Source organism: Delftia sp. S65, assembly GCF_016516495.1.
Lineage (GTDB): Bacteria > Pseudomonadota > Gammaproteobacteria > Burkholderiales > Burkholderiaceae_C > Comamonas > Comamonas acidovorans.
In genome coordinates this window covers 228,728-341,946 of the sequence record NZ_JACVUR010000001.1, presented here as the reverse complement: position 1 = coordinate 341,946, position 113,219 = coordinate 228,728, and the positions used below count along the sequence as shown (strand labels likewise).

104 protein-coding genes and 1 tRNA gene (2 of these 105 running past the window's edge) are annotated in these 113,219 nt (G+C 65.4%); 62 read left to right on the top strand and 43 right to left on the bottom strand.

All coding sequences use genetic code 11. The features are described from left to right. The 9 genes from truA to IAE24_RS01430 form a co-directional block, all read right to left on the bottom strand. Nucleotides 1-105: the 5' end (the start) of a tRNA pseudouridine(38-40) synthase TruA gene (gene truA / locus IAE24_RS01470; RefSeq protein ID WP_034396664.1), read on the bottom strand. 744 nt of this gene lie to the left of the window's left edge; 105 of the gene's 849 nt are visible here — the first part of the coding sequence; its start codon is at nucleotides 103-105; its stop codon lies off the left edge, out of view. 113 nt (nucleotides 106-218) lie between these two features. Next, the gene (locus IAE24_RS01465; protein ID WP_199959945.1) at nucleotides 219-3,125 is read right to left on the bottom strand and encodes a FimV/HubP family polar landmark protein; all 2,907 of its coding nucleotides are present in this window, start codon (nucleotides 3,123-3,125) and stop codon (nucleotides 219-221) included. A 367-nt stretch (nucleotides 3,126-3,492) separates the two neighbouring features. Next, on the bottom strand, nucleotides 3,493-4,605 hold the full coding sequence (gene asd / locus IAE24_RS01460; RefSeq protein ID WP_013801017.1) for an aspartate-semialdehyde dehydrogenase: 1,113 nt from the start codon (nucleotides 4,603-4,605) through the stop codon (nucleotides 3,493-3,495). Between the two features lie 99 nt (nucleotides 4,606-4,704). After that, nucleotides 4,705-4,917 (bottom strand): hypothetical protein, encoded by a 213-nt coding sequence (locus IAE24_RS01455; protein WP_199959943.1) that lies wholly within the window; start codon nucleotides 4,915-4,917, stop codon nucleotides 4,705-4,707. A gap of 76 nt (nucleotides 4,918-4,993) precedes the next feature. Then, a complete protein-coding gene (gene leuB / locus IAE24_RS01450) occupies nucleotides 4,994-6,064 on the bottom strand; it encodes a 3-isopropylmalate dehydrogenase (RefSeq protein WP_012207037.1) in 1,071 nt (356 codons plus the stop codon). Between the two features lie 96 nt (nucleotides 6,065-6,160). Then, nucleotides 6,161-6,814: a 3-isopropylmalate dehydratase small subunit gene (gene leuD / locus IAE24_RS01445; protein WP_197944077.1), complete on the bottom strand. Its 654-nt coding sequence runs from the start codon at nucleotides 6,812-6,814 to the stop codon at nucleotides 6,161-6,163. A gap of 20 nt (nucleotides 6,815-6,834) precedes the next feature. Beyond that, complete coding sequence (locus IAE24_RS01440) at nucleotides 6,835-6,960, bottom strand: entericidin A/B family lipoprotein (protein ID WP_012207035.1); 126 nt, start codon at nucleotides 6,958-6,960, stop codon at nucleotides 6,835-6,837. Nucleotides 6,961-6,991: 31 nt separating this feature from the next. Further along, on the bottom strand, nucleotides 6,992-8,413 hold the full coding sequence (leuC, locus tag IAE24_RS01435; protein WP_034396655.1) for a 3-isopropylmalate dehydratase large subunit: 1,422 nt from the start codon (nucleotides 8,411-8,413) through the stop codon (nucleotides 6,992-6,994). A 62-nt stretch (nucleotides 8,414-8,475) separates the two neighbouring features. Further along, on the bottom strand, nucleotides 8,476-9,420 hold the full coding sequence (locus IAE24_RS01430) for a LysR substrate-binding domain-containing protein (RefSeq protein ID WP_012207033.1): 945 nt from the start codon (nucleotides 9,418-9,420) through the stop codon (nucleotides 8,476-8,478). Between the two features lie 241 nt (nucleotides 9,421-9,661). On the opposite strand from IAE24_RS01430, the gene IAE24_RS01425 reads away from it, so the two are divergent. Then, a complete protein-coding gene (locus tag IAE24_RS01425) occupies nucleotides 9,662-10,924 on the top strand; it encodes a tetratricopeptide repeat protein (RefSeq protein WP_199959942.1) in 1,263 nt (420 codons plus the stop codon). Nucleotides 10,925-10,994: 70 nt separating this feature from the next. Here IAE24_RS01425 and dnaJ read toward each other — a convergent pair whose 3' ends face one another. From dnaJ to grpE, 3 genes are all read right to left on the bottom strand, one after another. Continuing rightward, nucleotides 10,995-12,137, bottom strand: a complete 1,143-nt coding sequence (dnaJ, locus tag IAE24_RS01420) for a molecular chaperone DnaJ (protein WP_013801020.1) — start codon at nucleotides 12,135-12,137, stop codon at nucleotides 10,995-10,997. A 100-nt stretch (nucleotides 12,138-12,237) separates the two neighbouring features. Continuing rightward, nucleotides 12,238-14,187, bottom strand: a complete 1,950-nt coding sequence (gene dnaK, locus IAE24_RS01415; RefSeq protein ID WP_034396649.1) for a molecular chaperone DnaK — start codon at nucleotides 14,185-14,187, stop codon at nucleotides 12,238-12,240. A gap of 114 nt (nucleotides 14,188-14,301) precedes the next feature. After that, nucleotides 14,302-14,847, bottom strand: a complete 546-nt coding sequence (gene grpE / locus IAE24_RS01410) for a nucleotide exchange factor GrpE (protein ID WP_013801022.1) — start codon at nucleotides 14,845-14,847, stop codon at nucleotides 14,302-14,304. 307 nt (nucleotides 14,848-15,154) lie between these two features. Here grpE and rpsF point away from each other — a divergent pair, with 307 nt between their 5' ends. The 5 genes from rpsF (at nucleotide 15,155) to dnaB (ending at nucleotide 18,164) form a co-directional block, all read left to right on the top strand. After that, entirely contained in the window at nucleotides 15,155-15,517 is a 363-nt protein-coding gene (gene rpsF / locus IAE24_RS01405) for a 30S ribosomal protein S6 (RefSeq protein WP_012207028.1), read from the top strand. A 26-nt stretch (nucleotides 15,518-15,543) separates the two neighbouring features. Beyond that, nucleotides 15,544-15,834: a primosomal replication protein N gene (gene priB, locus IAE24_RS01400; RefSeq protein WP_012207027.1), complete on the top strand. Its 291-nt coding sequence runs from the start codon at nucleotides 15,544-15,546 to the stop codon at nucleotides 15,832-15,834. Between the two features lie 18 nt (nucleotides 15,835-15,852). After that, nucleotides 15,853-16,134, top strand: coding sequence for a 30S ribosomal protein S18 (gene rpsR, locus IAE24_RS01395; RefSeq protein ID WP_012207026.1), 282 nt, complete (start codon nucleotides 15,853-15,855; stop codon nucleotides 16,132-16,134). Nucleotides 16,135-16,145: 11 nt separating this feature from the next. Continuing rightward, nucleotides 16,146-16,598: a 50S ribosomal protein L9 gene (rplI, locus tag IAE24_RS01390; RefSeq protein ID WP_013801023.1), complete on the top strand. Its 453-nt coding sequence runs from the start codon at nucleotides 16,146-16,148 to the stop codon at nucleotides 16,596-16,598. Nucleotides 16,599-16,730: 132 nt separating this feature from the next. Beyond that, a complete protein-coding gene (gene dnaB / locus IAE24_RS01385) occupies nucleotides 16,731-18,164 on the top strand; it encodes a replicative DNA helicase (protein WP_012207024.1) in 1,434 nt (477 codons plus the stop codon). Nucleotides 18,165-18,237: 73 nt separating this feature from the next. On the opposite strand, the gene IAE24_RS01380 is transcribed toward dnaB, so the two are convergent. The 4 genes from IAE24_RS01380 to IAE24_RS01365 all read right to left on the bottom strand — a co-directional run bounded on the left by IAE24_RS01380 (nucleotide 18,238) and on the right by IAE24_RS01365 (nucleotide 21,620). Continuing rightward, a complete protein-coding gene (locus tag IAE24_RS01380) occupies nucleotides 18,238-18,636 on the bottom strand; it encodes a hypothetical protein (protein ID WP_012207023.1) in 399 nt (132 codons plus the stop codon). Nucleotides 18,637-18,639: 3 nt separating this feature from the next. Continuing rightward, nucleotides 18,640-20,451, bottom strand: a complete 1,812-nt coding sequence (locus IAE24_RS01375) for a PhoH family protein (protein WP_199959940.1) — start codon at nucleotides 20,449-20,451, stop codon at nucleotides 18,640-18,642. A gap of 176 nt (nucleotides 20,452-20,627) precedes the next feature. Beyond that, a complete protein-coding gene (locus IAE24_RS01370; protein ID WP_013801026.1) occupies nucleotides 20,628-21,113 on the bottom strand; it encodes a peroxiredoxin in 486 nt (161 codons plus the stop codon). Nucleotides 21,114-21,251: 138 nt separating this feature from the next. Continuing rightward, on the bottom strand, nucleotides 21,252-21,620 hold the full coding sequence (locus IAE24_RS01365; RefSeq protein WP_012207020.1) for an Mth938-like domain-containing protein: 369 nt from the start codon (nucleotides 21,618-21,620) through the stop codon (nucleotides 21,252-21,254). A 170-nt stretch (nucleotides 21,621-21,790) separates the two neighbouring features. Here IAE24_RS01365 and IAE24_RS01360 point away from each other — a divergent pair, with 170 nt between their 5' ends. The 7 genes from IAE24_RS01360 (at nucleotide 21,791) to IAE24_RS01330 (ending at nucleotide 28,535) form a co-directional block, all read left to right on the top strand. Continuing rightward, nucleotides 21,791-23,026, top strand: coding sequence for a pyridoxal phosphate-dependent aminotransferase (locus IAE24_RS01360; protein WP_013801028.1), 1,236 nt, complete (start codon nucleotides 21,791-21,793; stop codon nucleotides 23,024-23,026). 108 nt (nucleotides 23,027-23,134) lie between these two features. Next, nucleotides 23,135-24,484: a homoserine dehydrogenase gene (locus IAE24_RS01355; RefSeq protein WP_012207018.1), complete on the top strand. Its 1,350-nt coding sequence runs from the start codon at nucleotides 23,135-23,137 to the stop codon at nucleotides 24,482-24,484. A gap of 140 nt (nucleotides 24,485-24,624) precedes the next feature. After that, on the top strand, nucleotides 24,625-26,052 hold the full coding sequence (gene thrC, locus IAE24_RS01350) for a threonine synthase (protein ID WP_065347066.1): 1,428 nt from the start codon (nucleotides 24,625-24,627) through the stop codon (nucleotides 26,050-26,052). A gap of 46 nt (nucleotides 26,053-26,098) precedes the next feature. Continuing rightward, nucleotides 26,099-26,659, top strand: a complete 561-nt coding sequence (gene mobB / locus IAE24_RS01345; RefSeq protein WP_012207016.1) for a molybdopterin-guanine dinucleotide biosynthesis protein B — start codon at nucleotides 26,099-26,101, stop codon at nucleotides 26,657-26,659. A 9-nt stretch (nucleotides 26,660-26,668) separates the two neighbouring features. Then, nucleotides 26,669-27,904, top strand: a complete 1,236-nt coding sequence (locus IAE24_RS01340; RefSeq protein WP_099732982.1) for a molybdopterin molybdotransferase MoeA — start codon at nucleotides 26,669-26,671, stop codon at nucleotides 27,902-27,904. After that, nucleotides 27,901-28,176: a molybdopterin converting factor subunit 1 gene (gene moaD / locus IAE24_RS01335; protein WP_046985424.1), complete on the top strand. Its 276-nt coding sequence runs from the start codon at nucleotides 27,901-27,903 to the stop codon at nucleotides 28,174-28,176. The genes IAE24_RS01340 and moaD overlap by 4 nt, the downstream gene beginning before the upstream one ends. A gap of 5 nt (nucleotides 28,177-28,181) precedes the next feature. Beyond that, the gene (locus IAE24_RS01330) at nucleotides 28,182-28,535 is read left to right on the top strand and encodes a recombinase family protein (protein ID WP_097201556.1); all 354 of its coding nucleotides are present in this window, start codon (nucleotides 28,182-28,184) and stop codon (nucleotides 28,533-28,535) included. On the opposite strand, the gene dapA is transcribed toward IAE24_RS01330, so the two are convergent. The 3 genes from dapA to IAE24_RS01315 form a co-directional block, all read right to left on the bottom strand. Further along, a complete protein-coding gene (dapA, locus tag IAE24_RS01325) occupies nucleotides 28,481-29,416 on the bottom strand; it encodes a 4-hydroxy-tetrahydrodipicolinate synthase (RefSeq protein ID WP_199959938.1) in 936 nt (311 codons plus the stop codon). The genes IAE24_RS01330 and dapA overlap by 55 nt on opposite strands. 284 nt (nucleotides 29,417-29,700) lie before the next feature. Beyond that, nucleotides 29,701-30,045, bottom strand: a complete 345-nt coding sequence (locus IAE24_RS01320; RefSeq protein ID WP_043789837.1) for a hypothetical protein — start codon at nucleotides 30,043-30,045, stop codon at nucleotides 29,701-29,703. Between the two features lie 8 nt (nucleotides 30,046-30,053). Further along, nucleotides 30,054-30,308, bottom strand: coding sequence for a hypothetical protein (locus IAE24_RS01315; RefSeq protein WP_012207010.1), 255 nt, complete (start codon nucleotides 30,306-30,308; stop codon nucleotides 30,054-30,056). 106 nt (nucleotides 30,309-30,414) lie between these two features. Between IAE24_RS01315 and IAE24_RS01310 the strand changes: the two genes are divergently transcribed. Continuing rightward, nucleotides 30,415-30,876, top strand: a complete 462-nt coding sequence (locus IAE24_RS01310; RefSeq protein ID WP_099750792.1) for a molybdenum cofactor biosynthesis protein MoaE — start codon at nucleotides 30,415-30,417, stop codon at nucleotides 30,874-30,876. Between the two features lie 12 nt (nucleotides 30,877-30,888). On the opposite strand, the gene IAE24_RS01305 is transcribed toward IAE24_RS01310, so the two are convergent. Beyond that, nucleotides 30,889-31,815, bottom strand: coding sequence for a DMT family transporter (locus IAE24_RS01305; RefSeq protein ID WP_180318970.1), 927 nt, complete (start codon nucleotides 31,813-31,815; stop codon nucleotides 30,889-30,891). 68 nt (nucleotides 31,816-31,883) lie between these two features. On the opposite strand from IAE24_RS01305, the gene IAE24_RS01300 reads away from it, so the two are divergent. The 6 genes from IAE24_RS01300 (at nucleotide 31,884) to IAE24_RS01275 (ending at nucleotide 39,585) form a co-directional block, all read left to right on the top strand. Next, a complete protein-coding gene (locus tag IAE24_RS01300) occupies nucleotides 31,884-32,792 on the top strand; it encodes an AraC family transcriptional regulator (protein WP_013801038.1) in 909 nt (302 codons plus the stop codon). A gap of 133 nt (nucleotides 32,793-32,925) precedes the next feature. Further along, entirely contained in the window at nucleotides 32,926-35,538 is a 2,613-nt protein-coding gene (gene clpB / locus IAE24_RS01295) for an ATP-dependent chaperone ClpB (RefSeq protein WP_012207006.1), read from the top strand. A 30-nt stretch (nucleotides 35,539-35,568) separates the two neighbouring features. After that, a complete protein-coding gene (locus IAE24_RS01290; protein ID WP_012207005.1) occupies nucleotides 35,569-35,922 on the top strand; it encodes a hypothetical protein in 354 nt (117 codons plus the stop codon). A gap of 130 nt (nucleotides 35,923-36,052) precedes the next feature. Next, nucleotides 36,053-37,549, top strand: a complete 1,497-nt coding sequence (locus tag IAE24_RS01285) for a coniferyl aldehyde dehydrogenase (RefSeq protein ID WP_080736955.1) — start codon at nucleotides 36,053-36,055, stop codon at nucleotides 37,547-37,549. Nucleotides 37,550-37,806: 257 nt separating this feature from the next. Next, nucleotides 37,807-38,328, top strand: coding sequence for a GNAT family N-acetyltransferase (locus IAE24_RS01280; RefSeq protein WP_012207003.1), 522 nt, complete (start codon nucleotides 37,807-37,809; stop codon nucleotides 38,326-38,328). Between the two features lie 45 nt (nucleotides 38,329-38,373). Further along, nucleotides 38,374-39,585 (top strand): methyltransferase, encoded by a 1,212-nt coding sequence (locus IAE24_RS01275; RefSeq protein WP_197944068.1) that lies wholly within the window; start codon nucleotides 38,374-38,376, stop codon nucleotides 39,583-39,585. 26 nt (nucleotides 39,586-39,611) lie between these two features. On the opposite strand, the gene IAE24_RS01270 is transcribed toward IAE24_RS01275, so the two are convergent. After that, the gene (locus IAE24_RS01270; protein WP_199959936.1) at nucleotides 39,612-40,142 is read right to left on the bottom strand and encodes a hypothetical protein; all 531 of its coding nucleotides are present in this window, start codon (nucleotides 40,140-40,142) and stop codon (nucleotides 39,612-39,614) included. Nucleotides 40,143-40,368: 226 nt separating this feature from the next. On the opposite strand from IAE24_RS01270, the gene IAE24_RS01265 reads away from it, so the two are divergent. Next, entirely contained in the window at nucleotides 40,369-41,358 is a 990-nt protein-coding gene (locus IAE24_RS01265; RefSeq protein WP_199959934.1) for a tRNA dihydrouridine synthase, read from the top strand. Nucleotides 41,359-41,371: 13 nt separating this feature from the next. Here IAE24_RS01265 and IAE24_RS01260 read toward each other — a convergent pair whose 3' ends face one another. Beyond that, a complete protein-coding gene (locus tag IAE24_RS01260; RefSeq protein ID WP_199959926.1) occupies nucleotides 41,372-43,168 on the bottom strand; it encodes a phospholipase D family protein in 1,797 nt (598 codons plus the stop codon). Between the two features lie 189 nt (nucleotides 43,169-43,357). On the opposite strand from IAE24_RS01260, the gene IAE24_RS01255 reads away from it, so the two are divergent. From IAE24_RS01255 to ribD, 7 genes are read left to right on the top strand one after another with little or no spacing between them, the layout of a single operon-like run. Then, a complete protein-coding gene (locus tag IAE24_RS01255; protein ID WP_052155255.1) occupies nucleotides 43,358-43,951 on the top strand; it encodes a GspH/FimT family pseudopilin in 594 nt (197 codons plus the stop codon). Between the two features lie 27 nt (nucleotides 43,952-43,978). Next, a complete protein-coding gene (pilV, locus tag IAE24_RS01250; RefSeq protein WP_225613938.1) occupies nucleotides 43,979-44,581 on the top strand; it encodes a type IV pilus modification protein PilV in 603 nt (200 codons plus the stop codon). Between the two features lie 3 nt (nucleotides 44,582-44,584). Beyond that, on the top strand, nucleotides 44,585-45,655 hold the full coding sequence (locus IAE24_RS01245) for a PilW family protein (protein WP_043819245.1): 1,071 nt from the start codon (nucleotides 44,585-44,587) through the stop codon (nucleotides 45,653-45,655). Nucleotides 45,656-45,666: 11 nt separating this feature from the next. Then, nucleotides 45,667-46,377 carry a pilus assembly PilX family protein gene (locus IAE24_RS01240; protein ID WP_199959924.1) on the top strand — a complete coding sequence of 237 codons (711 nt, stop codon included), beginning with the start codon at nucleotides 45,667-45,669 and terminating at the stop codon, nucleotides 46,375-46,377. Nucleotides 46,378-46,407: 30 nt separating this feature from the next. Continuing rightward, on the top strand, nucleotides 46,408-51,282 hold the full coding sequence (locus tag IAE24_RS01235) for a pilus assembly protein (protein WP_233626118.1): 4,875 nt from the start codon (nucleotides 46,408-46,410) through the stop codon (nucleotides 51,280-51,282). After that, a complete protein-coding gene (locus IAE24_RS01230; protein ID WP_192366285.1) occupies nucleotides 51,279-51,770 on the top strand; it encodes a type IV pilin protein in 492 nt (163 codons plus the stop codon). The genes IAE24_RS01235 and IAE24_RS01230 overlap by 4 nt, the downstream gene beginning before the upstream one ends. 37 nt (nucleotides 51,771-51,807) lie before the next feature. Beyond that, nucleotides 51,808-52,944, top strand: coding sequence for a bifunctional diaminohydroxyphosphoribosylaminopyrimidine deaminase/5-amino-6-(5-phosphoribosylamino)uracil reductase RibD (gene ribD, locus IAE24_RS01225; RefSeq protein WP_199959921.1), 1,137 nt, complete (start codon nucleotides 51,808-51,810; stop codon nucleotides 52,942-52,944). Nucleotides 52,945-52,964: 20 nt separating this feature from the next. On the opposite strand, the gene IAE24_RS01220 is transcribed toward ribD, so the two are convergent. Genes IAE24_RS01220 through IAE24_RS01195 form a run of 6 tightly spaced genes read right to left on the bottom strand, consistent with a single transcriptional unit; the run spans nucleotide 52,965 to nucleotide 58,618 of the window. Then, the gene (locus tag IAE24_RS01220; protein ID WP_199959919.1) at nucleotides 52,965-53,390 is read right to left on the bottom strand and encodes a type IV pilin protein; all 426 of its coding nucleotides are present in this window, start codon (nucleotides 53,388-53,390) and stop codon (nucleotides 52,965-52,967) included. An 8-nt stretch (nucleotides 53,391-53,398) separates the two neighbouring features. Further along, the gene (locus IAE24_RS01215; RefSeq protein WP_199959917.1) at nucleotides 53,399-55,795 is read right to left on the bottom strand and encodes a pilus assembly protein; all 2,397 of its coding nucleotides are present in this window, start codon (nucleotides 55,793-55,795) and stop codon (nucleotides 53,399-53,401) included. A gap of 15 nt (nucleotides 55,796-55,810) precedes the next feature. After that, complete coding sequence (locus tag IAE24_RS01210) at nucleotides 55,811-56,575, bottom strand: pilus assembly PilX family protein (protein ID WP_199959915.1); 765 nt, start codon at nucleotides 56,573-56,575, stop codon at nucleotides 55,811-55,813. Then, entirely contained in the window at nucleotides 56,572-57,447 is an 876-nt protein-coding gene (locus IAE24_RS01205; RefSeq protein WP_192366289.1) for a PilW family protein, read from the bottom strand. The genes IAE24_RS01210 and IAE24_RS01205 overlap by 4 nt, the downstream gene beginning before the upstream one ends. Further along, nucleotides 57,444-58,064 (bottom strand): type IV pilus modification protein PilV, encoded by a 621-nt coding sequence (pilV, locus tag IAE24_RS01200; protein ID WP_199959914.1) that lies wholly within the window; start codon nucleotides 58,062-58,064, stop codon nucleotides 57,444-57,446. Before pilV (IAE24_RS01200) ends, IAE24_RS01205 begins: the two co-directional genes overlap by 4 nt. After that, a complete protein-coding gene (locus IAE24_RS01195) occupies nucleotides 58,055-58,618 on the bottom strand; it encodes a GspH/FimT family pseudopilin (RefSeq protein ID WP_199959912.1) in 564 nt (187 codons plus the stop codon). Before IAE24_RS01195 ends, pilV (IAE24_RS01200) begins: the two co-directional genes overlap by 10 nt. Nucleotides 58,619-59,417: 799 nt before the next feature. Between IAE24_RS01195 and rpsO the strand changes: the two genes are divergently transcribed. From rpsO to IAE24_RS01060, 27 genes are all read left to right on the top strand, one after another. Then, entirely contained in the window at nucleotides 59,418-59,684 is a 267-nt protein-coding gene (rpsO, locus tag IAE24_RS01190) for a 30S ribosomal protein S15 (protein ID WP_012206984.1), read from the top strand. Between the two features lie 207 nt (nucleotides 59,685-59,891). Beyond that, nucleotides 59,892-62,153, top strand: a complete 2,262-nt coding sequence (gene pnp / locus IAE24_RS01185) for a polyribonucleotide nucleotidyltransferase (RefSeq protein WP_043819231.1) — start codon at nucleotides 59,892-59,894, stop codon at nucleotides 62,151-62,153. Between the two features lie 119 nt (nucleotides 62,154-62,272). After that, entirely contained in the window at nucleotides 62,273-63,274 is a 1,002-nt protein-coding gene (locus tag IAE24_RS01180; protein WP_199959910.1) for an NAD(P)H-quinone oxidoreductase, read from the top strand. Nucleotides 63,275-63,276: 2 nt separating this feature from the next. Continuing rightward, nucleotides 63,277-64,023 carry a triose-phosphate isomerase gene (gene tpiA, locus IAE24_RS01175; RefSeq protein WP_013801060.1) on the top strand — a complete coding sequence of 249 codons (747 nt, stop codon included), beginning with the start codon at nucleotides 63,277-63,279 and terminating at the stop codon, nucleotides 64,021-64,023. Between the two features lie 58 nt (nucleotides 64,024-64,081). Next, a complete protein-coding gene (gene secG, locus IAE24_RS01170; protein WP_199959908.1) occupies nucleotides 64,082-64,474 on the top strand; it encodes a preprotein translocase subunit SecG in 393 nt (130 codons plus the stop codon). Between the two features lie 117 nt (nucleotides 64,475-64,591). Further along, a tRNA-Leu gene (locus IAE24_RS01165) sits at nucleotides 64,592-64,676 on the top strand. A gap of 73 nt (nucleotides 64,677-64,749) precedes the next feature. After that, nucleotides 64,750-65,109, top strand: coding sequence for an NADH-quinone oxidoreductase subunit A (locus tag IAE24_RS01160; protein ID WP_012206979.1), 360 nt, complete (start codon nucleotides 64,750-64,752; stop codon nucleotides 65,107-65,109). Between the two features lie 23 nt (nucleotides 65,110-65,132). Next, nucleotides 65,133-65,612 carry a NuoB/complex I 20 kDa subunit family protein gene (locus tag IAE24_RS01155; RefSeq protein ID WP_012206978.1) on the top strand — a complete coding sequence of 160 codons (480 nt, stop codon included), beginning with the start codon at nucleotides 65,133-65,135 and terminating at the stop codon, nucleotides 65,610-65,612. Nucleotides 65,613-65,622: 10 nt separating this feature from the next. Then, entirely contained in the window at nucleotides 65,623-66,231 is a 609-nt protein-coding gene (locus IAE24_RS01150) for an NADH-quinone oxidoreductase subunit C (protein ID WP_043783660.1), read from the top strand. Between the two features lie 32 nt (nucleotides 66,232-66,263). Then, complete coding sequence (locus tag IAE24_RS01145) at nucleotides 66,264-67,517, top strand: NADH-quinone oxidoreductase subunit D (protein WP_013801061.1); 1,254 nt, start codon at nucleotides 66,264-66,266, stop codon at nucleotides 67,515-67,517. Next, the gene (gene nuoE, locus IAE24_RS01140; RefSeq protein ID WP_012206975.1) at nucleotides 67,514-68,005 is read left to right on the top strand and encodes an NADH-quinone oxidoreductase subunit NuoE; all 492 of its coding nucleotides are present in this window, start codon (nucleotides 67,514-67,516) and stop codon (nucleotides 68,003-68,005) included. Before IAE24_RS01145 ends, nuoE begins: the two co-directional genes overlap by 4 nt. Next, nucleotides 68,002-69,360 carry an NADH-quinone oxidoreductase subunit NuoF gene (gene nuoF / locus IAE24_RS01135; protein WP_034396578.1) on the top strand — a complete coding sequence of 453 codons (1,359 nt, stop codon included), beginning with the start codon at nucleotides 68,002-68,004 and terminating at the stop codon, nucleotides 69,358-69,360. Before nuoE ends, nuoF begins: the two co-directional genes overlap by 4 nt. 15 nt (nucleotides 69,361-69,375) lie before the next feature. Then, nucleotides 69,376-71,499, top strand: a complete 2,124-nt coding sequence (gene nuoG, locus IAE24_RS01130) for an NADH-quinone oxidoreductase subunit NuoG (protein WP_199959906.1) — start codon at nucleotides 69,376-69,378, stop codon at nucleotides 71,497-71,499. Then, on the top strand, nucleotides 71,496-72,572 hold the full coding sequence (gene nuoH, locus IAE24_RS01125; protein WP_013801064.1) for an NADH-quinone oxidoreductase subunit NuoH: 1,077 nt from the start codon (nucleotides 71,496-71,498) through the stop codon (nucleotides 72,570-72,572). The genes nuoG and nuoH overlap by 4 nt, the downstream gene beginning before the upstream one ends. Before the next feature lie 11 nt (nucleotides 72,573-72,583). Next, nucleotides 72,584-73,093, top strand: coding sequence for an NADH-quinone oxidoreductase subunit NuoI (gene nuoI, locus IAE24_RS01120; protein WP_012206971.1), 510 nt, complete (start codon nucleotides 72,584-72,586; stop codon nucleotides 73,091-73,093). Nucleotides 73,094-73,127: 34 nt separating this feature from the next. Beyond that, nucleotides 73,128-73,796, top strand: a complete 669-nt coding sequence (locus IAE24_RS01115; RefSeq protein ID WP_012206970.1) for an NADH-quinone oxidoreductase subunit J — start codon at nucleotides 73,128-73,130, stop codon at nucleotides 73,794-73,796. Beyond that, nucleotides 73,793-74,101 (top strand): NADH-quinone oxidoreductase subunit NuoK, encoded by a 309-nt coding sequence (gene nuoK / locus IAE24_RS01110; RefSeq protein WP_012206969.1) that lies wholly within the window; start codon nucleotides 73,793-73,795, stop codon nucleotides 74,099-74,101. The genes IAE24_RS01115 and nuoK overlap by 4 nt, the downstream gene beginning before the upstream one ends. A gap of 53 nt (nucleotides 74,102-74,154) precedes the next feature. Continuing rightward, nucleotides 74,155-76,188 (top strand): NADH-quinone oxidoreductase subunit L, encoded by a 2,034-nt coding sequence (nuoL, locus tag IAE24_RS01105; RefSeq protein WP_034396572.1) that lies wholly within the window; start codon nucleotides 74,155-74,157, stop codon nucleotides 76,186-76,188. Nucleotides 76,189-76,204: 16 nt separating this feature from the next. Beyond that, nucleotides 76,205-77,680 carry an NADH-quinone oxidoreductase subunit M gene (locus tag IAE24_RS01100; RefSeq protein ID WP_199959904.1) on the top strand — a complete coding sequence of 492 codons (1,476 nt, stop codon included), beginning with the start codon at nucleotides 76,205-76,207 and terminating at the stop codon, nucleotides 77,678-77,680. Nucleotides 77,681-77,704: 24 nt separating this feature from the next. Then, nucleotides 77,705-79,198, top strand: a complete 1,494-nt coding sequence (gene nuoN, locus IAE24_RS01095; RefSeq protein ID WP_012206966.1) for an NADH-quinone oxidoreductase subunit NuoN — start codon at nucleotides 77,705-77,707, stop codon at nucleotides 79,196-79,198. A gap of 55 nt (nucleotides 79,199-79,253) precedes the next feature. After that, entirely contained in the window at nucleotides 79,254-79,559 is a 306-nt protein-coding gene (locus IAE24_RS01090) for a DUF2818 family protein (RefSeq protein WP_012206965.1), read from the top strand. A gap of 38 nt (nucleotides 79,560-79,597) precedes the next feature. Further along, complete coding sequence (locus tag IAE24_RS01085; RefSeq protein WP_199959902.1) at nucleotides 79,598-80,107, top strand: DUF1178 family protein; 510 nt, start codon at nucleotides 79,598-79,600, stop codon at nucleotides 80,105-80,107. A gap of 613 nt (nucleotides 80,108-80,720) precedes the next feature. Further along, the gene (locus IAE24_RS01080; RefSeq protein ID WP_012206963.1) at nucleotides 80,721-81,491 is read left to right on the top strand and encodes an ABC transporter ATP-binding protein; all 771 of its coding nucleotides are present in this window, start codon (nucleotides 80,721-80,723) and stop codon (nucleotides 81,489-81,491) included. A gap of 1 nt (nucleotide 81,492) precedes the next feature. Next, a complete protein-coding gene (locus IAE24_RS01075; RefSeq protein WP_043819222.1) occupies nucleotides 81,493-82,203 on the top strand; it encodes an ABC transporter ATP-binding protein in 711 nt (236 codons plus the stop codon). Nucleotides 82,204-82,302: 99 nt separating this feature from the next. After that, the gene (locus tag IAE24_RS01070; RefSeq protein ID WP_199959900.1) at nucleotides 82,303-83,499 is read left to right on the top strand and encodes an ABC transporter substrate-binding protein; all 1,197 of its coding nucleotides are present in this window, start codon (nucleotides 82,303-82,305) and stop codon (nucleotides 83,497-83,499) included. 57 nt (nucleotides 83,500-83,556) lie between these two features. Beyond that, complete coding sequence (locus IAE24_RS01065; RefSeq protein ID WP_012206960.1) at nucleotides 83,557-84,441, top strand: branched-chain amino acid ABC transporter permease; 885 nt, start codon at nucleotides 83,557-83,559, stop codon at nucleotides 84,439-84,441. A gap of 27 nt (nucleotides 84,442-84,468) precedes the next feature. Beyond that, nucleotides 84,469-85,467 (top strand): branched-chain amino acid ABC transporter permease, encoded by a 999-nt coding sequence (locus IAE24_RS01060; protein ID WP_012206959.1) that lies wholly within the window; start codon nucleotides 84,469-84,471, stop codon nucleotides 85,465-85,467. 61 nt (nucleotides 85,468-85,528) lie between these two features. Here the strand turns inward: IAE24_RS01060 and IAE24_RS01055 are convergent, their stop codons facing one another. From IAE24_RS01055 to IAE24_RS01010, 10 genes are all read right to left on the bottom strand, one after another. Then, entirely contained in the window at nucleotides 85,529-86,653 is a 1,125-nt protein-coding gene (locus IAE24_RS01055) for a lipocalin-like domain-containing protein (RefSeq protein WP_199959898.1), read from the bottom strand. Between the two features lie 3 nt (nucleotides 86,654-86,656). Then, nucleotides 86,657-87,724, bottom strand: a complete 1,068-nt coding sequence (locus IAE24_RS01050) for a PLP-dependent cysteine synthase family protein (RefSeq protein ID WP_199959896.1) — start codon at nucleotides 87,722-87,724, stop codon at nucleotides 86,657-86,659. 26 nt (nucleotides 87,725-87,750) lie between these two features. Continuing rightward, nucleotides 87,751-88,848, bottom strand: a complete 1,098-nt coding sequence (locus tag IAE24_RS01045; RefSeq protein WP_199959894.1) for a glycosyltransferase — start codon at nucleotides 88,846-88,848, stop codon at nucleotides 87,751-87,753. Between the two features lie 96 nt (nucleotides 88,849-88,944). Then, on the bottom strand, nucleotides 88,945-89,499 hold the full coding sequence (locus IAE24_RS30650) for a hypothetical protein (protein ID WP_325100476.1): 555 nt from the start codon (nucleotides 89,497-89,499) through the stop codon (nucleotides 88,945-88,947). 638 nt (nucleotides 89,500-90,137) lie between these two features. Beyond that, nucleotides 90,138-91,229, bottom strand: a complete 1,092-nt coding sequence (locus tag IAE24_RS30645; RefSeq protein WP_199959890.1) for a collagen-like protein — start codon at nucleotides 91,227-91,229, stop codon at nucleotides 90,138-90,140. Nucleotides 91,230-91,238: 9 nt separating this feature from the next. Continuing rightward, a complete protein-coding gene (locus tag IAE24_RS01030) occupies nucleotides 91,239-91,937 on the bottom strand; it encodes an IPTL-CTERM sorting domain-containing protein (protein ID WP_199959888.1) in 699 nt (232 codons plus the stop codon). Nucleotides 91,938-92,134: 197 nt separating this feature from the next. Next, a complete protein-coding gene (locus tag IAE24_RS01025) occupies nucleotides 92,135-94,702 on the bottom strand; it encodes an FtsX-like permease family protein (protein WP_199959886.1) in 2,568 nt (855 codons plus the stop codon). Nucleotides 94,703-94,721: 19 nt separating this feature from the next. Further along, nucleotides 94,722-95,438 (bottom strand): ABC transporter ATP-binding protein, encoded by a 717-nt coding sequence (locus tag IAE24_RS01020; protein WP_199959884.1) that lies wholly within the window; start codon nucleotides 95,436-95,438, stop codon nucleotides 94,722-94,724. 16 nt (nucleotides 95,439-95,454) lie between these two features. Continuing rightward, entirely contained in the window at nucleotides 95,455-96,444 is a 990-nt protein-coding gene (gene miaA, locus IAE24_RS01015; protein ID WP_199959882.1) for a tRNA (adenosine(37)-N6)-dimethylallyltransferase MiaA, read from the bottom strand. A 29-nt stretch (nucleotides 96,445-96,473) separates the two neighbouring features. After that, nucleotides 96,474-97,670: a multidrug effflux MFS transporter gene (locus tag IAE24_RS01010; protein ID WP_199959880.1), complete on the bottom strand. Its 1,197-nt coding sequence runs from the start codon at nucleotides 97,668-97,670 to the stop codon at nucleotides 96,474-96,476. Nucleotides 97,671-97,874: 204 nt separating this feature from the next. Here IAE24_RS01010 and IAE24_RS01005 point away from each other — a divergent pair, with 204 nt between their 5' ends. Together IAE24_RS01005 and IAE24_RS01000 are read left to right on the top strand one after the other, a co-directional pair. Then, the gene (locus tag IAE24_RS01005) at nucleotides 97,875-98,840 is read left to right on the top strand and encodes a sulfurtransferase (RefSeq protein WP_199959878.1); all 966 of its coding nucleotides are present in this window, start codon (nucleotides 97,875-97,877) and stop codon (nucleotides 98,838-98,840) included. 175 nt (nucleotides 98,841-99,015) lie between these two features. Then, entirely contained in the window at nucleotides 99,016-100,266 is a 1,251-nt protein-coding gene (locus IAE24_RS01000) for a YeeE/YedE family protein (protein ID WP_199959876.1), read from the top strand. 6 nt (nucleotides 100,267-100,272) lie between these two features. Here IAE24_RS01000 and IAE24_RS00995 read toward each other — a convergent pair whose 3' ends face one another. Next, nucleotides 100,273-101,943, bottom strand: a complete 1,671-nt coding sequence (locus IAE24_RS00995; protein ID WP_199959874.1) for an ankyrin repeat domain-containing protein — start codon at nucleotides 101,941-101,943, stop codon at nucleotides 100,273-100,275. A 311-nt stretch (nucleotides 101,944-102,254) separates the two neighbouring features. On the opposite strand from IAE24_RS00995, the gene IAE24_RS00990 reads away from it, so the two are divergent. Further along, a complete protein-coding gene (locus IAE24_RS00990; RefSeq protein WP_043819206.1) occupies nucleotides 102,255-103,694 on the top strand; it encodes an alpha/beta hydrolase in 1,440 nt (479 codons plus the stop codon). Nucleotides 103,695-103,721: 27 nt separating this feature from the next. Here the strand turns inward: IAE24_RS00990 and IAE24_RS00985 are convergent, their stop codons facing one another. After that, on the bottom strand, nucleotides 103,722-104,624 hold the full coding sequence (locus tag IAE24_RS00985) for an alpha/beta hydrolase (RefSeq protein ID WP_063328090.1): 903 nt from the start codon (nucleotides 104,622-104,624) through the stop codon (nucleotides 103,722-103,724). A gap of 149 nt (nucleotides 104,625-104,773) precedes the next feature. Here IAE24_RS00985 and IAE24_RS00980 point away from each other — a divergent pair, with 149 nt between their 5' ends. After that, on the top strand, nucleotides 104,774-105,646 hold the full coding sequence (locus IAE24_RS00980; protein ID WP_012206945.1) for a methylglyoxal synthase: 873 nt from the start codon (nucleotides 104,774-104,776) through the stop codon (nucleotides 105,644-105,646). 109 nt (nucleotides 105,647-105,755) lie between these two features. Then, on the top strand, nucleotides 105,756-107,075 hold the full coding sequence (locus tag IAE24_RS00975) for a serine hydrolase domain-containing protein (RefSeq protein ID WP_199959866.1): 1,320 nt from the start codon (nucleotides 105,756-105,758) through the stop codon (nucleotides 107,073-107,075). Nucleotides 107,076-107,192: 117 nt separating this feature from the next. Here IAE24_RS00975 and IAE24_RS00970 read toward each other — a convergent pair whose 3' ends face one another. The 3 genes from IAE24_RS00970 to IAE24_RS00960 form a co-directional block, all read right to left on the bottom strand. Continuing rightward, entirely contained in the window at nucleotides 107,193-108,731 is a 1,539-nt protein-coding gene (locus tag IAE24_RS00970; protein WP_199960033.1) for an IPTL-CTERM sorting domain-containing protein, read from the bottom strand. A 184-nt stretch (nucleotides 108,732-108,915) separates the two neighbouring features. Next, nucleotides 108,916-110,259 (bottom strand): NADP-specific glutamate dehydrogenase, encoded by a 1,344-nt coding sequence (gdhA, locus tag IAE24_RS00965; RefSeq protein WP_199959864.1) that lies wholly within the window; start codon nucleotides 110,257-110,259, stop codon nucleotides 108,916-108,918. 352 nt (nucleotides 110,260-110,611) lie between these two features. Continuing rightward, on the bottom strand, nucleotides 110,612-111,526 hold the full coding sequence (locus tag IAE24_RS00960; RefSeq protein ID WP_012206938.1) for a LysR family transcriptional regulator: 915 nt from the start codon (nucleotides 111,524-111,526) through the stop codon (nucleotides 110,612-110,614). Between the two features lie 182 nt (nucleotides 111,527-111,708). Between IAE24_RS00960 and IAE24_RS00955 the strand changes: the two genes are divergently transcribed. Then, the gene (locus tag IAE24_RS00955; protein ID WP_043819199.1) at nucleotides 111,709-112,569 is read left to right on the top strand and encodes an alpha/beta hydrolase; all 861 of its coding nucleotides are present in this window, start codon (nucleotides 111,709-111,711) and stop codon (nucleotides 112,567-112,569) included. Between the two features lie 113 nt (nucleotides 112,570-112,682). Further along, nucleotides 112,683-113,219: the 5' end (the start) of an efflux RND transporter periplasmic adaptor subunit gene (locus tag IAE24_RS00950; protein ID WP_199959856.1), read on the top strand. 747 nt of this gene lie beyond the right edge of the window; only the first 537 of its 1,284 coding nucleotides appear in the window; its start codon is at nucleotides 112,683-112,685; the stop codon falls past the right edge of the window.

The window sequence follows — 113,219 nt, the reverse complement described above, 5'->3', positions numbered from 1 at the left end:
GCCCAGGGCCGCTTCGAGATGGTCTTGAATGGTGTTGCCAGACAGCTGGCTTTGCCAGCCGCTGTAGCGCTGGCCGTTGTAGGCGACGCCGAGGGCTACGCGCATTGCGAGGCCTCCGGCATGGGTTGGGTGTGCATCAAGTTGTCAGTTTTCCATGGCGGCTTGCGCCACCCTGTCACGCGAAACCGGTGCGGCGCCTGGGCAGGCGCCGCCTGGCTTCAATCTATCTCGGCCAGCAGGCGCTGGGCCTTGGCTTTGAGATCGCCGTGGGCCTCGGCGATCACTTCCTCGATCAGTGTACGGGCTCCGTCACTGTCGCCGATGGCGTTGAATTCCTGGGCCAGTGCCAGCTTGGTGGCCAGCGGGTCTTCAGGAGCCGAGGGCGGGGTTGCCACGGCAGGGGCGTCGTTGCCCAGGTCCAGGGACAGGCTGCCCAGGTCGAATTCCAGCGACTCGGCCGGTTCGGGCTTGGCCTTGGCCGCCGTCTCCAGCACGCCGCCTGCCTGGGGCGTTGCCGGCGTTGGGGCGGGTGCCTCCGTGCTCAGGCCTTCCAGGTTGAACTCCATGGCGTCCAGCGACAGCAGCTCGGTCTTGGCATGGCTGTCGTCCGTGGTGGAGCTGGTCAGGGGCGAGGGCTCGGTGGCCGGGAAGCTGTCGGCCGCCTGCGTGCCGGGCATGTCCAGCGACAGCATCTCGGTCGGCTGCATGCCGTCCATGGCGTTGCTGTGGTTCAGGGCGTCCGTCAGCGAGGCGTGGGCCGTGGGCTGGAAGCCGGGCATGTCCAGCGATGCAACGGGTGGCTCGACGCGGGGCTCGATGCGAGGTGTGTCGTCCTTTGCGGAGGGCGTGGCTTCCAGCGGCGCGCGCAGCGTGGGCTCCAGCGCTGCGAAGTCCTGTTCGCTGGGCATGGGGGCCGGTGCGGGCAGGGGGCTGGCGTGCTGCGCGGGCAGGGTGGCATCGGCCAGGCCGCCGGGCAGGTCCATGTTGAGGTCCATGTCCAGGTCCATGGGCAGGGTGGCAGGGCCTTCGCGGTGCGCATCCATGTCCAGGGGGCGGCTGGCCAGCGAGGCGGCAGCCAGTCCGGCAGCAGCCGCTGCGGCGCCACCGGCAACGGCGGCACCAGACAGGGGCGCGGCGCCTGCAGGCTGGTAGAGGGCGTTTTCCGGGTCCAGGATGCGGCCCTGGTCGGCCAGGCGCTGCCAGTCCACGCCCTTGCCCTGGGTCAGGCCATGCAGGGTCTGCGCGACGGCCTCGAAGGCCTTGCGGTCATGGCGCTTGGCGTAGATGTCGGCCAGCTTCTGGTGCAGTGCGGTGCGGTTGGGGTCGGTGCGCAGCGCTTCCTTGAGGATTTCCTCTGCCTGCAGGTCGCGGCCATAGGCCAGGTAGACGTCGGCCTCGGCCACGGGGTCCACATCGCCCGCATCAAGCTGGCTGGGCGAGTAATGCATGGAGGTGCCGGACAGCTGGCTCGAAGTGCCGGTGTCCACGCGTTGGCCGCCGCTGGCGCCAAAGAAGGAGTCGGCTGCCAGCTGGCTGTCGCCAAAGGCGCTTTCGCTGGAGGCGGCGGCGGCGCGGCGGCGCTGCATGACGCGGTAGCCGCCATAGCCCAGCAGCAGGGCCAGCAGGGCAGCACCGGCCAGCGGGATGGTGGGGTCTTCCAGCAGCGTATCGATGAAGCTGGGCTCGGCGATCGGCGCGACGGGGGCGGGTGTCGGCTTGGGCTTGGGTGGCTCGGCCGGAGCGGGCGTGGCGGGCACAGCTTCTGCTGCGGGCGCTGCCGAGCCGGCTGCATTGGCTGCGGCGTCTGGAGCAGCGGTGGGCGCAGCGGCCGCAGCAGCTGCATCGGCAGGCGCTGCCGGGGCCGCGGGAGTTGTCTGGGGTGCTGCAGCTTCAGGCGCTGCAGGCACGGTCGGCGCGCCCGGCACAGCGACGCCGTTTGCCGTGCCGCTGGCTGCCGAGGCAGGTGCTGCAGCAGCACCTTCGGCGGGCTTGGTGGCGGCGGCGATCTGGCTCAGCTCGGACATGTTGCGCTGCAACTCGGCCGTGCGCGATGCCTGGTCGTCCGACTGCTTTTGCTTGGCCAGGCGCTCGTCGGCCTCCACGCCCTTGACGGCGCCCTTGGACAGGGTGAGCTTGTCGGGTGCTGCGGTGGACGGCTTGCGGTCTTCGACCTGGGCCTGGACGCTGCCCGATGCTTCACGATTGGCCGATGCCACGGGCGCGGCCGGCGCGGCGCTGGCCAGCTGGCGGCGGAACTGGTTGAAATCGCGGGACTGGGCGGCAACGATCTGGCGCGCTTCGCGCGGCGAGGTGGCCTGGGCCGTGGCTTCGTCCGGCACGGTGAGCACGGCGCCGGAGCGCATGCGGTTCACATTGCCGTTGATGAAGACCTTGGGATTGGTGCGCAGCATGGCCACCAGCATCTGGTCCAGCGAAACGCCGGCTGGCAGGTGGGCGGCGGCGATGCGGCCTGCCGTGTCCCCGGTCTTGATGCGGACTTCGGAGGCCTCGGACGGCGCGGCAGCCGCTGCGGCGCGCTCGCGGGCTGCCGGGGCGGCACGGCGCGCGGCTGCTGGCGCGGGGCGGCTTTCCTCGGTGTTGCCTGCAGCGGCTTGCGACGCAGCTTGCGATGGGGTGGGGGCTGCGCGGCGCGGCGCTGCGGCGGGCTCGGGTGCCGAGGCCTGGGCTGCAGCCGTCACGGCAGGCGGGAGCTTTTGCAGGGTGGGCGGGTCCAGCAGCAGGGTGTAGTTGCGCTGCAGGTTGCCCGAAGCCCAGCTGGCGTCGATCACCAGATCGACAAAGGGTTCGTTGACGGGCTGTGTGCTTGTGAGGCGCAGCACGGCCGAGCCATCCGCGCGGCGCTGCACGCTGACGCGCACCTGGCTGGCGGTGGCGTTGTACTCCATGCCCTGGGTGCGGAAGACGCCGGGAGAGGCCACGCCCACGCGCAGGCCTTCGGCTTCAGCGGCGGTGATCTGGGGGATTTCGACTTCGGCACGCAGGGGCTCGCCCAGGGCCGATTGCACGTTCACCCGGCCCAGAGCCAGTGCCCAGGCCTCGGAGGCGGGCAGTGCGACCGAGACGACGGCCGCAGTGGCCAGCACAGAGAGTTTCCAACGATGCATAAAGCGTCAAACCTGTGTGGATGCAATTGGGCAGGCACTATTGTTATTGTGGGAATGCCCGCGCTTGCACATGTAATTGAAATTTACCCGGGGATAGATGGCACGCCATCTACCAAGGTGCTTGGGTCGCATTGTCGGCCACGCTATAGGATCACAAGCGTCTGGTTGCCGGCGAACGCCAATAGTTGTTGTCGAACGGCAACGAGAAGAAACACAATGTATCTTTGGTGATTGTAGGCAACCACCTACAGCCAATGGACAAGAGACCTGGGCATTGTGCCCAATTGCCCAGGGCTTAAAGCCGAAAAAAGCGCCATGTCCCAGCCTGGGACATGGCGCTTTTTGTGTTGGCTCAAGCCGGCGATGCTCAGGCGGCGAGCAGGATGCGCAGCATGCGGCGCAGCGGCTCGGCGGCGCCCCACAGCAGCTGGTCACCGATCACGAAGGCCGACAGGTACTCGGGGCCCATGTTCAGCTTGCGCACGCGGCCCACGCCGACTTCCAGGCCGCCGGTGATGGCGGCAGGGGTCAGTTCCTTGACGGTGATGGCACGGTCGTTGGGAACCCACTTCACCCAGGGGTTGCCGGACTTGATGATGGCTTCCAGCTCTTCCAGGGGCAGGTCCTTCTTGAGCTTGAGGGTCAGCGCCAGGCTGTGGCAGCGCATGGCGCCGATGCGCACGCACAGGCCATCGACAGGGATGGTCTGCTCGGTGCCCAGGATCTTGTTGACCTCGGCCTGGCCCTTCCACTCTTCCTTGGACTGGCCGTTGTCCAGCTGCGCATCGATCCATGGGATCAGGCCACCGGCCAGCGGTGCGCCGAAGAATTCGGTGGGCACGTCGGTGCGGATGGTCTGGGCCACCTTGCGGTCGATGTCCAGGATGGCGGATGCGGGCGTGGCCAGTTCGTCGGCCACGGCAGCGTGCACCACTCCCATACCCTTGAGCAGTTCGCGCATGTGGTTGGCGCCGCCACCGGAGGCTGCCTGGTAGGTCATGGAGCTGACCCATTCCACGAGACCGGCCTTGAACAGGCCGCCCAGGCCCATCAGCAAGATGGAGTTGGTGCAGTTGCCGCCAATCCAGTTCTTGCCGCCCGCGGCGAGCTTGGACTGGATCAGGCCTTCATTGACGGGGTCGAGCACGATGACGGCATCGCCTTCCATGCGCAGCGACGACGCGGCATCGATCCAGTGGCCGTTCCAGCCCGAGGCGCGCAGCTGGGGGAAGACTTCCTTGGTGTAGTCGCCGCCCTGGCAGGTGATGATGATGTCGCACTTGGACAGCTCGGCAATGTCATTGGCATTGCGCAGCTCGGTGTGGGTCTTCGCCATGGCCGGGGCCTTGCCGCCGGCGTTGGAGGTGGAGAAGAACACGGGCTCGATCAGGTCGAAGTCGCCCTCTGCCTGCATGCGGTCCATCAGCACGGAGCCGACCATGCCGCGCCAGCCGACGAGGCCTACCAATTGCTTGCTCATTTTTGAAACGCCCTTTCAGTGTGAAAACAGTGCTTGATCAAGACTGTTGTCGCCCGGCTCGTCTAGGCCAGGTGAGGGCGCACGACGAACCGGGCTGGGTCAGCCTTTGATTGTCGTAATGGTTGTGGAGGTGATTGCGCGCGCAGCCACACCAGCCAGGGTGGCGGGTGCAATGTTCAGCAGGAGGAACGGGCGGGCGGCAAACATAAGAGACGTCATTCTATCGAATACGCCAGGAAAGAGAATGTCTGTTTTGATGAATATCTTCGCCGAATCGGCGAAAGCTGGACGTCTATTTTGACGTTTTGCCATGTTGTGGCGAAGCAGGGCAGTGCCTGCCCGCCACAGGGACAGCCGCAAACCTGGAGGCTGGCGGCCGTCATGGACTTCAGGCCAGTGCGGCCACCACGGCATCGCCCATCTCGCGGGTGGAGACCTTGGTCGTGCCTTCGCTGTAGATGTCGGCCGTGCGCAGGCCCTGGGCCAGCACCTTTTGCACGGCGGCTTCGATGCGCTGGGCGGCGGCTTCCTGGTTCAGCGAGAAGCGCAGCATCATCGCGGCCGACAGGATGGTGGCCAGCGGATTGGCAATGCCCTTGCCGGCGATGTCGGGGGCCGAGCCGTGGCTGGGCTCGTACAGGCCCTGGCCCCTGGAGTTGAGCGATGCCGAGGGCAGCATGCCGATGGAGCCGGTCAGCATGGAGGCTTCGTCGGACAGGATGTCGCCGAACATGTTGCCCGTGACCACCACGTCAAAGCGCTTGGGTTCCTTGACCAGCTGCATGGCGGCGTTGTCCACGTACATGTGGTCCAGTTGCACATCGGGGTACTGCTGGCCCACTTCGGTGACCACGTCCTTCCAGAACTGGAAGGTTTCCAGCACGTTGGCCTTGTCCACGCTGGTCACGCGCTTGCTGCGCTTTTGCGCGGCCTGGAAGGCGACATGGGCGATGCGCTCGATCTCGGGCTTGGAGTAGCGCATGGTGTCGAAGGCTTCCTCGGCACCGGGGAAGTGGCCGTCGGTGGCCACGCGGCGGCCGCGCGGCTGGCCGAAGTAGATGTCGCCGGTCAGCTCGCGGATGATGAGGATGTCCAGGCCCGCGACCAGCTCGGGCTTGAGGCTGGAGGCGTGGGTCAGTTCCGCATAGCAGATGGCCGGGCGGAAGTTGGCGAACAGGCCCATGTGCTTGCGCAGGCCCAGGATGGCCTGCTCGGGGCGCAGCGGGCGGTCCAGGGTGTCGTACTTCCAGTCGCCCACGGCGCCGAACAGCACGGCGTCGGACTCCATGGCCAGCTTCAGCGTGGATTCGGGCAACGGGTGGCCGGCAGCTTCGTAGGCAGCGCCGCCCACGGGGGCCGTCTGCATGTCGAAGTCCAGGCCCAGGGCGCCCAGCACCTTCACGGCTTCCGCAACGATTTCGGGGCCGATGCCATCACCGGGCAAGACTGCGATTTTCATGGTGTTCCTTTTGAGAGACTGTTCGGATGGTGGAAGGCCGCCGGCGACTGGTTCAGCAACGCCTGCGGCCCATTGATGCGCGCAAGTGGAGATCGATCAGCGCTGCACCAGCGTGTGGGCCAGCCAGGGCTTGGTGGCCAGGCGCTCGGCCTCGTAGGCGCGGATCTTGTCGGCGTGGCGCAGCGTCAGGCCGATATCGTCAAAGCCGTTGAGCAGGCAGAACTTGCGAAAGGCGATGACATCGAAAGGGATCTCCTCGCCCTGCGGGCGCACAATCACCTGGCGATCCAGATCAATGGTCAGCTCGTAGCCGGGGAAGGCTGCGATCTCGTTGAACAGCGTGTCGATCGTGGCCTCGGGCAGCACGATGGGCAGCAGGCCGTTCTTGAAGCAGTTGTTGAAGAAGATGTCGGCAAAGCTGGGCGCCAGGATGGCGCGAAAGCCGTACTGGTCCAGCGCCCAGGGCGCGTGCTCGCGGCTGGAGCCGCAGCCGAAGTTCTTGCGTGCGACCAGGATGGAGGCGCCCGCATAGCGGGGCTGATTGAGCACGAAGTCGGGGTTGGGCTTGCGCGAGGCCGGGTCCTGGCCGGGCTCGCCATGGTCCAGGTAGCGCCATTCGTCGAACAGGTTCACGCCGAAGCCGGTCTTCTTGATCGACTTGAGGAACTGCTTGGGAATGATGGCGTCGGTATCGACGTTTTCGCGGTCCATGGGGGCGACAAGGCCCTTGTGCACGGTGAATTGTTGCATGGCTGTATCGGATTCAGGGTTCAGCGGGCGGCGCGTTCGATGGCGCTGCCCGCGCTTTGCACGTCCTGGCCAATGCCCTTGACGGTATTGCAGGCGGCCAGGGTGAAGGCCAGGCCGATCAGGAGGATCGAGAAGGAGGGCTTCATGGTGTGCAGGCGGGGCAGTTGCGGGATCGGATCAGGAGAACCTGCGGATGTCCACGAAGTGGCCGTGGATGGCGGCGGCTGCAGCCATGGCCGGGCTCACCAGGTGGGTGCGTCCGCCCGCGCCCTGGCGGCCTTCGAAGTTGCGGTTGCTGGTGGAGGCGCAGCGCTCGCCGGGCTCCAGGCGGTCGGCATTCATGGCCAGGCACATGGAGCAGCCGGGCTCGCGCCATTCAAAGCCTGCCGCCTTGAAGATCTGGTCCAGGCCTTCGCGCTCGGCCTGTTCCTTGACCAGTCCGGAGCCGGGCACGACCATGGCCAGCTTGATGTTGCGCGCCACCTTCTGGCCCAGCTTCTTGACCACGGCGGCGGCCTCGCGCATGTCTTCGATGCGGCTGTTGGTGCACGAGCCGATGAAGACCTTGTCCACGAAGATGTCGTCGATCGCCTTGCCGGGCTCCAGCGCCATGTAGGTCAGCGCGCGTTCGATGGCGCCGCGCTTGCTGGCATCCTTTTCCTTGTCGGGGTCCGGCACGCGGGCATCCACGCCCAGCACCATCTCGGGCGAGGTGCCCCAGGTGACCTGCGGCACGATCTCGCTGGCCTGCAGCTCGACCACGCGGTCGAACTTCGCATCGGCATCGGAGTGCAGCGTCTTCCAGTAGGAGACGGCGGCATCCCATTCGGCGCCGGTGGGGGCCAGCGGGCGGCCCTTGACGTACTGGATGGTCTTGTCGTCCACGGCCACCAGGCCTGCGCGCGCGCCGCCTTCGATGGCCATGTTGCAGACCGTCATGCGGCCTTCCATGCTCAGGTCACGGATGGCTTCGCCGGCGAACTCGATGGTGTAGCCCGTGCCGCCGGCCGTGCCGATCTTGCCGATGATGGCCAGCACGATGTCCTTGGCCGTGATGCCGGGGGCCGCCTTGCCGCTGACGTTGATCAGCATGTTCTTGGCCTTCTTGGCCAGCAGGGTCTGGGTGGCCATCACGTGCTCGACCTCGGACGTGCCGATGCCGTGGGCCAGTGCGCCGAAGGCGCCATGCGTGGACGTGTGGCTGTCGCCGCAGACCACGGTCATGCCGGGCAGGGTGGCGCCCTGCTCGGGGCCCATGACGTGGACGATGCCCTGGCCCTTGTCCATGAAGGGGAAGAAGGCCGCAGAGCCGAACTCGCCGATGTTGGTGTTCAGCGTGGTGATCTGTTCCTTGCTGATGGGGTCGGCAATGCCGTCATAGCCGCGCTCCCAGCCGTCGGTGGGGGTGTTGTGGTCGGCCGTGGCGACCACGGAGCTGATGCGCCACAGCTTGCGGCCGGCCATGCGCAGGCCTTCGAAGGCCTGGGGGCTGGTGACTTCGTGCACCAGGTGGCGGTCGATGTAGAGGACGGCGGTGCCGTCATCCTCGGTGTGGATGACGTGCTCGTCGAAGATCTTGTCGTAGAGGGTGCGTCCCATGGCGTTCTCGAATGGTTGGTGTCGTGGGGAAATTTTTGGGGCATCCAGCGGCCAAGTGGCCTTCAGGATGCGCTGGCCGGCGGGCTCAGGTGCTCGACCAGCAGGCGGGCCGTGACGGGTAGCGCGTCGAAGTCACGCGCCACGATGCTCAGCTCGCGCCGAGCCCAGTCGTCGCTGAGCTCCAGTGCGCGCAGATGGCCCACGCCGTGCATGAGCTCGAAGGCGCGGTCGGGGATCAGTCCCACGCCCAGGCCGTTGTCGATCATGCGGCACATGGCATCCAGGCTGGTGACCTGGATGCGCTGGTGCAACGCATGCCCCGCCTGTGCGGCGGCCGCACGCATGGCCAGGCTGATGGAGGAGCCGGCCTGCAGGCTGACGATGTCCCATTCGAGCACATCGGCAAAGGCCACGCTGTCGCTGTGCGCCAGCGCGTGCTGCTCGGGGACCACGACGACCAGGCGATCCTCGCGGTAGGGGCGGTGCTGCAGTACGGGCGTGGCTTGGCCATTGCCCAGCGGCATGTATGCCATGGAGCAGATGCCGATGTCGGCCGTGCCTTCCTGTACGGCAGCCAGTACGGCGGGGCTGAGCTGCTCCTGCAGGTCGATCTTGACCTGGCCGTGCTTGCGCGCAAACACGCCCAGGTCTTCCGGCAGGAACTGCACGATGGCAGACATGTTGGCGTGGATGCGCACATGGCCGCGCACGCCATCGGCGTACTCGGACAGCTCGCCCTGCATGCGCTCCAGGCCGTACAGCACGTTGCGGGCATGGTGCAGCAGGCTTTCGCCGGCCGGCGTCAAGGTCACGCCACGGCTGTGTCGGTACAGCAGGGCTGTGTCCACCGTGGCTTCGAGATCGGACAGGCGCTTGCTCACCGCCGAGGCTGCAATGAACTCACGCTCGGCCGCGCGGCCGATGCTGCCAAGTTCGCAGACAGCCACGAACAGCTGCAGGGAGGTAAGGTCTATGCGCCGTGCAAAACTGCGCTCTGAATTCTTCATGTGGTGGGGTTCAGGCTTCTCATTAGGAGAAGTTGGATGGATTTTCTCGCACAAGTCATCGACCTGTCATCTTCAAGCGCGATGTCTTTGGTGATGTCGTGCGATTTCATGGAGATGGGGGTCATGCCCCCTGGCGATGGCTGCGGTCGGCCTCTCCTGTCGGAACGCCGGTTGCATACTGAAAGAATTTGTCAATCTTTGCGCCAGTCGCCTGCATGGATTGCTGCAAAAATAAGAGCATATGAACGATCGATACCCGACGGGCCTGCGAGCCCTGCCTGCAGGCCTGTCATTGCTGCTGGCCGCAGCCCTGTCCTGCATGGCCGTCCCGGCGTCTGCCAAGCCGCAGCCCCCAGCGAAGAACACGGCCAAGAGCGGTGCGAAGGCACCGGCCAAACCTGCCGCCAGACCTGCGGCCAAAGCGGCAGCCAGGCCAGCGGGCAAGGCCGCCGTCAAGACCGGGGGCAAGTCGGCGCCCTCTCCAACCCGCAATGCGCCGGCCAAGGCCGCCGCCGCTGGCGTGGCGGCAGGGGCCGTTGCGGCCGGAACTGCCGCAGCCGCAGTGGGCCATGCCCCCAAGGGCGAGCCCGGCCTGAGTGCGGCCGAGGTCGCAGCGCTGCACCAGCATGCCGAGCAGGGCGAGGCCAGCGCCCAGTACGCGCTGGGCTCGCTGTACAAGCGCGGCCAGGGCGTTGCCCTGAGTGCCGAGACGGCGGCCCAGTGGTATGAGAAGTCTGCGCAGCAGGGCTATGCGCCAGCCCAGTCCGACTTGGGTTTGATGTATGCGAATGGCCGAGGCGTGGCGCGTGACGATGCCCAGGCCGTGCAGTGGTATCGCAAGGCTGCCGAGCAGGGCGATGCCGTGGCCCAGAACAACCTGGGTCTGATGCTGGCCGAGGGGCGCGGAGCCGCCAAGGACCCCGCGCAGGCCGTGCAGTGGTTCCAGCGCTCGGCCGAGCAAGGCGAAGCGGCCGGCCAGTACAGCCTGGGCGTGATGTATGCCACGGGCCGGGGCGTGGCCGAGGACGTGGCGCAGGCGCTGCGCTGGTTTGTGGCGGCGGCAGGCCAGGGCCATGCCGATGCGCAATTCAATGCCGGCATGCTCTATGCCGAGGGTGGCGTGGTCGATCGCGACATGGCGCAGGCCGCCCACTGGCTGGAGAAGGCGGCCGAGCAGGGCAATGCCGCAGCCCAGTCCAACCTGGGCGTGCTGTATGCCAATGGGCAGGGCGTGCCCGCCAGCGACGAGCAGGCCGCGCGCTGGCTGGAGCGTGCCGCCCAGCAGGGCGATGCGCTGGCGCAGTCCAATCTCGCCAGTCTTTATGCGTCGGGCAAGGGCGTGGAGCGCAGCCCGTCCCAGGCCTATTTCTGGATGCTGCTGGCGGCGGGCAGGGACACCTCGCTGGCCGCCAAGCGTGACAGCATGGCCCAGCCGCTGAGCGCGGCCGAGCGTGCACGCACCGAGCGCCAGGCGGCGGCCTGGAAGGCCAAACCCGCTCCCTGAGTCCTGTTGAGCATGCACCAATGAAAAAACGCCTCGGAAGAGGCGTTTTTGTTGGGGGCTCAGTGCTGCATCAGCTGAAGAAGCTCTTGAGCCTGTCGGTCCAGCTCTCGCCGCTGGGCGAATGCTTGGCGCCACCCTTCTTGAGCGATTCCTCCAGCTCGCGCAGCAGCTTGCGCTGGTACTCGGTCAGCTTGACGGGCGTCTCGACCACGATGTGGCAGTACAGGTCGCCGGGATAGCTGGAGCGCACGCCCTTGATGCCCTTGCCGCGCAGGCGGAACTGCTTGCCGGCCTGGGTTCCTTCGGGGATGTCGATGGCCGCCTTGCCCGACAGGGTGGGCACTTCGATCTCGCCGCCGAGCGCCGCCGTGATGAAGCTCACGGGCACGTTGCAGTGCAGGTCGTCGCCGTCGCGCTCGAAGATGTCGTGGTCCTTGATGCGGATCTCGATGTAGAGATCGCCCGCAGGCCCGCCATTCGTGCCGGGTTCGCCATTGCCGGAGGAGCGGATGCGCATGCCGTCGTCGATGCCGGCAGGAATCTTCACTTCCAGTGTCTTCTGGCGCTTGACCTTGCCCTGGCCGCCGCAGCTGGTGCAGGGCTCGGGAATGATCTTGCCCGTGCCCCGGCAGTGCGGGCAGGTCTGCTGCACGCTGAAGAAGCCCTGGCGCATCTGCACGCTGCCCATGCCGTTGCAGGTGGTGCAGGTCTTGGCGCTGGTGCCGGGCTTGGCGCCGCTGCCGTGGCAGGTGTCGCAGCCATCCCAGCTGGGGATGCGGATCTGCGCATCCTTGCCGTGGGCGGCTTCCTCCAGCGTGATCTCCATGGCGTAGCTGAGATCGTTGCCGCGGTAGACCTGGCGGCCGCCACCGGCGCCGCCGCGTCTGCCGCCACCCTGGTTGAACATGTCGCCAAAGATGTCGCCAAAGGCTTCGGCAAAGCCACCAAAGCCTTCGGCGCCGCCGCCCATGCCGCGGTTGGGGTCCACGCCTGCATGGCCGTACTGGTCGTAGGCCGCGCGCTTGTTGCTGTCGGAGAGCATCTCGTAGGCCTCCTTGGCCTCCTTGAATTTCTCTTCCGCCCCGCTTGCGGCATCCCCCTGGTTGCGGTCAGGGTGGTACTTCATCGCCAGCTTGCGATAAGCCTTCTTGATGTCGTCGTCCGAGGCGTTCTTGGCAACGCCGAGGACCTCGTAAAAATCGCGTTTGGACATGGTGTTTGCTAGCCAGTCAGTGAGAACAGGAACGCCGCGTCAGCCCCTTGGCAGGGCCGAGCGCGGCGGCAAGCGGTCGTCAAGGGACCACGCGCTGGGTTCAGTCCTTCTTGACTTCCTTGACTTCGGCGTCAACGACGTTGTCGTCAGCGGCTGCTGCACCGGCCGAGGCGCCTGCTGCACCGGCCGCTGCGGCGGCTGCTGCTGCCTCGGGGCCGCCGGCTGCCTGCGCATCGGCGTACATCTTCTCGCCGAGCTTCTGGCTGGCCGTCATCAGCGCCGTGGTCTTGGCGTCGATGGCGTCCTTGTCCTCGCCCTTCAGGGCCTCTTCCAGATCCTTGACGGCGCTCTCGATGGCGGTCTTCTCGCCAGCGTCGAGCTTGTCGCCATGCTCACCCAGGCTCTTCTTGACGCTGTGCACGGCAGCTTCGCCCTGGTTGCGGGCCTGGACCAGTTCCAGCTTCTTCTTGTCGTCGGCTGCGTTCAGCTCGGCGTCCTTCACCATCTTCTGGATCTCGTCCTCGGACAGGCCCGAGTTCGCCTTGATGGTGATCTTGTTTTCCTTGCCCGAGGCCTTGTCCTTGGCGGACACGTTCAGGATGCCGTTGGCGTCGATGTCAAAGGCCACTTCGATCTGGGGCACGCCACGCGCTGCGGGCGGAATGCCTTCGAGGTTGAACTCGCCCAGCATCTTGTTGCCCGAAGCCATCTCGCGCTCGCCCTGGAACACCTTGATGGTCACGGCAGGCTGGTTGTCATCGGCCGTCGAGAAGGTCTGTGCGAACTTCGTCGGGATGGTGGTGTTCTTCGTGATCATCTTGGTCATCACGCCACCCAGCGTCTCGATGCCCAGCGACAGCGGCGTGACGTCCAGCAGCAGCACGTCCTTGCGGTCACCCGACAGAACCTGGCCCTGCACGGCGGCGCCCACGGCCACGGCTTCGTCGGGGTTCACGTCCTTGCGGGGTTCCTTGCCGAAGAATTCCTTGACCTTCTCCTGCACCTTGGGCATGCGGGACATGCCGCCGACCAGGATCACGTCATCGATGTCGGACACGGACACGCCTGCGTCCTTGATGGCCGTGCGGCAGGGCGCAATGGTGCGCTCGATCAGGTCTTCGACCAGGCTTTCCAGCTTGGAGCGGGTCAGCTTGATGTTCAGGTGCTTGGGACCCGAGGCATCGGCCGTGATATAGGGCAGGTTGATGTCGGTCTGGGCCGAGTTCGACAGCTCGATCTTGGCCTTCTCGGCGGCTTCCTTCAGGCGCTGCAGGGCCAGCACGTCCTTGGCCAGATCAACGCCCTGGTCCTTCTTGAACTCGGTGATGATGTAGTCGATGATGCGCTGGTCGAAGTCTTCGCCGCCCAGGAACGTGTCGCCGTTGGTGGACAGCACTTCGAACTGCTTTTCGCCGTCCACATCGGCGATTTCGATGATGGACACGTCAAACGTGCCGCCGCCCAGGTCATACACCGCGATCTTGCGGTCGCCCTTGTCGATCTTGTCCAGGCCGAAGGCCAGCGCAGCTGCCGTGGGCTCGTTGATGATGCGCTTGACTTCCAGGCCGGCGATGCGGCCGGCATCCTTGGTGGCCTGGCGCTGGGCGTCGTTGAAGTACGCGGGCACGGTGATCACGGCCTCGGTCACGGGCTCGCCCAGGTAGTCCTCGGCGGTCTTCTTCATCTTGCGCAGCACTTCGGCGGAAATCTGCGGCGGGGCCAGCTTCTGGCCGCGCACTTCCACCCAGGCGTCGCCGTTGTCGGCACGCGAGATGGTGTAGGGCATCAGGTCGATGTCCTTTTGCACTTCCTTCTCGTCGAACTTGCGGCCGATCAGGCGCTTGGCAGCGTAGATGGTGTTGCGGGGGTTGGTGACGGCCTGGCGCTTGGCCGAGGCGCCGACGAGGATCTCGCCGTCTTCCTGGTAGGCAATGATCGAAGGCGTGGTGCGTGCACCTTCGCTGTTCTCGATCACGCGCGTGGTGTTGCCGTCCATGATGGCCACGCAGCTGTTGGTGGTGCCCAGGTCAATACCGATGATTTTTCCCATTTTGAGTTCTCTCCGCGTTCTGTGAAATGTTTGAATGACTGCTAACTTGTGGCCGGCAGGCGCTGCTTCAAGGGGCTTTGCCTCTTTTTTGTCAGCGATGCCGTGAGCGCACGCTTACTGGGGCTGGGCCACGGTCACGAGGGCCGGGCGCAGGATACGGTCGGCAATCAGGTAGCCCTTTTGCAGCACCGACACCACGGTGTTGGCTTCCTGCTGGGCAGGCACCATGCTGATGGCCTGGTGCAGGTTGGGGTCGAATTTCTCGCCGGCTGCCGGGTTGATGGTCACGACCTTGTTGCGCTCCAGGGCCGAGGTCAGCTGGCGCAGCGTGGCGTCGGCGCCTTCGCGCAGCTGCTCTGGCGTGGCCTGCTGGATGGCCAGTGCGGCATCCAGGCTGTCGCAGACGGGCAGCAGGCTTTCGGCAAAGCTCTCGATGCTGAACTTGCGGGCCTTGGAGACTTCGTCTTCCGCGCGGCGGCGCACATTCTCTGCCTCGGCCTTGGCGCGCAGGAACTGGTCGGCCAGCTCGGCGCTCTTGGCCTTGAGTTCGGCCAGCTCGGCCTGCAGGCGCTGCAGCTCGTCGGCGGCGTTGGCCGCCATGGCGGCTTCGATTTCTTCCGGGGCTGCGTCTTGAAAGGGGTTGGAGTTTTGTTCGGACATGGATGGAGACTTCAGCTACAAAACAAAAAGATCGCCGCGCTGGAGGCCAGGCTTGGCGATTGCACGATCTTGAATCGAGATGCGAGCGGATCGGTGTATTTTCAAGGGCTTTGTGCCTGTGCATGCGCACTGCAGGTGCACACGGTGGGGGCAAAAGCCGGGCGAAGGGGCAAAAGCCCCACACGAATCCGGGGTCTCGGGCAGTGCGGAGTGTACAGATGGAAGAGGGCTGCGCTAGAATCCAATGCTTTGCCTTGCCGCACCGCTACAAGACGCAGTGGGCGGCGTTTTCCCAAAAGGAGTCGATATGCGTCATTACGAAATCGTTTTGTTGATCCACCCGGATCAGAGCGAGCAGGTTCCCGCCATGCTGGAACGCTACAAGGGCATGATCACCGCTGGCGGTGGCAAGGTCCATCGCGAAGAAGACTGGGGCCGTCGCCAACTGGCTTACATGATCAACAAGCTCGCCAAGGCCCACTACCTGTGCCTGAACATCGAAGCCGACCAGGCTGTGATGGCTGAGCTGGAGCATGCCTTCAAGTTCAACGATGCCGTGCTGCGTCACCTGACGGTTCAGAAGAAGAAGGCCGACACTGCGCCTTCCTCGATGATGAAGACCGTCGAGCGTGAAGAAGCCCGCAAGGCCAGCCAGACCGAACAGGCCTGAGCCCAGCCCTTTCAGAACCTGAAGGAGTGGAGAACCACGTTGCACTGACGGCAGCCATCGCAGAGCTTCAAGCACTGCGCTACACGCCGGCAGGGCTGCCCGCCCTTGAACTGCGACTCGAACACGCGTCGCGGCAAAAAGAAGCAGGAAGCGAACGCAGCGTGACGGCATCTGTCAAGGCGGTGGCCTTTGGCGCGCTGGCTGAAAAGCTGGCCCGCCAGGCGCTCGGCAGCCAGTGGAAGTTCCAAGGCTTCCTGGCAACGCCCCGCAACGGCAAATTGCTGGTTTTCCACATCCAGGACATTCAACAAAACTAATTTTCAAGAGGTCCAGAAATGGCCACGTTCAAGAAATTCAACAAGGACAAGCGCCCCAAGCGCAACACGCAGTCGCTGCTGTTCAAGCGCAAGCGCTTCTGCCGCTTCACCGTCGCCGGCGTCGAAGAAATCGACTACAAGGATGTGGACACCCTGCGTGACTTCATCGGTGAAAACGGCAAGATCGTGCCCGCTCGCCTGACCGGCACGCGCGCCATCTACCAGCGTCAGCTGAACACGGCCATCAAGCGCGCCCGCTTCCTGGCTCTGGTTCCTTACTCTGACCAGCACAAGATCTAAGGAATACAACCATGCAAGTCATTCTGCTCGACAAGGTTGTGAACCTCGGTGGCCTCGGCGACATCGTCAAGGTCAAAGACGGCTACGCCCGCAACTTCCTGATCCCCACGGGCGCTGCCCGTCGTGCCACGGCTTCCGCCAAGGCCGAGTTCGAAGCCAAGCGCGTCGAACTGGAAAAGCAAGCGGCTGAAAAGCTGGCTGCTGCTCAGCAACTGGGCGAAAAGCTCAACGGCGCAAACGTCAAGCTGACCCAGAAGGCTGGCGTTGACGGCCGCCTGTTCGGCTCGGTGACCAACGCCGACATCGCCGAAGAACTGACCAAGGCCGGCTTTGCCGTCGCCAAGTCGCAAGTTCGCCTGGTCAACGGTCCCATCAAGACCGTGGGCGACGCCACCGTGGTCGTGGCACTGCACACCGACGTCAGCGTCGAAGTGACGGTGTCGGTCTACGGCGACCACTCCTGATCCGGGGCTTGTCCCGTATCACCAAAAAGCCGCCTTAGGGCGGCTTTTTGCTTTGCCGTGCCAGGGTGATGACGCCGGGTGGCGCGGCCTTTTGCCAGCCGCTACGATGGCGGGCTCATCTCCAGGAATTCCATGTCGTCCGTAATGCCCCCGCTCGATCTCGATGATGCGTTCGCACCGCTGCCTGCTGGCGACCAGCAGGTGGCCCAGTTGCGCGTGCCGCCGCATTCGATGGAGTCCGAGTCCAGCGTTCTAGGGGGGCTGCTGCTGGACAACAACGCTTGGGAGCGTGTTGGCGATCTGCTGGTGGATGGTGATTTCTACCGCCATGAGCACAAGCTGATCTACGAGGCGATCGGCAAGCTGATCAACGGCAGCAAGCCGGCCGATGTGATCACGGTCTACGAGCATTTGCAGAGCATGGGCAAGGCCGAGGAAATCGGCGGCCTGCTGTACCTGAACCAGCTGGCGCAGTACGTGCCCAGCGCCACCAACATCCGGCGCTATGCGGAGATCGTGCGGGAGCGCTCCATCCTGCGCAAACTGGTGACCGCCAGCGACGACATCGCCACCAATGCCTTCAATCCGCAGGGCAAGACGGTCGATCGCATTCTGGACGAGGCCGAGCAGAAGATCCTGGCCATCGGCGAGGAGGGTGCGCGCAACAAGCAGGGCTTTCAGTCGCTCGACACGCTGGTGGTGGACTTGCTGGACCGTGTTCAGGAGATGGCCGACAACCCCATGGACGTGACCGGCGTGCCCACGGGTTTCGTCGATCTGGACCGCATGACCAGCGGCTTGCAGGCCGGTGACCTGGTGGTGCTGGCTGCCCGTCCCTCGATGGGCAAGACCTCGTTTGCGGTGAATATCGCCGAGCATGTGGCGCTCAACGAGGGCCTGCCGGTCGCCATTTTCTCGATGGAAATGGGCGCGGCCCAGCTGGCGGTTCGTATCGTCGGCTCCATCGGCCGCGTCAACCAGGGCAATCTGCGCACGGGCAAGCTCAACGACGACGAGTGGCCGCGCCTGACGGAAGCAATCGAGCGGCTGCGCACGGTATCCCTGCACATCGACGAGACGCCGGGCCTGTCCCCCACGGAGCTGCGCGCCAATGCGCGGCGCCTGGCGCGCACCTGCGGCAAGCTGGGCCTGATCGTGGTGGACTATTTGCAGCTGATGAGCGGCTCGGGCTCGGCTGCCAGTTCCGACAACCGTGCGACCGAGCTGGGCGAGATTTCGCGGGGCCTGAAAATGCTGGCCAAGGAACTGCAGTGCCCGGTGATTGCCCTGTCCCAGCTCAACCGCTCGGTGGAGCAGCGCACCGACAAGCGTCCCATGATGTCCGACCTGCGCGAATCGGGCGCCATCGAGCAGGATGCCGACATCATCATGTTCATCTACCGTGATGACTACTACAACAAGGACAGCAAGGAGCCGAACATTGCCGAAGTCATCATCGGCAAGCAGCGTAACGGTCCCACGGGGACGGTGAAGGTGTTCTTCCAGAAGAACCAGACGCGCTTCGAGAACCTGGCTGTGGGCTACGGTGGCGGCGACGAGTACTGACCGGAATACCCCGGCTTTGTGCCCGCAATGAAAAACGGCCCCGAGGGGCCGTTTGCTTTGGGTGGTTGGCGATCTACATGCGCCAGACCTGGATCAGCAGGCCCGCCACGCAGACGCCAAGGATGGCGCATGCCCAGGCCAGCCGCTGGGCGCCCGTGCGCAGCGCGCCCACGGTGGCCACGATCTGGGCGTTCTGCTCCGCCAGCTTTTCGATCAACTCCAGCGACTGGCGCTGGGATTGTTCCAGTTGCACGATGCGTGCGTCCTGGGCCTGGATCAGCTGCAGCGCCTGTTCGCCAGCCGAGCGCGGCGGTGCCAGCGGCTCGACGGCCGCAGGCTGCTGTGCATCGAGCTCCTGCGCAGCGTCCTTCTTGCGCAGCAGGTTCTTGGCGGCCTTGACGACCTGGGGCGTGGCCTCGATGACATCGCCCCAGGGCACCAGCTTCAACGCGGTGATCCAGCTGATCGCCATGGCTTAGAGCACCTCGCTGGCGAAGTCTGCCAGGCGCGAACGCTCGCCGCGCGCCAGCGTGATGTGGCCGCTGTGCGGCCAGCCCTTGAAGCGGTCCACGGCGTAGGTCAGACCCGAGGAGCCTTCGGTCAGGTAGGGTGTATCGATCTGCGCCAGATTGCCCATGCAGATGATCTTGGTGCCGGGGCCGGCGCGCGTGATCAGGGTCTTCATCTGCTTGGGCGTCAGGTTCTGGGCCTCGTCGATGATGACGTACTTGTTCAGGAAGGTGCGGCCGCGCATGAAGTTCATGCTCTTGATCTTGATGCGGCTGCGGATCAGTTCATTGGTGGCCGCGCGGCCCCATTCGCCGGCATTGCCGCCATCGCCCTTGGCCAGGAATTCGAGGTTGTCGTCGAGTGCGCCCATCCAGGGACCCATCTTCTCTTCCTCGGTACCGGGCAGGAAGCCGATGTCCTCGCCCACGCTCACCGTGGCGCGCGTCATGATGATCTCGGTGTAGCGGCGGTCGTCCAGCACCTGGGACAGTCCGGCAGCCAGGGCCAGCAGGGTCTTGCCGGTGCCGGCCGTGCCGGTCAGCGTGACCAGATCGATGTCCGGGTTCATCAGCAGGTTCATCGCGAAGTTCTGTTCGCGGTTGCGTGCCGTGACGCCCCAGACGGCGTACTTGGGATTGCCGAAGTCCTTGAGCGTCTTGAGCACGGCCGTCTTGTCGCGGATCTCGGTCACGCGCATGAACAGGCTGGGCTCGCCAGGAGCCTCGTGGTAGACGAACTGGTTGATCATCAGCTGGTCGACGATGGCGCCGCTGATGCGGTAGTAGGTGATGGCGCCTTCCTGCCAGCTTTCGACGTTCTTGCCCGCCTTGGCCCAGAAGTCCTGGGGCAGGGCCAGGGCGCCTGCGTACAGCAGGTCGCCGTCGTCCAGTACCTTGTCGTTCTGGTAGTCCTCGGCCGCTAGGCCCAGCGCGCGTGCCTTGACGCGCATGTTGATGTCCTTGGACACCAGCACGACTTCGCGCTCGCTGAACTTCTTGCGCAGCGCGGCGACCACGCCCAGGATCTGGTTGTCCGCCTTGCCCTGGGGCAGGCTGTCGGGCAGCGAGGTCTCCAGCGGTTCCGTCTGGAAATACAGCATGCCCGTGGCGCTGCGCTGGCCCGTGGCATTCAGCGGCAGGCCCTTGTCCAGCGTTTCGGAGGGCTGGGAGGCGACCAGCGAATCCAGCGTGCGGCTGACCTGGCGGCCGTTGCGCGCCACTTCGGTCATGCCCTTCTTGTGGCCGTCGAGTTCTTCCAGCACCACCATGGGCAGGAAGATGTCGTGTTCCTCGAAGCGGAACAGGCTTGTCGGGTCGTGCAGCAGCACGTTGGTGTCGAGTACAAACAGCGTCTTTGGCCCTGTGCGCGTGCGGCGCGGGCGAACCGGCGCTGCCAGCAATGCTGCCGGCTTGGCTTCTGTGGAGGACCTTTTGGCCGAGCGGGCGCTGGACGGCGCTGCCGTTGCGTTGGAGTTGTCGGTTGCGCGGCGCTGCCGATTGGCCGGGGCTGCAGTCGCGGGCGCAGGAGCCGGTGCCGGTGCTGCGGGCTTGGTATTGCGGCCGCGCGCCGGTGCGGGCTTTGCGGCTGTGGCGGTGTTGTTGGAGGCGGCGGCCGGGGCCGGCTTGCGCTTGCGCGTCGCGGCGGCAGCTACGGCCTCGGCTGCATCGGGAAGATCGTCAGCGGGCAGGGGGTCTGCGTGCTGGGCACCGCGCACGGGAAGAAAGGCTTCGGGGGAGAGCTTGGCGGCACGGCGGCCGGGTGCGGGGGGCAGGGGCATAGTGGACGAACCGTTCCTCAACAGGGATCAAAAAGCACAAAGCCGCCTGGAAACCGAGGCGGCTTTGGTGGGGTGACAGGGAAAAGCGTCTTTGCTAAGAGGCATCGTCCCATTATGCATAGGCTGATGGCCTGAATATGTCGGCCGGCGCTTTGTCGCCTGTCAGATTGTCGCTATCAGGCGGCCTGCTTCAGTGCCTTCAGGGTCTTGACAGCCTTGAGCACCTCGTCAACGTGGCCGGGGACCTTCAGGCCGCGCCATTCCTGCACCAGCAGGCCATCGGTGCCCACCAGGAAGGTGGAACGCTCGATGCCCTTCACCTTCTTGCCGTACATGATCTTGTTCTTGACCACGCCGAACATGTGGCACATCTTCTCTTCCGTATCGGCGATGAGCTCGAACGGCAGTTCCAGCTTTTCCTTGAAGTCGTCGTGCGACTTCATGTTGTCGCGCGAGACGCCAAACACGGTGGCACCAGCTTTCACGAAGTCCTTGTACTTGTCGCGGAACTGCATGGCTTCAGTGGTGCAGCCAGGCGTATTGTCCTTTGGGTAGAAATACAGGATCAGAATCTGGCCCGTGTGGGAGGTGTTGGTCACCTTGATCCCGCCGGTAGCGTTGGCTTCAAATTCGGGAAGGGGTTTGTTGACAACGATCGCCATGCGCTTATATCTCTCGGGTGTAGTCGTTGAAATGCCGAGGGCCGTGTTTGTGTTTTTGCTTTTATCGGAAATGCCCCCAACCGCAACCTGCAATTTTACCCTGAAAACGGGATTTCACCCAATCAGGGGGGCAGGAGTCTACTCCAAGAGTAGGGCCGCGACGACGTTACGGCCTTCGCTGGCAAGGATGTTGTAGGTGCGACACGCGGCCTGCGTGTCCATGCTTTCCAGGCCTATGCGCCGGGCCATGAGGGGGCGCAGCCAGGCCGCCGGCGGGAAGCGGTTGCGCTGGCCGCTGCCCAGGATGATGACCTCGGCATCCAGTTGGGACAGCGCCTCGAAATGCTCGGGCGTCAGGTCCTCGAAGCGGACGCAGTCCCAGGCCTGGCGCAGGCCCTTGGCGCCTACCAGCAGGCTGTGCTCGAATTTTTCCCTGTCCACGGCGACCCAGCCGGGGCCATAGCCCGTGATGCTCTGTGCTTCGGATTTGTCGGCGTGGAATTTCATGGATGAGGGTGGCGCGGTCTGCGCGAAGGGGGTGGCCGCCACATGGCCGGGGCCAGGGCGATGCTGCATTGCGGAACTGTGGTCAAATTATAGGTTTCACCAGGGTGCATGGGGCACTTTGGCGTGCATGAAGGCCGCAAGCCCGCGCCGGCCACTTTCATATTCTCAGCATGAAAACCGTTCTCAAATCCGCAAAACTAGCCAACGTCTGTTATGACATCCGCGGGCCCATCATGGACGCGGCGAAGAAGATGGAAGAGGACGGCCAGAAGATCATCAAGCTCAATATCGGCAACCTGGCCGTGTTCGGCTTCGATGCCCCCGAGGAAGTGCAGCAGGACATGATCCGCAACCTGCCCAATTCGGCAGGCTACTCGGACAGCAAGGGCATCTTCGCGGCGCGCAAGGCCGTGATGCATGAGACCCAGCGCCAGGGCATCCTGGGCGTGACGTTGGACGATATCTACCTGGGCAATGGTGCATCCGAGCTGATCAGCCTGGCCACGAACGCGCTGCTGGACGACGGCGACGAGATGCTGCTGCCGGCGCCCGACTATCCGCTGTGGACCGCCGTCACCAGCCTGTCGGGCGGCACGCCCGTGCACTATATGTGTGACGAGTCCAACGGCTGGATGCCCGACCTGGACGACATCCGCGCCAAGATCACGCCGCGCACCAAGGGCATCGTCGTCATCAATCCCAACAACCCGACGGGCGCCCTGTACAGCAAGCAGCTGCTGCAAAGCATCGTGGCGCTGGCCCGCGAGCATGGCCTGGTGATCTTTGCCGACGAGGTCTATGACAAGGTGCTGTACGACGACGTGGTGCACACGCCGCTCGCCAGCCTGTCCACCGATGTGCTGACGCTGACCTTCAACTCGCTGTCCAAGGCCTATCGCAGCTGCGGCTACCGCGCCGGCTGGATGGTGGTCTCGGGCGACAAGAAGGCGGCCCGGGACTATATCGAGGGCCTGAACATGCTCTCCAACATGCGCCTGTGCGCCAATGTGCCCGGCCAATGGGCCGTGCAGACGGCGCTGGGCGGCCACCAGAGCATCGACGAGCTGGTGCAGGAGGGCGGCCGGCTGCGCGTTCAGCGCGATCTGGCCCACAAGCTGATCACCGAAATCCCCGGCGTGAGCTGCGTCAAGCCGCAAGCCGCGCTGTACATGTTCCCGCGCCTGGACCCCGAGATCTACCCGATCAAGGATGACCAGGCGTTCTTCCTGGAAGTGCTGCAAGAGACCAAGGTCATGCTGGTGCAGGGAACAGGCTTCAACTGGCCGCACCCCGACCATTTCCGCATCGTCTTCCTGCCGCACGACACCGACCTGCGCGAGGCCATCCGCCGTCTCGCAGTGTTCCTCGAGAAATACCGCAAGCGCCACGGCACGGACCGCGGCTGAGCTGTGCGGGCCGGTGGAGGAGAGGGCCTTCCGCCGGCCATTGCTTTTTACCGGCTGCCGGCGCGCACCCTCTGGGCGCCGCAGCGTTTTTTGACTGGCAAGTAGTTTATGAAACCGATCCAAGTAGGCCTTCTGGGCATTGGCACCGTGGGCAGCGGCACCTTCAACGTGCTGCAGCGCAATCAGGAAGAGATCCGCCGCCGTGCGGGCCGCGGTATTGAGATTGCCATGGTGGCCGACCTGGATACGGAACGCGCCCGCTCCGTCGTGGGCGACACGGCCAAGGTGGTCGGCGATGCGCGCGAGATCATCGCCAACCCCGAGATCGACGTGGTGATCGAGCTGATCGGCGGCTACGGCATTGCCAAGGCCCTGGTGCTGGAAGCCATTGCCGCCGGCAAGCATGTGGTCACGGCCAACAAGGCCCTGCTGGCCGTGCATGGCAGCGAAATCTTCAAGGCCGCCGCCGAGAAGGGCGTGATGGTGGCCTACGAAGCGGCCGTGGCTGGTGGCATCCCCATCATCAAGGCGCTGCGCGAAGGCCTGACGGCCAACCAGATCCAGTGGGTGGCCGGCATCATCAACGGCACGACCAACTTCATCCTGTCCGAAATGCGCGACAAGGGCCTGGACTTCGACGTGGTGCTCAAGGAAGCCCAGCGCCTGGGCTATGCCGAAGCCGATCCGACCTTCGACATCGAAGGCGTGGACGCCGCCCACAAGGTCACGCTGATGAGCGCCATCGCCTTCGGCATTCCCGTGCAGTTCGACAAGGCGCATGTGGAAGGCATCACCAAGCTGTCTGCGGCCGACATCAAGTACGCCGAGCAACTGGGCTACCGCATCAAGCTGCTGGGCATCACCAAGCGCACGGACAAGGGCATCGAGCTGCGCGTGCACCCCAGCCTGGTGCCGACCAAGCGCCTGATCGCCAACGTGGAAGGCGCGATGAACGCCGTTGTCGTCCATGGCGATGCCGTGGGCACCACGCTGTACTACGGCAAGGGTGCGGGCTCCGAGCCCACGGCCAGCGCCGTGATCGCCGATCTGGTGGACATCGCCCGCCTGCACACGGCCGACCCCGAGCACCGCGTGCCCCCGCTGGCCTTCCAGTCGAACACGCTGGTCGCCGCAGGTGGCGAGCTGCCCGTGCTGCCCATGAGCGAGGTGGTCACCAGCTACTACCTGCGCATCCGCGTGGCCGACGAAGCCGGTGTGCTGGCCAAGATCACCAGCATCCTCGCGGGCATGGGCATCAGCATCGACGCCCTGCTGCAGCGAGAGGCCGGCGAAGTGAGCGGCGACAGCGAAGGCAGCCAGGGCGTGCCGCAGACCGACCTGATCATCCTGACCCATGCCACGCGCGAAGGCGATATGGACACGGCCCTGGCCCAGATCCAGCAACTGCCCACGGTGCTGGCCCCTATCAACCGCATCCGCAAGGAAGAGTTGAACTAAGACACCCCCTGAGCGGCTGCGCCGCTTCCCCCTCTCTCGCACGCGGGAGGGGGACGACGCCCTCGCTGCGGGGCGGCCCTTGCTCGGCATCCCTGGCATCGGCCGCGCCCCGTCTCACAGAATACTGACGAGGAAGCGACATGCTTTATCTTTCCACGCGCGGCCACGCGGACCGCAAGCGCTTTTGCGACATCCTGCTCGAGGGCCTGGCGCCCGATGGCGGGCTGTACCTGCCCGAGCACTATCCGCAGATCGATGCCGCCCGCCTGGGCGAGCTGCGCAGCATCTACAAGGAGCAGGGCTACGCGGCCCTGGCCTTCGAGATCCTGAGTCTGTACATCGACGACATCCCGGCCGAGGATCTGCGTGCCCTGTGCGCCAAGACCTATACGCAGCAGGTGTTCGGCACGGCCGAGATCACGCCGCTGCGCCCGCTGGAAGACGGCCTGTGGCTCGAAGCCCTGTCCAACGGCCCCACGCTGGCCTTCAAGGACATGGCCATGCAGCTGCTCGGCAACCTGTTCGAGTACGAACTGGGCCGCCGTGGCGAGGAACTGAACATCCTGGGGGCCACCAGTGGTGACACCGGCAGCGCGGCCGAGTACGCCATGCGCGGCAAAAAGGGCGTGCGCGTGTTCATGACCAGCCCGCGCGGCCGCATGAGCCCCTTCCAGCAGGCCCAGATGTTCAGCCTGCAGGATGCCAACATCCACAACATCGCCATCGAGGGCGTGTTCGACGACTGCCAGGACATCGTCAAGGCCGTCTCCAACGACCACGCCTTCAAGGCGAAGTACAAGATCGGCACGGTCAACTCGATCAACTGGGCCCGCCTGCTGGCCCAGGTCGTCTACTACTTCGCCGGCTACCTGCAGGCCACGCAGAGCAATGACCAGAAGGTCAGCTTCACGGTGCCCAGCGGCAACTTCGGCAACATCTGCGCCGGCCACGTGGCGCGCCAGATGGGCCTGCCGATAGCGCGCCTGGTGGTGGCGACCAACGAGAACGATGTGCTCGACGAGTTCTTCCGCACGGGCGCCTACGTGGTGCGCGGCAGCGAACATACCTACGAGACATCAAGCCCCTCGATGGACATCTCCAAGGCCAGCAACTTCGAACGCTTCGTGTTCGACCTGCTGGGCCGCGATGGCCAGGCCACGCGCGAATTGTTCGCCGAGGGCGTGGCACGCCAGGGCCGCTTCGACCTGGGCGGCAACCCGCTGTTCCAGGAAGCTGCTGCCCGCTACGGCTTCGTCAGCGGCAAGAGCACGCATGCCGACCGCCTGGCCACCATCCGCGATACCTTCGAGCGCTTCGGCACCATGATCGACACGCACACGGCCGACGGCGTCAAGGTGGCGCGCGAGCAGCTGCAGGCCGGCGTGCCCATGATCGTGCTGGAGACGGCACTGCCCATCAAGTTCGCCGCCACCATCGAGGAGGCCCTGGGCCGCCTGCCCGATCGCCCGGCCAAGTTCGAAGGCATCGAGGACCTGCCCAAGCGCGTGACCGACTTGCCGGCCGACGCCGAGCAGGTCAAGGCCTATATCGCCCGGCATTGCGACTGATGCGGCAGCCGGGCTGCCCAAAGGTCCGCAGCAGGAGGGCATGGCGATGAAGGTCATCGGCTTCGCCGGCTACTCGGGCTCGGGCAAGACCAGCCTGGTGGAGCCCCTGATCACGCTGATGCGTGCGCAGGGGCTCAGCGTTTCGGTGGTCAAGCATGCCCACCACCATTTCGATGTCGATCATGAGGGCAAGGACAGCTGGCGCCACCGCAAGGCGGGCGCCTATGAAGTGGTGCTGGCCTCGGATCGCCGTCTGGCGCTGATGCGCGAATTCCCCCGTCCCACGGAGCTGTCGGTGCACGACATGCTGGCCGAACTCGATCCGCGCGTGGATTGGGTGCTGGTCGAAGGCTTCAAGCACGCCGACCTGCCCAAGATAGAGATCTGGCGCGATCAGCCCGAGCGCGCCAGCGCCGGCAAGACCCAGGCGCCCCTGTATCCGCACGACCCCCATGTGCTGGCCATTGCCACCGACGCACCGCAGCGCCTGCCAGAGCCGCCGCGCCAGCCCGTGCTCGATCTCAATGCGCCAGGGCAGATACTGCAATGGCTGCTGGAGCATGCGCAGCAACTGAGCTACCGTGCTCCAGGCCTCCCTCGAAATTAGGAAAACACCATGCGAGCCCCGCTCAAGCCCCTTGACGAAGCGCTGGCCGAATTGCTGGCCCAGGCACTGCCGCTGGCCGGCGATGACACCGTGGACAGCTTCGATGCCGATGGCCGTGTGCTGCTGGCCGATGCCGTCTCTCCGCTGCAAGTGCCGCCCCAGGACAACAGCGCCATGGACGGCTACGCCGTGCGCAGCGCCGAATGCACCCAGGGCAATGCCGAGCTGCCCGTCTCGCAGCGCATCCCCGCAGGCGCCATGGGCCAGCCGCTGGCCGTGGGCACGGTGGCGCGCATCTTCACGGGCGCCCCGGTGCCCGAAGGTGCCGATGCCATCGTCATGCAGGAAGACTGCGAAGTCCTGGAAGACGGTCGCGTGCGCATCAAGGCGCGGCCCGAGGCCGGGCAATGGATACGCCGCTCGGGCGAAGACATCCGGCGCGGCGCCACCGTCATCGCGGCCGGCACGCGCCTGTCGCCGGCCGAGCTGGGGCTGGCCGCCAGCATCGGCCTGGCCTCTTTGCGCGTGGCACGCAAGCCGCGCGTGGCCCTGTTCTCCACAGGCGACGAGCTGGTCATGCCGGGCACCGTGGCGCCCGAGCAGATGCCGCCCGGCAGCATCTACAACAGCAACCGATTCTTCCTTCGCGCCCTGCTGCAGCGCATGGGCTGCGAGGTCACCGACTTCGGTATCGTCCCCGACCGGCGCGAAGCCACTGTCGATGCTTTGCGCGAGGCGGCCCGCGCGCATGACCTGATCCTGACCAGCGGCGGGGTGTCTGTCGGCGAGGAAGACCATGTCAAGCCCGCCGTGCAGGCGCTGGGCCAGCTCGACCTCTGGCAGATCGCCGTCAAGCCCGGCAAGCCCTTCGCCTATGGCCGCGTGAACCGCGAGGGCGAAGGCTTTGCCCACTTCATCGGCCTGCCCGGCAATCCGGTCTCCAGCTTTGTCACCTTTCTCCTGCTGGTGCGCCCCTTCGTGCTGCGCCTGCAGGGCGTGCAGCAGGCGCTGCCGCGCTCGGTCGAGGTGCGCGCCGACTTCCATTGGCCGCGCGGGGACAAGCGCCGCGAATTCCTGCGCGTGCGCTACAACGACAGCGGCGGGCTGGAGCTGTTCCGCAACCAGAGTTCGGGCGTGCTGACCTCGGCGGCCTGGGGCGATGGCGTGGTGGACAACCCGCCGGGCCAGGCCATTGCGCCGGGCGACCGGGTGCGCTTCATCGCCTTTTCGGAGCTGCTGTCATGAGCCAGGCCGTCCCCATCGCCATCACCATCACCGTGCGCTATTTCGCCTCCATCCGCGAAGCCCTGGGCACGGGCAGCGAAGCCCTGTCCACCGAGGCCGCCACCGTGGGCGCGCTGCGTGAGGAACTGATTGCGCGTGGCGGTGCAGCCGCCGAAGCGCTGGCCCCTGGCAAGGCCGTGCGCATGGCGCTGAACCAGGTCCTGTGCGATGCCGGTGCCGCCATTCGCCAGGGGGACGAGGTGGCTTTCTTCCCTCCCGTGACCGGAGGTTGACCCAAATGACCACCGACAAGCCCGTGGACCAGGCGATCAGCGCACGCACGCGCAAGGCCCTGTCCGAAGCCAAGGCGCGCGGCGTGCAACTGGGCCGCGCAGGCGCAGACAACCTGCGCGCCACCGTGGAAAAGCGCAAATCCACGGCCGATGCCTTCGCCCAGCAGCATGAGGCGCTGTTCGCCGAACTGCAGGCGCGTGGCCTGACGCACCGCGCCATGGCCGCCGAACTCAATGCGCGCGGCATTGCCGCGGCCCGGGGCGGCGAGTGGACGCACGGTCAGGTGCAACGCATCCTGAACCGCTATGCCGACCTGCGCTCGGCAATACCGTCTGCAGACGACAGCAGCGGCAGCTGAATCCCGGCCAGCCGTTGCGCCAGCGCGGCCGATGCAGCCTGCATGGGCGCCCGCAGCGTTGCCCGCATTCGGCCCTGCTGCGCCAGCAAGGCCTTGATGGGTGCGGGATTGGGCTCGGCAAAGCAGGCGGCGATGTGCGGCTGCAGCGGCTGCCACAGCGCACGGGCAGCGGGCAGGTCGCCACGCTCCAGGCATTGCATCAACTCAACGAAGTGCCGTGTATGCGCGTGCGCGCTGGCAGCAATCGCTCCCGCACCGCCCAGGGCCAGCGTGGAAAAGATCTGCGCGTCTTCTCCAGCCAGCACCTGCAGTTGCCCATCGGCGATCAGTGCCTGGGTCTTGGCGGCATCGCCCCCGCAATCCTTGATGGCCACGATGCGCTCATGTGCGGCCAGCGCACGCAGCGTGGCCAGCTCCAGCACCACGCCGGTGCGGTAGGGAATGTCGTAGACGATGACCGGATGGGCGCTGCGCTCGGCAATCGCCGTGAACCACTGCAGCAGCCCCGCCTGCGACGGGCGTATGTAATGCGGCGCGGGCACCAGAATGCCGGCCAGCGGCAGGGCGTTCAGTGCCTGAACGCGGGCCAGCGCATGCCCCAGGTGGCAGTCGGAAACTCCCATGACCACGGGCATGCCCTGGGCCGCTGAGAGGATGGTGGACAGGGCGGCATCGTGCTCCGCTTCGCTCAGCACGGCGGCCTCGGCGGTTGAGCCGCAGGCCACGTAGCCGGCGATGCCGCTGGCGTTGTAGTGCTGCACCAGGGCGCGCAGCGCCCCGTGGTCCACCGCCGCCTCATCTCCAGGAAGAAAGGGCGTGACCAGCGGAAGCCACAGCCCCTGGAATCGGGCTTGCGGCGAGGTGGTGGAAGGCAAAGACATGGAAGATCCCTTCGGGTGATTCAAACAATGAACGACCGGACGCAGCCACCGGCCAGACCGAGGGCGGAAAGGCAGGCGCCTGAAGGGATGCGGGAAGGGAAGATGGAGGCTGCCGGGCCGGTTCCGTCGCTCATCTGGACGGAACCTCAGCTCCGGTCAGACGAGCTGGGGTTTGCAGGCTTTGCCCAGGCACAGGCGCACGGCATCACCGTGGCATGTGGGGAAGGCAAAGTTTGCAGGCATGGCGCGCAGTGTAGCGCGCCTGAGCGCCTGGGTGGTGGCCTTCAGGCTGCGCCTTCGGCGCCGGTAGGGGGTGATGCATCGGGCAGCAGCGGTGCCTGCCACTCCAGCAGCTCGGCCAGACGCTGCACGATCCAGCGCGCCTCGCCAGGGCTGACGATGGAGCCCTCGGCCGCCAGGCCCGCGTGCATGCCCAGCAGCACGCCTTGCTCCGAGGAATTGCCGGAGTGATAGAGCGTCTGCGCCTGCTCGACCAGGTGGCTGGCCAGGTCCTCGCACAGTTCATAACGTCCGACCACGTCTGCAATCGATGCCTTGAGCCGGCCGTGCCGGTCGGCATACAGGGCGGCAAAGCTCGGCGGCGGCTGTATCTGGCTGGTCTCGTCCATGGCGCGCCTCAATCGGGTTCGAACAGGCGCTCGAAGCGTGCAAGGTCCTCGGCCAGCTCGCAGCTCACGAGCTGGCCCATCTTGCCGTCGGCCAGGCGGTGGGCTGCGAACAGCGTGGCCTTGCCGCGAAAGTTGTAGTCGGGCAGATGGATGATGGTGTAGGGATGGGACACGAACAGCTGATGCTCGTAGACCACGCGCTGCTCGTTGCGCGGCGACGGGTAGAGCGTGTATTCGGGGGTAGTGATCGTGAGTGTGGCCATGCATGGCCCGCTGCAGCAAAAGGCCGGCGGCGGGGGAGGGCAATGCTACCGCGTTCGCCAGTCCCTGGTGCGCCCTGGTGCGCCGCCGCCCTGCGACAATGCGGGCATGCAAGCAGCCCGTGTATCCATCCAGACCGAGGATTTCGACGTATCGGCCGAACTCGCCGCCCTGCGCGGCGGCGACGCGCGAGTGGGCGCGGTCTGCAGCTTCATCGGCACGGTGCGTGACCGCAACGAGGGCGCCGCCGTGGCCAGCATGGAGCTGGAGCACTACCCGGGCATGACCGAGAAATCGATCGAGGCCATCATCGACGAGGCGGTCCAGCGCTTCGGCATCCATGGCGCGCGCGTCATCCACCGCATCGGTCTGCTGCAGCCCCTGGACCAGATCGTGCTCGTGGCCGTCACCGCCTCGCACCGGGGCATGGCTTTTCAGGCCTGCGAATACATCATGGACTACCTCAAGTCGCTGGCGCCTTTCTGGAAGAAGGAGCAAACGCCCGAGGGCGCGCGCTGGGTGGATGCGCGCGTCAGCGACGAAGAGGCGCTGGCGCGCTGGCGCCAGTGAGGTGGCGGGCCTTCAGGCCTTGAGCGCGGCGCCCCGCAACCATTGCGGCGGGCGGAACACCAGCAGGTTTCCGAACATCACCAGCAGCAGCCCGCCAACGGCCAGCGGCGTCCACACATAACCCTCGAACAGGGCCGAGATGCTGAGCGCAACAATGGGGAACAGCACCGTCGCATAGGCCGCCTTCTCCGGGCCCAGCCGGCCCACCAGGGTCAGGTAGGCCGTGAACGCAATCACCGAGCCTGGAATGGCCAGGTACAGCCAGGAGCCCACATAGGTCCAGCTGGCATCGAAGCGCCAGGGCAGGCCTGCCACCAGCGCATAGCCGGTCAGCAGCAGCGTGCCGGCCAGCATGCCCCAGGCATTGGTCTGTGCGGGCCGCCAGCCCATGGACTGCAGCGAGGCAGACAGCATGTTCCCGCAGGAAAAGCACAGCGTGCCCAGCACCGCCCAGGCCAGGCCAGGCAGGCTGGCATGCCGGCCTGCGCGCAGCTCGGGCCAGAACAGCGCCACCAGGCCTGCAAGGCCGAAGAGGCTGCCGGCCAGCACATGGGGCGCCAGCCTGCGGCCATGGATGATGCGCGCCAGCAGCGCGTTCCAGAGATTGGCGCTGGAGAACACCACGGCGGCCAGGCCGCTGGCCAGCGTCTCGCTGGCATGCATGAAGCACACGAAGTTGAAGCTGAACAGGCACAGGCCTTGCGCCAGCACGCGCGGCAGCGCCGGGCCGCGGGGCACGCGCAGCTGCCGCGACCACGCCAGCCAGGCGAACATCAGCACGGCGGCCAGCGCAAAGCGGTAGGCAATGGACAGCTCCACGGGCACGGCGCCCAGCTGCAGCTTCAGGGCGATCCAGGTCGAACCCCAGATCAGCACGACCAGGGCATAGAGGGTGGCAGTCATGGCCGGTGATGATCGCGCCGCAGGCTGGGCGGGCATGGCAGATTCCTGCGGTTTGATGGCCTGGCGCCATGCGTCGGTATGGCTGCGGGACCACAATCGCTGCCATGACGCCCACGCCGCTGCCCGAGCTGCCCTCCAGCCACCTGTGCCAGGTGCTGTCACGCTCCAAGGCCCGGCTGCAGCGGCGCGTGCGCCTGAGCGAAGGGGTGGAGCTGGCCGTCTGGGCCAATGTGGACGACGAGGTGCGCTACTGCCAGCCCGGTCACCACACGCTGTCGGTCTACCTGGCCGGGGGCGAGGGCTCGCAGCTCAAGGCGCGGCCCGAGGCCATGGGGGCGCCGGGGCGCATCTGCATCTTCACGCCAGAGGACGAATCGCACTGGCTGGTGCGCTCGCCCGTGCAGTTCCTGCACCTGTATGTGTCCGACCTGGCCTGGGCGGGGCGCGTGGTCCGCATGCTGGATGCCGAGCCCCGCTCGCGCACCTTGCGTGCGCAGATCTACGGGGATGATCAGGCCTTCCACGCTGGTGCCCGTGCGCTGATGCAGCTGGACTGGCAGGACCCGCAGCAGCAACTGGCGGCCGATGCCATTGGTCAGCAACTGGTGGATCGGCTGGTGCTGCAGTCCGCCACGCCGCGCCAGCTGCAGGCGCTGCAGCGGCCGCTGGGCGGGCTTTCTGCGGCCATGCGGCGCAGGGTGCTGGCCCATGTCGAGGCGCATCTGCATGACTCCAAGGCCGTGTCGCTGCCGGCACTGGCGAGACAGGCCTGCCTCTCCGAATTCCATTTCGCACGCATGTTCCGCCAGAGCATGGGCTGCACGGTGCACGAATGGGTGCTGCAGCAGCGCCTGGCCCGGGCACGGCGTGCCCTGTCTGCGCGCAACGTGCCGCCGCTGGCCGAGCTGGCGCTGGATTGCGGCTTTTCCAGCGCCAGCCACCTGGTGCGCAGCTTCCGGGCGCATTTGGGCGTTACGCCTACGCAGTTCTCGATCTTTCAGCGCAATGCTTGAGAAGGATGGCCGGCCTCGCCGGCCTTGATCTGGCGCAAGCGTCTGTCCTTGCGGGCCGGGCATGGCTTGAAATTTGCCCTGCCGGTATCAGATAAATCGCAATGACCCTGTTTCAGGAGCGAAAAGAAACACCATGCGAATCGACAAACTGACAACCAAGTTCCAGGAAGCCCTGGCCGACGCGCAAACGCTGGCCCTGGGCGGTGACCAATCCAATATCGAACCCCTGCACCTGCTCGTGGCGCTGCTGCGCCAGGACGATGGTCCGCGCTCGCTCTTGCAGCGCGCCGGCGCCAACGTGGGCCAGCTGCAGGCCGCGGCCGAGAAGGCCCTGGCCGATCTGCCGCGCGTGCAGCACCAGGACCAGGTGCAGGTCGGCTCCGAGCTGGGCCGGCTGCTGCAGGCGACCGAGAAGGAAGCCCTCAAGCGCGGCGACCAGTTCATTGCCAGCGAGCTGTTCCTGCTGGCGCTGACCGACAGCAGCGGCTCTTCCACGCGCGCAGGCCAACTGCTCAAGGAAAGCGGCGTGACGCGCTCCAGCCTGGAGTCGGCCATCAACGCCGTGCGCGGCGGCCAGACCATGGACAGCGCCGAAGGCGAAGGCCAGCGCGAGGCCCTCAAGAAATACACCATGGACCTGACCGAGCGCGCGCGCATCGGCAAGCTCGATCCGGTGATCGGCCGCGACGACGAAATCCGCCGCTCCATCCAGGTGCTGCAGCGCCGCAGCAAGAACAACCCCGTGCTGATCGGCGAGCCTGGCGTGGGCAAGACCGCCATTGTCGAGGGCCTGGCCCAGCGCATCGTGGCCGGCGAGGTGCCCGAAAGCCTCAAGAACAAGCGCGTGCTGTCGCTGGACATGGCGGGCCTGCTGGCCGGCGCCAAATACCGTGGCGACTTCGAGGAACGCCTGAAGTCCGTGCTCAAGGAAGTGGCCCAGGAAGAGGGCCGCATCATCCTGTTCATCGACGAGATCCACACCATGGTCGGTGCCGGCAAGGCCGATGGCGCCATGGACGCGGGCAACATGCTCAAGCCGGCCCTGGCGCGCGGCGAGCTGCACTGCATCGGCGCGACCACGCTCGATGAATACCGCAAGTACATCGAAAAGGATGCGGCGCTGGAGCGGCGCTTCCAGAAGGTGCTGGTCGAAGAGCCTTCCGTGGAGGACACCATCGCCATCCTGCGTGGTCTGCAGGTGCGCTACGAGGCCCACCATGGCGTGGACATCACCGACCCGGCCATCGTGGCTGCGGCCGAGTTGAGCCATCGCTACATCACCGACCGCTTCCTGCCCGACAAGGCCATCGACCTGATCGACGAGGCGGCGGCCAAGATCAAGATCGAGATCGATTCCAAGCCCGAGGTCATGGACAAGCTCGAGCGCCGCATGATCCAGCTCAAGATCGAGCGCGAGGCCATGAAGAAGGAAAAGGACGAGGCCTCGCAAAAGCGCCTGCAGCTGATCGAGGAGGAACTCGGCAGCCTGGAGCGCGAGTACGCCGACCTGGAAGAGGTCTGGAAGAGCGAGAAGGCCAGCGCCCAGGGCTCCGAGCAGATCCGCAAGGAGATCGACCAGATCCGCATCCAGATCGAGGAGCTCAAGCGCAAGGGCGACTTCAACAAGGTGGCCGAGCTGCAGTACGGCAAGCTGCCCTCGCTGGAAAAGCAGCTCAACGAAGCCCAGGCCAACGAGCAGGGGCAGGGCGGCGCGCCCGCCCACAGGCTGCTGCGCACCCATGTCGGCGCCGAGGAAATTGCCGAAGTGGTCAGCCGTGCCACGGGCATTCCCGTGGCCAAGATGATGCAGGGCGAGAAGGACAAGCTGCTGCGCATGGAAGACCGGCTGCATGACCGCGTCGTCGGCCAGGACGAGGCCATCTCGGCCGTGGCCAATGCCATTCGCCGCTCGCGCTCGGGCCTGTCCGATCCCAACCGGCCCACGGGCTCCTTCCTGTTCCTGGGCCCCACGGGCGTGGGTAAGACCGAGCTGTGCAAGGCGCTGGCCGGCTTCCTGTTCGACAGCGAGGACCATCTGGTGCGCATCGACATGAGCGAGTTCATGGAAAAGCATTCCGTGGCCCGCCTGATCGGCGCGCCGCCCGGCTACGTGGGCTACGAGGAAGGCGGCTACCTGACCGAGGCCGTGCGCCGCAAGCCCTACAGCGTGCTGCTGCTCGACGAGGTGGAAAAGGCCCATCCCGACGTGTTCAACGTGCTGCTGCAGGTACTGGACGATGGCCGCCTGACCGATGGCCAGGGCCGCACCGTGGACTTCAAGAACACGGTCATCGTGATGACGAGCAACATAGGCTCTTTGCTGATCCAGGCCATGGTCGGCGAGGATTACGATGATGTGAAAGATGCGGTCTGGGGGGAACTCAAGAACCATTTCCGACCCGAATTCCTCAACCGCATCGACGAAACCGTGGTCTTCCACGCGCTCGACGCGAAGAATATCGAGTCGATCGCAAGGATTCAGCTCAAGCTGCTGGAGCGTCGTTTGGAGAAAATGGACCTTGCGCTGCAGGTGTCCGACCAGGCACTGGCCGAACTGGCCAAGGTGGGCTTCGATCCCGTTTTCGGGGCCCGGCCGCTCAAGCGCGCGATACAGCAGCGGATCGAGAATCCGCTGTCGAAACTGCTGCTCGAAGGGCGCTTCCCGCCCAAGAGCACGATTGCGGTACATGTGGACCCGGTACTGGAGCCGGGCGTATTCCGGTTCGATGCGGCAGACCCCGCCTGACGCACCGGGCCAGCCAAGAAAGGCTTTGCTTTGAACGATTTTGTCGCCACCCTGACCCGCTGGGCCGTTCGCATCCTGCTGATGCTTGTGGGCCTGGTCTTCTTTGTCAGCCTGCTGACCGCCGCGGCGCTGCTGGCCCTGGTCTGGGCCGTGAGGGCGCTGTGGGCCAGGCTCACCGGCCAGCCGGTGATGCCCTGGGCCATGCGCATGAGCCCGCGGGCGGGCTGGCAGACCGTGTACCGCTCCGGCTCCGAGTGGATGGCACAGCGTCCGCAGCGCGCCTATGGCGCTGCCGAGGGCGGTGGCCGCCGCGCCGGTGCCGGCGTACTGCCGGGTGCGGGCGAGGTGACCGACGTTCAGCCCCGTGAAGTGCGCGAGCCCTGAAGCGTCTTGCTGCAGCCTTTACGCGGCCTGCGCATCTTCGTGCCCAAGCCGCGTCTGGCGGCCCGTATAGTCTGAAACCCTCGGGAGCCCGTGCAAGGCTCCCTTTTTTTTCCTGCCGCTGCATGCCAACATGTGCCGCGACGCATCCTTGGAATGCGGCGCATGCAAGTGTCTTCTTACCATTGAGCCTATGACCCAGCTGGATCTCCACCGCGTCTTCGACCTTCAGTACCAGGCCAGCCGGGCGCAGGTGGACGTGCCCCTGCTGGTACGCCGCGAACGCCTGCTGCGCATGCAAAAGCTGCTGGACGAGCACGGCCCCGTGCTGGCTGCCGCCGTGCAGGCCGACTTCGGCATGCGCTCGCCACGGCTGACCGAGATGGTGGAGCTGTTCGTGCTGCGCAACCTGCTCAAGCACACGCTGCGCCATCTGGCGCGCTGGTCGGGGCGCCAGCGGGTGCGAACGCCGCTGATGCTCATGCCCGGCCGGGGCTGGATAGAGCGCCAGCCGCTGGGCGTTGTGGGGGTGATTTCCCCGTGGAACTATCCGGTGCAGCTGGCGCTGGGGCCGGCCATCACGGCCCTGGCGGCGGGCAACCGCGTCATGCTCAAGCCCAGCGAACTCACGCCGCACACCTCGGCCCAGCTGGCGGCGCTGGTGGGGCAGTTTTTCGCGCCCGAGGAATTCGCCGTCATCGAAGGCGATGTGAGCATTGCCACGCAGTTCTCGGGCCTGCACTTCGACCATCTGCTGTTCACCGGCTCGACTGCCGTGGGCCGGCGCGTGGCGCAGGCGGCGGCGGCGCACCTGACGCCGACGACGCTGGAGCTCGGTGGCAAGTCGCCCTGCATCATCTCCACCGACTGCGACCTGAAGGAGGCCGCGCTCAAGATCGCGCATGGCAAGCTCGTCAATGCGGGCCAGACCTGCATCGCCCCCGACTACGTGCTGCTGCCGCGCGGGCAGGAGGCGGAGTTTGCCGAGGCCTTCCGCACCGCGGCACGGCGGCTGTTCCCGCGCTTTGCCGGCAATCCGGACTATGCGGCCATCCTCACCAAGCGCCACCTGGCGCGCCTGCGGCAGATGCTGCGCCAGGCTCAGGGCATGGGGGCGCATGTCGAGTGGATGGAGGATGGCGGAGCCGGCCAGGAGAGCGCCGACATGGCCTGGGGCGATGCCGTGGAGCGCCAGATGGCGCCGGCCCTGGTCTTCAATGCCACCAGCCAGATGCAGCTCATGCAGGAGGAGATCTTCGGCCCCATCCTGCCCGTGATCAGCTACGACAGGCTGGATGACGTGGTCTCGGCCATCAATGCGGGGCCCAGGCCGCTGGCGCTGTACTGGTTCGGCCGCGATGAGAAAGTGCGTGATGCCGTGCTGTCACGCACCATCAGCGGCGGGGTGACGGTCAACGACACCCTGCTGCACTTCGCCCACGAGAACCTGCCCTTCGGCGGCGTGGGCGACAGCGGCTGGGGTGCCTACCATTCGGAGCAGGGCTTTGCACGGCTGAGCCATCAGAAGGCGGTGTTCGTGCAGTCGCGCTGGTCGGGGGCTTCGATGCTGTATCCGCCCTATGGCGCAAGGTTCGACCGCATCATGGAGTTGATGCGCCGCTGGCTGTGAGCGAGGGGGTGATTTCTCGCCGTTGCCGGGCTTGCCTGCATCGTGAGAAATTGTCAACTGATTCCTTGCCAAGCCTTGTGTCGCGTGCGCCAGCTGCTCTTTTTTGGAGAGCACATAGCACATCCCAATCCCGAGGGCAAGAAAACGAGCACAGCCGTACTTGCGTGCATGGCTAAGAGCCGCAACGCACGCAAAAAGCGCGATTCCTGTGAAAATCACGCCCTTCTATTTTCACCTGTTTTCGTTTCGGTTTTTCCATGTCTAGTATCCAGGTTCGTCCAGCCACTCTCCGCGATGCAAAAGCGATTGCCCAGATCCATACTGCTTCCGCCATGGAGGCTTATCGCGGTCTGGTTCCCGATGACCAGCTCAAGAGCATGTCGTCGGTAGAAAAACGCCAGGCCTATTGGCGCGAAGCCATCGAATTTTGCGAACCCCAGGTTCAGGTCGCCATCGACGGCGACAAGATCGTCGGCTTCGTCGGCTTCGACCGCTCGCGCGATGAAAAGTCGCGCCAGACCACCGGTGAAATTTGGGCCATCTATGCCGCTCCCACGCACTGGAATCAGGGTGTGGGCGTGGCCCTGTGGGACGCCGCACGCGACGGCCTGCTCGAAGAAGGCTGCACCAATGTCACCTCGTGGGTGCCGCTGCGCAATGAACGCGCGCTGCGCTTCCATGAGCTCGCCGGCTTCAAGCGCGAAATGTCCACCGCCAAGACGGCCCAGGTCGGCGCTCTCAAGATCGAGGAAGTGCGGCTCAAGCGCGCACTGAACTGATCGATTCGCCAAACCATCCACCCATCACTCACGGAGCAGCAGGCCTTGTCCTCTTCCCAGAACTGGTCCCTGCTGCAGTGGCAGGAGCACGAGGCCACCCAGGTTGCCCTGTGGCGCGCGGACAGCACCATGACCGCACCGCGCCGCATCGTCATCGCTGACGACAGCCTGGCCGCCGACAGCGCCTACCGCCTGGCCTGCGAAGGCCAGGCCATGCTGTGGCGCGGCGATTTCCAGAATGCCCGGCAGTTGCTGTCGGCCCTGGGCCGCCGCCTCGACAAGCCCGCACGTGAGACTTCCGCCAAGGCGCGCCATCGCCGCGCCGGCAAGGAAGACGCCAAGCCGGTCTTTCCCCACGCCTTCCACCTGCACCGCCAGGCACTGGCGCAGCGTGCGCGCATCCTGTCCAGCGTGATGATCGAGCTCGATACCCGCTGGCACTGTGCCCTGCGCCGCGCACCGGACTGGAGCGAAGCCTGTCGCGAAGCCTGGGGCGAGATTCCCGCCGACCAGGGTGCTCAAAGCGTGATCGTTCCCCTGCGTGAACTGCTGGGTGCCCTGGGCGCACATGAGTGGCGCAAGAAGGGCGTGGCCCTGGCCGTACCGGGCATGCCGGAGTTCAGCATTCACCCGCACTACGGCGTGTTCTCCCCGGTGCGCGGCGAGTACCTGGATCTGGTGGCGCAGGCGCCCCTGCCCGCCGTGGCCCAGCAGGCCGATGCCGCCGTCTGGGATATCGGCACGGGCACGGGTGTGCTTTCCGCTCTCTTGCTGCACCGTGGCGTGCGGCAGGTGGTGGCCACCGACCTGAGCGACCGGGCACTGGCCTGCGCGCAGGACAACCTGCAGCGGCTGGGTCTGGCGCAGCGCGTGAGCCTGCGCAAGGCCGACCTGTTCCCTGAAGGCCGGGCCGCCTTGGTGGTCTGCAATCCGCCGTGGCTGCCGGGCAAGGCCAGTTCCTTGCTGGAGCAGGCCGTCTATGACGAAGGCAGCCGCATGCTGCGCGGTTTTGTCGAGGGCCTTGCTGCACATCTGCTGCCGGGCGGCGAAGGCTGGCTGATTCTGTCGGATCTGGCCGAGCACCTGCAGTTGCGCTCGCGCGAGGAACTGCTGGGCTGGATCGATGCCGCAGGCCTGCAGGTCCTGGGCCGCGAGGACATCCGCCCGCGCCATGGAAAGGCTGCGGACTCCACCGATCCGCTGCACGCGGCACGCGCCGCCGAACTCACCTCGCTGTGGCGCCTGGCGCCGCGCTGATCGCGCGCGTCCACCCTTCGTTTCGTCTAGGCGCCCTGTGCCGTCGCTGCCTCCTGGGGCAGCAGATGCCGCAGGCGCTCGCGCAGGGCATCGGCGCGCTCGTCGCCCGCATGTTCCTGCACGGTCTGCAGCAGCTGCAGGGCGGCGGCCTGCAGTGCCTCAAGATCGCGCGCCTCGCGCAGCAGATGGCGCAGCACCTGGGCCTTGTCCTCATGGCGGTTGGCGAACATGCGCTCGCACATATCGAACAGGTACATGCGTGTGCCGGCAAGATTCAGCGTGGCGGCGGGGCCGGGCGGGCTGGATTCCTTCGCAGCGGCCGGTGCCATGGAGGGGGCCTGGGGCGGTGACGCGGCGGCTTGGCCAGCCAGGCGCTGCAGGTGGCCGCTGGCGATCAGTTGTTCGATCAGTTCGCCGGCCTGTGCGCCCAGGACCTGCTGCAACTGCTCCTCGGTGCGGCCGTCGGCCATCAGCAGCACCGAGCGCTCGCGCAGCGGCAGGCTGCGGCGGCCGGGCTGCAGCTCTTCAAGGGCCTTGGCGGTTTTTTGCAGCAGCATGGTGGGGGCAGGGAGTCCGACAAGCCCCGATTGCACGTTACATGAATGACCGTGGCGTGAAGAAGCCATGACAACTGCTCCGCCCCGGTGTTCTGCGGCAAGCGCACAATCGCCTGCCATCGCATGGGCGGGCTCTGATTTGCAGGGGCTGGCGGCCGATGCCGGTCGCAGAAATATTGTTTGATCTGTAACAGGAAGACGGGGCGCAGGCCTCGCGACATAGGTGATGAGACTGTTGCTGGCGCCCATGGAGGGCTTGCTTGATTTCGTGCTGCGCGATGTGCTCACGCGCGCGGGCGGCGCAGACCGCTGTGTCTCGGAGTTCATCCGCGTCACGGGGACCGTGCTGCCCGACAAGGTGTTCCTGCGCACCATGCCGGAGCTCAACAACGGCAGCCGGACGCTGGCAGGTGTCCCTGTGCGTGCGCAGCTGCTGGGCTCGGACCCGGACAGCATGGCGGCCAATGCGGCCAATCTGGCGCGCCTGGGTCCGGAGGGAATCGATCTGAACTTCGGCTGCCCCGCCAAGGTGGTCAACCGCCATGGCGGCGGTGCTGCGCTGCTGCAGGACCCTGAGCAGATCGCGCGCGTGGTGGGTGCCGTGCGTGCTGCCGTGCCGGCGGCCATGCCTGTGTCGGCCAAGATGCGCCTGGGTTTCAACGACACGACCCTGATGACCGAATGCGCCCAGGCCATGCAGGCCGGTGGCGCCTGCGAAATCGTCGTCCACGCACGCACCAAGCTCGACGGCTACCGTCCGCCTGCCTACTGGGACATGATCCCGCGCATCCGCGAGTCCGTGACCGTGCCCGTGGTGGCCAATGGCGAGATCTGGACGGTGGAGGATGCGCTGCGCTGCCGTGAGCAGTCGGGCTGCGGCGATCTGATGCTGGGCCGGGGAATCGTTGCCGACCCAGGCCTGGCGCTGGCCATTCGCGCTGCCGTGGAAGGCGGGCAGATGCCAGCAGAGCATGTTGAAGCACAGGTGTTCTGGAGCGATCTGGTGCCGCAGGTCCAGCGTTTCTGGGACATGGTCTGCGAGGATCTGGAGCCGCGCCAGCGCGCAGGTCGCCTCAAGCAATGGCTGAACCTGCTGCGCCGCCGCTTTCCCGAAGCCGAGCAGGCCTATCAGGAAGTGCGCACGCAGACTGACCAGCGCGAGATCACGCTGTGGGTACAAGCGCTGGCGCGGCGCCAGGAGTGGGCCGGGCTTTAGCGCGATCGGCCGGTCACAGCAGATGGTCGGGCGCCAGCGGGCCAATGAGCTTGAGCATCAGGCGCAGGCCCCAGCTGGCATCGGGCTCGCTGTGCTCGTCACCGCGCTCACTGTCTTCCGAGGCCCGCCACACCAGCTCGCCATCCTTGTCGAGCTCGACGCGCCAGCTGCCATCCTGCAGGCCCTCGTCAATGCTTTGCGTGGCCAGGCGACCGAACTCACGGCTGGCGATGAGCAGTGCAATCTCGGTGTTCTGCAACTGGGAGCGCAGATCCAGGTTCATCGAGCCGACTGCCACCAAATGCCCATCCACCACCAGCAGCTTGGAGTGCAGCATCGCACGCGAGGCGCCTGTGGAGCCCGAAGGACCGCCGCCACCCGTGCTGCCCGAGCCGAATGCAGAGCGGACACTGGCCGCCGTGCTGCGCATTTCGTAGAGTTCAACGCCCATCTCCAGCAGCGCCTTGCGGTGGCGCGCATAGCCGGCATGGGCCAAAGGTGCATCGTTGGAGGCCAGCGAATTGGTCAGAATCCGCACGCGCACTCCGCGTTGCCGCGCGCCACGAAACGCCTCCATCATGTCCGGGCCCGGCACGAAGTAGGGCGAGACCACCAGCAGATCGCGCCGGGTCTTGCGCACCAGGGCCAGCAGACCATCGACCACCGAATCGGCCTCCAGCACCGGACGCGCCGCCTGGCGCAAGGCAGGGGCTGGCTGGCCCATGGGCAGCGTGCCGGCAGGCCTGGCCTGCGGGCTGTGCGGAGCGGGGCTGGCCTGTGCAGACGCATCCGTGCCAGCGCCTGTGATGGAGCCTGGGCCTTCATCCCTGTCCAGCGGAATCTTGGCGGGCTCATCCACCAGCACGGCGGCCGATGCCCACGTCCAGCGAGCCTTTCGCAGATCCATGGGCTGCTGGTCCCAGATGATCCGGCGTTGCTCGGCCGCCTGGTCATCTGCCTTTGTCTCCTTTGGGGGAACGGCAGGCGTGGGGTCCTCCTCCTGCGCCTGGTCATCATCGCCCGCAAAGCGCTCGCGCAACTGCTTGAGTTCCTTGAGGCTGATCAGCGACTGGACGGGATAGGCGCGCTGGTTGTTCCAATAGCTGTCGAAGCTGCGTGACAGGTCGTTGACCACCGGCCCCGCCGCCAGCACGTCGAGGTCCACGAAATTGCTGGCGCTGTCCGCATCGAAATACGCATCGCCCAGATTGCGTCCCCCAATCACGCCCATGGCGTTGTCGGCGATGAACAGCTTGTTGTGCATACGCTGCTGTGCCCGCTGGAAATCGGTCAGCAAGGTATAGGCCCGGCCCAGCGCCGAGCTGCGCGCGCCTGCCAGGGGGTTGAACATGCGCATCTCGATACCCGGCACAAAGGCCAGGCGCATGACCTGCGCATTCGCGCCCGTGCTGTGGAAATCGTCCAGCAGCACGCGCACGCGCACGCCACGCCGGGCCGCCTCGACCACGCCGCGCAGCAGGCGCTGCGTGCTCTCGTCGGCATGGATGGCGTAGTACTGCAGGTCCAGCGTCTGCTGCGCTCCCTCGACCAGTGCCAGCCGGGCGCCATAGGCCGCCTGGGCACCGGACAGGAGGGTGAAGGCGGAGGTCTGCTTGCTTCCCGCCTCGGAGCGCTGCTGCTGGATCAACTGGCCCAGGGGGGTGACAGAGGAGTTGGTTAGCGCCCGGGTCACGGGTCTTTCCACCTGACTGGGCAAGCCCGCGCAGCCGGTAGACGCAAGAAGCGCCAGCAAGACCATGCCCATCAGCGACTGACGCAACCGGTTCAGGGGTAAGGGCAAGTCGCTCATGGTGATTGAAACTGGTAGGTGGGCTGATCTGTGCGAATGCGGAGCTGTTGAATTCTTGCATGACACATCTGCGGCGGATGTGGCCGAAAACGCGGCGTGCCTGCCGGACCAGTCTGGCGCAATGACAGGCGGCGTCGTGTGACCGCCGAACGGTTCCATCCTTGCGCGATCACAAAGCAATAATCAAATATGTCCTTTTGCAAGTTTTTGTTTCCGCGCGCAACGCGGGTCCGAGGCTTCACCTTGATTGAACTCATGGTGACGCTGGCCATTGCCGTAGTGCTGGCGATGCTGGCTGCGCCTTCGATTGGCGACTACATCGTCAAAAGCAAGATGAACGGCGTGGGCGGCGAGTTCTCGGGCTCAATCCTGCGTGCCAGGAGTGAATCCGTAAGCCGCAATACCTGCGTCACCATGTGCATGAGCAGCAAGGCGGCTGATGCGGCACCTGTATGTACGACGACGGGCAGTGACTGGCAGGTCGGCTGGATTGCCTTTTTGAACACCAGTTGCGATGCCACGGCCACCAAGCCTGCGGTGGATGGCGATCTGATCTTCGCCCGGGTGGCCAACGGCAGCGACGTGCTCCTGTCTGCTGCGGGCACCACTCCGGTCAGGTCCATCATGTTCAATTCCTCCGGTTCGCCGTCCTTGCCCAGCTCTTCCCAGTTTGGCCTTTTCTACAAGGACAAGGACAGCTCCTACACCCAGAGGTATGGCTCCAATATCTGCATTGATGCCCAGGGACGTTCCAGGAGCATCCCAGGCGACAAGTCCTGCTGAGGGCCAAGGATGAAATTCGCTCATGCCATGACACGCCGCACTCATAAAGGCGTAACGCTGATTGAGATGATGGTCGCGCTGATCATTATGTCCATCGGCCTGCTGGGCCTGGCTGGGCTGCAGGCGGCCACGACGAAATACCGGATCACCACCATGTCGCGCGCCGCAGGGACCGGCCTTGTATTCGACCTGTCGGAACGCATTCGCATCAACGCCGATGCTGCGGGCCCGAGCTTCATGCAGAGCGGCAGCGAAGTTGCCTCTCTGTATACGATCGCCTCTGACTGGACCGCGCAGCAAAAGGACAGTTTCTCCGTGAGCAAGAACTGCAACACGGCGGCCTGCACTTCCAGCGAGCGGGCCACTTTCGATCTGCTGACCTGGCGCCAGAAGGTCCGCGACAGCATGCCGCAGGGCGGTGCCATGCTTTCAGGCAACAAGCGCGATGGAATTACCGTGACCCTCATGTGGTTCGACAAGGAGTTCACCGACGGCAGCTCGGATGCCACGTTGCAGAAGGCACCCACCTGCAATGCTGACCAGAGCGGCATGGCTCGGCAGACCTGTTGTCCGGCAGAGGCCAAGGCGGTCGAAGGGGTGCGCTGCTCCCGTTTTTCTTTCGTGCCCTGAGCTATGAAAACGCACATCCAGCCACAGCGTGGCATGACTCTTGTGGAGCTGATGGTGGCACTGGCCATCAGCATGGTCATCATACTTGCCGCCGTTTTTGTGTACACGGCATCAGTGGATTCCCAGCGCGCCCAGGACCGCAGTACTGTCAGCAGCGAGACGGGGGCATTTGCCATGCAGATGATGGGGCGCGCCATCATGAATGCCGGCTTTTATCCGGCGCCAGCGTTGCCCATCCCGGTGGATGTAAGCCAGACTGGTATGTATGACACCTATCCGCCCATCCCTGCTACTTCGCGGGTGTCTACCGATTGGGCGGATCCCGCCAGCGGCTGGCCTCCCACGGCCTTTCAGACCGGGATCTATGGCTGCGATGGTGCAAAGCTTGACGTTGCCACCAGCCTCTGCGGGACGGAGACCGCCAATGACCCCGACACCCTGGTGATCAATTACTTCACCAGCGATTCGATGGGGGGCGCAACGGGTTCGCGTTTCGACTGCACGGGGCGGGACGTGGCTTCCGATCCCAGCAACAGCGAGCGCAACAAGGATGCCAAGGGTGTGACCATCGCAGATGGCAAGCCACCCCGCCTGCCGCTGTTCGGCTCCAACCGCTATGCACTCAGTGCAGGCACGGTGTATGTGGGGCGAAGTGAGGTGAGCACCAAGAGCCTGGTTTGCAGCGGCAATGGCAAAAGCCCGCATGGCACGGCGGACAGCACGGCCTACCAGCCACTGCTGGCGGGCATCGAGGACATGCAATTCACCTATGGCATCTATTCGACGAATCAGACGCTTTCCCCGGATCGCTTCTATACGGCCAAGGAGGTCAATGGACTGTCAAGTACCGTCATCGACGGTGTCACCATGACTGGCTGGCAGCGCGTTGTCTCCATTCGGGTCTGCATTCTGACCAAGACCCTCAATGGCAGAACCCGTATCGCCGACAAATCCGGCAGTGAGCGGAAGTATGTGGATTGCCAGGAAGTGGAAAAGAGCCAGCCGACAGGAGAGACCTATACCCGGCTTGTCCAGGTTTTCGGCGCTCGCAATGGCCTGAAGCAAAGTTACTAGATCGCGTGATCATGTCGTCGCAACAAAAAATCAATCATCAACGTGGCGTGGCGCTGGTTGTCGTGATGCTGCTGTTGGTTGCCATCACGGGTATCACGCTGTGGATGGTCAAGCAATCCACCCTGTCCGAGGGGTTGGCACGCAATCAACAGGATCAGGAGGCGGCGCGCCAAGCGGCCGAATCGGCACTGAGGGATGCGGAGCGGGACATCCTGAATGTCGAGACCGCATTGCGCACCAATGCCTCCTGCTCTCGTGGAGTTCAGGAACTCAATCCCAACGACTTTTCTTCCACCTGCAAGGGCGGGCTTTGCTACATGGCTGATACCAGCTATACGACCACGGACTGGGCTGCCGCTGCCAAGGACAACGCCACAGTTGCCGAGCCCTGGTGGCCTACCGGAAAAGGGGGGCTGTGGAATGACGATTTTGACTCCAAGCCCAGTCGAACACCGGTCAAGGCAACCAACTGCAACTTTACGGGAGGCGTGCCGCTTGGAACATATACAGGCGTTGCAGCCATCACGGGCGTGGCCGTGCAGCCCGAATACCTGATCGAGATCTTCCGCAGAAAACATGTGCGGATGAATCTCGACGAAACCCTGGTCACATCGCGGGGAGAGAACGCGAACCAGTGGTCGTATATGTACAGGGTGACGGCCCGTGGCTTTGGCTACTCGCAACGCACGCAGGTGGTGCTTCAGACCATCTACTTTCCTTGAGGTGAGGGAAAAATGAATACAAGAAAATCATTGCTGGTCTTTGTGGGCGGTCTGGTCGCCGCGCTCGCCTGCGCTGCCGTGGGCGCGACGCCGCTGGAGGTCTCCAGGCCACGCCAGGGCGTTCCGCCAAACATCGTCACATCGGCCAACAAGCCGATGATCATGTTGACGGCCTCGAAGGACCACACCCTGTTCGGGCCGGTCTACACGGACTTCGAGGACCTCGATGGCGACGGCGTGATCGACACCACGTTCAAGCCCGACTTCAAGTACTACGGCTATTTCGATGCCACGAAGTGCTATGCCTATGAAAGCGGCATCTTCGTCCCCAAGGTGCTGGCGACGAAAACAGAGATCACCACCGGGACCGTCAAATCCAACAAGTTCAGCTGTCCTGCCACGCAGTCTTACTGGAGCGGCAATTTCCTCAACTGGGCAACGATGACGCGCCTGGATACCGTGCGCAAGATGCTCTATGGAGGCTTTCGCAGCGAGGACAAGAACGAATCCACGGTGCTGATGGGCTCCAGGCTGGTGCAGGATGCGCACTCCTTCGTCAAGTACTACCGTGGCACCGATATCCGGGAGTTCACGCCTTTCAACCGGAACGATCTGAACAGGACCAAAGATGGTGTTACCTACTATGCGGGCCTGAGCATGTGCGTCACCGGCAGCAGCGAGGACCCTGCCGCGTCGGTGCCCAACATCCGGATGGTCAGGGGCAATGTGCGGTTCTGGTCCACCGTGGAAGTCAAGCTCTGTCGCTGGAGAGATGATCCGGACAACTACAACCTTGGCACCTTCGGCCCCAAGCTGGCGCGCTTCTATTCCGATGTGAACAAAGGCAACGGCGGGGTCCCGCATGAAGAGAAAATTCCATCCAGGACAGCGGATGGAGCCACCTATTCGGGCATAGGCCCTGACCTGGTCGTCAAGGTGAAGGCCTGCGTTCCCAGCCTGCTGGGAGATGAACGCTGCCAGGCCTATCCGTCGGACTCCACGTCCAACTACAAGCCCTATGGCCTGCTGCAGGAATTCGGCTATCCGAGCACCAGCAACGCCGCGGCGCGCGTGGAATTCGGCCTGATCACAGGCAGCTACGACAACAACCATACGGCGGGCGCATTGCGCAAGAATATCCGCGACCTGGACGATGAAATCAACCGCAGCAACGGGGTGTTTTGTCACAGCGACTCCTCGGGATGTGCCAAGAAACTGGACGATCTCCGAGACACAGGCAAGGGCGCCATCAAGACCTTCGACTCGATCATTCTGTTCGGGCGCAATGGCACCTCGTATGGCAACGGCAAGACACCTAGCAATTCTCCCGATGGAGATTTGCCGGCATGGGGCAACCCCATAGGCGAGATGGTGGTGCAGGCCCTGCAGTACTACGCCTACAACGGCAGCAGTCCAACGCCCAACAATCCCTCATCCAGCAAGAACGACACGACGGCGGGCATGCCCGTGGCGACCTGGGCCGACCCGCTGGCCACGACGGACGCCCGTGCAAAGTACGGCAATGCCATTTGCAGGCCGCTCAATATCCTGGCGTTCTCGGCCAATTCGCTGAGCTTTGACGGCCAGGCTGCAACGCCCTTCGCTACCTTGTCCAATACCAGCGGAAACTTGGATTCCTACGTCAACAAGATCGGGGATGCCGAAGGGCTGACAGGAACATCACGCTCCGTGGGCTCGGTAAGCGGCAAGGGATTGACGGCGGCTGACGACAAGAATGCCTGTTCCGCGAAAACGGTGGGCACGCTTTCGGACGTCAATGGCATCTGCCCTGAAGCGCCGGCCATGGGCGGAACCTACCAGGTGGCAGGCGCCGCGCTCTATGGCAATACCGCCAAGATCCGCAATGTCTCCAACCCGCCTTCGGACCTGGGTACGGTGGAGAACGCCCTCAAGGTCCGGACCATGGCGGCCTCGCTGACCGGGGGGTCTCCACGCATTGATGTGCTGATCCCTGGCAGCAACCCCAAGAAATATGTCTACATCACACCCGAGAGCGTGCAGAACAATGGAAATGTCAGCGCGCCGCTGACCTTTGCCTCCATCAGTTCCGGCGAGCGCTATGGATCATTCATCGTCACCTGGAATGACATTTTGATGGGCGGTGACTATGACATGGACATCACCGGCTTCCTGCGTTACGACTTGATCGAGAATGCCAAATCGCCTTCCGGCTGGGATATCACCATCACCACCGACATCCCGGCGGTCTGCGGAGGCAGCCCGGGAACGCATGGCTTTAGCGTCATTGGCGTGCAAACTGGCGGCAAGTCAGCCAACGGGCGGTACCTGACCCATCAGCACTACAGCAGCGGCAAGCTCAGCGGCATGCCCGAGACATCCCAATACCTGTGCGGTGATGACAGCTATCGCAACAAACGGCTGGTAAGCGGGAAGACCTACGACGGCACAGTCTGCAATGTCACCGGCAATGGCACGGTCAGCTTTTCTGATGGCTCCAGCAGCAAATTCTCCGACTATTGCACGGTCAAGAACGAGGACTATCTGGTGCCCATGACCTTCAACATGGTCGGCGAGACGGATGCCCTGATCAGGGACCCGCTGTGGTATGCCGCGAAATACGGCTACTTCCGGTCCAGCGAGAAGCTGTCCAACGGCACCTACAGCACACTGACCATGCCGCCCAACCAGGCTAGCTGGGACAGCCTGAGCAGCGATGGAAACTCGGGCTCGGATGGTGTTCCGGACGGCTACTTCCTCGCACGCCGTCCTGAAATTCTCGAGGCCCAGTTGCGTCGGGTGCTGGATGCCGTGGCGAAGGACTCGAATGCGGCTCCCGCCATTTCGTCCTCTCAGTTCGTGTCAGGCAGCTACAAGTACGTGGCCAAGTTCGACAATGCGACCTATTCGGGCGCGCTGGAGGCCTACAAGATCGATGCGGACGGCAATGTCGGGGCCAATTACTCGTGGGAAGCCGGGCTGCTGCTCAAGACCGCCGCGGCGGGTGGCACACGCGCCATCATCACCAACAGCGGCAATGGCAGCAATGCGGGCATCGCCTTGCGGTGGGACTCCCTGACCGATGCATACAAGGAGCAGATGACCACGGCTTCAGCCAACAAGCTCAGCGTGGACAACGCCAAGCTGGCCTTGAACTATGTGCGCGGCGACCAATCTCTGGAGGGCGCCTCCGCTCTGCGCCAGCGTGGCAATAGTCTGTTGGGCTCCATCGTGAACGGTACACCCTGGATACAGGATCGCCCCCAGGCGCTGATTCAGGGCAATTCCGACTACACCAAGTTCTATGGTGACAACCGCAGCCGCAAGAAGCTGCTGTGGGTGGCTGCCAATGACGGCATGCTGCACGCCTTCGATGCGGAAAATGGCAATGAACTGCTGGCCTATGTGCCGGGGGTGCTGGCCAATCGCCTGCCCGAGCTGCCGCTGCAGCGCGACACTTCCAGTCGCACCAAACTCAACAACGCCAATTTCACACTGGATTCCACCGAGACCTTGCCGCAGGGCACGATCTGGCCCTATGTGGACGGCAATCCTTTTACGGCTGACGTATTGGTGACATCGGGCTCCAAGTCGGTATGGAAGTCCTATGTCTTCGCGTCGCTGGGCCGTGGTGGCCGCGCCCTGTTTGCACTCGATGCGACCGATCCTTCGAGCTTCTCGGAGTCGAACGCGGCCAGCATCTTCAAATGGCAGTTCACATCGGACGACGATGCGGATCTGGGCTACATCACCGGGGATGTGGGCATACACACCACCAGCAACCAGGCCACTCCCGTGGCCAAGATGAACAACGGCAAGTACGCGCTTTTGCTGGGCAACGGCAACAGGTCTCCCGGTGGCAAGGCGGTGCTCTATATTCTCTACATGGATGGCCCTTCGGGGGGAAGCTGGAGCGGGCGCTACACGAAGATCGTTGCCGATGCAGGCTCCGGCAATGGCATGGCCATGCCGCGCTGGGAGGACTACAACGGCGACGGTACGGCCGACGTGATCTATGCGGGGGACCTCAAGGGCAACCTGTGGAAGTTCGATGTGTCCAGCACGACTGCAGACAATTGGGGGGTGGCCTACAAATCCACGTCGTCCGCCAACCTGCCCCTGTTCCGCGCCCAGTACACCACGGGCACGGGCTCCTCGGCCGTAACGACGCAGCTACCCATCACCACGGCACCGCAGACCTTGTTCATGGGGCGTGGCGGCATGCTTGTCACCTTTGGCACGGGCAATGCGTTTGAAACCGGAGATTTCCCTGCCACAGGCACCACCCAGCGCATCTATGGCATCTGGGACCGCCCCGGCATGCCCACGACAAGGGCGTTGCCGGCCTGGTCGGGCAACACGCTGGTGTCCCGTACCTACACGCGGGACAGTGCAGGCAATGTCTATGTGTCTTCCGATGGAACGGCGCTGGATTGGTCACAGCATGATGGCTGGTTCATCGCTCTGCCTGGCTCGGCAGAGGCCGTGATCGCTGATCCGTCGCTGGATGCGGGCGTGCTTTCCCTGGTGGGAGTCAGGCCGAAATCGGATTCCAACCAATGCTCGGACACACCCAATACGACCCTCTACACCATCGACCCCATTTCTGGACGTGCCGAGCGCAATGTGCAAGGCACGATGGTGGTGAGTTCCAAGACGGTCATCATCGCGGGCAAGGACATTGGCGGTGACCAGCGCGTCCGTGTGGTCAATGACCGCTCGAAGAAGCCTTTCACCAAAACCTGCAAGGCGGGCGAGCCCGGATGCACGTGCACGGGCAGTACTTGCGAGAAGGCCTCTCCCACCTGCGGCCCGGGCATGGGCGCCAAGCGCGTGGTGGGCCGCAACGCGGACGCCATCATGTGCTTCAGCTCGTCACCCCGCATGCAGTGGCGCGATGTGCCGGGCTTGAGGACCAACCAATGAAAAAAGCTCCTCGATTGATGGCTGGCTTCACCTTGATCGAATTGATGATCACGGTGGCCATCGTCGCCATACTGGCCTCGGTGGCCTACCCGTCCTACAAGGAATACGTGGCCAAAAGCCGACGGTCTGAAGCCAGGACCGTTCTCGCGTCCGCGCAGCAATGGATGGAACGGTTCTATTCGGAAAATTTCCGCTATGACAAGAACAGCGCTGGAACTGCCGTGACCAATTCTGCGCTGTTTCCTGCATATTTCTCGGTATCTCCCCCCAAGGGGCAGGGCACGGCGGTCTATGACATTTCGGTTGTGGTGACTGAGGATGTGCGGGATGCCTACTCCATCAAAGCCGTGCGAAAAGCCTCTGCAGGCATGGCCTCGGATCGCTGCGGCGATTTCTACCTGGACCAATACGGCCGCAAGGACTTGAAGGAGTACAGTGACAAGTATTTCGCCAACAAGCAGGCGGCCATGGACTACTGCTGGCGATAGTCGGCGGATGGGCGGGGGCTGCCGCTGACTACCTGAAATGGTCTCCAAATTGTCCTCGCAATGGATGGCACAAGCCATCGGGCTTGCCACGCAAGCCCTGTTCATAACCTCACCCAATCCCCGGGTAGGCTGCGTCATCGTCGACTCCCAGGGGCAGCTGCTGGGTCAAGGCTCCACTCAGCGCGCGGGAGGTCCGCATGCCGAAATCATGGCCTTGCGTGATGCCCAGTCTCGGGGGCACTCCGTGCGAGGCGCCACTGCCTATGTGACGCTGGAGCCCTGCGCCCACCATGGCCGCACGGGGCCTTGCTGCGATGCACTGGTCGAGGCGGGCATCGGCAAGGTGGTGGCATCGCTGGCGGATCCCAATCCCCGCGTGGGCGGACAGGGCTTTGAGAGGCTGCGCGCCGCAGGTGTCGAGGTTGAGATTGGTGATGGCGCAGATCAGGCGTGGGAACTGAATCTGGGATTCTTCAGCCGCATGCTTCGGGGTAGGCCTTGGGTGCGCGCCAAAGTGGCAGCTTCTCTGGATGGCATCACTGCATTGAGCAATGGGCAGAGTCAGTGGATCACCTCTGCCGAAGCCCGACATGATGGCCATGCCTGGCGCGCTCGCTCCTGTGCGATTCTCACGGGCATAGGCACGGTGCTTGCCGATAATCCTCGCCTGGATGTCAGGGAGGTCGAAACGTTTCGGCAGCCTACCCTCATCGTGGCGGATAGCCAGCTTCAGACACCTCCGGATGCAGCCCTGTTTGCGGCGCAACGCAAGGTGGTCATCTACACAGCAGTCAGTGATCTGACGTCAGACCGTGCGCTTGCGCTGGTGGAGCGTGGAGCGCAGTTGCTGTCTATGCCTGATGGGCAGGGGCGTGTGGATGTTCGGGCCATGATCCACGATCTGGCGAGGCTGGAAGTGAATGAACTGCACGTCGAGGCGGGTCATCGACTCAACGCAGCGCTTGTCGAGGCAGGGCTGGTGGATGAGTGGTTGGCCTATCTGGCCCCCAAGCTTCTGTGGGGCGGGGCTGGTTGGGCCGATACGCCCTCTTTGAGCAGGCTCGCCGATGCGCAAGCCATGTCATTCCAGTCGGTCGCAAGCGTGGGCGACGACTTGCGGGTGATTCTTCGGAAGGTAGGAGCGGATCGGCTTGGTATGGACGGCTCCACCTGAGGCATCGCACGCGGTCGCAGCTACCGCCCCCAGCACTCTATCGCTTTGGTATTCGCACCCAGGTTCCGTGCATCGCGCTCGCCCGTATGGGTCAGCGTGAAATCGCCGCATCGGTCATTGAGCTGGGAGCCACGGCGCGTGGCGATCAGGGTGTAAGTGTCGTCGTCGTGGCCGCTGGTTGCCAAAAAGTCGATGGTGTAGCGCTTGCTGGAGTCGCGGGTCCAGGTCAGATCGACGGGGAGCGTGGTGGGGTAGACCCCGTTGGCCGTGGCTGCGCGCTCCAGCCATTGCTGGGCCTGCAGCAGGCCGGCGCGGGCATCGGCGCGGTGGACTCCGCGAATGTATTCGTTGTAGCTGGGCACGGCGACGGTGCCGAGGATGACTATGACGGCCACGACGATCATGAGTTCTATGAGTGTGAAGCCCGGGGGAGGAGGGCGGCGCATTGTGCGGCTCATTTCATTTGGCGCCAACTGGGGCGCAGGGATTGCTCGGGCATGCGGGCGAGGACGTTGCGGCGGCCATCGGTGTCGTAGCCAATGGCGTGATGGCCTTTTTTGAGCAACGTCTGGGATCCCCCGGAGACGGTTGTGCGCGAGGCTTCCTGATCCGCCGTGTCGTAGACGCCGTCGCCGTTGCTGTCCATCAATGGAACACTGGGCCGCTTGCCATCCATGATGTTCATGAGCGTCAGAAATTGGCTTTCCTCGCTCACATTGCAGGCGTCAGCGGGGCGGCTTATGGCTTCACCAGGACGCCTGGAGGATCTGGCGGGTATCTGGCTATAGATCGCGAGGAGGTTGCTGCCGTCGTAGAAACTCATCGGCTTGAGCAGGCGCTCGCCTGACAGGGGAAGGTCCATGTACCAGCCTTTGTGCCGCGTCCAGTCGAGGTCGGTGGTGGAGTCCACTCGCCAGGTGCCACGGCCTACGATCCCTTGCGTCTGAGGGTTCACCGAGCGTTTGGCCAGCTCATCGATGCCGGATACAGGGGCTGGACGCTGCCCTGCAGGCAGCTTGCACTCAGAGTCCGAGTCACCCGTGCAAGGCTGTACCCGGCCGTCCGCGAGCAGCTTGTAGCGGGTGTTGTCGAGGATGGAATAGATGCTCTGCACCGCCGTGTTGCCAGTGTCCTGCTGGGTGATGTTGCGTCCTGTGCCGAATGCCACCAGCATGCCGCCCACAGTCACGCGTTCATCGCTTCCCGAGGGTTCTGTGGTGACGCTGTACCGGTCATTGGCGCGTACGGACGCAGGGGCGGTAATGGGCTGGCGCAGCGCGCGAGAGGCAGTTGGCGAACTGCCACCCATGGCGGTGTACAGCGGCCGGCCGTCGAAGGCCATGCCCCAAGCGGAAGAGGCATCGCTGGCGATGATGAATTTCCACAGATTGCCCTGGAGGTCGCCCGCATAGACCACATCGGGCCGGCCATCGCCATTGATGTCCACGAGGCGTGGGGCAGAGAGCCCATTGTTGGTGGTATCCGGTGTGGTGCCGGTGGGGATGTCGCCTGTGGCCACGATGCGCAGCAGCTCCTGGTTGCCATCGAGGTACTGGATCAGCAGCACGGGTCGCTGGTTGATGCTGTGGTAGCCGTTGCCTGTCACCAGAGCCCAGCGGTTGTTGTTCAACTGCGTGATCTGGGTGCTGCGTTGCGGGTTGGCATCGTCCCGTACGGGCGCTGCAAGGATATGGCCCAGGTCCCTGTCTTCCTGGCAAGTGGTGCGCTGCCAGAGGTCGGCGGAGATGGCGCAGTCACCGGGATCGCTGTTGCGGGTCTGGGTGCGGTCCAGCAGGACCAGCGTGCCGGCGCCGTGTTCGTTGAAAGCCTCTGGGTGCGTGATGTCCAGCACAAAGTAGCCTTTGGCACCGGCGCCCGGCATGCCTGCCAGCACGGTGCGCCACTGCGGGGATGCATGGCTGCCTGAGTTGATGTCGCCGCTCATGGCAGAGCCATCCACGAAGTAGCGATGCCGGGCGTCGTAATCGAGATCGGAAAGGCGTGGCAGCCCCGAAATCACGCCACGGGGGATGTAGGCGATCTTCTCGCTGCCGTCAGTGGCAGAAAAGCCGTGCAGCATGCCGTCGTTGCCGCCCACGTAAATCATGGGCTGGCGCTTCTGCTGGGCGAGCGCATAGGCCGCGTAGCCCGGCAAAGGCGAGTTGTCCACGGGGTGGCCGGTGTGCCAGATCTGGGAGTTGACGATATCGCCCTGGCGCGAGCCGCGTTGGCGAAAAGGGTGGGCCGGGTCAGGGCGCGGCGGTTGTCCCGCAGCTTCCATGCGGCGGTCGCCACGTATGAAGTTGAACCTGTGCTTGCCCAGTTTGTCTGCCCTGCCTTCGGCATCGACGCTGAAAGAGGCCTTCTGTGGGCGGTCCAGCTCATGCCATTGGAAAGACACGCCCCTTTGCAGTCTGTCACTCCAGGTCAGGATCAGGCGTTCATTGAGTACCTGTTGATCACTGAGTGCATCCAGGTGGTCAGCCGTGCTTTTGCCTTGCCAGCCGGCTGCTGCGGTGATGCTCCCGTCGGCTTGGACCGTTTCTGCGTTGATCCAGCCGCTCCAGGCAGCTTTGGCACTGTAGCGGGCCGTGAATATGTCCACGCCTGCCTGTGCAATCACGCTGCCGTTGGAGGTGGCGGAGCTGCTGCGGCCCTTGGCATTGGCTGGCTGGCCTGTCAGGCAGTCTTCAATGGGCGTGGCAAATTCGTTGTCTTCTCTCTGTGCCAGGGAAACTGGCGTGCCTGCCTCAGAGAAGCGTTGGGCCTGGCTGTTTTGCGCGGCCAGGAGTGCGGCGATTACGGCTGGCAGCAGGAGGGGGCGGAGCCCAGGGTGGAGGAGATAAGGCATGTCAGACGTTCTGAATCAGTCGCGGCGCTTCTGGCGCGCATAGGTCTGTTGCAGCACCACCTGGGTGCCGTTCTTGCGGCCGTGAGCGATGGCTGTGATGCGATAGATCACCTGCGGCTGCATGTATAGGGCCAGACGTGGAGAGTCGTTGGCGATGAGGCCTGAGTTCCCTGCGTTGGCGTCATAGGGCAGGATCTCTATCCAGTACCAACCCCCCTTTCCTGTCTCACGGGTTGCCAGGATGGGATTGCTCTTGCCTCCAGAAATGGCGCCCGTGAACTGGCCGTAGCGCGCGGCTACATCGGTGGCGGTCATCTGGCTCAGCGTGATCCCTTTGGTCTCGTCCACGTTGTTCCAGAAGTCCTGAGGCCCTGTGCGCTTGGTGCACAGGGCGTCTCGGCAGCTTGTGGGGGTGGCTCGGTTCAGGTTGGCCAGCAGCAGACCTACCTGCTGGGTTTCCTGGGGAAACTGGGTGATGGTTGCAGCGTTGCGGCAGACGGATGGACGGCTGCTGTTGGCGATGCAGGCGGCGCCGTTGGCCTGTTCGCCTCGAATGTCCAGTTCGGCATCCTGCAGCAATGCCTGTGCAGCTTCGAGGGCGCGTTGGTAGTCGGCATCGTTGCCCACGAACATTTCGTTGAACAGGGCGCTGCGCGATGCCCAAAGTGCCAGCAGCATGGAAAGCATGACCAGGGTGATCACGATGAACAGTGCGACGCCTTTCTGGCGCTGCGCGGCACAGGTGTGGGCATGCCGCATGCCTGCTGCTTTGGCGGTCATCCAGTCATCCCCTGGCTGCGCAACTGATACACGCTGCGAAAGACCATGTGCAGGCGCCGGGTCCTGGGCGCCGGCAGCGTGGTCATGTCGATGGATTCGGCTGTGCCGTCACTGCTTGCGCAATCGGTGTAGCGGCTGTCGGCGGGCATGTTGATGACTTCGATCCCGAAAAGCACCAGACAGACCTCCGCGGCAACGACGCGTGACCAGTCCTGGCCCACGGCGGCTGCGTTGACGTACTGCAGGCGTGCATCACCTTTCGGCGACTGGATCAGATAGCGCACCTGGAAGTTGGCAACGTTCTGGGCCAGTGGCTGGGCTCCCGCAGAGGGTGCTCCGGTGCAGCGCAGGGTGTTTTTGCGGGCGTCCAGCGCAAAGCGGCTCAGGATCAGGTTGTGGCTGTTGGCCTGGCCCAGGCAATTGCGCTGCAGTGAAGTTTCTATGGCCGAGCCGTGCAGCGGTTGCGTGTAGTTGCTGTAGCCCACGGTGAGCTTGTATTGAGCGCGGCCTGGCGCATCAAGGCCCAGGATGGTGTCGTGCGCAGGGTTGAAATCTTGTGCGCTCGCCTCGAATGCAACGGGGTCCGCCACGTCAACGGTGTCTGTTCCCTGTTTTGCAGACGAGAGAAGCAGCCGAAGAGACCCCGCCTGCCGGATCTGCCGGCCCATGACGCGGAAGATGTGGGATGCCTGCTGCTGCAGCTGGCTGGCATCGCTGACGGTACCGGAGACGGCGCGTGATGCCATGAGTGCGCCCAGGGCCACCGCGATGATCAACAGTCCCAGGAGAAGGCCCACCAGCAGTTCGACCAGGCTCAGGCCCCGTTGACCAGGCTGCACCAGCGTTGCGGCGGCGATGTGGGTGTGCTTCATGGGCTTGCGCAGAAGAACTGGACTGCGTTGTTGGCAAGATATGGCGCGCAACGAGCGCTGAGCGCTATGTATTGCAGGTGGCAGGTTCTGCCGGTGGGGCAGGCCATGGCTTCGTCGCCGTGTGTGCCATCGCTATGGAGTCCGATGGGTTTTTTGTAGCCGGCTTTGCTGGATTTCTCGTTTTCACGCCAGCTGATCACGATGCCCAGGTGGCGTCCGTTGCTGGTGTCGTCTGCTGCAGGGAAGACCTTGGCGGCTCCGCCTGGCAGCAGTTGGTGCACGGAAGCCTTCCACAGCGCGAGGTTGTAGCTGGCCAGCGTTTCCGGGTCGCATGGTGTGGCGCTGCAGTCGGCGGTGGATTCAGGGGGGTGATCCCAATCGGATTCGTAGTTGCCCATCTGTCCGAGGGAATTGGGGTTGGCGTGGGTGCGCTCGCTGAAGTCTTCGATCAGCCGGATGGCCTGAGCGCGGCGCACGCCGCTTTGGGTGTCGGCCAGGGTGCGCATCTGCAGGCTCAGGATTCCCAGAACACCCAGGGCCGTGACGACGGTGGCAACCAGGGTTTCGATCAGGGTGAAGCCTTTGGCGTGCCGAGCGTGGGTGCTTGTCAGGCGCATGGAATGCCCTCCCGGCCGACCACCCGGATACGTCCGCCGGACGAAACGCAGACGCCTTTCGCTGCAGCAGAGACGAGGCCGGCGGAAGACGGGGCGACGGCGAAGCCCATGGCAGTGAATCCACCCATTTGCCCCCACCGGTCCACACTGATGATGGCGGCGGATCTGGAGCGGATAACAAGGGTGCGTGCGGGAGTGTCGAAGCGCTGTAGTTCTTCCCGGGGATCCCAGCGCTTGTTGCCATTGCGGTCAACGAACACCACCCAGCCACAGCCCCAGTCCGCGTGACGTGCAGCCAGAGTGCAGCCGTTGGTGCCTTGGGGTAGTTTCTGGATGAAGACGCCGCCCCCGCGCCGCACGGCTTCGGAGCGCGCGTATTGCAGCGTCGACTGCAGGCCCTCGACGGTCTGGCGAACACGCCATCGCTCGATGATGAGGTGGAAGCTGGGTGTGGCCAGCGTGGTGAGCACGGCGAGGATGGCGACGACCACCATCAGCTCGATGGCCGTGAAGCCTTTTGCGCCCGGGTGGGCCTGAGGCCAGGTCGATGACATGTCTTGAATCCCTCCCCCACGATCTGCTTGCGAAGCGCTGGTTGTTTTTGCGCGCTGCTCAATCTATTGGGGTTCTTCGTGCATGTCTTTCGGACAAATCTGTTTCTGTCCTCAACAATTAGGAGTCGTGCCGTTTGTGTAGGGTCATCCGGCATGACGATGCGTCAAAAAATCCAATGGTGACAAGGAGTTGTTGGCTTTGCACTATTGGACTCCGGGGTAGGACTGTTTTTGTTGGGGGAACGCTCAGCGCTGCTGTCTGCCGGGTGGCGGCCGGGTATATCCGGCGCATGCCCCGGCGTTGTGCCGGCCCTGGCATTCGCGGTACAGCCGCTTGTCGCGTTGTTCGGGCGATTCCTCGGAACTGCTGCGCTGGGTTGGAGTACGGACTCGCTGTCCACCTTTTTTGCGCTTGGCGCCTTGCGCAGCCGATGTGTCGGAGCGGTGAGGGCTCGCCTGGGCCGGTAGGGCCAGGCATAGGGCCGCGACCAGGCAGAGCAGGGTGCATTGCTGCCGATGTGCGCGCCAGGTTGCAGCAGTGAATGAAAAACGCGTCGCCATGGTGTTGCCCTCCCGTGATCTATGAATGTCTGCAGGTTTCGCGGCATTCTGGGCGGGCTGTCGGCCGGCGCGGTGTGGGGCCACAAAGCATGTGTGGAAGCTGGACAGGGCGCGCTTGTTATAATCCCAGGGTTTTGCATGGTGCAAGACGCACGTCGGGGCCTTTCCAGTCCCGGCGCAAGTAACCAAGGCTGCCTCCCTGCTTTTGTCTGTGAGGGGCCAATTTCAAAGGAAAAAAATGATCGCATCTTCCGTGAAGGCTGAAGTCGTCAAGTCCAACGCACGCTCTGCCAACGATACTGGCAGCCCAGAAGTGCAAGTGGCTCTGCTGACCGCACGCATCAACGAGCTGACCCCTCACTTCAAGCAACACGCCAAGGACCACCACGGTCGTCGCGGCCTGCTGCGCATGGTGAGCCGTCGTCGCAAGCTGCTGGACTACCTCAAGTCCAAGGACGCTGATCGCTACACCGCACTGATCGCCAAGCTGGGCCTGCGCAAGTAAGCACGGTGGGAGATCAAAACGCCTGAGTTAGCCTGTCTAGCTCAGGCGTTTTTTACTTCGGAGAATGCAAGACAGAGCGAAGCTGTGTCATTCCAGTGCTGCTGATTTGATAGCAGTGAATCCAGCACTGGAATGGCATCGTGTTCTGAATTGCTCTCCATCATGGCCCGATGAGTGCATCGGGCCACCCATTCCAAAGGAGCAACAATGTCCATCTTCAACAAAGTCACCAAGACCTTCCAGTGGGGCCAGCACACGGTCACCATGGAAACCGGAGAGATCGCCCGCCAGGCTTCCGGCGCCGTGCTGGTCAACATCGATGACACCGTGGTGCTGGCCACCGTGGTGGCGTCCAAGCAGGCCAAGTCCGGCCAGGACTTCTTCCCGCTGACCGTCGATTACATCGAGAAGACCTACGCCGCAGGCAAGATCCCCGGCAGCTTCTTCAAGCGCGAAGCCAAGCCCAGCGAACTCGAAACCCTGACCAGCCGCCTGATCGACCGCCCGATCCGCCCGCTGTTCCCCGAAGGTTTCTACAACGACGTGCACGTGGTCATCCACACCGTGTCGCTGAACCCCGAAGTCGATGCCGACATCGCCGCCCTGATCGCCACCTCGGCTGCTCTGTCCGTGTCGGGCATCCCCTTCAATGGCCCCATCGGTGCTGCCCGCGTGGGTTACATCAATGGCGAGTACGTGCTCAACCCCGGCCAGACCCAGCGCAAGGATTCGCAGATGGATCTGGTCGTGGCCGGCACCGAAGCCGCCGTGCTGATGGTGGAGTCCGAGGCGCAGCAACTGCCTGAAGACGTGATGCTGGGCGCCGTGGTCTTTGGCCACGAGCAAGGCCGCATCGCCATCGACGCCATCCACGAGCTGGTGCGCGAAGCCGGCAAGCCCGTCTGGGACTGGGTCGCTCCCGCCAAGGATGAAGAGCTGATCGCCAAGGTGGCGGCACTGGGCGACGAAGCCCTGCGCACGGCCTACCAGATCCGCAACAAGCAAAGCCGCACGCAAGCCTGCCGCGAAGCCTACGCCGCCGTGAAGGCCGGCCTGACGGCCCAGGGCGTGGAGTTCGACGGCGTCAAGGTCGAAGGCATGCTGTTCGACATCGAGGCACGCATCGTTCGCAGCCAGATCCTGGCCGGCGAGCCGCGCATCGACGGCCGTGACACGCGCACCGTGCGCCCCATCGAAATCCGCAACTCCGTGCTGCCCCGCACGCACGGCTCGGCCCTGTTCACGCGCGGCGAGACGCAGGCCCTGGTCGTGTCCACGCTGGGCACCGAGCGCGATGCACAGCGCATCGACGCGCTGGCTGGCGAGTTCGAGGACCGCTTCCTGTTCCACTACAACATGCCTCCCTTTGCCACCGGCGAAGTGGGCCGCATGGGCTCGACCAAGCGCCGCGAAATCGGCCACGGCCGTCTGGCCAAGCGCGCCCTGGCGGCCTGCCTGCCCAGCAAGGAAGAATTCCCCTACACCATCCGCGTGGTGTCGGAAATCACCGAGTCCAACGGCTCCTCGTCCATGGCTTCGGTCTGCGGCGGCTGCCTGTCGATGATGGATGCAGGCGTTCCGATGAAGGCCCACGTGGCCGGCATCGCCATGGGCCTGATCAAGGAAGACAACCGCTTCGCCGTGCTGACCGACATCCTGGGTGACGAAGATCACCTGGGCGACATGGACTTCAAGGTGGCTGGCACGACCAGCGGCATCACCGCACTGCAGATGGACATCAAGATCCAGGGCATCACCAAGGAAATCATGCAGGTCGCCCTGGCCCAGGCCAAGGAAGCGCGCATGCACATCCTGGGCAAGATGCAGGAAGCCATGGGCGAAGCCAAGGCCGAGATCTCGTCCTTCGCTCCCAAGCTGTACACGATGAAGATCAACCCCGAGAAGATCCGTGACGTGATCGGCAAGGGCGGCTCCACCATCCGTGCGCTGACCGAAGAGACCGGCACGCAGATCGACATCGGCGAAGACGGCACCATCACCATCGCCTCCAGCGATGCCGCCAAGGCTGACGAAGCCAAGCGCCGCATCGAAGAGATCACGGCCGAAGTCGAAATCGGCAAGATCTACGAAGGCCCGGTCACCAAGATCCTGGACTTCGGTGCTCTCGTGAACCTGCTGCCCGGCAAGGACGGTCTGCTGCACATCAGCCAGATTGCCCACGAGCGCGTGGAGCGCGTCGCCGACTACCTGCAGGAAGGCCAGATCATCAAGGTCAAGGTCATGGAGACCGACGAAAAGGGTCGTGTCAAGCTGTCGCTGAAGGCGCTGACCGAGCGTCCTGCCGGCATGGAGCGCAGCGAGCGCCCCGCGCCTGCCGAGCGTGAGTTCCGCCAGCCGCGTGAGCCCCGCCAGCAGCGCGAGTTCCGCGAGCCGCGTGAACCCCGCGAGCCCCGTGACGGCGGCCGTCCGGCTGCCGAGGGCGAGCAGCAACAGCAACAGCAGCAGTAATGCCCGGCAAGGCCATTGCCCAAAAGGGGGTGGCCTTGCAGGTGCATGTGGTGACTGGCAAAAAGCGCTGACCTGTTCAGCGCTTGTGGCATTTTTGACAGGGATTGCGAGGTCGAAAGATGGAAAAGCAAATCATGCGTGCCGTGGAACTCACGGACTTTGGTGCTCCCGAGGTATTGCGCCTGGGCGAGCGTCCGCTGCCCGTTGCGGGTGCGCAGGAGTTGCTGATCCAGGTGTCGGCCAGTGGTGTCAATCGCCCTGATGTGTTGCAGCGCAAGGGGCACTATGCTCCGCCGCCGGGCGCCTCCGATCTGCCCGGGCTGGAAGTGGCCGGGGTGATCGTGTCGGGCGACGACGAAGCCATGCGGCTGGCAGGCCTGCGCGTGGGAGACCGCGTGTGCGCGCTGCTGGCCGGCGGTGGCTATGCGGAGTACTGCGTTGCGCCCGTGGCCCAGTGCCTGCCTATCCCGGCAGGGCTCAGCGAGGTGGAGGCTTCGGCATTGCCCGAGACCTTCTTCACCGTCTGGAGCAATGTGTTCGACCGCGGTGCCTTGCAGGTGGGCGAAACCCTGCTGGTGCAGGGCGGTAGCAGCGGCATCGGCGTGACAGCCATCCAGCTGGCCAAGGCGCGCGGCGCAACGGTCATCGTGACCGCTGGCTCCGATCCCAAGTGCGCCGACTGCCTCAAGCTGGGGGCCGACCATGCCATCAACTACCGTACCCAGGACTTTGCCGCGGAGGTGCAGCGCATCACCGAAGGCAGGGGCGTGGACGTGATCCTGGACATGGTGGCGGGTGGCTATGTGGCACGCGAAGTGCAAAGCCTGGCAGAGGATGGCCGCCTGGTCATCATTGCGGTGCAGGGTGGCATCAAGGCGGAGTTCGACGCGGGCCTGGTCCTGCGTCGCCGTCTGCTGGTGACGGGCTCCACACTGCGTCCGCGGCCTGTGGCTTTCAAGGCAGCCATCGCCCAGGCCCTGCGCCGCGAGGTCTGGCCGCTCATCGAGGCAGGCGGCATTCGTCCTGTGATCCATAGCACCTTTGCTGCCGCTGATGCCGACAAGGCGCACGCGCTGATGGAGTCGAGTCAGCACACCGGCAAAATCGTTTTGACGTGGTAACCATGAAGAAGAAACTCATCGTCGGCAACTGGAAGATGAATGGCAGCCTGGCTGCCAATGCCGTTTTGCTCAAGGCCCTCAAGGAGGGTCTGCCCGAGGGGGGCAATGCGGGCGTGGCTGTGGCCGTGCCTGCCGTCTATCTGGCCCAGGCCCAGGCCGAGCTTGAAGGCTCGGCCATCGGCGTGGCCGCGCAGGACGTGTCGCAGCATGAATCGGGTGCCTATACGGGCGAGCTGTCGGCCGCAATGCTTCGGGATTTTGGCGTGCGCTATACGCTGGTGGGGCACTCGGAGCGTCGCCAGTACCATGGCGAAACCGATGCCGTGGTGGCGCTGAAGGCGCAGGCTGCGCTGGCCAAGGGCGTCACGCCCATCGTCTGTGTGGGTGAAACGCTGGCGGAGCGCGAGGCGGGGCAGACCGAAGAAGTGGTCAAGCGCCAGCTGGCGGCCGTGATCCACCAGGTGGGCCAGTGCATCAATGAGCTGGTCGTGGCCTATGAGCCCGTCTGGGCCATTGGCACCGGCAGGACCGCCACGCCGGAGCAGGCCCAGCAGGTGCATGCCGTGCTGCGCGCCCAGCTGGCGGCTGCCAGCCAGCAGGCCGATCGCATCGCCTTGCTGTACGGCGGCAGCATGAATGCCTCCAATGCAGCCCAGCTGCTGGCCCAGGCCGACATTGATGGTGGCCTGGTGGGCGGAGCGTCGCTCAAGGCGGCCGATTTCCTGACCATCATCGCTGCGGCCCAGTAAGCCGGGGCGGTTTTTCCATTCGCTTTTTTAGCTCTCGCGTTACTAGCAGGTACAACCAATGAATGCATTCGCAAGCGTGATCCTCGCCGTTCAGATGCTGTCGGCTCTCGGCATGATCGGCCTGATCCTGATTCAACACGGCAAGGGTGCCGACATGGGCGCCTCGTTCGGCAGCGGCAGCTCCGGCAGCCTGTTCGGTGCCTCGGGCAGCGCCAACTTCCTGTCGCGCTCCACGGCAGGTCTGGCCACGGTGTTCTTCGTGGCCACGCTGGCGCTGGCCTATCTGAGCAATGCGCGTCCCGTCAGCTCGGGCAGCGTGCTGGAAGGTGCCGCACCCATCACGGCGCCGGCTCCTGCGGCCTCTGGCGCTGCTGGCGAAGTGCCTGCTCCTGCTGCAGGCCAGACGCCTGCTGCCGGTGCTGAAGGCGCTGCCCAGATCCCCACGAAATAATTTCGAACAAAGTCCTCGGTCCTCCGGGTCCGAGGGTTTTTCAGAGTAGAATCTAGAGATTGTTCGGTAGGCGGAATCTTTGCAACGGAGATAAAGAGCCAGCCGAAATCAAGACTTGCCGTCGTGGTGAAATTGGTAGACACGCTATCTTGAGGGGGTAGTGGCGAAAGCTGTGCGAGTTCGAGTCTCGCCGACGGCACCAAGATATAACTAAGAGCCTGCCCTGCTGATCAGGCTGATCGGTGCGGGCATGCCTTTCAAGGTAGCCGCACACGATGAACATCGACCAGTATCTTCCCGTTCTTTTGTTCATTCTCGTCGGCATGGGTGTCGGCGTAGTCCCCCTGGTACTGGGGTATGTGCTGGGTCCGAACCGACCCGATGCCGCCAAGAACTCCCCCTATGAATGTGGCTTCGAGGCCTTCGAAGACGCGCGCATGAAGTTCGATGTGCGCTACTACCTCGTCGCCATCCTGTTCATCCTGTTTGATTTGGAAATCGCCTTTCTGCTGCCCTGGGCCGTTGCGCTTCGGGACGTGGGTGGGGCTGGTTTCGCCGCTGTCCTTATTTTCCTGACCGTTCTCGTCGTGGGCTTTGTCTACGAATGGAAGAAGGGTGCGTTGGACTGGGACTGAAGCGGGTTCACTAAGGAAACACGATGATCGAAGGCGTGATGAAAGAAGGCTTCATCACCACGAGTTACGACTCTGTGGTGAATTGGGCCAAGACGGGCTCGCTGTGGCCCATGACATTTGGTCTGGCCTGCTGCGCGGTGGAGATGATGCACGCTGCGGCGGCGCGTTACGACATCGGTCGCTTTGGCTCGGAAGTCTTCCGTGCCAGCCCGCGGCAGTCGGACCTGATGATTGTGGCCGGCACCCTGTGCAACAAGATGGCGCCCGCCATGCGCAAGGTCTATGACCAGATGTCCGAGCCCCGCTGGGTCATCTCCATGGGCTCGTGCGCCAACGGCGGCGGCTACTACCACTACAGCTATTCCGTGGTGCGCGGCTGTGACCGCATCGTGCCGGTCGATGTCTATGTGCCTGGCTGCCCCCCCACGGCGGAAGCCCTGATCTACGGCATCATCCAGCTGCAGCAGAAGATCCGCCGCACCCATACCATCGCTCGCGTCTAAGGGCTAGATGATGACTGCTATTGCGATTCACCCCGAAGTGCTTCGGGATGTGGTGGCTGCTGCCTTGGGCGACAAGGCGCGCAGCGTGACCGTGGCCCTGGGCGAAGTGACGGTCGAAGTGTCCGCGGCCCAGTATCTGGAGGCCATGCAGGTTCTGCACACCGCCCCGGATTGCCGGTTCGAGGTCCTGGTGGACCTGTGCGGCGTGGACTACTCCACCTATGCAGAAGTCGGGCGTGAAGGCCCGCGCTTTGCCGTGGTATCCCACCTGCTGTCGATCAGCCTGAACCAGCGCCTGCGCGTTCGTGTCTTTTGCACAGACGACGATTTCCCGGTGGTGGCTTCCGTCACTTCCGTCTGGGCGGGTGCGAACTGGTTCGAGCGCGAGGCGTTCGACCTGTTCGGCATCGTCTTCGACGGCCATGACGACCTGCGCCGCATCCTGACCGACTACGGCTTCATCGGCCATCCCTTCCGCAAGGACTTCCCGCTGTCGGGCCATGTGGAAATGCGTTATGACCCCGAGCAACAGCGCGTGGTGTACCAGCCGGTCACCATCGAGCCCCGCGAGATCACGCCGCGGATCATCCGCGAAGACAACTACGGGGGCCTGCACTGAAGGCGCTCCAGGCGCCTTTTTGATGGACGACCATGGCTGAAATCAAGAACTATTCCCTGAACTTTGGTCCGCAGCACCCGGCAGCGCACGGCGTGCTGCGCCTGGTGCTGGAGCTCGACGGTGAAGTGGTGCAGCGCGCAGACCCGCACATCGGTCTGCTGCACCGTGCGACAGAAAAACTGGCAGAGAGCAAGACCTACATCCAGTCGCTGCCCTATATGGACCGGCTGGACTACGTGTCCATGATGTGCAACGAGCACGCCTACTGCCTGGCCATCGAGAAGCTGCTGGGCATCGAGGTGCCCATCCGCGCCCAGTACATCCGCGTGATGTATTCGGAGATCACCCGCATCATGAATCACCTGATGTGGCTGGGCTCCAGCGGCAACGATGCGGGCAGCTCCACGACGCTGATCTACACCTTCCGTGAGCGCGAAGACCTCATGGACATGTACGAGGCGGTTTCGGGCGCGCGCATGCACGCGGCCTACTTCCGTCCGGGCGGCGTCTACCGCGACCTGCCCGACACCATGCCTCAGTACAAGGCCAGCAAGGTGCGCAATGCGCGCTCGGTCGAGATCATGAACCGCAACCGCCACGGCTCGTTGCTGGACTTCATCGACGACTTCACGCAGCGCTTCCCCAAGTGCGCGGACGAGTACGAGACCCTGCTGACCGACAACCGCATCTGGAAGCAGCGCAACGTGGACATCGGCGTGGTGACGGCCGAGCGCGCCATGAACCTGGGCCTGACCGGCCCCATGCTGCGTGCCTCCGGCGTGGCCTGGGACATGCGCAAGTCGCAGCCCTACGAGGTCTATGACCGCATGGACTTCGACGTGCCCGTGGGCAAGACCGGCGACTGCTACGACCGCTACCTGGTGCGCGTGGCCGAAATGCGCCAGTCCAACCGCATCATCAAGCAGTGCGTGGACTGGCTGCGTGCCAACCCGGGCCCGGTGATCGTGGACAACCACAAGATTGCCCCTCCGCCGCGCGAAGGCATGAAGTCCAACATGGAAGAGCTGATCCACCACTTCAAGCTCTTCACCGAAGGTTTCCGCGTGCCCGAAGGCGAGGCTTACGCGGCCATCGAACACCCCAAGGGGGAGTTCGGCATCTACATCGTGAGCGATGGGGCCAACAAGCCCTACCGCCTGAAGATCCGTCCGCCGGGATTCGCCAATCTGTCCGCCATGGACGAAATGTGCCGAGGCCACATGCTGGCCGACGCCGTGATGGTGCTGAGTACCCTGGACATCGTGTTTGGAGACGTTGACCGATGATTACCGAAGCGACCAAGGAGCGCTTTGCGCGCGAGGTGGCCAAGTACCCGGCCGACCAGAAGCAGTCTGCCGTGATGGCCTGCCTGTCCATCGTGCAGCAGGAGCAGGGCTGGGTCAGCGCCGAGAGCGAGGCCGTGATTGCCGAGTTCCTGGGCATGGCCGAGATCGCGGTGCATGAAGTCACCACGTTCTACAACATGTACAACCAGCGCCCCACGGGCACGTACAAGCTGAACGTCTGCACCAACCTGCCTTGCCAGCTGCGCGACGGCTACAAGGCGCTGCACCATCTGGAATCCCGCCTGGGCATCAAGATGGGCGAGACCACGCCTGACGGCATGTTCACGCTGCAGCAGTCCGAGTGCCTGGGCGCCTGCGCGGATTCGCCGGTGATGCTGGTGAACGACCGCTGCATGTGCAGCTTCATGAGCAACGAAAAGCTCGACGAATTGATCGACGGCCTGCGCGCCGCGGAGGGCAAGGCATGAACGCCGCCGCACAATCGGTCCTGGCCAAGTTTGCCTCTTCGGGCAGCGAGACCTGCTTTCACGACCGCCACATCAATCCGCAGATCTACGCCGACCTGACCGGCGCCAACTGGTCCATCAAGGACTACGAGGCACGCGGCGGCTACCAGGCGCTGCGCAAGATCCTGGGCAAGGATGGCAGCGAAGGCCTGACCCAGGACCAGGTGATCGCCACCGTCAAGGAATCGGGCCTGCGCGGCCGCGGCGGCGCAGGTTTCCCCACGGGCCTGAAGTGGAGCTTCATGCCCCGCCAGTTCCCGGGCCAGAAGCACCTGGTCTGCAACTCGGACGAAGGCGAGCCTGGCACCTGCAAGGACCGCGACATCCTGGTGCACAACCCGCACATCGTGATCGAGGGCATGATCATCGCGGCCTACGCGATGGGCATCTCCCTGGGCTACAACTACATCCACGGCGAAATCTTCGAAGCCTATGAGCGCTTCGAGGCCGCGCTGGAAGAAGCCCGCGCCGCCGGCTACCTGGGTGACAACATCATGGGCAGCAGCTTCAGCTTCCAGCTGCACGCGCACCATGGCTTCGGCGCCTATATCTGCGGCGAAGAGACGGCGCTGCTGGAGTCGCTGGAAGGCAAGAAGGGCCAGCCGCGCTTCAAGCCGCCGTTCCCGGCCAGCTTCGGCCTGTACGGCAAGCCGACCACGATCAACAACACCGAAACCTTTGCGGCCGTTCCCTGGATCATCCGCAACGGCGGCGCTGCGTACCTGGAGTGCGGCAAGCCCAACAACGGCGGCACCAAGATCTTCTCGGTCAGCGGCGACGTGAACCTGCCCGGCAACTACGAAGTGCCGCTGGGCACGCCCTTCAGCAAGCTGCTGGAGCTGGCCGGCGGCGTGCGCACGGGCCGCAAGCTCAAGGCGGTGATCCCCGGTGGATCGTCCTCGCCCGTGCTGCCGGCTGACATCATCATGGAATGCACGATGGACTACGATTCCATCGCCAAGGCCGGCTCCATGCTGGGCTCGGGCGCCGTGATCGTGATGGACGACTCGCGCGACATGGTCGAGAGCCTGCTGCGCCTGTCCTACTTCTACCAGCACGAGTCCTGCGGCCAGTGCACCCCCTGCCGCGAAGGCACGGGCTGGCTGTGGCGCGTGGTCAACCGAATCGAGCACGGCGAAGGCCGTCCTGAAGACATCGAGCTGTTGGACTCGGTGTCCGTGAACATCATGGGGCGCACGATCTGTGCGCTGGGCGATGCGGCAGCGATGCCGGTGCGCGCCATGATCAAGCACTTCCGCCACGAGTTTGAAGCGAAGATCCAGAACGCTTCCAAGCAGACGGTCCACGCCGCCTGATCGCGAGAAAAGCATATGGTTGAAATTGAACTGGACGGAAAAAAGGTGGAGGTCGCCGAAGGCTGCATGGTCATGCATGCAGCCGAGAAGGCAGGCACCTACATCCCGCATTTCTGCTATCACAAGAAACTTTCCATCGCCGCCAACTGCCGCATGTGCCTGGTGGATGTGGAAAAAGCCCCCAAGCCCATGCCCGCCTGCGCCACGCCCGTGACGCAGGGCATGATCGTGCGCACCAAGAGCGAGAAGGCGATCAAGGCACAGCAATCGGTGATGGAGTTCCTGCTCATCAATCACCCGCTGGACTGCCCGATCTGCGACCAGGGCGGCGAATGCCAGCTGCAGGATCTGGCCGTGGGCTACGGCAGCTCCGCCTCGCGCTACGAGGAAGAAAAGCGCGTGGTCTTCCACAAGGACGTGGGCCCGCTGATCTCCATGCAGGAGATGAGCCGCTGCATCCACTGCACCCGCTGCGTGCGCTTCGGACAGGAAGTGTCCGGCGTGATGGAGCTGGGCATGATCAACCGCGGCGAGCACTCCGAGATCACCACGGTGGTGGGCGATACGGTGGACTCCGAGCTGTCGGGCAACATGATCGACATCTGCCCCGTGGGCGCGTTGACCAGCAAGCCCTTCCGCTACAGCGCCCGCACCTGGGAGCTGTCGCGCCGCAAGTCGGTTTCGCCCCATGATTCCACGGGTGCCAACCTCATCGTCCAGGTCAAGAACCACAAGGTTCTGCGCGTCGTGCCCTTCGAGAACGAAGAGGTCAACGAGTGCTGGATCGCCGACCGCGATCGCTTCTCCTACGAAGCCCTGAACAGCGACGAACGCCTGACCCGCCCCATGCTCAAGCAAGGCGGCGAGTGGAAGGAAGTCGATTGGCAGACCGCCCTCGAATACGTGGCCAACGGCCTGCGCCAGATCAAGAACGACCATGGCGCCTCCGCCATCGGTTCGCTGGTCAGCCCGCACAGCACGCTGGAAGAGCTGTACCTGGCAGGCAAGCTGGTGCGTGGCCTGGGCAGCGAGAACATCGACTACCGCCTGCGCAATGCCGAGTTCACCGCCGCCCAGGGCGTGCAGTGGCTGGGCACGCCCATCGCGTCGCTGTCCAAGCTGCAAGGCGTCCTGGTGCTGGGCTCCAACCTGCGCAAGGACCATCCGCTGTTCGCGCAGCGCATCCGCCAGGCTGCCAAGCAGGGCTGCGCCGTGCTCGCCATCAATGAGCGTGTCTACGACTGGGCCATGCCGGTGACGGCGTCCATCGTGGCTGCCCCGGACTGGGCCCAGGCGCTGGCCGATGTGGCCGCCGCCGTGGCGCAGGAAAAGGGCGTTGCCGCTCCCGTGGCCGCCGCCGACGTGCATGCCGAGGCCCAGGCCATCGCTGCCGCGCTGCTGCGCGGCGAGCGCAAGGCCATCTTGCTGGGCAATGCCGCTGCGCACCACGCACAGGCATCGACCCTGCTGTCGCTGGCCAACTGGATTGCCGAGCAGACCGGCGCCTCGGTCGGCTACCTGACCGAAGCCGCCAACACGGTGGGCGCCCAGTGGGTGGGTGCACAGCCTGCCGCCTCGGGCCTGAACGCAGGCCAGATGCTGGCCGGCGGCCTCAAGGCCGTGCTGCTGCTGAACAACGAACCCGTGTTCGACTCCGCTGCCGGCGCCCGCGCCGCAGAGGCACTGGGCAAGGCCGAGATGGTCGTGACCCTGAGCCCCTTCAAGGCCAACATGGAATTCAGCGACGTGCTGCTGCCCATCGCCCCGTTCACGGAAACCTCGGGCAGCTTCGTCAACGCCGAAGGCCGCCTGCAGAGCTTCCACGCCGTGGTCAAGCCGCTGGCCGAAGCCCGTCCGGGCTGGAAGGTGCTGCGCGTGCTGGCCAACCTGCTGGGCGTGCAGGGCGTGGACTACGAGACGTCGCAGGACGTGCTCGCAGCCGCCACGGCCGCTGCCACCAGCGTGCCGGCCAACCTGCTGGGCAACGGTGCGCCTGCCGTGACTTCCATCGCCAACGGTGCCGGCCATGCCGCGCCCGTGGTGGCCAGCATTTATCAGCTCGACAGCATCGTGCGCCGCGCGACATCGCTGCAACTGACGGCAGATGCACGTCAGGCTCGTGAGGGAGGCGCCGCATGATTGACGCACTCAAGACGGCCGGTGCCGGCCTGATCGCTGCACCCTGGTGGACCGACGTGGCCTGGCCCGTGCTCTGGATCCTGCTGGGCATCGTTGCCATCGTCGCCCCGCTGATGGGCGCCGTGGCCTACCTGACGCTGTGGGAGCGCAAGCTGCTGGGCTTCATGCAGGTTCGCATGGGTCCCAACCGCGTGGGTCCCTTCGGCCTGCTGCAGCCCCTGGCCGACGGCCTGAAGCTGCTGACCAAGGAACTGATCCAGCCCACGGCTGCTGCCAAGGGCCTGTTCTACGTGGGCCCGGTGATGGCCATCATGCCCGCCCTGGCGGCATGGGTGGCGATCCCCTTCGGTCCCGACGTGGCCCTGGCCAACGTCAATGCCGGCCTGCTGCTGATCATGGCCATCACGTCCATCGAGGTCTATGGCGTGATCATTGCGGGCTGGGCCTCCAACTCCAAGTACGCCTTCCTGGGCGCGCTGCGTGCCTCGGCACAGATGGTCAGCTATGAAATCGCGCTGGGCTTCTGCTTCCTGGTGGTGATCATGGTCACGGGCAGCATGAATCTGACGCAGATCGTGCTGAGCCAGGGCCAGGGCCAATTCGCCAGCATGGGTGTCAGCGTCCTGTCGTGGAACTGGCTGCCGCTGCTGCCGATCTTCGTGGTCTATCTGATCTCGGCCGTGGCCGAGACCAATCGCCACCCCTTCGACGTGGTCGAAGGCGAAGCCGAAATCGTGGCCGGCCACATGGTCGAGTACTCGGGCATGGGCTTTGCCATCTTCTTCCTGGCCGAATACGCCAGCATGTGGCTGGTGTCCATCCTGGCCGTGGTGATGTTCCTGGGCGGCTGGCTGCCTCCGTTCGACTTCCTGTCGTTCATCCCCGGATGGATCTGGCTGGCGGCGAAGACTTTCCTGGTCGTGTCCATGTTCATCTGGATCCGTGCCACCTTCCCGCGCTTTCGCTATGACCAGATCATGCGTCTGGGCTGGAAGATCTTCATTCCCGTCACCCTGGTGTGGCTGGTCGTCGTGGGTGGCTGGATGCACTCGCCTTGGAACATCTGGAACTGAGCGGAGCAAGAATGTCTGCGGTTGCTGCTACCCCATTTTCGATCAAAGATTTCCTCAAGAGCTTCATGCTCTGGGAACTGGCCAAGGGCATGGCCCTGACTGGCCGCTACACCTTCCGCCGCAAGGTCACGGTGCAGTTCCCCGAGGAAAAGACACCCCTGTCGCCGCGTTTTCGCGGACTGCACGCCCTGCGCCGTTATGACAACGGCGAAGAGCGCTGCATTGCCTGCAAGCTGTGCGAGGCGGTGTGCCCGGCCATGGCCATCACCATCGAGTCCGATGTGCGTGACGACGGCTCGCGCCGCACCACGCGCTACGACATCGACCTGACCAAGTGCATCTTCTGCGGCTTCTGCGAGGAAAGCTGCCCGGTGGACTCGATCGTCGAGACGCATATCTTCGAATACCACGGAGAAAAGCGCGGCGACCTGTACTTCACCAAGGACATGCTGCTGGCCGTTGGCGATCGCTACGAACCCGAGATTGCCGCCGCCAAGGCTGCGGACGCCAAGTACCGCTGAAGCGGCTCCTTGATCACTTGAAAAGATTCGATCCATGGACGCCAAAACTGGTTTCTTCTATCTGTTCTCGGTCGTGCTGCTGTTTGCAGCCTTCCGGGTCGTCACGGCACGCAACCCCGTGCATGCCGTGCTCAACCTGATCCTGGCCTTCTCGCAGGCTGCCGGCATCTGGCTTCTGCTCAAGGCCGAGTTCCTGGGCGTGACCCTGGTGCTGGTCTACCTGGGCGCCGTGATGGTGCTGTTCCTGTTCGTGGTGATGATGCTGGACATCCGCATCGACGCCGTGCGCCAGGGGTTCTGGAAGCATTTCCCCTTCGCTGCCCTGATCGGCGCACTGATTGCCTTTGAAATGGGCATGGTGCTGATGGGCGGCTTCAGCGGCGTCGAGGAGCCCAAGGCCATTGCGGCCACGGTCAACGCTGCCGGCCAGACCGTGCAGTACTCCAACACCCAGGCCCTGGGCAAGCTGCTGTACACCGAATACCTGTACCCCGTCGAGATCGCTGCCGTGATCCTGCTGGTGGCCATGATTGCCGCCATCGCCCTGACCCTGCGCAAGCGCAAGGACAGCAAGGCAGTGAACCCGGCCCAGCAGATCCGCGTGCGCGCAAAGGATCGCCTCGAGCTGGTCAAGGTGCCGGTCACCCAGGCGCCGCAGGCACCGGCCGCCGAGGCAACCCCCGCCGTGGAGACAAAAGCATGACGTTGACTTTGGGCCATTATTTGACGCTGGGCGCCATGCTGTTCGCGCTCTCCGTCGTTGGCATTTTTCTGAACCGCAAGAACCTGATCGTGCTGCTGATGGCCATCGAGCTGATGCTCCTGGCCGTCAACACCAACTTCGTGGCGTTCTCCAGCTATCTGGGTGACATGCACGGCCAGGTGTTCGTGTTCTTCATCCTGACAGTGGCAGCCGCCGAGTCGGCCATCGGTCTGGCGATCCTGGTGCTTCTGTTCCGCAACAAGACCAGCATCAATGCGGAAGATCTCAACTCCCTCAAGGGTTGAGTCCGCCGTAACTTGCAAGGTTCTTAAGAATGAGTCAAACACTCTCTGCATCCATGCTCCTGGCGGTGCCGCTGGCACCGCTGGCGGGCTCCGTGCTCGCGGGCATCTGGGGCACGGCCTTCGGCGGCAACAAGATCGGTCGCGGCGGCAGCCATACCCTCACCATCGCGGGCGTGCTGATCGCCTTCATCCTGTCGGCCATCACGTTCAACAGCGTGATCTTCGACGGCGCGCGCTTCGACCAGTCCATCTACACCTGGATGGAAATCGGCGGCCTGAAGATGGAGGTCGGTTTCCTGATCGACAGCATCACGGCCATGATGATGTGCGTGGTGACCTTCGTGTCGCTGATGGTGCACATCTACACCATCGGCTACATGCAGGAAGATGACGGCTACAACCGTTTCTTCTCCTACATCTCGCTGTTCACCTTCTCCATGTTGATGCTCGTCATGAGCAACAACCTGCTGCAGCTGTTCTTCGGCTGGGAAGCCGTGGGCCTGGTGTCCTACCTGCTGATCGGCTTCTACTACAACAAGCCCACGGCCATCTTCGCCAACATGAAGGCCTTCCTGGTCAACCGTGTGGGTGACTTCGGCTTCATCCTGGGCATCGGCCTGATCGCTGCCTACACCGGCACCATGAACTACGGCGAAATCTTCGCCAAGCTGCCCGAGATCCAGAACACCCTGCTGCCGGGCACCGGCTGGCTGCTGGTGACGGTGACGGCCATCTGCCTGTTCATCGGCGCCATGGGCAAGTCGGCACAGTTCCCGCTGCACGCCTGGCTGCCCGATTCGATGGAAGGCCCGACCCCCATCTCGGCACTGATCCACGCCGCCACCATGGTGACGGCCGGCATCTTCATGGTCTCGCGCATGTCGCCGCTGTACGAGCTGTCGGACACGGCACTGAGCTTCATCCTGGTGATCGGCTCCATCACGGCGCTGTTCATGGGCGTGCTGGGCATCATCCAGAACGACATCAAGCGCGTGATCGCGTACTCCACGCTGTCGCAGCTGGGTTACATGACCGTGGCCCTGGGCGCCTCGGCCTACTCGGTGGCCGTGTTCCACCTGATGACCCACGCCTTCTTCAAGGCCCTGCTGTTCCTTGGCGCCGGCTCGGTGATCATGGGCATGCACCACAACCAGGACATCCGCTGGATGGGCGGCGTGCGCAAGTACATGCCCATCACCTGGATCACCTTCCTGCTGGGCAACCTCGCGCTGATCGGTACGCCGTTCTTCTCGGGCTTCTACTCGAAGGACGCCATCATCGAAGCCGTGCACGCCACGAACCTGCCGGGCGCAGGCTTCGCGAACTTCGCGGTGCTGGCCGGCGTGTTCATCACGGCCTTCTACTCCTTCCGCCTGTACTTCATCGTCTTCCACGGCAAGGAGCGCTACGACCAGAACCCGGACGCGCACCACGATGACCACCACGGTCACGATGACCATCATGCCCATGACGACCACCACGGCCATGGCCACGATGCCAAGCCGCACGAGTCGCCCCTGGTCGTGACCGGCCCGCTGATGCTGCTGGCCATCCCCTCGGTGGTGATCGGTGCCATCGCGCTGATGCCCATGCTGTTCGGTGACTTCTTCAAGGGCGTGATCCACGTCGATGGCGCAAAGCACGGCGCCATGGCCGAACTGGCCGAGAAGATCCACGGCTGGGTGCCCATGGCACTGCACGGCTTCACGGCCGCGCCGTTCTGGCTGGCACTGGCAGGCGTCGTCGTCTCCTACCTGTTCTACATGGTCAAGCCCGAAGTTCCTGCGGCCATCAAGTCGGCCATGCAGAAGATCGGTGTCTACCAGGCACTGGAAGGCAAGTACGGCGTGGACTGGGTCTACGAAAACATCTTCGCCCGTGGTGCTCGCGCCTTCGGCAGCTTCTTCTGGAAGGTCGGCGACCAGGCCATCATCGATGGCGCCATCGTCAACGGTTCGTGGAAGCTCATCGGCCGCATCGGCCAGTGGGTGCGCAAGCTGCAGTCGGGCTATCTCTATCACTACGCGTTGGTCATGCTGCTGGGCGTGTTCGCTCTCATGACGTATTTCGTGTGGCTCAACAAGTAGTAGAGGAAGAACAAAAATGCATTGGTTGAGTCTTTCAATCTGGGTGCCGATCGCATTCGGCGCCCTCCTGCTGGCCCTGGGCCGCGAGGATCAGGTCAAGGCAGTGCGCTGGCTGGCCCTGGTCGGCGCCCTGGCCAGCCTGGCGGTCACGCTGCCGCTGATCCAGCAGTTCGACAACAGCACGGCTGCGATGCAGTTCGTGGAGAAGGCGCTGTGGATCGAGCGCTTCAACATCTACTACCACCTGGGCGTGGATGGCATCTCGTTCTGGTTCGTGCCGCTGACGGCCTTCATCACCGTGATCGTCGTGATCGCGTCGTGGGAAAACATCACCGAGCGCGTGAACCAGTACATGGGCGCGTTCCTGATCCTGTCCGGCCTGATGGTCGGCGTGTTCAGCGCACTGGACGGCCTGCTGTTCTACGTGTTCTTCGAAGCCACGCTGATCCCGATGTACCTGATCATCGGTATCTGGGGCGGACCCAACCGCATCTACGCGGCCTTCAAGTTCTTCCTGTACACGCTGATGGGTTCGCTGCTGACCCTGATCGCGATCATCTATCTGTACACCCAGTCCGGTGGCAGCTTCGAGATCCTCGACTGGCACAAGCTGCCGCTGTCCATGACGGCCCAGACGCTGATCTTCTTCGCCTTCTTCGCGGCCTTCGCCGTGAAGGTGCCGATGTGGCCGGTGCACACCTGGCTGCCCGACGTGCACGTGGAAGCGCCCACCGGCGGCTCCGCCGTGCTGGCTGCCATCATGCTGAAGCTCGGTGCCTACGGTTTCCTGCGCTTTTCCATGCCCATCGCCCCTGATGCGTCGCACAAGTGGGCCTGGCTGGTCATCGCGCTGTCGCTGGTCGCCGTGATCTACGTGGGCGTGGTCGCCTTGGTGCAAAAGGACATGAAGAAGCTGGTGGCCTACTCGTCCGTGGCCCACATGGGCTTCGTGACCCTGGGCTTCTTCATCTTCAACCCGCTGGGCGTTGCCGGCGGCATCGTGCAGATGATTGCCCACGGCTTCGTGTCGGGCGCCATGTTCCTGTGCATCGGCGTGCTCTACGACCGCGTGCACTCGCGTGAAATCGCCTCCTACGGCGGCGTGGTCAACACCATGCCCAAGTTCGCGGCCTTCGCACTGCTGTTCGCCATGGCCAACTGCGGCCTGCCCGCAACGGCCGGCTTCGTGGGCGAGTGGATGGTGATCCTGGGTGCCGTCCAGTACAACTTCTGGATCGGCCTGGGCGCTGCCACGGCGCTGATCTTCGGCGCCGCCTACACCCTGTGGATGTACAAGCGCGTCTACCTGGGTCCGGTCACCAACGACAATGTGCGCGGCCTGACCGACATCGGCAACCGCGAGTTCCTGGTGCTGGGTCTGCTGGCCATCGCCGTGCTGTACATGGGTCTGTATCCCAAGCCCTTCACTGACGTGATGGATGTGTCCGTGGCCGAGCTGCTCAAGCATGTGGCCATGAGCAAGCTGCAGTGACCAGACTGAAACGAGAGAATCGAGATGATTGACAACATCAGCTGGCTGGCCATCTATCCGGAGATCCTTCTCCTGGTCATGGCCTGCGTGATCGCCCTGGTGGACCTGGGCGTCAAAAGCCCGCGCCGCACGGGCACCTATGTTCTGACGCTGCTGACCCTGGGCGTGGTGGCCGTGCTGCAAGGCATGTACGCCTCCAGTGGCAACACCTTCTATGGCTGGGGCAACATGGTGGTCTCCGACGCCATGGGCAACTGGCTCAAGTGCTTCGCCACCGTGGCCATGATGGTCACCCTGGTCTACGGCCGCCCCTACGCCGCCGACCGCGACATGCTGCGCGGCGGCGAGCTGTTCACGCTGGCCATGCTCGCGCTGCTGGGCATGTTCATCATGATCTCGGGCAACAACTTCCTGGTCATCTACCTGGGCCTGGAGCTGCTGACGCTGTCCAGCTACGCCCTGGTGGCCCTGCGCCGCGACCACACGGCGTCGGTCGAGGCCGCGATGAAGTACTTCGTGCTCGGCGCCATGGCCAGCGGCTTCCTGCTGTACGGCATGTCCATGCTCTACGGTGCGACCGGCTCGCTGGACATCGGCCAGGTCTTCAAGGCCATCAACTCGGGCGAGATCAAGCACCAGGTGCTGGTGTTCGGCCTGGTCTTCGTGGTCTCCGGCCTGGCCTTCAAGCTGGGCGTGGTTCCCTTCCACATGTGGGTTCCCGACGTCTACCAGGGCGCTCCCACGGCCATCACCACCATGATCGGTGGCGCGCCCAAGCTGGCCGCCTTCGCCATCGTCATCCGCCTGCTGGTGGACGGCCTGCTGCCGCTGGCCATCGACTGGCAGCAGATGCTGGCGGTGCTTGCCATCGCCTCGCTGCTGGTCGGCAACCTGGCCGGCCTGCAGCAGACCAACCTCAAGCGCATGCTGGCCTACTCGACCATCTCGCAGATGGGCTTCGTGCTGCTGGGCCTGATGTCGGGTGTGGTGGATGGCAAGGTCGATCCGGCCACCATCGAGAACGCCTACAGCTCGGCCATGTTCTACGTGGTGACCTACGTGCTGACCACGCTGGCCGCCTTCGGCGTGATCCAGCTGCTGGCCCGCGAAGGCTTCGAGAGCGAAGAGGTCGCCGACTTTGCCGGCCTCAACCAGCGCAGCCCGCTGTATGCCGGCGTGATGGCGATCTGCCTGTTCTCCATGGCCGGTATCCCCCCCCTGGTGGGCTTCTACGCCAAGCTGTCGGTGCTGCAGGCGCTCGTGGCATCGGGCCACAGCCTGTACATCGCGCTGGCCGTGTTTGCCGTGGTCATGTCGCTGATCGGCGCCTTCTACTACCTGCGCGTCGTCAAGGTCATGTACTTTGACGAACCCATCACCGCCACCAGCGTTTCCGCTTCGCTGGACGTGCGCGTGGTGCTGACCCTCAACGGCGCCCTGGTGCTGGGGCTGGGCCTTCTGCCGGGTGGCCTGATGGCACTGTGCGCCGACGCCGTCGTGCGCGCCCTGGCTTCCTGATCCACTTTCCCGATGCGGGGCCCTGCACGCAGGGCTCCGCGGTGAGGACATCGGCTTGTCGCAAACCGCTTCGATCTGGCTCGTGATATTGGCTGCCCTTGTGGCAGCCAATTTGCCTTTCTTCAACGCCCGCTGGTTGCAGCTGGGGCCGCTGCGCGCCCAGCGCAAGCCGCTGGCCATGTGCCTGCTGGAGATGGTGCTGCTGTACTTCATCGTCGGCGGCGTGGCGCTGCTGCTGGAGCGCCGCGTGGGGCAGATCGCGCCCCAGGGCTGGGAGTTCTATGCCGTCACGGGAGCGTTGTTCCTGACGCTGGCCTTCCCCGGTTTCGTCTATCGTTTCCTGATTCACCGCCGCGGCTGAGGCTGCGGTGCCGGTTGTCTCATGGGTGGGGGTGCGTGATGAAAGTGCTCGACCTGCATTGCCCGCACGGCCATCTGTTCGAGGGCTGGTTCGCCTCGGAAGATGATTTCCAGGGCCAGCTGCAGCGCCAGCTGGTGCTGTGCCCCGTCTGCGGCCACAGCGACATCACCAAGCGACTGAGCGCCCCCCGCATCAATCTTGGCGCCAAGCCAGCAGCCTCGCCCCCGGCTGCGGCGGCTGAGCCTGCTGCAGCCGCCTCGGCTGCCAGTGCGGCAGCCGTTCCCTCACCGTCCATGCCGCCCCAGGCGCGCGAGCAGCTGCAGGCCATGCAGGCCGCCTGGCTGAAATGGTCGCGCCAGGTGGCGCAGCAGACCGAGGACGTGGGCGAGCGCTTTGTCGATGAAGCCCGCCGCATGCACTACGGCGAGACGGACGAGCGTGCCATCCGCGGCAAGGCCAGCCCCGAGCAGGCCATGCAATTGCTGGATGAAGGCATTGCCGTCCTTCCATTGGCCTTGCCCGAAGGCAGCAAGGAAACGCTGCAGTAAGTGGCGACTGGCACGTGCTGTCTTGGCGACGACAATTGCTCCCATTGCAATGGATCGGCAATTTCCAGGCCAGGCCTTTGCTTGTTGCTATTGATTGAGTAGCGCTAAAGCTGGCTTTGTCGCCCTTCAATTGAAGAGACGACAAACTCAAGCATATCCGCGGCTTTTCGCATAGTGACTGAGCAGGCCACAGGGAGATTGCCGACCTGGGTGTTTCCCGTAAGGCAGCGGACATTGGTTGCTGCCCTGTAAGTCGCAAAAAGGGTAGTTTGCTATCGCTTTGGAAGCGCTCTGGCCTTCCGTGCGGGCCGCGCCGGGCCGAGATGCTGGAGAACCCTAGGCCCTGGCTGCCACCGCGGCACCTTACAGCCCCGTCTGTGCTTGATTATTTCAAGTGTGAGTGGTTGCTTCTATCGTTTGCGAAAGCCAGGCTTGATGCGCCATGCTGCAGTGCGGGGCAGGGCCTGTGCTTAGGAGCACCTACGTAGGCGTTTTCCCGCTGCGGTGCACAACGTCGGCAAGCCTACGATGCGTCCGACCCTGCACAACGCCCGCCAGAGCCTCTGGCGACGCGTTGGGGGCTGGCAGCATCAACGGAGCAGGCGAAGCGCACATGAGCGACGTTATTCTCGAAACCCGGAACCTGACCAAAGAGTTCAAGGGATTTACGGCGGTGAGCAAGGTGGACCTTTCGGTACGCCGTGGCTCCATCCATGCCTTGATCGGCCCCAATGGCGCAGGCAAGACCACCTGCTTCAATCTGCTGACCAAGTTCCTGGAGCCCACCTCCGGCACCATCCGTTTCAATGGCGAGGACATCACGCGGGAAGCACCGGCGCAGATTGCGCGCCGTGGCGTGATCCGGTCCTTCCAGATCTCGGCCGTGTTCCCGCATTGCACGCTGCTGGAGAACGTGCGCATCGGCCTGCAGCGCAAGCTGGGCACCGAGTTCCATTTCTGGCGCAGCGAGAAGAGCCTGTCGCAGCTCGATGACCGCGCCATGCAGTTGCTGGCCGAAGTGGGCCTGCAGGATCTGGCCGACGAGGTCACGGTCAACCTGCCCTATGGCCGCAAGCGTGCGCTGGAGATTGCCACCACGCTGGCCATGGAGCCCGAGCTGATGCTGCTGGACGAACCCACGCAGGGCATGGGCCACGAAGACGTGGACCGCGTGACCCAGCTGATCAAGAAGGTCTCGGCCGGCCGCACGATTCTCATGGTGGAGCACAACATGAAGGTGATCTCCACCATTGCCGACCGCATCACGGTGCTGCAGCGCGGCGCCGTGCTGGCCGAGGGGCCGTACGAGGAAGTTTCGCGCAACCCGCAAGTGATGGAAGCGTATATGGGCACCACCGACGGCCAGTTGCAGGGAGCGCATTGAGATGACTGCACCGGCATTGGAAATCAAGGGCCTGCAGGCCTGGTACGGCGAATCCCATGTGCTGCACGGCATGGACCTGGTGGTCCAGCCCGGCGAGGTGGTCACGCTGCTGGGGCGCAACGGCGCGGGCCGCACGTCCACGCTGCGCGCCATCATGGGTCTGACGGGCGCGCGCAAGGGCTCGATCAGGATCAATGGCGTGGAAGCCATCCACATGCCCACGCACCGCATTGCCCACCTGGGCGTGGGCTACTGCCCTGAAGAGCGCGGCATCTTCTCCAGCCTCTCGTGCGAAGAGAACCTGATGCTGCCGCCGCCGCTCAAGACCGGCCAGCCGGGCATGAGCGTGGATGAGATCTACGCCATGTTCCCCAACCTGGCCGAGCGCCGCCACAGCCAGGGCACGCGCCTGTCGGGTGGCGAGCAGCAGATGCTGGCCGTGGCGCGCATCCTGCGCACGGGCGCGCGGCTGCTGCTGCTCGACGAAATCTCGGAAGGCCTGGCACCCGTCATCGTGCAGGCGCTGGCCCGGATGATCACCATGCTGCGCACCAAGGGCTACACCGTGGTCATGGTGGAGCAGAACTTCCACTTCGCGGCGCCGCTGGCCGACCGCTTCTACGTGGTCGAGCACGGCCATGTGGTCGAGCGTTTCGGCGCGTCCGAGCTGCAGGCCAAGATGCCCGTGCTCAACGAGCTGCTGGGCGTTTGACCCGGATATCCATCGTGGCCGGCGCCTGGGGCTCGCCGGCTGCATTCCTGCCATGGCCCTGTGACAAAAACCCAAGACATCAACGCGAAGGAGACACCAATGAAAGCAAAACTGACCGCACTGTCGTGCATGCTGGCTGCGGCCGGCCTGGCCAGCCCGCTTGCCATGGCACAGGAGAAGGTGAAGATCGGCTTCGTGACCGACATGTCCAGCCTGTATGCGGACGTGGAAGGCAAGAACGCCGTCACCGCCATGCAGATGGCCATCGATGACTTCGGCGGCAAGGTGCTGGGCCAGCCCATCGAGCTGCTGAGCGCCGACCACCAGAACAAGGCCGACATCGCCGCCTCCAAGGTGCGCGAGTGGGTGGACACGCAAGGTATCTCGCTGGTGTTCAGCGGCACCAACTCCGGCACGGCCCTGGCGGTGTCGCAGGTGGCCAATGAGAAAAAGCGCGTGCACTTCAACAGCGGTGCGGGATCCTCGGCACTGACCAACGAGCAGTGCAACGCCTACACCGTTCACTACGCCTATGACACCGTGGCCCTGGCCAAGGGCACGGGTACGGCCGTGGTCGAGCGCGGCGGCAAGGACTGGTTCTTCCTGACGGCCGACTACGCCTTCGGCCACGCGCTGGAGAACGACACCACGGCCGTGATCAAGGCCAAGGGCGGCAAGGTGGTGGGCGGCGTCAAGCACCCGCTCAATGCCTCGGACTTCTCGTCCTTCCTGCTGCAGGCGCAGGCCTCCAAGGCCCAGATCCTGGGCCTGGCCAATGCCGGTGGCGACACCATCAACGCCATCAAGGCGGCCAAGGAATTCGGCATCAACAAGAGCATGAAGACCGTGGGCCTGCTGGTGTTCCTGACCGACATCCACAGCCTGGGCCTGAAGAACACCGAAGGCATGCAGTTCACCACCAGCTGGTACTGGGACCAGAACGATGCCACGCGCAAGTTCGGCGAGCGCTTCTTCGCCAAGACCAAGCGCATGCCCACCTCCATCCAGGCTGCCGACTACTCGGCCGTGACCAGCTACCTCAAGGCCGTGCAGGCCGTGAAGTCCACGGATGCCGACAAGGTCATGGCCCATCTCAAGAGCACGCCCATCGACGACTTCTACGGCAAGGGCTCGATCCGTCCCGATGGCACCTTCGCCCACGACATGTACCTGGTCGAGGTCAAGAAGCCCGCCGAGTCCAAGAAGCCCTGGGACTACCTGAAGGTCGTGGCCACGCTGCCCGCCGACCAGGTTTGGACCACCAAGGCCGAGACCAAGTGCGCGCTGTGGAAGTAACGCTGCGCCGCCACTGACCCCCAACCGCCACCCGGCCAACCACGACAGCTGCATCCCATGGAAATCTTTGGTGTTTCCCTGCCAGGCCTGATGAGCCAGCTCCTTCTGGGGCTGGTCAACGGCTCGTTCTACGCCATCCTCAGCCTGGGGCTGGCGGTGATCTTCGGCCTGCTCAACGTGATCAACTTCGCCCACGGCGCGTTGTTCATGCTGGGCGCCATGGTCACCTGGATGGCCATGAGCTACTTCAACATCAACTACTGGGTGATGCTGGTGCTGTCGCCGTTGCTGGTGGGCCTGCTGGGCGTGCTGATCGAGCGCTTTTTATTGCGCTGGATCTACAAGCTCGACCACCTCTACGGCCTGTTGCTGACCCTGGGCCTGTCGCTGCTGATCGAGGGCCTGTTCCGCTCGGTCTACGGCGTCTCGGGCCTGGGCTACGACACGCCCGAGCTGCTGGAAGGCGCGACCAACCTGGGCTTCATGATCCTGCCCAACTACCGCGCCTGGGTGGTGCTGGCCTCCATCGTGGTCTGCGTGGCCACCTGGTTCATGATCGAGAAGACGCGCATCGGCGCCTACCTGCGGGCCGGCACCGAGAACCCGCGCCTGGTCGAGGCCTTCGGCGTCAACGTGCCTGTGATGATCACGCTGACCTATGCCTTCGGCGCGGCCCTGGCGGCGTTTGCCGGCGTGCTGGCGGCGCCCGTCTACCAGGTCACGCCGCTGATGGGGCAGAACCTCATCATCGTGGTCTTCGCCGTGGTGGTGATCGGGGGCATGGGCTCCATCATGGGCTCCATCCTCACCGGCCTGGGCCTGGGCGTGATCGAGGGTCTGACCAAGGTCTTCTGGCCCGAGGCTTCGTCCACCGTGGTGTTCTTCATCATGGTCATCGTTTTGCTCATCCGCCCCGCCGGCCTGTTCGGCAAAGAGAAATAACAAGAACGAGGACAAGGGGCCGACCACATGAAATCCAAGACTCTCGTTCAACGCATCGCCCCCTGGGGCTATGGCCTGCTGCTGCTGGGCCTGCTGGCGGCGCCCATGCTGGGTGCCTACCCGGTGTTCGTGATGAAGCTCATGTGCTTCGCACTGTTCGCCTCGGCCTTCAACCTGCTGCTGGGCTACACGGGCCTGCTGTCCTTCGGCCACGCGGCCTTCCTGGGCGGCGCGGCCTATGTGACGGGCTATGCCATCAAGGGCTGGGGCTTCACGCCCGAGCTGGCCATGCTGGCCGGCACGGCCGGGGGCGCGCTGCTGGGGCTGATCTTCGGCTGGCTGGCCATCCGCCGCCAGGGCATTTATTTCTCGATGATCACGCTGGCGCTGGCCCAGATGCTGTTCTTCGTGTGCCTGCAGGCGCCCTTCACGGGCGGCGAGGACGGACTGCAGGGCGTACCGCGCGGCAAGCTGTTCGGCCTCATCGACCTGACCAGCGACCTGACCATGTACTACGTCACGCTGGTCATCGTGGTCCTGGCCTTCCTGCTGATCGTGCGCACCATCCACTCGCCCTTCGGCCAGGTGCTCAAGGCCATCAAGGAGAACGAGCCGCGCGCGACCTCGCTGGGCTATGACGTGGCGCGCTTCAAGCTGCTGGCCTTCGTGATCTCGGCCGCGCTCACGGGCCTGGCCGGTTCGCTCAAGACCGTGGTGCTGGGCTTTGCCACGCTGTCGGATGTGCACTGGACCACCTCCGGCCATGTGATCCTGATGACGCTGATGGGCGGCCTGGGCACGCTGTCCGGCCCCATCCTGGGCTCGGCCGTGGTGGTCATGCTGGAGAACAAGATCGGCGAGTTCGGCAGCTTCCTGCAGCGCCTCACGGGCGTGGAGTGGTTCTCCACGCTGGGCGAGTCGGTGACGATCGTCACCGGCCTGATCTTCGTGGTCTGCGTGCTGCTGTTCCGCAAGGGCATCATGGGCGAGCTGATCGCCTGGCTGCAGAAAAAGCGTACTCCTTGAGAGCCGGGTTGGGACGGTTTCAAGGGGGTGGGCTACGTGCCCATGCTCTTGACTGCTATAGCTACAACTGCAGCGGCCGGGCGTAGCCCGTCATCTCCAGGTATCCCTGACCGGCTCGCGCCTCCTGGCCCGGGCCGGTGGGCTTTTGGAGGCTGCACAGGCCCTCCCAGTAGATGGCGCCGGTGGAGGCGCTGCTGTCCAGCTCCTGGTCATCGACCAGGGCGTTCACGGTGAAGCGGCCTGCGGGCGTGTCCACCTGCCATTGCACGGGGTAGCGCGCGCCGCTGGCGGGGCTGCTCCAGTGGCGCCGTGGTGTGAACTGCACGGCATCGTGGGCGAAGACCTGTACCTTGCCATCGGCGCCGCGCAGCGAGCCACCTGCCCACAGCGCGCTGCCATCGCTGCGGCGCACTCGGAAGGCAGTGAGCGCACCGCCGTCGAACAGGTTCATGCCTATCCAGTCCCATCCCACGGCCTCGGGGTGCATCAGGGCCTGGCTCCATTCATGGTCCAGCCAGGCGCGGTTGTCACCGGGTTCGCGCGCGGCTTCGATCTCCATGCGCTGGCCTGCCAGCTCCAGCGTGCCGCTCACCTGCAGTTGCGGGCGGCTGTAGTAGTAGCTGGCCTGCTCGGGCTCCGGCCCCTTGCGCGAGAGGCCGGCGCGACCCTGCAGCAGCGGGTGCTCGCGGGTCTCGAAGCGCAGGTCCAGTGCGAATGCGGTGCTGCGTATGCGGGTGGTGTAGCGTTCGGCCTCGCCGTTACCGGTGCCTTCATCGGTGCGCTGCAGCGACCAGTCCTGCAGCCGCACGTCGGCATCGGCCTCGCTGGCCTGGGCAATGCCAAAGCCTGCGCGCGCGATGCGCTGGTCGTGGTGCAGGCGGGCGCCCTGCACATCGCACAGCGCCGCATGGGCAAACAGCAGCTGGCGCGCCGCAAAGGCAGAGCGCAGCTCCTGCGTGGTCTGTACGCGCGACCGGAAGAACGTGATCTGGAAACCCCAGGCCCGGCCCGCTGCGCGTGCCTGGCCGGTGATGTACCACCACTCGGTGCGCAGCCCGGGGTGGCTGCCATGGTCGCGCGGGAAGACCAGCGTGCGTGGCGGCAGTGCCTGGGCGGGTAGTCCTGCCGCCCCCAGGCCCAGGCCGGCAGCCAGTCCCAGCAGATGGCGGCGGGGCAGGGGCATCATGGATCAGCTTTGCAACTGCGCGATGCGCGCCTGGGCCGGCCCGCAGTCGCCGATGCGCTGCATCACCCAGTCTGCATCATGGTAGGTGGGCAGGTAGCGTTCGCCCGCATCGCACAGCAGCGAGAGGATGGAGCCCTGCTCGCCGCGCTGGCGCATCTCGCTGGCCAGCCTGAGCATGGCCACGTAGTTGGTGCCCGTGGACGGCCCCACACGCCGGCCCAGCAGTGCGGACAGGCTGCGCATGGCGGCCAGGGAATCGCAGTCTGCCACCTCCTCCATGCGGTCCACCAGGGTGCGCACAAAGCTGGGCTCCACGCGCGGGCGGCCTATGCCTTCGATGCGCGAGCCCGGCGCGGTGAGGGTGGCATCGCCCGTGCGGTGGTAGGCGGCGAACACCGAGCCCTCGGGGTCGGCCACGCAGATGCCCGTAGCATGGCACTGGAAACGCACGTAGCGGCCAATGGTGGCGCTGGTGCCGCCCGTGCCCGCGCCCACCACGATCCAGCGCGGCACGGCATGGCGCTCGCGCCGCATCTGGGTGAACATGCTCTCCGCAATATTGTTGTTGCCACGCCAGTCGGTGGCGCGCTCGGCATAGGTGAACTGGTCCATGTAGTGGCCGCCGGTCTGCGCGGCCACGGCGCGTGCCTCGTCGTAGACCTGGCCTGCGCTGTCCACCAGATGGCAGCGGCCGCCGTAGAACTCGATCAGCGCAATCTTCTCGGCCGAGGTGCTGCGCGGCATCACGGCCACGAAGGGCAGGCCCAGCAGGCGCGCGAAATACGCCTCGCTCACGGCCGTGGAGCCGCTCGATGCCTCGACGATGGTCGAGCCCTCATGCACCCAGCCATTGCACAGCGCATAGAGAAACAGCGAGCGCGCCAGCCGGTGCTTGAGGCTGCCCGTGGGGTGGGTGGATTCGTCCTTGAGGTAGAGGTCGATCCCCAGGTCGGCAAAGCCGGGCAGGGGCAGCGGGATCAGGTGCGTGTCGGCACTGCGCTGGTAATCGGCCTCGATGCGGTTGATGGCCTCGTGCAGCCAGGAAGAGGTGGTGTGCGGCATGGCGGCCATTGTCGCAGGCTGCCCTGCCCACGCGGCTACAGGCCGTAGAACGGGCGGTTGGCCTCGATGCGTGTCTGCTCGCTGGCGGGGTAGCGGCGTTCGGCCAGCAACTGCTGCAGCGCGGCGCGGCCCAGGTCGCGCAGCGGGGTGTAGAAGGCGCTGACGGCCAGCTCGTCCAGCGCGCGCCAGGCGTAGACCTGGGCGTCGATGAACAGGATGTCCTCGGCCGGGCGCGGCAGCGCGGCGGCCTGGCGCGCATAGAGGCAGGCCAGGGCGAACTCGGACCGCTCGCGGTGGTAGCGCGCCAGCTCGCACAGGGGCTCGGCCCGCTGCGGTCGCGCGGCATAGGCGGTGAGATAGGCCTCGCGCACGGCGGCCGGCTCGGCGCCCGAGCGCTCCAGCAGCACGCCGATCTGGAACAGCGCAAACCACTGCTCCTCGGCCCAGCCGCCCATGGCGGCGCGCTGCCGGTACCAATGCAGGCTGGACTCGATCTGGCCCGCGTCGCGGTGGCTTTGCGCCAAATAGAACACGTTGCGCGTGTTGCCAGGCTGCTCGCGCACGGCCTTCTCGAGCACGGCGATGTCGCGCAGGTAGGTCTGCGGGTCCCGGGCCCGCGCACCATCGTGCGAGACATCGATGAACGGCCCGGCCAGCATCTGCCAGGGCTGGTGCGCCGGGGCGGTCAGGTACTCGTGCAGCACGCCCTCCCAGCGCCAGTCCACGCGCGTGGCGATCAGCGCATTGCGCTGGTATTCGGTGCCCGCCATGTGGCAGGACAGCATGCAGCCGTCCGCCTCCAGCGCCGGCCATGCAAAGCCTTCGGGCACGCGCAGCTGCTCGTCGGCATCGATGAACAGCAGGTAGTCGCCGTGCGGCCGCGCCAGCTCCAGCGCCTCGTTGCGGTTGTGGGCGAAGTCCACCCAGGGCCGCTCATGCAGGCTGCCGGGCACGCCTTCCATGCACTCGCGCACCAGGGCCTGCGTGCCATCGCTGGAGCCCGTGTCCACGATCACCCAATGGTCCACCCACGGCTTGACCGAGGCCAGGCAGCGCGCGATCACCGGGGCCTCGTTCTTGACGATCATGTTCAGGCAGATGCGTGGGCGCGTACTTGCCGAGGATTTCTGCATGGTCTTGGTCACCGGCAATCACCGGTAGATCGGCCGGTTCGGAGTGCATGAGTGCACTGCCGTACAGACCCGTTGCAAGGGGGGGGCTATCTGTGCCTACTGGCACATGAAGGTAACACTCACCCCTGTCGTCTGGGAGGCATAGGTTTGATTGCTGTCCGACAGGCTCACGGCGACGAGGTCCCCTGCGACGAAGGTTTGGGACCCGTTGACGTTGCAAGTAGGTTGAGACGGGGTAAGTGTGCAACTGGCAATGGTGACCGTGTTCTTGCGCAGGTTCACCTGAACGTTCGCCAAATTCTTGCTGCCGGTCTGTGCGGCCCAGATGCTGCCAGAGCAGTTGAGCGGCACCACGCGAAGCGAATCCTGCTCGTTTGCGGCGAGCGTGCTTCCGGCCAGCAGGTAATGCGGGCTGCTGAAGCTATTGCTGCCGTTGGTCGATGGAACGATATAGGTCTGTATGAAGCCGCCCGAGCCGCTAGGCCCCGGTGCTCCCGCCGCCCCCGTCGCCCCCGTCGCCCCGGTGGGGCCTGTGGGCCCTTGCAGGCCTGCGCCCGTGGCGCCCGTCGCACCGGTTGCCCCAGTGACACCCTGCGTGCCAGGCCCCCCTTGCGCGCCAGTTGGCCCTGTGAGGCCGTTGGCACCTGTCACGCCTGTGGCTCCTGTTACTCCCGTGGCGCCAGTGACACCTGTGGCTCCAGTTGCCCCCGTAGGCCCGGTTGCTCCAGTCGCACCCGTTGCTCCAGTAGCACCCGTTGCTCCTGTGCCTGTGGCACCCGTGACACCTGTGGGTCCCGTTACGCCAGTCGCCCCAGTGGGGCCTGCGGTGCCGACCGCGCCTGTTGCGCCGGTGACGCCTGCAGCTCCCGTGGGTCCCGTCACGCCGGTGGCGCCAGTTGCCCCGGTCGCTCCTGTGGCACCTCCGCCCACGCCGGGCGCGCAATGCACCAACTGCCCTGTGGCACCGTCAAGGCACAACAACTGGTTGCTGGTGGCGGTATCGGCTGGCAGGGCCGGCACCAGCACCTCGCCTGTGTTCTGCACGCGCAGGCGCTCGGCGCCTGCCGAGTTCTTGATCACGAAATTGCCGCCGGCCGGCATGGTAATGCTCACATCGGCGGCGTGCGCTGCGGGGCTGAAGATGCCTGCACTGAGACAGATGCTCCAGAAGAGACGGGAGTGGATGCAGGAGGTGCGAGGGTCCATGGTTCAGAAAGTGCTTGGATGACAGCGCGCAGAAAACTGGCGCCAGGGTTGCTGGCGCCAGTTTCGAAAGAGGGGGGCGTCGGTCAGGGCGACGAGAACTGCAAGGGCCAGGAGATAGTGGCAGGCAGGCCCATGCTGGTGAGCGGTGTCTCGACGAGCGGGAAGACGGTCTGGGGTGAAGATGAGGCTATGCAGGCGCCTGTCGAATAATCTTCAGCCGATTGGATGGTGCCGTTGATGCCCAGGCTCAACTGCGTCTTGGCCTGCACCACGCCATTGGCGTCTGCTCCACCCAGTACATAGAATTTGCCGGCATTCTTCGCATACACCAGCGTCCTGGCAAAGCGCGGATACAGCTGCGTCGAGTTGAGTGACGCCAGGTACGGCTGTCCCGTGCAATCGGTGCTGGCAAAGAGCAGGTTGGTGTCGTTCTGATAGCCGCCTTCGGGGCGGAACTTGACGAGATGGAAGGTCGAGGTGAGCACGCTGATCGTGCTGTAGTTGGTGGTAGCGAGGCCGACCACCGTACCCAGTGCTGCGCCGCCGCTGTCCCTCAGCGTGACACCGCCCCCGCCTGCTGGGCCGGTCGCTCCGGTGGAGCCCGTATTGCCTGTGGCGCCCGTGACACCTTGCACGCCCTGGATGCCTTGGGGACCCGTGGGACCCGCCACCCCCGCCCCTGTGGGGCCGGTAACTCCGATAAGGCCCTGAACCCCCTGCGGACCGGTCGGCCCTGTGACTCCGGCACCCGTGGGGCCTGTGGCACCCGTGATGCCGGTGGCCCCAGTGGGGCCGGTGGGACCGGCTGCGCCTGTGACTCCCGTGGCGCCTGCAGGGCCGATGGCACCTGTCGAACCTGTGGCCCCCGTGGCGCCTGTCGCTCCCGTGGCACCTCCACCCACGCCCGCCGCGCAATGCGTGAGCTGGCCCGAGACGCCATCAAAACACAGCAACTGGTTGCTGGTGGCCGTATCGGCCGGCAAGGCCGGCACCAGTACCTCGCCGGTACGCTGCACGCGCAGGCGCTCGGCACCCACGGAGTTCTTGATCACGAAATCGCCATTGGCTGGCAGGGTGATGGAGACATCGGCCGCGAGTGCTGCGGAGGTGTGCAGGCCTGCGCCCGCAAACATCGCAAGCAGCAGGGCCGGGACAGGGCGACGGTTCTGGTGCATGTCCGCTCCTCAGATCCGTGTGTTGCGGCGCTGGCGGTGCAGGGCCATGCCGCCGAGCAGCAGGCTCATCAGCATCAGCCCGTAGGTGCTGAGCGTGGGGATGCTGGCCGGAGCCGTTACCACAGGCGCTCCGATCTGCACGTTGCCAGGCACCACGCTGCCGCTGCTGTTGACCAGGGTCGCCGACGGCCCCATGGTCACCACGGCGGTGCCAGGGCCGGAAGAGGTCAGTACCACCGGCCTGCCAGGAGAGCCCAGGGTAAGGGTGCCCAGCACCGTGAGGTTGGTGCCTGCCGGCAGAACGATGGTGGGAGGCGTTGCGCTGGTGCTGATCAGCGTGAGGTCCTTCACGATGATGTTGCCGCTCAGTTGCAGGGTGGAGCCGGCTGCGCACGAGTCGGACAGCACCACGCTGCTGGTGCCCAGGTTCAACGGCACGGTGCTGGTGAGATCGCCGCTGACGTTGAGCTGGCCCCCGGCGCCGGTGACCGTCGCGCCGGTGTCGAAGCTGAAGGACCCCGTGTCGAACGTCCCTGTGCCCAGTGTCAACTCGCCCTGCATGAGGACCGCCGTGCATGGCAGCTGGAACGAGCCGCCGGCCAGATCGATGCTGCCTCCCGCCGGAACGACCATCTGTCCCCACGCCGAGCCGCACAGCGCCGTGCCCAGGGCCAGCGACGCAGCCCAACGTTTTCCGAAACCTGCCATGAGTCCGATCTCCCGCGTACAGACGGCAATGCGCCTGTCTGATTTTTGTAGAGGCAGGCACCCCCGTGGATAGGGCGCAGCACTGCCGAAGTCGGGCAAATGATCAGATAGAAAATGATTCTCTTGTAAGAAAAATTAACAATTGATTATGCGTTTTCATTTTTAGCAAGCTATCGGTTTGCGCGGAGGGATGGGGTTTACCAATCCTCCTTGACCGCCAGCACTGCCTCGCGCCCTGCAGCCGCACGCCCGGCCAGCCAGGCCGTCAGCGTGCCTGCTGCGATCACGCTGGCAGCCAGCGCCAAAAGGCGGGACCACGGCAGGGACAGCTCCATGGTCCAGTGAAAGCTTTGCGGATTCACCACGTGCACCAGGATCACGGCCACGCCCAGGCCCAGCAGGCTGCCGGCGATGGCGCCCGCCGTGGTCCAGGCCATGCCTTCGCCAGCCACCACGGCCAGGATGTCGCGCCGCGTCAGGCCCAGGTGGGCCAGCAGGCCGAATTCCTTGCGCCGCGCCAGAACCTGGGCGCTGAAGCTGGCGGCAATGCCGAACAGGCCGATGCCGATGGCCACGGCCTGTAGCCAGTAGGTCACGGCAAAGCTGCGGTCGAAGATGCGCATGGAGCGCTCGCGCAGCGCGCCGCTGCTGGCGAACTCCAGTGCCTGCGCGGCGCCCGGCCCGGTCAGCAGGGACTGGATGCGCGCCTGAAGCTGTTGCGCCGTGGCCGTGTCGTCGCCGTCCGGCCAGATGGCGATTTCGGTGGGGCCTGCCGTGGTGGCGCTGCCGTCGGCAAGCCGTTGGTAGTCATCCCAGTCCATGGCGATGGCGCCGAACTGGCGCACATAGTCGCGCCAGATGCCGGCCACAAACACGCGGGAATCTTCGGACGGCAGGGCCTGGGCCAGCAGCGGCCACTCCTGGCCCGGCCGCACGCCATAGAGTTGAGCCACCGCTTCGCTGACATAGACGGGCGTGCTGCCAGCGGGCGCTTGCAAGGGGCCTTGTATCCACGGCAACTGCTGGCCCTGGGGGCCATGCAGCGGACGCAGCAGCAGGCTGACGGCGGGGCGATCCGGGCTGAGCCACAGGCTGGTGCTGCGCATGGGCTGGGCGCGCTGCACGCCAGGCAGGGCGGCAATGCGCGCGGCCAGATCGGCAGGCAGGGGCGCGGCATCGGCACGGCCTGCGCTGCCGGAGGTGCGCAGGTACAGCGGGGCGGGCAGCACGGCGTCCAGCCAGGTGATCATGCTGTCCCTGAAGCTGGCCACCATCACGGTCAGCGCCACGGCCAGGCTCAGGCTGGCCACCACGCCGCCCACGGCCACGGTGGTGCTGCGGCGCATGCGCCGTGCGCGCTCCACGGGCAGCAGGGCCAGCGGCTGGCGCAGCAGCGATTGCGGCACCAGGCGCAACAGCTGGCCCAGCAACCAGGGCAGGGCGGCCATGCCGCCCAGAAGCAGCAGGGCCACGGCTGCATAGGCGGCCAGGGGAATGCCGGCCACGGGCGGCACAAAGGCCAGGGCCACGCTGGCTGCCATCAGCAGCAGGGCCGGCAGGCCGCGCGCCGCGCGTTCGGAGCCCGCGCCCTGGCCCTTGAGCGTGGCGGCGGGCGGCAACTCCATGGCCTGGCGCGCCGGCCACCAGCCGCCAGCCACGGTGGCGGCCACGCCGAGCAGTCCAAAGGTCAGCGCGGCGCCGGCGCTCCACTGCAGCGCGGGCTGCACGCCGGCAAAGTAGCCGCCGCCCAGGTCACCGCCCAGCAGGTGCAGGGCCAGCCAGGCCAGGCCCGCGCCCAGTGCAATGCCGGCCGCGCTGCCCACAATACCCAGCAGCAGCGATTCCAGCAGCACCAGGCCCAGGCGCTGGCGAGGCGTCAGTCCCAGCACGGCCAGCAGGGCGAACTGCGGCGCGCGCTGGGCCACGCTGAGCGCCAGCACCGAGAACACCAGGAACGCCCCCGTGAACAGCGCCACCAGGGCCAGCACCGTGAGGTTGACGCGGTAGGCGCGCGACATCTCGGCAATTCGCTGCTGGTCGTCGCCGGGGCGGCTGGCCAGGGCCTGGGCGGGCCAGTCGGGCAGGCGGCGCAGCTCGGCCAGCAGGGACTCGCGCGTGGCGCCTTCGGCCAGCAGCACATCGATGCGGTCCACCTGGCCCCAGCGCTGCAGGCTGTCCTGCAGCGCGCCGATGTCCATCACGGCCAGCGGCGGGCCGGATGCGGCCACCGTGCCCGCGATGCGCAGGGTCTGCGCGCGCCCGCCCAGTTGCCATGGCAGGGGCGTGTGCCGAGCCTGCTCCGGCGTCAGGCCCAGGGCTTCGAGTGCCGTTGCATTGAGGAAGACCGCATCGGGCGCGAACAGGTCCAGACGCCCGCCGCCATCGAACAGCCGGGGCATGAGCGCAGGCGCTACGGGCGCCAGCCGCAGCGCATCGCCGCCCAGCACGCGCAACTGCACCGGCGTGGCGGTGCCGGCCAGGGCCGTGGCTTCGATCCAGGGTGCGGCCAGGCTGACCTGGGGCTGCTGCGCAACACGGCCATACAGCGATTCGGGCAGGCCGCCCTGCATGGCACGCAGCTCCAGGTCCGGCTGGCCGCTGACCGTGCGCAAGGCGCGCGAGAACTCATCGAGCGCGGACTGGTTGATCACATGCACGGCAAAGCCCAGGGCCACGCCCAGCATGATGGCCACCAGGGCGGTGGCCGTGCGCCAGGGATGCTGGCGCAGCTCCTGCCAGGAAAAGGTGCGAAGCAGGGCGAGCATGGGCGGGCGATCTTTGGCGCTAGGCGGGCTGCATGCCCTGTGCGGTCAGGCGCAGCACGCGGTCGGCACGGCGCGCGGCCTCGATGGAGTGCGTGACCAGCACCAGGGCGGCCTGGTGTTCCCGGGTCTGCTGCAGCAGCAGTTCCATGACCTGTGCGGCCGTGCCGGGGTCCAGGTTGCCGGTGGGCTCGTCGGCCAGCAGCAGGGCCGGGCCGTGGACCAGGGCGCGTGCAATGGCCACGCGCTGCAGCTGGCCGCCGCTGAGCTGCCAGGGCAGGCGCTGCTCCAGCCCCTGCAGCCCGACGGCCTGCAGCAGTTGCTGCACGCGCTGGCGGCCCGCCGCATCCAGCCGCTGCAGCAGCATCAGCGGCAGGGCCACGTTGTGCCAGACATCCAGGTGCGGCAGCACATGGAAGGCCTGGAACACGAAGCCCACATGGCTGCGCCGCCACAGCGCACGGCCGGTTTCATCCAGGGCCGACAGGTCCTGGCCTTCGTGCAGCACGCGGCCCTGCTGCCACTCATCGAGCCCGGCCAGGCAGTTGAGAAAGGTGGACTTGCCCACGCCCGAGTCACCCACGATGGCCACGAACTCGCCGCGCGCCACGCTGCAGTCCACGTTCTCGAAGATGGCGGTTTCCGTGCCGCCGTCGTTGCGGTAGCGCCGCGCCAGGCCCTGGACCTGAAGCAGCGGCGGCTGAGTCAGTGGCGTGTTGTCCCGGGGCGCGGCAGTCATGAAGGCGGTTTCCTGTTCAGCCGTTGCGGGCCTGGTTTGCTGCAGCCACCACGGCCATTGCTGCCTGCAGCAGTTGCTGCTGGGCATCGGGCGCGTCGCAGGCAATGGCATGGCGGGCGGGCATGCTGCGCAGCCAGGTGATCTGGCGCTTGGCCAGCTGGCGCGTGGCGGCAATGCCGCGTTCGCGCAGCGAGTTCATGGAGTACAGGCCGTCCAGCGATTCCCAGGCCTGGCGGTAGCCCACGCAGCGGATGGAGGGCAGGTCCAGGTGCAGGTCGCCGCGCGCGCGCAGCTGTTGCACTTCGTCGATGAAGCCGGCGCTCAGCATGGCGTCGAAGCGCTGGGCGATGCGCGCATGCAGCCAGGCGCGGTCCTGCGGCTCCAGCGAGAAGAAGCCGCCGGGGCTGATCAGGCCCTGTGCCGCATCCTTGCCCGCCCGCGTATGAAAGCTGGACAGCGGTTTGCCCGACACATGCCAGACCTCCAGCGCGCGCTGTATGCGCTGGCTGTCGGCCGGCGCCAGGCGTGCTGCCGTGGTGGGATCGACCTGGGCCAGCAGCGCATGCATGGCGGGCCAGCCGATCTGCGCGGCCTGGGCGTCCAGCCGCTCGCGCACGGCGGGGTCGGCGGCCGGCATGTCGTCAATGCCATCCTGCAGGGCCTTGAAATACAGCATGGTGCCGCCCACCAGCAGCGGCAGGGCGCCGCGCGCGCGGATCTCGGCCACCAGGCGCTGCGTGTCCTGCACGAATTCGGCCGCGCTGTAGGCCTGCAGCGGGTCGCGGATATCGATCAGGTGATGGGGGCAGGCAGCCAGTTCTTCGGGCGTGGGCTTGGCCGTGCCGATGTCCATGCCGCGATAGACCAGGGCCGAGTCCACGCTGATGATTTCTGCGGCCTGGCCGCGTTCGGCCAGCAGCCTGGCCAGGGCCAGGGCGGCAGCGGTCTTGCCGGAAGCGGTGGGGCCGGCGATGGCCAGGCAGGGGAGCGGGGAAACGGTGGACATTCGAGAAACGGGAACGCAGGAAAGTGGAATCAGCGGTGGTCATCGACCCGGCCGTGGCGGCGCACCAGCCCCCAGGCGACCAGGGCCGTGCACACGCCCCAGAACCAGATGCCGAAGGCCATGGGCCGGGTGGACTGGCCGTCCAGGTGCAGGCCCAGCCAGTGTCCCATGGCAAAGGCGATGAGCATCATGGTGAAGCCGTTCAGCGCCGAGGCCGTGCCCGCCGACTGCGGGAAGGGCGCGATGGCATTGCTCTGGCCGCAGGGCATGTGCACGCCATGGGCGATCTGGAAGATATAGAAGGGCAGGGCATAGGCCCAGAGGCTGCGCGCATCGGCCAGCGCCGCAATGCCGATGGCCGTGGCCGACAGCAGGCTGGCCAGCCCGGCAATCTGCACGGCGCGCCGCACATCCATGCGCTGCAGCAGCCAGCGGCACAGGAAGGTGCCCGCGATGTAGCACAGCGCATTGCTGCCCATCAGCAGGCCGTAGCCCGTGCGGCTCACGCCCAGCACATGGATATAGGTGAAGGAAGATGCGGCCAGGTTGGTGAACAGGGCCGCATAGGTGCAGCAGGTCAGCAACTGGTAGGACTGGAATCCCGGGTGGCGCAAGATGGTGATCCAGTTGCGCGCCAGGGCCAGCGGCTGCAGCGCCGTGGGATTGGTGCGGGCCAGTGTCTCCGTGAAGCGCAGGGCCACCAGCAGCAGGGCCAGCGCACCCATCACGGCCTGGGCCAGCATGGTCGAGCGCCAGCCCAGCGAATCCACCAGCAGGCTGCCGCTGACGGGGCTCAGGAAGGCGATCACGCCCAGCCCGGTCAGCGCCTTGGACATGACCTGGGCGCCCAGGTGCGGTGCGAACAGGTCGCGCACCATGGCGCGTGCACACATCACGCCGGCGCCCAGCGATGCCCCCTGCAGCGCGCGCCAGGCGATCAGCGACGCCATGGTCTCGGCACTGGCGCTGCCCAGCGCGGCCAGCACGTAGATGGACATGCCCGCCAGCAGGATGGGCCGGCGCCCGAAGCGGTCGGACAGCGGCCCCCAGGCCAGTTGCGAGCAGCCGAAGGCCAGCAGGAACGCCGTCAGCGTGAGCTGCACCTGGGACACCTGGGTGGAGAAGGCCGCCTGTATCGACGGCAGGGCCGGCAGGTACAGGTCGGTGGCCAGCGGCTGCAGTCCCAGCAGCAGGCCGAGCAGGACAACGACCAGGACGGGGGACATGGCCGGCTGCGCTTGCGCGGCGGCGGGAGACAGGGGCGCTGACATAGGCGACCGAGGGTAGCAGAGAACAAGGGGTGCCGCTGTCCATGTTCGGGCGGTGCATATCCATCTGCGGATTGCGCAGTTGGGAACCGGCCGGGCCCTGCCTACATTGCATTGCAGAGGAATCAACCCGATCAACGCAACTGTGAACAAAGGACCGCAATGGCAACGCTGACCGCTTTCTCCTCCCTTCCCGCCGCGCTGCGCCAGGGGGCGTGCACCCTGCTGTGGAGCGTGGCCCTGGTCGGTGGTGCGGCCCATGCCAATGCGCCTGTGCCCGAAGGCCCGCTGGTCAGCACCGAATGGTTGGCGGCCAACCTCAACCGCGCCGATGTGCGCATCGTCGAGGTCAGCGTCAACCCCGGCCTGTACGAGCGCTCCCATGTGCCGGGCGCCGTCAACTTCTCTTGGCACAACGACCTCAATGACAAGGTGCGCCGCGACATCGTGGGCAAGGAGCAGTTCGAGAAGCTGCTGTCCCAGGCCGGCGTGAAGGAAGGCAACACGGTCGTGCTGTACGGCGATACCAACAACTGGTTCGCAGCCTGGGGGGCCTGGGTCTTCGACATCTATGGCGTGCAGAACGTCAAGCTGCTGGACGGCGGCCGAAAGAAGTGGGAGGCCGAGAACCGCCCCCTCAACAACCGCGCCCCGGAATATGCGGCCACCACCTACCGCGTGGGCAAGGTCAACACCGCGCTGCGCGCGCGCCTGACCGATGCGCTGGCCTCGGCCGAGGGGCGCAGCGACGCCAGGCTCGTCGACATCCGCTCGGCCGACGAATACCAGGGCAAGGTCTTCGCCCCGGCCGGCGTGCCGGAGCTGGCCATCCGCGCCGGCCACATCCCCGGCGCCGTCAACGTGCCCTGGGGGCAGGCCGTGCGCGAGGACGGCAGCTTCAAGTCCGCCGAAGAACTCAAGAAGCTCTATGCGGGCGTGGGCATCGACGGCAGCAAGCCCGTCATCACCTACTGCCGCATTGGCGAGCGCTCCAGCCACACCTGGTTTGCGCTGTCCAAGATCCTGGGCTATCAGGTGCGCAACTACGACGGCTCGTGGACCGAATACGGCAACTCCGTGGGTGTGCCCATCAACAACCCGGCCGGCACGGTCTGGGCCGCGAAATGATCCTGCAGTCGATCAACCTGTCTTGAAGGCGGGGGCCGGGCGAGGGGTGTCGGTGCTCTTGGTTTGACGGATCAGGGGTGGTGACGAGTGGCTTTGGCAAAAGCTCGGCTCCTTTGGGGCCCGCAGACTGCGGGCCCCTTTTTTTATGCGTGGGATGGCAACAAAGGGGGCAGGAATGACAAGCGTGACCGGTGAGCACACGCAGAACGTGAATGGCAGACACAGGGCAAGGGACTGGACCAGATGGCTGCCCTTGGCCGCCGTGCTGGCCGCAGCCTGGCCTGTGGCGGCGCAGCTGCAGCTGCAAGGCGGCGGGCGCACCCTGGTCTTTGCGCTGGCGCTGGGCCTGCTGCTGGGGCTGGTGCTGCAGCGCTCGCGCTTTTGCTTTTACTGCCATGCGCGCGACTGGTTCGAGTTCGGCGACCCGCGCGGCGTGCTCTCCATCCTGCTGGCGCTTGCCGTGGGATCGGCGGGCATGACCGTGGTGCTGGGCAGCTGGGTGGCCGTGCCCCAGCCGGGCCAGTTGCCGCCCGACATGCACATAGGTCCCGTGAGCTGGGTGCTGGTGCTGGCGGGCCTGGCCTTTGGCGCGGGCATGTCGGTCTCGGGCTCGTGCATCAGCGCCCACTGGTACCGGCTGGGCGAGGGATCGCCCGTGGCGCCGTTTGCCCTGGTCGGCACGGGCCTGGGCTTCGTGCTGGGGTTTCGCAGCTGGAACCCGCTTTACAGCCTGGCCATTGCCGATGCACCCGTCATCTGGCTGCCGGCGCATCTGGGCTATGGCGGCGCGCTGGCGCTGCAACTGGCCGTGCTGGGACTGCTGGCGGCCTGGGTCTGGGGCATTCATGGGCGCTCGGGTCGCGCACAGCCACGGCCTGCAGCAGAACCGGCGCAGCCACCGGGCCTGCGCCAGCTGTGGCTGTCACTGTGGCAAGGCCGCTGGAATGCCGCGCTGGGCGGCCTGGCCGTGGGCCTGATCGCGGCCGCCGCCATCGTGCGCATGCGGCCGCTGGGCGTGACCACCACGCTGGGCAGCACCGTGCGCGGCTGGGCCCAGGCGGGCGGCTGGGTGCCCGAGCGCCTGCATGGCCTGGATACCCTGGGCGGATGCGCCACCGCCGTACTCAACAGCCTGCTCACGCCCCATGCCGTGCTGCTGCTGGGCCTGGTGGCCGGTGCCTGGGGCGCTGCCGTGGCCAGCCGCCAGTGGACGCCGCGCCGCCCCACCTGGCGCGATGCGGCACGCGGCCTGGCCGGTGGCGCCTTGCTGGGATGGGGCGCCATGACGGGGCTGGGCTGCACCATTGGCACGCTGCTGTCGGGCAGCATGGCGGGCGCGCTGTCGGGCTGGGTCTTTGGCGCGGCCGTGTTCACGGCGCTGTGGGCGGGTTTCGTGCTGCGGCGCTGGCAGGCCAGCCGGGACTGAGGGCCTTCAGCCGGCAGCCACACCCAGCAGCAGATCCGCAATCTCCTCCGGATACCGCTGCCGGCTTCCGTCGATGAGCACGCAGCCGGGCGCCTCGGGGTCGGGCCTGGCCAGGGGCATGCCGTGGTCGATGAGGGCCTGGGCGCAGCCCAGCCAGTCGCCGCCGCCGGGTTCCGTGGATTCGGGCTGGTTCAGCGATGCCCAGCACAGGGTGCCTGCGCAGTTGTCGCCATAGGCGTGGCGCTCGGTCCACTGTGCGCCGTGCTCCAGCAGGAAGCGCGCCATGGCGGCATCGCCACGGAACACGGCCTGGTTCAGTGCGGAGGCATCCCAGTCGCCGCCGCGCGCGGCGATGGGCCAGCCCAGTTCCACCATGCAGCGCACGGCGTCCATGCAGCCCAGGGCCGCCAGTTCGGGCAGCATGCGCAGTTGTTCGGGCGCCAGGCCCTGGAGCAGCCCGGGGTGGGCTGCGGCAAGACGGCGGGCCTGTGCTGCGTCGCCCACGGCGCAGGCGGCCAGGAGTTGCTCCTGCGGCGTGGTGGGCTCGCTGCCCGCCGCCTGTTCCAGCAGGGCGGCCACGTCGGCCAGGCCAAAGCGCCGCGCCAGTGCAGCGGCACGCAGGCCCTGCGGCGTGCGGACCGACGGATCGGCGCCGGCATCCAGCAGCGCCTGCACATGGGCGGGCGAGCGGCGCCGGCGGATGGCCCACAGCAGTGGGCGGCCCCATTCGCCCTGGCCGTTGTCCTCGTTCGGATCGGCGCCGTGGTCCAGCAGCAGGCGCAGGGCCTGCACATCGTCCAGGTCCAGCACGCGGAACAGGGCATTGCTGCCGTCCGCGCGTGCGCCGGCTTGCAGCAGCAGCCGCGTGCATTCGCGGCTGGCGGGCGTGCCTTCCAGCGAGTGGTAGAGCGATTCGCCGTCGTTGGGGTCGGCACCGGCCTGTAGCAGCATCTGCGTCAGTTGCGCATCATGGTTCTGGCCTGCTGCGCCATAGAGGGCCGACAGCCGCTCGGTATCGGAGGGGGCCTGCAGCGAGGCGGGTGGCCAGCGGTTGCCTATGGTCTGCAGCGGGTCGGCGCCCGCGTCCAGCAGCCAGCGCGCGCATGCGTGCAGGTGCTCGGTGAATTCGGGCAGGCGCAGCAGGCAGGAATGGGTGACGGCCATCAGCGGCGGCAGCGCCAACGGCCCGCCTGCACGGCGCAGCCAGTCGGGGTCGTTGCGCCCGGCCTCGCGCAGCACGGCCAGATTGCCGGTGGCGCAGGCCACCCAGGGATCACTGCCATCACTGCCCGCCAGTTCCGGCCGCTCGTCCAGCAGGCGCCGGGCCAGCGCGGGCTGCGCGCGGTGCGTGCCGCCCGCCACATCGCCGGCATAGACCAGGGCCAGCCAGTGCAGCCGGGATTTCTCGGGGTCCGCCGCCAGGCGCTGGCATGCCTCGACGTAGCCTGACAGCTCGCTCCATGAAGCGAAACCGTGCTCGCGCGCCACGCAGGACTGGGCGTCGTGCAGTCGCAGGTCCTTGGCGGCCAGTGCCTCATCGGCAAGGCCTTTGGCCGCCGGCAGGTGGGAGCGCAATTGCTCCATGGCCTGGGCCGAGCCTGCGCGATAGGCGGCCAGCAGTTGCTTGGCCTGTTTCTTGAGATGGCCCATGTCGGGCCGGGCGGGGATGCGTTTCACAGGGATACCTCCGTGCACGAAGGCCAATGACCTGCAGCTTGGCGCACAAAGGCATGTGGCAAGAGAAAAACGCCGGGAGGCGCATACAGGTGGGTTCAACCCTTCCCGCAGGTCCGGGTGCGGCCTGGACCGCAAGCGCGGATGTTAGCGCAAGGCGACAGTCATCTGGGTGACAGCCGGCAGCCCCTGCTTGCGGGTTCCTACCCGCATGGCGGGCCAGTTGTCTGGCATAGGCTGCGTCGGCAATCCCGCTTGAACCTGATTTTTTGCGCGCGTTTCCCTCAACACCTTCATCCCAAGGAGACAGTCTTATGCGAGCCCTGCGTTGGAATCGTTGGAAGTATCTCGGTCTGCTGGCGGCCACGGGCCTTGCGGCCTGCGGCGGGGGGGACGGTGATGCGCCCGAGGAGACGCGGGCACAGGACAGCCGCAGCTTTGCGCCGGCCAATCCTTCGGCCACCAGCTTCGACGCGCTGGCCGCCGCTTCGGGCGATGTGGTCGACAACGCCAGCACCAGCCGCTGGGCCGGTGTGCTGGAAGGCGCGGCCTACCGCATCGAGGTGCCGGCCAACTGGAATGGCCGCCTGGTGATGTATGCCCACGGCTATGCGGGCGAGGGCAGTGCGCTCAACGTCACCAATCCGTCCATACGCCGGTACCTGATCCAGAACGGCTATGCCTGGGCGGCGTCCAGCTACAGCAAGAACTACTACGACGTGCGCGCCGGCGTGGAGGACACGAATGCGCTGGCGCTGGCCTTCAACCGCCTGGCCGCATCCCACGGCCGGCCGCTGGCGCAGCCGCAGCGCCTGTACATCACCGGCCATTCCATGGGCGGCCATGTCACGGCGGCGGCCATCGAGGCCGAGGCCCAGGCCACCGCGAGGAACAAGGTGCGCTACCAGGGCGCCGTGCCCATGTGCGGCGTGACGGGAGATACCGAACTGTTCGACTACTTCGCCGCGGCCCAGGTCACCGCGCAGGCCATGGCCGGCGTGGCCCAGCGTCCCGTCACCGAGTGGGCCGCCATCCAGGGCCAGGTGACCTCGGCCCTGTTCACCACCTTTCCGTCGGCTCCCACCGCAACGGGGCGCGCCTATCTGTCGGTCATCCAGAACCTCACGGGTGGCCCGCGCCCGCTGTTCGATCTGGGCGTGGCCGTGGGCGGCTCGTTCGCGCCGGTCTGGGGCGTGTTCGGCAGCGATGGCTCGGTCAACGGCATCCTGAACCGCAATGTGACTGATACCAACCGCTTCACCTACCGCATCGACGGGGATGCCGCGGCCTCGGCCGCGCTCAATGCCGCTGCGCAAAAGCGCACGGCCGCGCCCGATGCCAACCGGCCGCGCCGCGACGGCCTGCGCTGGATTCCCGTGACTTCCGGCGATATCAACATTCCCGTGGTGACCCTGCATACGCTGGGCGATCTGTATGTGCCCTTCAGCATGGAGCAGATCTACCAGCGCCGCGTGGCCGACAAGGGCCGGAGCCAGTGGCTGGTGCAGCGCGCCATCCGCGGCGCATCGCACTGCGACTTCACCGTGGCCGAACAGGTGGAAGCCTTCGATGCCATGGTGCAGTGGGAGCAGGGCGGCGCCAAGCCGGGCGGTGACGATGTGCAGACGGCCGCCACGGTGGCCGCGCCCACCTATGGCTGCCGCTACACGCGCAACACGCTGGGCCCGGATGACAGCACCACCACGCGGCAGTTGCGCGCCGTGATCTCGCAGAACGCGGCAAGCTGCCCGTAGCGCGGAAGGCGGCGCAGGCTGCGCCGCTCAGCGCGGGCTTGCTGGCGCTGTGGGCGCCTGTGCGAGCAGGCGCAGCCCGAACAGCTCGTCCAGCGCCTGCCGGTATTGCTCCATGGCGCGCGACTGGGTGTTGTGGTGGTTGCCGCCTTCGATGAGCACGAAGCGCTTGGGCTCGCTGGCAGCGTCGAAAAGCTGGCGGCCCAGCGTGGCGGGGATCAGCGGGTCGGCGCTGCCGTGCACGACCAGCAGCGGCGAGCCTATGCCGGCCACCTTGTCGATGGAGGCAAAGCGCTGCGTGATCAGCGGCCCCACGGGCAGCCAGCCCCAGCGGAAGCTGCGGACCACGTCGGGAATGCTGGTGAAGGTGGCCTCGACCATGACGCCGGCCTCATCCTGGACGCTGCGCGCCAGGTCGATGGCGATGGCGCCGCCCAGTGAATGGCCGAAGATGAAGCGCGGCCGGCCCGGAGCGTGCCGGCCCAGCCAGTCCCAGCCTGCGCGTGCGTCCTCGGCGGCCGATTCCTCGGACGGCAGGCCGGCGCTGCTCTTGCCAAAGCCCCGGTAGTCGATGGCCAGCACCGAAAAGCCCAGTTCGTGCAGCCGCCGGATGCGCGGCGAGGAGCCGGCAACGTTCCAGCGCGCGCCATGCAGGTACAGCAGCACGGGGGCGTTGCCGGCCGTGGCCGGCTGGGACAGCCACAGCGCATGCAGGCGGGCGCCGTCCTGCGCTGGCATGTCGATCCAGACATCTTCCATGCCGGCCGTGTTGGCGCCGGGCCAGCTGCGGTCGCTGGGCTGGAAGATCCATTCGCGCTGCTTGGTGTCCAGCACGGAGCAGCCGCTGGCCGCCAGCAGCGCGGCCACGCCCAGCGCCGCCGTGATCCGGTGCAGGCGCCTTCGGGGCCACAGAAAGGGAAGCATTGAGGGCATGACGCAACAATGGATGCACGGGCCGGCCAAAAGTTCAGCGCCGCTGCCCTGCGGGCCGGCGCTGTCATGGATTGGCGCTATTCTTGCCGCTGGTTCGCGGGCCGACAAGGCGATGCGGACCTCTCCCCACTGTTGATGAGTGAACCTGTATGCCGATACGCCTGGGCCTGGCCGCCAACCGAATCCACCACCAAACCGAGGATGCCGCACTGTTCGGCTGGCTGCGCGCCTGCGAGTCCGGCATCCGCGAGCTGCAGCTGGGCCTGCATGCCGTGGGCCGTACCTTCGACGCCATCCAGGCCGCCGGCATGCTGGCGTCCTACCGGGGCCTGCGCCGCTATCCCTATGGCCGCGAAGGCGGGCTGATGAAGCTGGTGGCCGAGGTGGTGGGCGTGGAAGGCGACGAGCGCACGATTGACGGCGCCATTTATCTGACCGACCCGGTCGATCCGTCCTCCATCTTCCCCGAGGCCGTGGCGCTCAAGCGCCAATGCGTGATCCACGGCAAGCCCTTCCTGTCCACCGTGGCCTCGGCGCGCGACTGGATCGAGATGGAGCGCATCCATGCCGGCCTTCCCAGGGATGCGGGCGCGCAGCGCTTCCATGACTATGCGCAGCAGACGCTGGCGCTGATCGCCCACGATGCGCTCAAGCCCACGATGCTGGATTTCGCGGCGCGCAACTTCGAGCTGCTGTCGCGCTTTGGCCGGCGCGTGGGCACGGGCACCACGGGCCAGCGGCTCAACGAAATGGCCTGGAGCCGTGGCTGGCCCGAGGACCGGCCCTGGGTGGACCGCTACAACAGCGGCCCGCTGGGCGGCGATGCGCAGATCGCCGACCTGGTGCTGGACCGCCGCTGCCAGCGCGTGATCTTCTTCGAGGACCCGCATGTGGCGCGCCAGCACGAGGCCGACATCCAGCTGCTGGAGCGCGCCGTGACCACAGTGACGCACGACACGGTCTGCACCACTTCTCCGGCCGTGGCGCAGCGCTGGTGCGATGCGGCCTTGATGCGCCGCTGAAACCTTCGTCACGCAGACGACAGCCCGCCGGCCTGCGGGTGGGCGAACACCCGTGACCGGCCGAGGGCTTTCTGCAAGACTGGCCGTTTCCAAAACCAAGGAGACAACGATGGTCAGTCAGCTCTTTCGGCGTTCCCGGTATGCCATGGCCCTGCTGGCGCTGCTGCCCGGCTGGGCTGCAGCCCAGGCCCCCGCAGCGCCCGCGCTGCCGCCGCCCGACAGCGTGCGCCTGGAGCAACTGGGGCTGATGCAGGGCTTTCCTCCGGCCGCCGACAAGCGAGTGGACGTGTCCAACGGCTACCGCTATCCGCAACTGCGCTGGGTGGTGCAGCACCTGCGCGAAATCCAGCCCACGCAGAACATCCGGCGCGGCGCGGCGGCGCCCTCGGCCCTGCCCGAAGCCCCCATGGCCCTGGGCGGCCTGCGCTTTGACGACGACAAGGGCCAGCCCGTCACCGTGGACCAATGGCTGGACCGCACCTATACCGACGCCATCGTGGTGCTGCACAAGGGGCGGGTGGTCTTCGAGCGCTACCAGAACCAGATGCAGGCCAGCTCGCCGCACCTGCTGTTCTCGGTCACCAAATCGTTCACCGGCCTGATGGCCGCGCAACTGGCCCACGAGGGGCGCATCGACCCCCAGGCTCTGGTCACTAAATACGTGCCCGAGCTGGAAGGCTCGGCCTGGGGCGACATGACGGTGCGCCAGGTCATGGACATGACGGGCGCCGTGCGCTTTCGCGAGGACTACACCGACCCCAAGACCGAGATCTTCGGCTACTCCTGGGCCTCGGGCATGCTGCCGCGTCCGCCCGGCTACGCGGGGCCGACCAATGTGTACGACTTCCTCAAGACGCTGCCCAAGGAAGGCACGCATGGCGAGGGCTTTGTCTACCGTACCGTGCACTCCGAGGTGCTGGGCTGGATCGTCTCGCGCGTCACGGGCCGGCGCTGGAGCGATCTCATGAGCGAGAACATCTGGCAGAAGCTGGGCATGCAGGAAGACGCCTATGTGATGGTGGACAGCACCGGCACGCCGCTGCAGGGCGCGGGCCTGAACGCCACGGCGCGTGACCTGGCGCGCGTGGGCGAGATGCTGCGCCTGGGCGGCAGCTTCAACGGCCACAAGATCTTCGACAAGGTGGTGCTGGACGACATTGCGCGCGGCGGCGACCGCGAGCAGTTCAAGTTCCGCGGCATCCAGGCCGCGCGGCCCGGCTACAGCTACCGCAACCAGTGGTGGGTGCTGCACAACGCCGACGGCGCCTACGAGGCCGCCGGCATACACGGCCAGTTCATCCACGTGAACCCGGCCGCGCAGATGGTGGTGGTCAAGCTGTCATCGCACCCGGTGGCGGGCGCGGCCTTCACGCATGCGCTGACGCTCAAGGCCTGGGCGGCGCTGGCCGATGCGGTGCGCGACAGGTAGTAGGAACAGGTAGCAGGCAGCAAAAAAGGCAGCGTGCGCAAACACGTTGCCTTCGGCCCGTGGGCAGGCCGGGCCGGCTTCTGATCGCCTGGCACGGCCCGCAATGGAGCGCGCGCGTCAGACCTGGCGGCGCCGCATCCGGGTCATGCCGAACAGGGCCAGCAGGGCCGACATGGCAATCAGGCACCACTGTGACAGGGTGGGCACTGCGGTGGTGGTGGCGGCTGCCGCAGGCATGGCCACGACCACGGGGTCGAGGATGGCGCCGTCCTGGGCTCCGTCATCGTCGCCATCGCCGCCGTCCGTGACGGTGTAGCTGGCAGTGCCACCATTGAAGCTGGAAATCTTCACCCACTGGGCAGGCGTTGCCAGCGGCTTCCATTTCAGCAGAACGGCACCTGCGGGCACGTCTGCATGCGTCACCTGCATGGTCAGCGTGTCGCCGACGGTGCAGTCCCGGGTCTCAAACTCCAGCACGGGCCTGGGCATGTCGGGCACGGCCGTGAAGCCGGCGGGCAAGGGGCCGGGCAGGGCGCTGGTGAATGCGACATGGCGGAAGGTGCAGGTGCCATTGGGCTGGCCTTGCGTGAACTGTGTCCTGCTCGTTCCATCGGCGTGCTGTGTGAGGCCGAGAACAGTCACGGAGACGGTGCCGGTTGCGGCTGCGTAGTTCAAGGGATCGCTGCTGGCCTTGGTCCCCCGCACGACGCAGGTGCCCGTGGCCGTGCCGGTCAACTGGTTGCCGCTGACCGTGCATGGCCCGCTCAGGAGCTGGAAGGCGGGGGTGGCGTTGCCTATGCCGCCGCTCAGGGCCAGGGTGGTGGTTTCGCCCACGGCGACGGCTGTCGGCGTCGCGGTCACCGTGGCTGCCTGGGGCTCGGGGATCTTGATGGGATTGAGCGTGTAGCTGCGGTCCAGCGTATTGGCTTTGCTGTCGGTGACCCGGATCGTGAACGAGGTGCTGCCTGCGGCCGTGGGCGTGCCGCTGATCGTGCCTGTGGCGGGGTCCAGTTCAAGTCCTGCAGGCAGCGCTCCGCTTTGCAGTGCAAACGTGTAGGGTGCGCCCAGGCCGCCGGTTGCCGTCAGTGTCCGGGAGTACAGGCTGCCGACCTGGGGGCTGGGCAAGGTCGAGGGGCTGATGCTCAGGGGAATGAAGGGCTCGACGGAAACGGACTGCAGAGCCGCACCCACAATGTCGGCGGCCGAGAAAGTGATTTTCACGGTGCTGCTGTTGGTGATGGGCTCGTCCAGCGCAATGGTGGAGATGCCCACCGGTGCCGTCTTGGTGTACGTCACGGCGCCCGATGTGATGGTCAGTTGCAACGGATTGGCCGTGCTGTTGCGCATCACGAATGATTGGAAATTGATCTTTCCGGTGAGAGCCGACACCGACCAGGATGCAAAGGGATAGGCCGAGCCGCTGATTCGAAAGCTCATCCAGCCGTTGCTGTCGGTGCCGCAGCGGGTGGTGCCGCCGACCATCTGTGCGGAGAAAAAATAGTAGGGCGATGAAGGCGTCGTGTCAGTCGTGGATCTGCAGTTGCCGTTGACATCCAGATTGGGTTTGAAGCCGAGGGATTCATAGGCGAAGGCATTGCCCAGCGACAGGGCAGCGGCGCCGACGAGCAGCGCTTTGGTGATGGGTCCAGGGAGCATGGGGAACGGGGGTGGAGACAGGGCGCGCTGAGTGTCCTCTCCCGTTGGCCGGCGAATCTGAGCAATTCTGAGAATTGGCTTTCAATAGCGAAGGCCGTCGCGCTTTCTGTGTGCGGGCCAGCCATGAAAAAAGCCCATGCAGCAGGCTGCATGGGCTTTCGTCAGGGATGGGGAGCGCTGATGCTCAGATCACGCCCTGGGCCAGCATGGCGTCGGCCACCTTGACGAAACCGGCGATGTTGGCGCCGTCGATGTAGCTGACCGTGCCGTCCTCGCGCTTGCCGTACTTCAGGCAGGCGGCGTGGATGCCTTGCATGATCTGCAGCAGGCGGGCATCGACTTCCTCGGCGGGCCAGGACAGGCGGGCCGCATTCTGGCTCATCTCCAGGCCCGAGGTGGCCACGCCACCGGCGTTGCTGGCCTTGCCCGGTGCGTACAGCACGCCGGCCTTCTCGAAGGCCTTGGCGGCTTCGATGGTCGAGGGCATGTTGGCGCCTTCGGCCACGCAGATCACGCCGTTGGCGATCAGCACCTTGGCGTCTTCCTCGGTCAGTTCGTTCTGCGTGGCGCAGGGCAGGGCCACGTCCACCTTCAGGTGCCACGGCGTCTTGCCGCGCAGGAACTCGGCACCCACCAGCTTGGCGTACTCGTCCACGCGGCCGTAGCGGTGGTTCTTCACGTCCATGAGGATGGCCAGCTTCTCGGTGGTGAAGCCGTCCTGGTCATACACGGTGCCCGAGGAGTCGGAGACCGACACCACCTTGGCGCCCAGTTGCAGGGCCTTCTCCACGGCGTACTGGGCCACGTTGCCCGAACCCGAGACGGAGACGGTCTTGCCTGCGAAGGACTGGCCGCGCGTGGCCAGCATTTCCTGGGCGAAGTAGACGGTGCCGTAGCCGGTGGCTTCGGGGCGGATCAGCGAGCCGCCGAAGGACAGGCCCTTGCCCGTGAACACGCTGGCGGCGCTGTTGGACAGCTTCTTGTACATGCCGGCCATGAAGCCCACTTCGCGGCCGCCCACGCCGATGTCGCCTGCCGGCACGTCGGTGTCCGGGCCCACGTGGCGGAACAGCTCGGTGACGAAGGCCTGGCAAAAGCGCATGACTTCAGCGGGGCTCTTGCCCTTGGGATCGAAGTCCGAGCCGCCCTTGCCGCCGCCCATGGGCAGCGTGGTCAGCGCGTTCTTGAAGGTCTGCTCGAAGGCCAGGAACTTGAGCACCGACAGCGTGACCGAGGGGTGGAAACGCAGGCCGCCCTTGTAGGGGCCGATGGCCATGCTGTGCTGGATTCGGAAGCCGCGGTTGACCTGCACCTGGCCCTTGTCGTCGGTCCAGCTCACGCGGAACATGACCACGCGCTCGGGCTCGACCAGACGCTCCAGCAGTCCGTGCTCGGCGTACTTGGGGTTCTTCTCGATGAAGGGCCACAGGCTTTCCATCACTTCGGTGACGGCTTGCAGGAATTCGGGCTGGCCGGGGTTGCGTTGCGCCACTTCTTCAAGGAATTGGCCGACGGACTCGTACTTCATGGAAAAACCTCTGACTAAAAAACGGCTGCGGGAAGGGGTGAGTGCAAACCAAAATTATGCCAAAAAGTTATGCCGTCATGCATCGTTTTGGTGAACGGTGCCCGTGCTTGGTGCCTGAATGCCGTTTTTCGGTGCATTTCCTAAGAGGTGCTGGCGGTATTTGGTGCATGGGCAGGGCCTGCGTGCCGCAGTGAGCGCGCAGGCCGCGGCCTGGATCAGCCGTATCCGGTGGCGTGCATGGTCATGGCGAATGGGAATGGCGGGCGCCATGCCAGCTGACATGAAGAGTGGCTAGGAAGGCCTTGCAGCCGGACGGGGCTTGGGCCCGCCCGGCCATCCCATCGCCTGCCTTTCAGCTGCGCTGCAGCTGAGGATGGCGCGCGAACAGGTCGGCCGCCCAGTCCACGAAGGCCCGCACCTTGGCGCTGAGGTGGCGGTTGGGCGGATAGACCACGTGAATGGGCAGCGGCGGCTGGGTCCATTCCGGCAGCACCTCGACCAGTTCGCCGCTGTCGATCAGCGGCTGGGCAAAGGCCGTGACCAGCTGCGCGATGCCAAAGCCCGCCAGCACGGCGGCCGTGTAGGCATTGCTGTCGTTGGCCGCGATGCGGTAGTTGCCCGCCACCTCGATGGATTCATCGCCCCGCTGGAATTCCAGCGGGTACATGCGCCGCGTATGGCCCGAGAAGAAGGCGACGATCTGGTGCTTCGTATCCAGTTCGGACGGATGCTGGGGCACGCCGTGGCGCGCCAGGTAGGCGGGCGAGGCCACGGTGACCCAGTTCATCGAGCCGATGCGCCGCGCCACCAGGGACTGGTCGCTGAGCTCGCCCCCGCGGATCACGCAGTCCACGTTGTCGCTGATCAGGTCCACCAGGCGGTCGCCCACGCCCAGGTCGATCTGTATGTCGGGGTAGCGTTCGCAGAATTCGGTCAGCGCCGGAATGATGATCAGCCGGGCCATGGAGCTGCCCACGTCCAGCCGCAGTCGCCCGCTGGGCGCGGTCTGGGTGTTGACCATGCTGGCTTCGAGATCGTCGAAGTCGTTGAGCAGGCGTGCCGCGCGTTCGTAGTAGGCCGCGCCATCGGGCGTGACGGTGACGCGCCGCGTCGTGCGGTTGAGCAGCTTGACGCGCACGCGCGCCTCCAGCGCCTGTATCTGTTTGGTGACCGTGCCCTTGGGCAGGTCGAGCGAATCGGCGGCGCGGGTGAAGTTGCCGGCTTCCACCACGCGAACGAAGACACGCATGGCCTGGATCTGGTCCATGGAAAGTTGCTCCTGCAGCGCCCGGCAAGGGAATGCCGGCTCGGCGGAATTCTCACATGCGCGGTATCGGGCGATTGTTCGTGAAACGGAAACAGAGCGATGGCTGCGTTGCTATTTCAGACATGGCCGGCGCCGCCTATATTCCAACCATCGACCATCGACCATTGCCGCAGGTTCGCGCCATGTCCACTTCCCCGTCGCTTCCGAACGGCCCCGCCGCCGGGGCGCAGATTGCCGAAACAGAATTCTCCATCGAGCTGCCCGAGCACGGCACCGTGGCTGCGCGCGCCTATGGCCAGCGCAGGCCCGGCACGGTCTCGCCGCTGGTGCTGCATTTCCATGGCGGCACCTTTGTCTGCGGCACGCTGGACAACGGGCGCTACATCGGCCGGCTGCTGGCCGAGGCGGGCGCCGTCGTGGTGTCGCTGGCCTACCCGCTGGCGCCCGAGCATCCGTTTCCCCAGCCCATCGAGGTGGGCTACGCCGTGCTGCAGTGGCTGTACAAGCACCGCGTGAAGATGGCGGGCAAGGGCGCACCGCTGTTCCTCGCGGGTGAAGAAGCCGGCGGCAACCTGGCCGCTGCCGTGGCCGTGATCTCGCGCGACCGGGGCCATCCGCCGCTGGCGGGCCAGATCCTGGTGTCGCCCATGCTCGATCCCTGCACCGGCACCGCCTCGCAGCGCGAGGCAACGCCCGAGGCCGGCGAATGCCGCTGGGCCACGGGCTGGCGCGAGTACCTGAGCTGCCCCAAGGACGCCATGCATCCCTATGCCGTGCCCGGCAGCTCGCTGCGCCTGGCCCAGCTGCCGCCGGCCCTGGTGCTGGTGGGTGGTGACGACCCGCTGCGCGATGAGGCCCAGGCCTATGCGGCCCGCCTGCGCGCGGCCGGGGTGACAGCCAGTAGCCATGTGCTGCCCAGCGCGTCGAACTGGCCGCAGGCCCTGTCCGAGGCCGAGGCCTGTACGGCCTGCAGCGCCGCCGTGTCCCAGCATGTGCATGACTTCTTCGAGGCCACCATGAACAAGCCCGCAGCACCGGGCTAGGCCCCGCGCCGCTGCAGCCGGCGACACCTGCTGCCCCGTTTTCCCCTTCCGCCTTCCCGGCGCGTTCAGGCGCCGGGCGGGCATCGTGTTCCCTGAATTTCGCAAAAAACACCATGTCCACCGAATCCACCTCATCCTCTTCTTCCCCTTCTTTCGCTTCGGCCCAGCGCAAGGGCTGGAGATTGCCGGCCGCCGCTGCGGCCATCCTCGCCGTCAGCGCCGGCCTGTTCGGCCTGCACGGCATCGATGCCAAGGCCGATGACGCGCCCGCCAGCGCTCAGCCCGCCGCCACGCCCGTGTCGGTGGCCACGGTCGCCGAAAGCGAAGTCACCGCCTGGGACGAGTTCTCGGGCCGCCTTGAAGCCGTGGAGCGCGTGGACATCCGCTCGCGCGTGGCTGGCGCCGTGCAGGCCGTGCACTTTCGCGAGGGCGCGCTGGTCAAGCAGGGCGATCTGCTGATCACCATCGATCCCGCACCGTATGCGGCCGAGGTCGAGCGTGCCGAAGCCCAGGTGGCCTCGGCCCAGGCACGCCAGTCCTATGCACGCAGCGAGCAGGAGCGCGCACGCCGCCTGTGGGACGAGCGGGCGATTGCCCAGCGCGAGCTGGACGAGCGCATCAACGCAGGCAGCGAGGCCGAGGCCAATCTG

Coding starts and splice junctions, on each gene's coding strand:
- leuB (WP_012207037.1), bottom strand. CDS start 6,064: ATGAAAATCGCAGTCTTGCCCGGTGATGGCATCGGCCCCGAAATCGTT.
- IAE24_RS01115 (WP_012206970.1), top strand. CDS start 73,128: ATGGACGCCAAAACTGGTTTCTTCTATCTGTTCTCGGTCGTGCTGCTG.
- IAE24_RS01255 (WP_052155255.1), top strand. CDS start 43,358: ATGTCCTTTTGCAAGTTTTTGTTTCCGCGCGCAACGCGGGTCCGAGGC.
- IAE24_RS01210 (WP_199959915.1), bottom strand. CDS start 56,575: ATGACCGCCAAAGCAGCAGGCATGCGGCATGCCCACACCTGTGCCGCG.
- IAE24_RS01030 (WP_199959888.1), bottom strand. CDS start 91,937: ATGGCAGGTTTCGGAAAACGTTGGGCTGCGTCGCTGGCCCTGGGCACG.
- IAE24_RS01240 (WP_199959924.1), top strand. CDS start 45,667: ATGTCGTCGCAACAAAAAATCAATCATCAACGTGGCGTGGCGCTGGTT.
- nuoI (WP_012206971.1), top strand. CDS start 72,584: ATGTCTGCGGTTGCTGCTACCCCATTTTCGATCAAAGATTTCCTCAAG.
- IAE24_RS01045 (WP_199959894.1), bottom strand. CDS start 88,848: ATGCAGAAATCCTCGGCAAGTACGCGCCCACGCATCTGCCTGAACATG.
- IAE24_RS01020 (WP_199959884.1), bottom strand. CDS start 95,438: ATGACTGCCGCGCCCCGGGACAACACGCCACTGACTCAGCCGCCGCTG.
- asd (WP_013801017.1), bottom strand. CDS start 4,605: ATGAGCAAGCAATTGGTAGGCCTCGTCGGCTGGCGCGGCATGGTCGGC.
- IAE24_RS01365 (WP_012207020.1), bottom strand. CDS start 21,620: ATGAAATTCCACGCCGACAAATCCGAAGCACAGAGCATCACGGGCTAT.
- IAE24_RS01220 (WP_199959919.1), bottom strand. CDS start 53,390: ATGCGCCGCCCTCCTCCCCCGGGCTTCACACTCATAGAACTCATGATC.
- IAE24_RS00990 (WP_043819206.1), top strand. CDS start 102,255: ATGCGAGCCCTGCGTTGGAATCGTTGGAAGTATCTCGGTCTGCTGGCG.
- nuoH (WP_013801064.1), top strand. CDS start 71,496: ATGATTGACGCACTCAAGACGGCCGGTGCCGGCCTGATCGCTGCACCC.
- IAE24_RS01280 (WP_012207003.1), top strand. CDS start 37,807: ATGTCTAGTATCCAGGTTCGTCCAGCCACTCTCCGCGATGCAAAAGCG.
- ribD (WP_199959921.1), top strand. CDS start 51,808: ATGGTCTCCAAATTGTCCTCGCAATGGATGGCACAAGCCATCGGGCTT.
- IAE24_RS01260 (WP_199959926.1), bottom strand. CDS start 43,168: ATGAGCGACTTGCCCTTACCCCTGAACCGGTTGCGTCAGTCGCTGATG.
- IAE24_RS01360 (WP_013801028.1), top strand. CDS start 21,791: ATGAAAACCGTTCTCAAATCCGCAAAACTAGCCAACGTCTGTTATGAC.
- IAE24_RS01195 (WP_199959912.1), bottom strand. CDS start 58,618: ATGTCATCGACCTGGCCTCAGGCCCACCCGGGCGCAAAAGGCTTCACG.
- miaA (WP_199959882.1), bottom strand. CDS start 96,444: ATGTCCACCGTTTCCCCGCTCCCCTGCCTGGCCATCGCCGGCCCCACC.
- rpsR (WP_012207026.1), top strand. CDS start 15,853: ATGGCCACGTTCAAGAAATTCAACAAGGACAAGCGCCCCAAGCGCAAC.
- rpsO (WP_012206984.1), top strand. CDS start 59,418: ATGATCGCATCTTCCGTGAAGGCTGAAGTCGTCAAGTCCAACGCACGC.
- nuoG (WP_199959906.1), top strand. CDS start 69,376: ATGGTTGAAATTGAACTGGACGGAAAAAAGGTGGAGGTCGCCGAAGGC.
- IAE24_RS01000 (WP_199959876.1), top strand. CDS start 99,016: ATGACAAGCGTGACCGGTGAGCACACGCAGAACGTGAATGGCAGACAC.
- pilV (WP_199959914.1), bottom strand. CDS start 58,064: ATGCGCCTGACAAGCACCCACGCTCGGCACGCCAAAGGCTTCACCCTG.
- IAE24_RS01215 (WP_199959917.1), bottom strand. CDS start 55,795: ATGCCTTATCTCCTCCACCCTGGGCTCCGCCCCCTCCTGCTGCCAGCC.
- IAE24_RS01265 (WP_199959934.1), top strand. CDS start 40,369: ATGAGACTGTTGCTGGCGCCCATGGAGGGCTTGCTTGATTTCGTGCTG.
- IAE24_RS30645 (WP_199959890.1), bottom strand. CDS start 91,229: ATGCACCAGAACCGTCGCCCTGTCCCGGCCCTGCTGCTTGCGATGTTT.
- IAE24_RS00970 (WP_199960033.1), bottom strand. CDS start 108,731: ATGCTCCCTGGACCCATCACCAAAGCGCTGCTCGTCGGCGCCGCTGCC.
- IAE24_RS01085 (WP_199959902.1), top strand. CDS start 79,598: ATGAAAGTGCTCGACCTGCATTGCCCGCACGGCCATCTGTTCGAGGGC.
- IAE24_RS01050 (WP_199959896.1), bottom strand. CDS start 87,724: ATGGCCGCCATGCCGCACACCACCTCTTCCTGGCTGCACGAGGCCATC.
- clpB (WP_012207006.1), top strand. CDS start 32,926: ATGCGAATCGACAAACTGACAACCAAGTTCCAGGAAGCCCTGGCCGAC.
- IAE24_RS01230 (WP_192366285.1), top strand. CDS start 51,279: ATGAAAAAAGCTCCTCGATTGATGGCTGGCTTCACCTTGATCGAATTG.
- rplI (WP_013801023.1), top strand. CDS start 16,146: ATGCAAGTCATTCTGCTCGACAAGGTTGTGAACCTCGGTGGCCTCGGC.
- IAE24_RS01245 (WP_043819245.1), top strand. CDS start 44,585: ATGAAAACGCACATCCAGCCACAGCGTGGCATGACTCTTGTGGAGCTG.
- IAE24_RS01315 (WP_012207010.1), bottom strand. CDS start 30,308: ATGGCCACACTCACGATCACTACCCCCGAATACACGCTCTACCCGTCG.
- IAE24_RS01010 (WP_199959880.1), bottom strand. CDS start 97,670: ATGTCCCCCGTCCTGGTCGTTGTCCTGCTCGGCCTGCTGCTGGGACTG.
- IAE24_RS01005 (WP_199959878.1), top strand. CDS start 97,875: ATGGCAACGCTGACCGCTTTCTCCTCCCTTCCCGCCGCGCTGCGCCAG.
- dnaJ (WP_013801020.1), bottom strand. CDS start 12,137: ATGTCCAAACGCGATTTTTACGAGGTCCTCGGCGTTGCCAAGAACGCC.
- IAE24_RS01155 (WP_012206978.1), top strand. CDS start 65,133: ATGATCGAAGGCGTGATGAAAGAAGGCTTCATCACCACGAGTTACGAC.
- leuC (WP_034396655.1), bottom strand. CDS start 8,413: ATGGGACGCACCCTCTACGACAAGATCTTCGACGAGCACGTCATCCAC.
- rpsF (WP_012207028.1), top strand. CDS start 15,155: ATGCGTCATTACGAAATCGTTTTGTTGATCCACCCGGATCAGAGCGAG.
- IAE24_RS01145 (WP_013801061.1), top strand. CDS start 66,264: ATGGCTGAAATCAAGAACTATTCCCTGAACTTTGGTCCGCAGCACCCG.
- nuoF (WP_034396578.1), top strand. CDS start 68,002: ATGAACGCCGCCGCACAATCGGTCCTGGCCAAGTTTGCCTCTTCGGGC.
- IAE24_RS01375 (WP_199959940.1), bottom strand. CDS start 20,451: ATGCCCCTGCCCCCCGCACCCGGCCGCCGTGCCGCCAAGCTCTCCCCC.
- IAE24_RS01380 (WP_012207023.1), bottom strand. CDS start 18,636: ATGGCGATCAGCTGGATCACCGCGTTGAAGCTGGTGCCCTGGGGCGAT.
- IAE24_RS01285 (WP_080736955.1), top strand. CDS start 36,053: ATGTGCCGCGACGCATCCTTGGAATGCGGCGCATGCAAGTGTCTTCTT.
- grpE (WP_013801022.1), bottom strand. CDS start 14,847: ATGTCCGAACAAAACTCCAACCCCTTTCAAGACGCAGCCCCGGAAGAA.
- nuoL (WP_034396572.1), top strand. CDS start 74,155: ATGCTCCTGGCGGTGCCGCTGGCACCGCTGGCGGGCTCCGTGCTCGCG.
- pilV (WP_225613938.1), top strand. CDS start 43,979: ATGACACGCCGCACTCATAAAGGCGTAACGCTGATTGAGATGATGGTC.
- IAE24_RS01310 (WP_099750792.1), top strand. CDS start 30,415: ATGCAAGCAGCCCGTGTATCCATCCAGACCGAGGATTTCGACGTATCG.
- IAE24_RS01075 (WP_043819222.1), top strand. CDS start 81,493: ATGACTGCACCGGCATTGGAAATCAAGGGCCTGCAGGCCTGGTACGGC.
- IAE24_RS01425 (WP_199959942.1), top strand. CDS start 9,662: ATGAACGATCGATACCCGACGGGCCTGCGAGCCCTGCCTGCAGGCCTG.
- IAE24_RS01160 (WP_012206979.1), top strand. CDS start 64,750: ATGAACATCGACCAGTATCTTCCCGTTCTTTTGTTCATTCTCGTCGGC.
- leuD (WP_197944077.1), bottom strand. CDS start 6,814: ATGCAACAATTCACCGTGCACAAGGGCCTTGTCGCCCCCATGGACCGC.
- IAE24_RS01330 (WP_097201556.1), top strand. CDS start 28,182: ATGACCACCGACAAGCCCGTGGACCAGGCGATCAGCGCACGCACGCGC.
- IAE24_RS01430 (WP_012207033.1), bottom strand. CDS start 9,420: ATGAAGAATTCAGAGCGCAGTTTTGCACGGCGCATAGACCTTACCTCC.
- IAE24_RS01270 (WP_199959936.1), bottom strand. CDS start 40,142: ATGCTGCTGCAAAAAACCGCCAAGGCCCTTGAAGAGCTGCAGCCCGGC.
- IAE24_RS01455 (WP_199959943.1), bottom strand. CDS start 4,917: ATGGCAAAACGTCAAAATAGACGTCCAGCTTTCGCCGATTCGGCGAAG.
- IAE24_RS01150 (WP_043783660.1), top strand. CDS start 65,623: ATGACTGCTATTGCGATTCACCCCGAAGTGCTTCGGGATGTGGTGGCT.
- IAE24_RS01205 (WP_192366289.1), bottom strand. CDS start 57,447: ATGAAGCACACCCACATCGCCGCCGCAACGCTGGTGCAGCCTGGTCAA.
- IAE24_RS00960 (WP_012206938.1), bottom strand. CDS start 111,526: ATGGACCAGATCCAGGCCATGCGTGTCTTCGTTCGCGTGGTGGAAGCC.
- tpiA (WP_013801060.1), top strand. CDS start 63,277: ATGAAGAAGAAACTCATCGTCGGCAACTGGAAGATGAATGGCAGCCTG.
- IAE24_RS01070 (WP_199959900.1), top strand. CDS start 82,303: ATGAAAGCAAAACTGACCGCACTGTCGTGCATGCTGGCTGCGGCCGGC.
- dnaK (WP_034396649.1), bottom strand. CDS start 14,187: ATGGGAAAAATCATCGGTATTGACCTGGGCACCACCAACAGCTGCGTG.
- IAE24_RS01465 (WP_199959945.1), bottom strand. CDS start 3,125: ATGCATCGTTGGAAACTCTCTGTGCTGGCCACTGCGGCCGTCGTCTCG.
- mobB (WP_012207016.1), top strand. CDS start 26,099: ATGAAGGTCATCGGCTTCGCCGGCTACTCGGGCTCGGGCAAGACCAGC.
- secG (WP_199959908.1), top strand. CDS start 64,082: ATGAATGCATTCGCAAGCGTGATCCTCGCCGTTCAGATGCTGTCGGCT.
- IAE24_RS00985 (WP_063328090.1), bottom strand. CDS start 104,624: ATGCCCTCAATGCTTCCCTTTCTGTGGCCCCGAAGGCGCCTGCACCGG.
- gdhA (WP_199959864.1), bottom strand. CDS start 110,259: ATGAAGTACGAGTCCGTCGGCCAATTCCTTGAAGAAGTGGCGCAACGC.
- IAE24_RS01100 (WP_199959904.1), top strand. CDS start 76,205: ATGCATTGGTTGAGTCTTTCAATCTGGGTGCCGATCGCATTCGGCGCC.
- IAE24_RS01065 (WP_012206960.1), top strand. CDS start 83,557: ATGGAAATCTTTGGTGTTTCCCTGCCAGGCCTGATGAGCCAGCTCCTT.
- IAE24_RS01370 (WP_013801026.1), bottom strand. CDS start 21,113: ATGGCGATCGTTGTCAACAAACCCCTTCCCGAATTTGAAGCCAACGCT.
- nuoK (WP_012206969.1), top strand. CDS start 73,793: ATGACGTTGACTTTGGGCCATTATTTGACGCTGGGCGCCATGCTGTTC.
- dapA (WP_199959938.1), bottom strand. CDS start 29,416: ATGTCTTTGCCTTCCACCACCTCGCCGCAAGCCCGATTCCAGGGGCTG.
- IAE24_RS00955 (WP_043819199.1), top strand. CDS start 111,709: ATGTCCACTTCCCCGTCGCTTCCGAACGGCCCCGCCGCCGGGGCGCAG.
- moaD (WP_046985424.1), top strand. CDS start 27,901: ATGAGCCAGGCCGTCCCCATCGCCATCACCATCACCGTGCGCTATTTC.
- IAE24_RS01055 (WP_199959898.1), bottom strand. CDS start 86,653: ATGATGCCCCTGCCCCGCCGCCATCTGCTGGGACTGGCTGCCGGCCTG.
- IAE24_RS01355 (WP_012207018.1), top strand. CDS start 23,135: ATGAAACCGATCCAAGTAGGCCTTCTGGGCATTGGCACCGTGGGCAGC.
- IAE24_RS01320 (WP_043789837.1), bottom strand. CDS start 30,045: ATGGACGAGACCAGCCAGATACAGCCGCCGCCGAGCTTTGCCGCCCTG.
- IAE24_RS01060 (WP_012206959.1), top strand. CDS start 84,469: ATGAAATCCAAGACTCTCGTTCAACGCATCGCCCCCTGGGGCTATGGC.
- nuoE (WP_012206975.1), top strand. CDS start 67,514: ATGATTACCGAAGCGACCAAGGAGCGCTTTGCGCGCGAGGTGGCCAAG.
- thrC (WP_065347066.1), top strand. CDS start 24,625: ATGCTTTATCTTTCCACGCGCGGCCACGCGGACCGCAAGCGCTTTTGC.
- IAE24_RS00975 (WP_199959866.1), top strand. CDS start 105,756: ATGGTCAGTCAGCTCTTTCGGCGTTCCCGGTATGCCATGGCCCTGCTG.
- IAE24_RS00980 (WP_012206945.1), top strand. CDS start 104,774: ATGCCGATACGCCTGGGCCTGGCCGCCAACCGAATCCACCACCAAACC.
- IAE24_RS01340 (WP_099732982.1), top strand. CDS start 26,669: ATGCGAGCCCCGCTCAAGCCCCTTGACGAAGCGCTGGCCGAATTGCTG.
- IAE24_RS01305 (WP_180318970.1), bottom strand. CDS start 31,815: ATGCCCGCCCAGCCTGCGGCGCGATCATCACCGGCCATGACTGCCACC.
- pnp (WP_043819231.1), top strand. CDS start 59,892: ATGTCCATCTTCAACAAAGTCACCAAGACCTTCCAGTGGGGCCAGCAC.
- nuoN (WP_012206966.1), top strand. CDS start 77,705: ATGATTGACAACATCAGCTGGCTGGCCATCTATCCGGAGATCCTTCTC.
- dnaB (WP_012207024.1), top strand. CDS start 16,731: ATGTCGTCCGTAATGCCCCCGCTCGATCTCGATGATGCGTTCGCACCG.
- IAE24_RS01180 (WP_199959910.1), top strand. CDS start 62,273: ATGGAAAAGCAAATCATGCGTGCCGTGGAACTCACGGACTTTGGTGCT.
- IAE24_RS01080 (WP_012206963.1), top strand. CDS start 80,721: ATGAGCGACGTTATTCTCGAAACCCGGAACCTGACCAAAGAGTTCAAG.
- IAE24_RS01300 (WP_013801038.1), top strand. CDS start 31,884: ATGACGCCCACGCCGCTGCCCGAGCTGCCCTCCAGCCACCTGTGCCAG.
- IAE24_RS01025 (WP_199959886.1), bottom strand. CDS start 94,702: ATGCTCGCCCTGCTTCGCACCTTTTCCTGGCAGGAGCTGCGCCAGCAT.
- IAE24_RS01440 (WP_012207035.1), bottom strand. CDS start 6,960: ATGAAGCCCTCCTTCTCGATCCTCCTGATCGGCCTGGCCTTCACCCTG.